The following is a 115,343-nucleotide window of genomic DNA, read 5'->3' on the forward strand; positions in this document are numbered from 1 at the left end:
TACTTGATTAACGCATTACAGTTGTCGAATCCTAAATAATTTCCATCTACCGGAAAATGCATAAATGTTGTAAAGGGATTATTCTATAAGAATGGTCTCTTTATAACTATCATAAATCTTTTCCACTCAAACCCTTCTCGCCATTCTTATTTCGGTTTCCAATATCTTCACCCTGACTTAAATTCGAATTATTTAAATTTTCATTTACGGCATGCTTAGGATCATTTTCTGTTTTCAATAAATGTGATGCCTCTGGTTCATCTTTACGTTTAAAATCAGTGCGTTTATGCCCGTAAGTTGCCTCGCCATTATCCCATTCTATATGCTCGTCATTGTGGTTAACCCCTGCATTAGGATCAACATTTTTATTTTCATTACTTTCCATAGCCATTTATTTGTAGATAATCTCCTTTAACAACATTGGTACAATAAAAAAAGTTTAACAGATCCAATTATATTGTCCAGTCTTTCCATCTCATCTTACCGATCCGCCAGTCAATTGCAGTTACTATACACCTTCACTTTGATCAATCTCTGTACTACTATCCAAATCGTCTTTGGTTGACCCATTTTCATCACGATGTTTTGGTGGATTTTCCATTCTACTTTTTTCCAGTTCAGAAAAATCACCGCCTTTTTGATTGGCCACTTCCCCATGTGAAGAAGGTTTATTTGTGAGTTCTTCCTTTGTGTCAGCAAAATCCTGTCCCTCAATTGGTAATTCTTCTTTTTCCTTATCCTTACTAGTCATATTAGTACAACCAGTCTGCTCAGCTTTTGTTTTGGAATTTGCATGCATAAAAAAAGGCCTCGATTTGCATCGAGACCTTTTCTGTTCTTTTTAAAATCAATTAAACTTTGATTTCAACTTCAACACCACTAGGCAATTCAAGTTTCATTAAAGCATCAACAGTTTTAGAGTTAGAGCTATAAATATCCAATAAACGTTTATAAGCGCACAATTGGAATTGCTCTCTAGCTTTTTTGTTTACGTGTGGAGAACGTAAAACAGTAAAGATTTTTTTCTCTGTAGGAAGTGGAATCGGACCACTTACCACTGCACCCGTAGGTTTAACAGTTTTTACGATTTTCTCAGCAGATTTATCTACTAAATTGTAATCGTAAGATTTTAATTTAATTCTGATTCTTTGGCTCATCTTATTTTTAATTATGGTTTCCTGTTAGAGCTATTAACAACAGAAACCGGATTTATCTTGAGTTTTGCGTTAAGCGTTTTGCGTGCGGCGAAAATCATCGCTAAACACAAAACGCTATGCGCTTAACAAATACTAGTCTTCAGATTTTATTCTGCCTTTAGATTTAGCAATTACTTCATCCTGTACATTTTTAGGCGCAGCTTCATAGTGGTCAAATTCCATGGTAGAAGTTGCACGGCCAGATGTGATGGTACGTAATTGCGTTACATAACCGAACATTTCAGAAAGAGGCACAGTTGCTTTAATTACCTGAGATCCGTTACGGGTATCCATACCTAATAACTGACCACGACGACGGTTCATATCACCGATCACATCACCCATGTTTTCTTCAGGGGTTAAGATTTCGATTTTCATGATTGGCTCCATCAAAGTAGGTTTACATTTAGGTAAAGCCTCACGGTATGCCATTTTAGCAGCAAGCTCAAATGATAAAGCATCTGAATCGACAGCGTGGAATGAACCATCCGTTAAACGAACTTTCATATCAGGAAGTGGATAACCAGCTAATACACCGTTTGCCATAGAAGCAGCAAAACCTTTTTCTACTGAAGGGATAAACTCACGAGGAATTGAACCACCTGTAATTTCGTTTACAAACTGCAAACCACCTTTTTCGAAATCAGCATCAATTGGGGAGATAATTACTGAAATATCAGCAAATTTACCACGACCACCTGATTGTTTCTTGTATGTTTCGCGGTGTGTTGTTGAACCGAAAATAGCTTCTTTGTAAGCTACCTGTGGTGCACCTTGGTTAACCTCTACTTTAAATTCGCGTTTTAAACGGTCAATTAAAATATCTAAGTGTAACTCACCCATACCAGAGATAACAGTCTGACCAGTTTCCTGATCTGTTTGAACTCTAAATGTAGGATCCTCTTCAGCTAATTTACCTAAACCAATACCTAATTTATCAACGTCAGCCTGAGTTTTAGGCTCAATAGCTAAACCGATAACTGGTTCTGGGAAATCCATTGACTCAAGAACGATTGGGTTTTTCTCATCACAAAGCGTATCACCTGTTTTGATATCTTTAAAGCCAACTACCGCAGCAATATCACCAGCAGCCACATTTGGCACAGGGTTTTGCTTGTTAGCATGCATTTGGAAGATACGAGAAATACGCTCTTTATTTTCTGAACGAGAGTTATACACGTAAGAACCTGCTTCTAAGTTACCCGAGTAAACACGGATAAAACATAAACGCCCTACGAATGGATCGGTTGCAATTTTAAAAGCTAAAGCGGCAAATGGCTCACTAATGCTTGGTTTTAATAAAACCTCCTCGTTAGTATCTGGGTTTGTACCAATAACACCTTCGCTATCCATAGGTGAAGGCAATAATTCCATCACATAATCAAGCATAGTTTGTACACCTTTATTTTTGAAAGATGAACCACAAACCATAGGTACAATTTTAGCATCTAAAACAGCTGCACGTAAAGCATCTAAAACTTCGCGTTCTGTGATTGTTTCTGGCGCTTCGAAGAATTTCTCCATTAACGACTCATCATAATCAGCAACCGATTCAAGTAATTTCTCTCTCCACTCAGCAACCTCATCAATCATATCTTCTGGGATTGGCACTTCAGTAAAGGTCATCCCTTTATCATGCTCATTCCAAACGATACCACGGTTGTTGATCAAATCAACCACACCTTTAAATCCATCTTCAGATCCGATAGGTAATTGTAATGGAACTGCATTACTACCCAACATTTCTTTAACCTGTTTAACAACTTTTAAAAAGTCTGCTCCAGAACGGTCCATTTTATTAACGAAACCAATACGAGGCACACTGTAGTTGTTTGCTAAACGCCAGTTGGTTTCTGATTGAGGCTCAACACCATCAACAGCTGAAAACAAGAATACTAATCCATCTAGTACACGTAGTGAACGGTTTACCTCTACGGTAAAATCCACGTGACCTGGAGTATCAATCACGTTAACGTGATACTTTTGACCTCTGTAATTCCAATCAACAGTAGTTGCAGCAGAAGTAATGGTAATACCACGCTCTTGCTCTTGTGCCATCCAGTCCATTGTTGCAGCACCTTCGTGCACTTCACCAATTTTATGACTTACACCAGCATAATAAAGGATACGCTCAGTTGTTGTAGTTTTACCCGCATCAATGTGAGCCGCGATTCCAATATTTCTTGTAAATTTTAAATCTCTTGCCATGTTATGTTTTTGATTTATCTGATTTTAAATGATTGCACCGATTATGTTAAAACAAATCGGTGCAATTTATCTAATCAGTATAATCTTCTAATTAAATCTGTGTAATCTTACTAATCTGTTAATCCTAAATTAGAACCTGAAGTGAGAGAACGCTTTGTTAGCCTCAGCCATTTTGTGCGTATCTTCTTTCTTCTTAACAGCAGCTCCTTCGCCTTTAGCAGCAGCTACGATTTCACCAGCTAATTTCTCTTTCATGGTTTTTTCACCACGACGACGAGCGTATAAAATTAACCATTTCATACCTAAAGCTGTTTTACGCTCTGGTCTAACCTCAGTTGGAACCTGGAAGTTAGCACCACCAACACGACGAGATTTAACCTCTACAGCTGGCATAATGTTAGTTAATGCGCGTTTGAATATCTCTAAACCGTTTTCACCTGCTTTTTTCTCAGCAATTTCAACAGCATCATAAAAAATTGAATAAGCGATAGATTTTTTTCCATCGTACATCATATTGTTTACAAAACGAGTTACCTGAACATCATTAAATTTTGGATCAGGAAGAATAATTCTCTTTTTTGGTTTTGACTTTCTCATTTCTTATTTCCTCCCGATTATTTCTTTTTACCTTTTGTTGGTGCCGCAACTACCTGTCCTGGTTTAGGACGTTTAGTACCATATTTAGAACGACGTTGGTTACGACCAGCCACACCTGATGTATCTAATGCACCACGGATGATGTGATAACGTACACCTGGTAAATCTTTAACACGACCACCACGGATCAATACGATTGAGTGCTCCTGTAAGTTGTGACCTTCTCCAGGAATGTAAGCATTCACCTCTTTACCGTTCGTTAAACGAACACGGGCTACTTTACGCATTGCTGAGTTTGGTTTTTTAGGGGTAGTGGTGTACACACGTGTACATACACCTCTTCGCTGTGGACAACTGTCCAACGCTGGAGACTTACTCTTGAACTCCAGTGCTACTCTACCTTTTCTAACTAATTGTTGAATGGTTGGCATTGTGCTTTTTTATGTTTTTTTATTAAAAAATTTACCGCTCCCCCGGCATCCTTGCAGATAGCCCATAAAACGGACTGCAAAAGTAGAACAATTCTTTTTAAAAATCAAGGGGTTAGCGTAAAAAGTTTTCAGTTGGCACTTATCAGTTTTCAGTTGAAGATTAAGGAGTTGCAGTTCTTCCTTTCTCTTGTCGTCATTGCGAGCTGAAGCGGAGGCAATGATAGTGGAGTGAAGCAATCTTTCTCTCCTTAAACATTCAAGCCACCCAGGCATTGTTTCATCATTATTATACGCTTATTTGGAAAGCAGTTTCAGCCATACTTAGGCTGGGTTCGGCCCCGCTAATGTTACAAGCTCGTGAAGGACTCGCTTTCCACGTATATCGGGTTTAGGTGGCAAAGCAGTTTCTAATATTAACGTTTTCCCTGCAAAGTTCAAAGAAGATCAGTTTGCCTTCCGGTTTTCGCGATATTTAATAAATAGCTTAATAAGCACCAATCAAACTACTGGCCGGAATATTCAAAATCTCATGTAATTTTCTAATCATACTTAAACTAAGTTTGCGCTTACCGCTCAATATTTCAGATTGGCGACTGCGGGCACCTAAAATTTTAGATAGCTCACTTGGTGCTTTACCCAACTGTTCTAACCTAAATTTGATGGCTTCAATTGGTGATGGAGGTGCAATTGGATAATGACTTTCTTCGTAATGTTCTATTAATAATGTTAATAAATCCAATTCATCAGTTTGCTCCGTATTTAAATCAAGATCTTTTTGCATCAACAAATAGGCCTTTTCTAAAGCCAATTCATACTCGTTTTCTGTTTTAATTACTTTTAACATATTTTACCTCCTCCACATTAATTTTATCATAATTAGCATGTGTGCCAATCCAAACTATAAAAACAATCTTTAATTTAAACTCTATATCGGCAATCAACCTGTAATCGTTACCCTTAATGTTAAATACGAATCGTTTGCCCGTTATTACATCTGCAGTTGCATACAACTTAATTACATCTGCAGGCATATTCCAATCTTGTTCAACAACCTCACCATACCAAGCCTCTAAACTAGCCTTGGCGGTGCTGTGCTTCCTGTAATATTCAACAAGTGTCTTTTTAGCAATAATCCGCATACACAAATGTATTACCAAAATGGTAACAAAACAAATTTATTTCATTATCTCATAATTTTATTGGACTACTTTGACATACTGCATAAGTTACATTTATAGTAATGGGTTAAATACATAACTTTTTTTTTCACTAGTTAAAATAACGACCTGTTATAATGCAAAAAAGTCTTCCAGTTTTACCTGAAAGACTTTCCTTTTCTAAGCTTTAGCTACTTTTTTTGTGTGCTTTTTATGATGTTTTTTATGACCTTTTTTAGTCTGTGATTTTTCGGTACCTGCTTTTGCCGGAGTTGTGGTTTGAGCGCTTACGGTATTAATGGTAAAAGCTGCTACTAGTGCGATTACTAAAACTTTAATTGCTTTCATTTTTACATTGATTAACGATGAATAAACCTTGTTATTTTGTTTATTAAATCTCGAAAAGCAAAATGAAGATTTAATGAATTATGGCAGGTCGAAAGCAAAAGAATATTCTAGCTTTCTTCCACTCAACACATACTCAGAAACTACCTTTCCGTCAACGAGGATTTTATATTCACCTTTAGATTGATGCTTAGCAGTAGCAAAAGTTGTAAGCCGAACATGTGTTCCTGATTTTAAGGTTACAGTCTTTTCCCATGCGCCGCTAATTTCTTTTAGTTCTGTCTGTTTTCCATTTTCAGTGGTGTAAGCCATATCGGCTGTTAAACCATTGCCAAAATTTACCTGATACACTACGCTATAAGTTTCTTTCTGAGGAATATCTATTTTACCACGGGACATGGAATAGAAGGTTGTCGCGGTTGATAAAGCACAACTGCTTAAAATGATCGCCAGCAAAAAAGAACAGAAAATATTTTTCATTTGATATGGTTTAGATCAAGATGACGACGGTTTTAAAGAAAAGGTTGCAAAGGAAAGAGAAATGATTAAATGAGAGCATGATTGAATAAGAGAATGTTGGATTAGACCAGCACATTCACACATTTTATCATTCAAAATTCACTCCTTCTAAACTCACTCATTCCATCATTTGTGAAATGTATCAAGGTATAAATCTTCAACCTTTTTTCTGGCCCAGGGCATTCTTCTTAAAAATTTTAAGCTCGATTTTATGGTTTGGTTGTTGTTGAAACAATCAATCCTGATCAATGATCCCAGTTTTTCCCAACCGTAATGTGTTTGCAGATCGGTTACTATTTTTTCTAAGGTAATACCGTGTAAAGGATTATTTTTTTGTTGTTCGGCCATTTGGCAAAGTTAAGGCAAAATTATCAGGGTTTGTACTGGACCATCCAAACATTTGCACCCCCGCAATCGGGATCGTTTATTTTGTGCCTGAGCACTTCAAATTGATTTGCCTGAAGCAGGGTTTGATATTCAGCAGTATCCAAAGAAGCATGAAAAAGATTTTCGCCACCATTCATGCCCCATACTTCTCCCCTTTCCGTTCCAGACGTAAAGAGTAAAATACCGTTGGGCCTAAGGTGACGTTTAAAAATAGCAAACATATCCGGCTGATCATCGGCAGGAAGATGAAAAAAACTGTGCCAGGCAATAATTAGATCAAACTTTTCATCCAGATCAAGTTCACGCATATCTTTTAGCAGAAACCTGGTAGATGGGAAATTGATTTTTGCCAGCTCGATCATTTGCTTGCTGGCATCAACCCCTAAAACATTTACCCCGTGGTTAATAAAATATTCCAATATGGGTTTTCCATCACCGCAGCCCAGATCCAAAACCTCTGCATCTTTTGGAAGGTGCTGGAGGATATCATTTAAATAAGCTTTCTCTACCAAATCAGCATAACGGTTTTCAGCAAACCAGTGACCTATCTTATTGTAAACTTGGTAAACGTTTTTGCGTTCTCCTTTTTCCATCCCGTATAAATTTCGGTTATTGATGTTAATTTTTAATTCAAGGATTTAAATATCCGGAACATCACCTCATACTTTAGTAACACCAAATTAATCATATTTTGTTTTTTTGGAAACAAGCGTACAATGGTTCTTGGCAAATGCAGCCCTGCCATCCGCTTTACTCCGTTGCACTTCATGCCCGCTACTGTCAGGTTTAGGGTGAAAGGTCTGCTTCCGACATTGCGCCAAAGGTATTGACCCTTCATTTTCAAAACAATTTCGGTTTAACAATTGTAACCGGGCTTAAAAATTAACCAACAGCCGTAGCATCAATTTCGATTAACATGCCATTTAAGGCCAACCTTTGTACCGGGATAAGCGTGTTTACCGGGAATTTCTGATCAGGCCATATTTTACTCGATTCTTCGATCAGGATCTCGTGCTTGGTTTCATCGTAATCTACTACCAAAGTAGTCAGTTTTGCAATGTTGGCCATGGTCAAATTTTTGCTTTTTAAGGCTAAAGCAATATTCTCGAACACAATAACAACTTGTGTCCTAAAATCATCACTTAAAATACCATCTGTTCTACTGCCGCCCTGACCTGCAACAAATACCAGCTGACGCTCAGCCGGAACGGAGGCAAGGTGGGAATATCCATGTGGACGGGGATCATATATGCCGGTGGGATTGGTAATTTCTAAATCAGGTTTTTCCATATCTGTAAATTTATGCCAGCTAAATTATCTGATAGTTTCCCGTAAACCGTCGGCAATTTGCAATAAAAAACCTCCTGATCTTTTAAAATCAGGAGGTCTGGAATTATTTAATGTAAGCTCGGTTGCCCATTAAGCTAAAGGTAAACCTCAATAAGTGTTCGACTACTCTATCAGTGACAGACTCCAATAGAAAGGTCGTCATCTCGACTGTAGCGCAGCGAAATGGAGAGATCTATTTAGTTAGATTTCTCGACTGCGTTGCACTCCGCTCGAAATGACGGTAACTCGAGGGATTTTTACGCGTAGATTAATACTGTCATTTATATTGATTTTTATACAATAAATTAACCCTCAGACTGACAACCGTAGCACTTAATTAATAACATTTGCTTAGTTGCCTGAAGCAGTCCAAGTATCGTTATCAGGATTTGAATCTGGCAATACTTTATCGGGATCTAAAGTAACCGACTCAATTTCTTCAGTTGTAGGGAAACGAACCAACCAGCTTGTATTTTTCATCCAAACATCAACCGGAACTTTTACAGTTTCAGTTTTTCCGCTTTTGGTTTTAACCAGAAGAATGATTGGCATTGGCATTTTCTCTAAATTTACCACTTTAATATTATAGCCTACCAATTTATCGTCTTTTTTAACGGCTTCAACTGCAGCGATACCCTGATCCATTTTCCAGCTGTTTAACCACCAGCTTCTCCAGAACCAGGCCAAATCTTCGCCCGCTCCATTTTCCATCGAACGGAAGAAATCAAACGGTGTTGGATGTTTAAATGCCCAGTTTTTAATGTACTGACGGAAAGCATAATCAAAACGGTCTTCGCCTAAAATCTGGTTTCTCAAAATATCAAGGCCCCATCCTGGTTTGCTGTATAAGTTAACACCTATATTTCTTTCAGCCATACCATCAGGCATCTGCATAATATTTTCGTAAATCGGGTTACCGATCACACTTTTACCAATTCTGTGTAAATCAGCCGGAGGGCCAGCGTATTCGCCATTATTAAAGTTTTTCTTAGAAATACCGTTGATGAAAGTATTAAATCCTTCGTCCATCCAACCGTATTTACGCTCGTTAGAACCCACGATCATCGGGAACCAGGTGTGCCCAAATTCGTGATCGATTACTCCCCATGCGCCAGCCTTTTTAGCAGTCCAGCCACAGAAAACAATACCAGGATATTCCATACCACCAATATTGGTAGCCACATTAACAGCCATTGGATAAGGATATTCGAACCATTTTGATGAATAATGCTCGATGGTAGATTTCACATATTCTACGCCACGGCCATAAGAATCAACACCATTACTTTCTACCGGTTGCGCAGAAACGGCCAAACCAGTTTTGCCGCTTGGCAGTTTATACCTTGCAGCATCTAATACAAATGCTTTTGATGAAGCCCAGGCCGCATCGCGTGCATTGGTAATTTTAAACTTCCAGGTTAATTTATCTTTCGTCGGACGTGATTTCGGATCGGTTACCTCTGCTTCTGTACGGATGTGCACGGTAGCATCGCTCAATTTAGCCGCATTCCATCTTTTTAACTGCTCTGCAGTAAAAACTTCAGCAGGGTTTAATAACTCGCCCGAACCCATTACGATATGGCTCGCCGGTGCAGTAATGGCAAAGTTGATATCACCATATTCGCAATAAAACTCTCCCCCACCCAAATATGGCAAAGTATTCCAACCGATTACATCATCATACACACACATGCGCGGAAACCACTGTGCAATAGCAAAAATTTCACCGTTTTTTGTAGTTAAATGACCTGTTCTGTCCGACCCTTCTTTAGGTACGATATATGAATAATCCATTTTAATGGTTACCAAATCGCCATTAGCGGCCAAAGGCTGATCTAAACGGATCTGCATACGGGTATCTTCAACGATAGAGGTGAATTTTACTGCACCTGTTTTTTGAGCTACGCTGATGTTCTGGATTTTATAGCCACCATCAAATTTTTCGCCCTGTGCACCATAACGGCTACGTGAAGGGGTAATGGCATAACCACGTGAAGTTTCTTTAAAAGTATTCTGATCTAACTGCAGCCATAAATAAGGCAATTTATCGGGACTGTTGTTTTTGTAGGTAATGGTAACCGTTCCGCTAACCATGTTCTTGGTTTCATCAAGGTTGGCGGTAATGTTATAATCAACATGGTTTTGCCAGTATTTCGGACCTGGGGCGCCAATTGCCGAGCGGAATTCATTTCCGTTTTGGGTATAAAATAGTGGTCCAAATGCTTCAGCAGGATTATAGTTGCTTGCTGGTGCGGGGGTTGTAGCCTGTTGGGCTGATGCTGAAAAAGCAAAAACACAACAAACCAAACCAAAATTAATCAGTTTAGTCAATTTCATGATCATAATAAGGTTGTAATACTGCGGTAAATATAAAAAATAACCACACATAGATTTATATGTGGTTATAATGTTACCGATAATGGTTATAATGTTATCAAATTCTGTGAAGAAGTACCTAATTAGCCTTTAATTTTGGCAGATCCTGTAATTTTCTTTCCTGTGGACTTAATTTTTTCCATGCTACAAAGGCACGTGAGATGTAAAAAGCATAACGGAATGGCCTTTCGGCCTTAACCGCTTCAATTGAAGGCCTATAAATGATGATAAAGTTTTTAAGCTCTTCACCTTCCAGTTTGGTAAGATCAGTTATAGCCTTTGGCGTGAAGTTTTCATCGATTTCATCCTGGTACATTTCCTTTTCTTCTAAATCGGCTTCTTTACGCTGCTGTCTTTTATATTTACCGTAACCTAAATTCAGGTTCAAGCCACCCACCTTATCTTTCATACGCTTACGGTTTAGGTTGCCCCCAGTATTAAGCAAGGTGTATTTTTCTGCCAAAGGATCTTTAGCATCGGTTACCTGGCTGTTCATCCGGACCGCGGTAATATCTACATCTTTTAAACTGTTCGACTTTACCGGAAGGTAGATGGTTCTGTTTAGGAGATTGGTTAAATAAAGCGTATCGGTATGATACCCTATTGCCGAAAATTCAATCAAATCACCAATGTTGGCTGCAATGGTATACTTACCTTCTTTGTTGGTACTGGTAGATTTTTTACTGTTCAGGTTTCTGATGGAAACGCCAGGCAGTGAGAGTGTTTTTTTCGAATAATCGAAAACTGTACCTGTAGTTACCGTTTGTGCAAAAACGCCAATCGGCAAGGCAAGCAATAGAAAAATGATCAGTTTGTACATACTCAAAAGTAGCTTAGTTCGACATTTAAAATCTGCATTTAACAAACTTTAACATTAGAACAAATGAATTAGGTTAGTGTTTTTAAATAATTTTCATCGTCAAATCCAATCAATATGGCTTTGTTGTTTTGCTCAATAATCGGGCGTTTTATGGCACTGGTATTTTCTTTTAAATAAGCGATCGCCAAATCCTGCTTATCAATTTTGGCTTGTTCCTCTTTAGTGAGTTTCTTCCAGGTTAAACCTTTACGGTTTAAAACCGTTTCCCAGCCGAAAGTATTACACCATTCATTTAACTTTTCTTCAGTAATACCTTTTTTCTTGAAATCGTGAAATTCGAAATCTATCTGATGTGCTTTTAACCAATCGAGCGACTTTTTAACTGTATTGCAATTTGGAATTCCGTAAACGGTCATATTGAATGAATGAATTTTGAATGAGTGAATGATAAATGGAAATGTATAGTGGATGATGGAGAAGCCAATCCTACAATCCGTTTCAAAGATAATAAAATTGTTTATCCGTGGTGTTGGATATTACTATCCGACACAAAGTGAATATTGATTTTCGTGAACAGTCAGATGGTAACATCTGACTGCACAATTATCGGATTGTCCAACCGATCTTAAAATCCCACAATCCTATAATCCTATTCATTCGTCACATTTTTAGCCCTATCCATCACATTTTAAATATTGTAGCCAATTCTCTTTGTAAAATTGTGCCATTAATTAAAACAAAATGGAAATTCTTTCAGGTAATTCAACTGCCATCAAATCCAAAAACATCAACCAGCTTGAGTTTTGGATTTCTACAACATTATACATCCTTGCATTGATCAGCATTTGCACGCAGACCACTTATGGTTCTGGCGGGTCTTACCGTTTTTCTGAAAATTCGGTTGAGTATAGCATCATGGCGAATTTCTTTCTTCCCGAAATATTTAAGATCAGTATCATTTACTTCAGTTTTTTGCTCTTCAATTTTGTTTCAATGCCTCAACTGGCAAAGGGCCGTAACGTGCCCATGAACCTGATCATGACCATTGCAGTTACCGCATTTTCTATTATTGGATGGATGATCGCTAATACGTATTCGGAAGCTTACCGCCTGGTGGAATATGATAATATAGACCGCGGTTATGACATATTTTTTGGAGAAGCTTTTACCTATATATTTTTTATTTACTTGCTTTTTAACGCTTATGCCTATTTTAACGAGCGTGGCCTGGAGCTTTTTAATAGAATCCATTTTTTAAAGAGTTATAACCAAAATATTGTATCAGAGATATTTGTGAGTACAAAAATCTGGTTGATTACGCTCATGATTTTCACCGCAGTACTTTCTGTTAAGATAGATTATGAGTTATTGGTCATCTGGATTATTGTACCACCGGTAAATATTTTTATTGCCTTTTGTGCCATTTATTACATCATTCCAAACCTAAGAAAGGATTTCAAAGGCTTTGGCCGGTATTTTTGGGGAAACGTAGGTTTAACCATTATTGTTTCATTACTGCTTTTGATTGTCCTTATTCCTTTTATGCGCAATGGTGTAGTTGTGCCAATTACCTTAGGTTTAAATGCAATATGTTTAATCTGCATTACCACACCATCTGCCTGGTATGTTTACAAACATAAATTTGAAAAGCTGAGCGAAATCCAGATGCTTAAAACAGAGCTGGGTAAATCGGATGCGAACCTGAATTTCTTAAAATCGCAGATCAATCCACACTTTTTGTTCAATGCATTAAATACCCTTTTTGGAACGGCCTTACAGGAAAATGCAGAAAGAACGGGCGAAGGAATCCAGAAACTGGGTGATATGATGCGTTTTATGCTCCACGAAAATACACAGGATAAAATTTCGCTAACCCGGGAGGTAGAATACCTGAACAATTATATCGATCTGCAAAAACTGCGTACCTCACGCTCGGCAGATATCAGGATTGACACCCATATTGAAGAACAATTAAACAATTTGCAGATTACGCCAATGTTGTTGATCCCCTTTATCGAAAATGCATTTAAACATGGGATCAGTTTACAACAACCCTCGTATATCAAAATTACATTGCAGACAAAAGAAAAGACTTTATATTTTGATGTAAGCAACAGCATTTACATCAAGGCCGATAATGATCCTGAAAAACTAAAAAGCGGCATCGGTTTAGAAAATGTAAAACAACGCTTATCATTACTTTATTATGGGAAACACGAATTAATTATCCGCGAAAGTGCAAACGAGTTTTTTGTTCACTTGACTTTGACGTTGGATTAGAGGCGTACTTTTCGAGTAGCAGCTAAATGAGCACAATACGAAGACGATTTGTTGTTAAAAATTCTTATCATTGAATTTAAATAGATGTCTGTCATCCTGAATGCAATGAAGGATCTTTTAACGCTGAAAAACTGGCTTGAATTACAGCAAACAAAGAAGCAAACGTCATTACATCAGTGCTGGTAGGCTGGAGATGCTTCCTTCGTCAGCATGATAGAAAAAACAAATAGAACAAACCAAAAATGATTGCCATTGCTATAGATGATGAACCGATTGCATTAGACATTATAAAATCACATGCCTCAAAAGTTCCGTTTGTAGAATTGCAGGAAACCTTTACTGATGCCTTTGCAGCCATCACTTATCTTCAGCAGAACAAGGTTGACCTGATTTTTCTCGACATTAAAATGCCTGATATAAGTGGTATTGATTTTTTAAAGAGTTTAAGCAAGCCGCCAATGGTTATTTTCACTACTGCTTATACCGAACATGCCGTACAAAGTTTTGAACTTGACGCTGTTGATTATTTGTTAAAACCTTTTTCACTTTCGCGTTTTTTGAAGGCCTGCAATAAAGCCCATGAACTCTTTAACCTGCGTAGCCAGAAACAGGAAGCGAAAACGGACTACATTTTTGTAAAAGATGGTTATGAACAAATTAAAGTGAATTTAGACGAAATCTGCTATGTGGAAGCCTCGGGAAATTACACACAGATCCAGCTTAAGGATAAATTACTGAGCTCGCGCATTACCATTAACGATCTGGCTGATTTACTACCAAAAACAGATTTTATCCGCTGCCACCGGGCTTTTATTGTTGCAAAAAACAAAATATCCAAATTTGACCGCAGCCAAATTTGGATAGGAGATAAAATTATACCCATTGGGGCCACTTACGGTGGGATACAACTTACTTAATGCAATTTAAGCCAGCAGGTTTTCGAAACCTGCTAGGTCTGGAACGGCGACATGAAACGCATAACCATTGTTAAATAAACCCGATAGTAGCGTAAAACCTGAAGGTGAGGCACGAACCAAGGCTTTGAAGCGGAGCAGGGAGCAGATAGCATGATGTATAGGGATAATTTCTAACACGGTCGTCATTCTCGCGCATGCGGGAATCTTAATGCACTCGCTATTTTCTTGCCCTTCGCGCAGTCTTGCCTCGGCTCACCACCGCCGAGGGGCTCTTTCTTTTGGCTTGGCCCAAAAGAAACAAAAACCCAAGGCTTGCATCCTTTCTTGTAAAAACCTACGGAAATCTTAATTGCGGCAGCATCGAGGCTCTTACCCTTGCTTATCCCAACGCTCCCGCTTTGATCCTGCCTTAGGTTGTGGGGTTATGATGGGGAGGTGCAAAGATTTCCGTGCTTTTTCCGGCGAAAATCTGCCAGGCCGGATGAGCGGGACTTTATAACCCAAGTACACAGACCCCTTCTTTTCCAAAAAAATATTGACCACCTAAGTCACCTGAGTGCATCTAAGTAATCTGTAGGTTTAAACCTCACCGATTTTAAAAACCTGCGAGGTTTGTAACCCATTTATTTTACATTTACCCTTATCCCTGCAGAATGTGTAGTAAACTCTGGTGCATACATACTTTGTAAACTGGTAATCCCATTCGAAAAATTCCCTGCATGCGTAACCCTTAACGGATATTCGAATACATAAGTCCCTTTTGGCATATAACTGATAAAGAAATTGGTTGAAGCATCTTTGGTACTTTCATAATAACCCAAACCATCCTGATATTTATACTGGGAGATCACATTTACGGGTTCGAAACCTGATGAACGCATATCTTTCAAATGGATATATTCCATATCCCTATCGCAGTTAATTTCTATACGCACTTTCAGCAAATCACCTGGTGCCAAAACATTGCTGGTGGTAAGCGGTGTTAACACATCACCTTTATCGCTGGCTTTCTGCATGAATAATTGTTTTTTAATTTTGACCCCGGTGTTGGCCGATGTGATTTTATCCAATTGCTCAAAATATTGCCAGTATAATGCACCCCAGGCTATGGTTTGATTATTATTTTTAACTTCTACCCTGCCCATTTCGGGTTTAACATCCGCACCAGCAATGCTTACTTTCTGATAACCGGTTCCGGCTTCCTTTGTAGCGTTGGCTTGTTGTAGTTCCGCCAATTTCTGACCACCAATGGTGATTTCTGGTTCATTACTTTCACTTAATAAATCGGCACCTTTCATTAATAACGCATAACAGGCAGCTGTAGTAGCTTTTGTGGTTTGCCAATCGTTGGTTTGTTTATTTTTGAGCAACCAGATTTTCATTTCCTCTACCGCTTTGGTATCATTGGCCACCTCATCAAAAGCCTCAATCAACAAAGCCTGCGTTTCAACCGGACTTTGGTACCACCACCAACCTGCTTTTTTAGTAGCCCAATACATGCCCATTTCATCATTCAGTTGAGCAGTTTGGCTTAACAGCGTAATGATTTTTTTTGCTTCTATATTATTGCCGTTTCTATTTAAAACCAAAGCTGCTTGTGCCAGTTGATAAGTATCAAAGGTTTTCCAGTCAGCCACTAATTTTTTGAGGTAAAAATCTTTAGCTTTTGCAAAAGCTGCTGATGTATTTTTTTGATTGGTGTAACTTCTGGCAAACAGGTAATGTAGCGGCAAATAAGCAAAATGTTTTCCTTTCACTTCATTTTTATAATCTTGTACCAATGCTGCATCAAGATAAATAATAGCCTTATTTAGCATTGCATTAAATTTCGGAAAAGCTTTTTCATCAACCATTTTCAGTTTTTTTAACTGGCCCATGCCCAAAACGATGTGTTGGGTAATGTAGCGATCTTCACGCATGCCACTAAACCATGGGAAAGCACCATTATTAAACTGCATTTTTTCTAACTTCTCAAAATTGGCTTTTAACTCATAGGTCATTCTGTTTAAGTCGAAAAGCGTAGCCAAACGTTTTTTACGTTCACTTTCATTATCTGCATTGCGTACCCAGGGAGTTTCTTCTAACAAGATCGATTTCAATTCCTGGTTTTTCTCCAGGTTAGATAGCAATGCTTCGCCGTTATTGGTGTTTTTCCATTGTTCAAAAACCGTTTTAATTTTTGGCGATGAATTAATAATTCCCGTTGCAAAACTATTGGCATAAAAGCGGCTAAAAGTTTGTTCAGCACACTCGTACGGATATTCCATCAAGTAAGGTAAGGCTTGCACCGCATACCAAACCGGATTGGAGGTAAACTCGAAAGTTAAACCTTGGTTGCGTAAGGTTTTTGAGGCTCCTGATTTCTCCAGTTTCTCAAAATCAAAAGTTTTGGTGGTGTTGCCGCGCACATTTATGGGCATACTTTCGGTAACTAACATGGCATTTGCTAAAACCGGAATGGTATTTTCTTCACCATCGCTAAACTTGCCACTTTGCGCCAAAACTTTATAGGTAATGGCACTAATGCCTGATGGAATAATCAATGTCCATTTTAAAACGATATTCCCCTCATTATCTACTTCAAAAGTTTTTTCCGACTTGTCATTTGCACCAAAAATCTGGACCGGTTTTCCTGTTATGGCATCGGTAATCGCTAAACTGGCATTACCTGTCAGTTTTTTACCCGCCAGGTTATTGAGTTTGGCGCTTAATAAAATGGTATCACCCTCACGGAAAAAGCGTGGCGCATTTATGGCAATGGCCAATTGTTTTTGCGTAACCAGCTCATTGGTAATGGATGCCGTTCTTAAATCTTTGGTATGTGCAAAACCCATCATTTTATAGCGGGTTAAACTTTGTGGTATGGTAAATTCGATCTTGATTTCGCCCTTTGCATCGGTTAACAATTGCGGATAAAAAAATGCAAGTTCGTTAAAGTTGGTGCGTGGGGTGATATTTTTGTTTTTAAGTGACTCTATTTCCTCCCGTAGTCTTGTTGACTTATCTTCAGCTGCCATTGGAAAGATCATCTCATCGGCAGATCTGCTGCCATAAATTGCATTGGCCGCAACTGGGGCACTTTGTAAAGTGGCAACACCCCTAATCTGAACAACCGAACCAGTTATACTTTGTTTTTTTTGCGTAGCATAACCAGTCACAACTACCTCGTTTAAAGCCGTACCATCTTCTTTCAGCGTTACATCAACCCGTTTTTTACCACCTATTTTCATAGAATAGCGTTTATAGCCAATAAAAGAAAAATTAAGTGTCTCCCCTGCTTTGGCATCAATAGTATAAATACCGAAAACATTGGTGGTGGTTACTATTTTACCTACGCTAACCTGTACGCCCGGCAGTATTTCGCCCTGACTATCGAATACCGCCCCATAAATTAATTTACCATTTTCCAACTCCGCGAGTTTTTTTAACGCTTCCAGAGATAAGCCTTTTCGTTTGGGCCTTTGTAAATTACTAATGTAGTTCCGGTAACCAGAGTTGTATCCGCCATAATAGTTATAACCAAACAGATTAAGGTTTTCGTAACCCCGGTTAATTACGCTATAACCTCTGTCCTGTCTTAAAAACCATAGGTAACCTGGGTTAGCAACATTATTTACATTGAAATTCCAGTTATAAGAACCATAATTAAAATTGGATTGCAGATTCGTATTCCAGTTCATCTTCCTAAGGTCGTCCAAACTGGCATCGTAAAGTGTAGCCACCATTTCGGCCATTTGCTTTTCTCCCTTGTTATTACTGATCTGCAGTTTCCAGCTTTCCTTTTCACCGGGCTGTAATTTATCGCGAAAGGTTAAAAAGCGGATGTTCAGTTCTTTCTGCGGATCGACAATTTTAACCTGTTGCATGGAGTTGTAAACAGTACCTTGATGCACCATGGTAAACTGTACTGCAAAACCATCCTCGTAATTGGCTTTTGGTTGTATTTTAACAATGGTCTGTTTTGGCGATAAATTGATCCACACTTTTTCGGCAATGCTATCGCGATAATAAACTTCGTAATAAGCCTTGCTGTTCTCTGCCAAACCTGCCAAACGGAATACAGCGCTTTCGTTTGGTTTGGTCACCGTAACTTCTGGTGTAATCCATTCGATGTTTGATTGTATTACTGCAGGCGCTGCATGATAAATCACCAAATATTTATCTACTGTAACTGTATCATTTTGTCCATTTACAGCTGTTAAGCTGATTTTATAATAACCTGGCTTCAGGTCTTTCTGACTAAAACTTAAGTTTCCACGTCCATTTTTGGCACTAAGGTTTTGTTTAAATTCTACTGATTTTACTGGCCATTTAGCTACCTCGAGTTCATTGTTATAGTCATCAGCAGGAAAGTTTTTAATAAAATCTTCCTTGCTCATGGCATAATTTTCGGCATAAAAAGGGCTTTTGTTCATCAGCCTTGATGGCGCCCGCAATAAACTCCACTCTGCTTTAACATCAGCCTTAATGGCTTCATTGTTTAAATTGGTAACCGAAAAGGAGATGCTATCTGTTTTATTGCTCAAATACACAACTTGCTCTGCACTAATATTAAGTGTAATATCTTTCTTTCCAACATTTAGGCTGGTCGTCTTCGAACGGGTTTCGCCATTTAAATCAGTAATATCAGCTACAATTTCGTAGCTATAATTTGCTCTGGTATCCGTAACGTTTGCAAAAAAAGTAATATCGAATTTACCGCCTGCTTTGGTGCTTGTTTTGCCGATGGCTACCTGTTTTCTTTCAGCATACATCCTTGAGCCATAAATAACACTCCGCTGCTCGTAGCTGAGCCTGTAATCATCCATCACTCTCCGGAAAACTTTATAGTTTACCTTCGCGTTGCTCACCGAATAGCCTGAAAAAGAATTGGCCCTACCCTCTACTTTAATGCTATCATTCAGTTTATAGTGTTTGTTGGGTTTATCAAAAACCACTTCGAAAGTAGGCCGCTTATATTCTTCAACTTGTACAGCAATGCGGCCGTATTCAGTTTCAATTTCCATCTGACCGTTCAATATGCCTATTGGAATGGTAAACGAACCTTGAAATGTGCCATAATCGTTACTCATCAATTTCGTTTTGGTAATCTCTTTTCCATTGGCATCATTAAAAGAAATATCAACCGCCTTATTTACGGCGATTTTATTTTTTCCATTCAGGATGTTCAAACACAATCCTTTATAATAAATGGTTTGTCCCGGGCGGTAGATCGGTCTGTCGGTAAATAGAATTACACGTTCTTCATCTTCGTCATCCCGGTAGCTATTATAATTGTTAATGTTGATCTGCAATTCATCCTTACCAAGCTTTAATAATGCGGCACTCATCCCAGATTGGGTTTCGGCGGTACTGGCGTAACCATTCACATCTGTAGTTAACAATTCACCATCAATATATTTACGGGTATTGTAATCGTATCTCCGTTGCCTGATCGTTACGTTTTTTAAAGGCGCACCATTATTCAACTGACTAACAAAATATTCATGATTATCAATATTACGCCTGTTAATAACCGCCATTGCCGTAACCTTAAAATTGATGTTGCTATAAACGGTATCGTTCTGTTTGCGGTTAATGGTCTGGACAATTAAAGTATAACTACCAAAAGGCAATGTCTCAATTTTATCAACTAAACTGTGGGTTTGATAATCGTTGGTTTTAGGCACAGCTACTTCCCACTGCTTAACTATTTTATTCTTCCTTAAAAAAGCTAAAAAATCGGTCTTATTGTTAAACTGTTCATAGTCATTTTTAAATTCGGGCGAACGGTACAACTTCAGCTGTACCGTATCTGTATTTTTGTAGGATAGATATAATTGACTGGGTTGATCGGGCTGTACAAATTCTTTTACTTTAACTGATAAACTACTGCTTTTAATCTCTTCAATTAAATTCCTGGCATTCTGTGCCCCAATGCTTTTTGGAAAGGCATTTATCGCTTTTTCGGCCAAAACAATCGCCGTAATCAGGTTTTGTTTATTGGTATCAACAGGTAATTGTGCATTTTTATGTATGGTAGCCTGCTCGTATAAAATATCAGCATAAACTTCGCTTTGGGTACTTTGCTCAGCCAACTGACTTAAAGCGTTATAGTACAATTCTTGTTTGTCGCCGGTAAAATGCTGTTGTACAAACTTTAACCTTTTTAAATCTACATCTGCGAGTGCTGAATAATTACTGCTGTTCTGGTGAAATCGGATCAGGTTTTTAAATAGCTGCAAAGCCTGCACTTTAAAAGAAGAACTATCGGCCGGTATTTTAATGTTTAAAAATAGCTGTCTGTTACCAAACCAATCAGCATTGCTCATGTCTATTAATTCATCATCATATTGTGTAAGGTTAAGTTGTGTATTGCTAAAAACATCGATGGCACGGTGGGCCAGCAGATCGTATAAAGTAGGTCTAAAGCTTCTGTATTTTTTATCACCTGCCAAAACCGCATCCAAAGTATCTATTTTCGTCTGTTGTAAAATCTGACTGTCTTTTAATGAGAGCAGGTAATATTTTACCGTTTCATCATTCAGTTTTTTAATGTTCCAGGTTTTAATATCATCTCCTATGTCTCCCTGTACCTGCGTACGCTGGTTAATCTGCCAACGGTTCTGTTGCAGGTAGTTCCAATAAGTTTCAGCTAAAAGTGATTGTAAAATGCTTTTTTCAGGCTGTTTGGCTGTATTGATATCTTTTTGCAAATTGATCAAAATCTTATCAAAGGCATTTTCTTCCAGGTAACTTTGAAACATCATCCGGTAAATAACCGATTTAACGAGCAAAGGCGTATTATGCGTTTTACGTGCATACTCATTTATTTTTTCAACCAAAGCAAGTGCATCTTTTGGTTTGGCCTGGTTGGCAATGGAATCGACCCTGTAAAAATCGTTAAGTGTATATTTTTGTTGTGCAGAAACACGTAAGGACAGCAAAATGAGGAGAAAAAATAAGGCGGGGAGGCGTAATGATATATTCATAGGTAGCTTGCGTTTTTAATATAGATGGGCTGAACGCCTAAATTCCATAAGCGGTAGATATTTATCTGATTCTTATACGAATCTAAGTATTAATGAACTAAATGTTACAACCAGCAAACATTAACGTTTTTAACATTCGCGGCATAACATTATCTTTGCCCCATGTCAACACAATTAAAAAATCTATCTGATTTCTCTCATACCACTGTTCCCAGCGGTGCAAACTATAAATTCGGAATTATTGTAGCCGAATGGAATGCTGAAATTACCGGTGCATTATACAATGGTGCGTTAAAAACCTTGTTAGCAAATGGCGTTGCTGAAGAAAATATAATTTCTTTACCTGTACCAGGAAGTTTTGAGTTAACCGGTGGTGCCGAAATTTTATTGAGCAAAAGAAGTGATATTGATGCCGTAATCTGTTTAGGTTGCGTAATTCAGGGTGACACGAAACATTTCGATTTTATTTGCGATGCTGTAGCACAAGGGATAACCAATGTTGGCATTAAATACAGTAAACCGGTTATTTTTGGGGTATTAACTACCAACAATTTAGAGCAGGCACAAGACCGTGCAGGTGGCAAACATGGCAATAAGGGCGATGAAGCTGCAATTACCGCGATTAAAATGGCCGATTTTTCTGCACAGATTTAAACCTGCTTTTTAATAATTATTTGTACCTTAGCGGTTTAAATTTATCAGACCGATGAAAAAAGTAGCCATCTTGTTATTGGCGGTGTTATGCACCATTACCATTTTAGAATCTTGTTCTTCTAAACTTTGTCCTGCCTATGGATCTTATCCAGAAGGTAGACGCAGAAGAAATTAAGCTTCTTAACTACAATCTTCATATTCAGGTCATTTGCAGAACTTTATTCAACTGCAATTGTTATCCTGTAAAATAATATTTATCATATCATGACTTGGGTTAACTTAACTTCAATTGAACAGCTTGATGAAATCAAAAATGCAAGCGGTTTTAACCTTATTTTTAAGCACAGTACACGTTGCTCAATTAGTTTAATGGCTAAAAAGAACTTCGAATTTGATTGGGAAGTCATCCCCGCAGATACAAAACTCTACTTTTTAGATTTAATTAGCTACCGTGATATCTCCAATAAGATCGCCGAAGTTTTTCAGGTAGCCCATCAATCACCGCAGATTTTATTAATTAAAAACGGAGATTGTGTATTGGAAGCCTCGCATAGCGATATTTCTGCAGATGAAGTTGCAGAAGTGATTGCAGCTTAACGATAAAAAGATTTCAGACAAAGGGTATTCAAGCAATTGGATACCTTTTTTGTGGGTTAGTGTTTTCTTTAGAAAAGCAATGTCCGGTGTATTATCGGTTAGTATAGTCCTGCTGTACACTGTACCTTTTTGGCTACCCTTCGACTCCGCTCAGGGTGACAACCAAAAAGCTGCCGTTCCCATCAGGTTTATTACCGTAAGGCCTGTGTTGGAAAAACATCAAACGTTCCTACGGAACGAAAAACGCCTATTCGTTTATATTACTATGAGGCGTCCCGATGGGACGTATAACAATATACATAACAAACATACCGTTACGTGTGCCGCCCCAGAGGGACGCATAATGGGTAGCACAAATAATATTTTATTATTGTTGTCGTTCCGCAGGAACGTTTTGTGAAACAACAATTAATTATTGATCAGATTTCAGTCTGTGAGGACACCAATGTTATTAACTTAGTGTTTTAAATATTTGAAAATCAAATTATTATGTTGATATTTAACTATTAAACAAGTAAAGTAAATGAGTATAATTTCTTCGAATCAAAAATTGGAGCAACATAAAGTGGCTCCTAAAAAAAACATTTGATTTCATTCAGGATAAAAACAGTTTTTCCCAATACCTTAAAGAACCAATCTTTTTTACCCGTAAGCGGAGTTTAAGCTTCCCTGTTGTTGTATCTATCGTATTAAATCTTTTTAAAGAATCTGTAGAGTATAATCTTTCTACAATTTTGCCTAGTTTATCCTCAAAAGCGGTAACAGGTGCAGCTTTTTCTAAGGCTCGATATAAAATATCCATCTCCTTTTTTAAGGATCTGAACAAAATACTGGCAGATTACCACAAACAGAACCCTTCACAACTTTGGAGGGGATATCAATTGATTGCCGGTGATGGCTCTACTGTTGGGTTACCACCTTCCAGGCAGATAAAAGACTTTTTTGGAATCTATTCAGAAAAAGGTGGTAGTGTAAAAAGTTGTTTAGCACAGATTTTTATGTTTTATGATGTTTTTAGTGGGGCAATTCTTTCTAAAAGGATATCAAAGATGGAGAAAACAGAAAAAACACTTTTTGATGCATGCATTGAAGAACTCCCAGGCCGTAAATCCATAGTTATTTTAGACCGGGGGTTTGGATATTTTCATATCTGCAAAAGCCTTTACGCAGTAAAACAGAATTTCTGCATTCGCATAAGCACCGCTCAGTCCTGTTTTGCAAAACGGATAACCCAACAGACTGAAAACGATTTTATAACAGAGTGGGATCCAAGCCCAAATGAAAGAAAATCCTGTTTAAAACATGGGTTAAATACTGAAAAAATCGTTGTTAGGGTTACAAAAATCCAATTGAAAACTGGAGAGATAGAAATACTTGTTTCTTCCTTATTTGATATGAATGATATCTGCACAGAGAATATGAAAGTGCTTTATGGCCTAAGATGGCCTGTAGAAGAAGGCTTTAAAAAACTAAAACCAAAGATGAAACTAGAGCAGTTTGGTTGTCGAAAACCTGATGGAATATTCCAGGAGTTTGAAGCACATATATTTATGATGAATCTGGTAGCTTTATTAGGCATCCAGGCACAGCAGGAGATCGACAAGAACAAAAAAAGAAAACTAAAATATAAATACAATTGGCAAAATGCTTTCAGGTTTGTTAGAAAAGTAATTATCCAAATACTAAATACGCTAAACCCAGAGCATATCATTCAATCTCTTATTAAACTAATAGCATCTTCTAAAATACCCATAAAACCAGACAGAAGCTTTATTAGGGTAACATTTAAAAAGAGGAAAAACAGAGCTCACCAAACATATAAATAGCTTAAGTTAATAGCATTGGTGAGGACACAGACCGAGGACGCGGGGACGCAGAGAAAAAATCAAACGTTCCTATGGAACGAAAAAACCCGTGTTTGTTTATGTTACCCATAAACCGACCCATGGGACGTGCCAATGACCATGCATATTAATTCTATACGCCGTCCCAAAGGGACGCATCATGGGTAGCACAAATAATATTTTATTATATGTGTCGTTCCGTAGGATCGTTTCGTGAAACAACAATTAATTATTGACCAGATTTCGATCTGTGCGGACACAGACCGAGGATGCAGGGACGCAGAGAAAAAATCAAACGTTCCTATGGAACGAAAAAAACCGTGTTTGTTTATGTTACCCATAAACCGTCCCACGGGGACGTGCCAATGCCTATGCATATTAGCTCTATACGCCGTCCCAGAGGGGGCGCCATGGGTAGCACAAATAATGTTTTATTATTGGTGTCGTTCCGCAGGAACGTTTTGTGAAACAACAATTGATTATTGATCAGATTTCGGTCTGTGCGAACACAGACCGAGGGCGCGGGGATACTGAGAAAAAATCAAACGTTCCTATGGAACAAAAAAAATCTTGTTTGTTTATGTTACCCATAAACCGTCCCACGCGGACGTACCAATGCCCATGCATATTAATTCTATACGCCGTCCCAAAGGGACGCATCATGGGTAGCACAAATAATGTTTTATTATTGATGTCATTCCGCAGGAACGTTTTGCGAAACAACAATTGATTATTGATCAGATTTCGGTCTGTGCGGACACAGACCGAGGGTGACAAAAAAAGGTCCCGATTTACATCGCGACCTTCTAAAATTTATAATTGTTATAGCTTAAGCTACCACAGTATTTTCTATTTTCAACACCTTCGAGGTTTTATCTCTGGTTGCTTTGCACAATTCAGGATCCTGAGCAAGTGATTTTCCGTAAGTAGGAATCATCTCTCTGATTTTTGCCTGCCATTCTTCAGTGGCCAGATCTTCAGCAAAACAACGGTTTAACAAGTCGAGCATAATAGAAACTGCTGTTGAAGCTCCAGGAGATGCGCCCAACAAGGCTGCAATAGAACCATCGGCAGCACTTACCACCTCTGTACCAAACTCTAAAACGCCACCTTGTTTTTCATCCTTTTTAATCACCTGAACACGTTGACCCGCATATTCCAATTCCCAATCTTCAAGTTTAGCTGTTGGCAAATATTCTTTTAAGGCTTCCAATCTATCTTCTGGTGATTGTCTTACCTGTTCGATTAAATACTTGGTTAAATCAAGATTGTGTAATCCTGCAGAAATCATTGGACGGATGTTATTGAATTTTATCGATTTTGGTAAATCCAAAAATGATCCGTTTTTAAGGAATTTAGTCGAAAAACCGGCATAAGGACCAAACAATAATGCTTGTTTACCATTAATCATTCTGGTATCTAAATGCGGAACCGACATTGGTGGTGCGCCAACTGCAGCCTTACCATATACTTTAGCGTGGTGCTTTTTAATAATTTCCTCGTTGGTACATTTTAACCATTGTCCACTTACAGGGAAACCACCAAAACCTTTTCCTTCAGGAATATCTGATTTTTCCAATAGCGGCAAAGAACCACCACCTGCACCGATAAACACAAACTTAGCTACACGTTTACGTTTATCTCCACTTTCTAAATCTTTAACTTTCACGATCCAGTTACCGTCCTTGTTTTTTTTAAGATCGCGGATTTCGTGGTTAAAATACATGCTCACATTACTTTGCTCCTTTAAGTTGTTGAACATATCGCGGGTTAAGGTCCCGAAGTTCACATCGGTTCCCAAATCCATTTTGGTTGCAGCAACTTTTTCATTTTTCTTGCGGCCATCCATAATCAATGGCGCCCAGTTTTTTACCTGCTCAGCATCCTCCGTATATTGCATGTCGCTAAAAAGATCACATTGTGTTAATGCGTCATAGCGTTTTTTAAGATATTCCGCATTCTTCTTGCCCCAAACAAAACTCATGTGGGGAATATTGCGGATAAAATTGCAAGGCTCAGAAACCAATCCTTTATTGACCAAGTAAGACCAAAACTGCTTAGATACTTCAAAATGCTCTGCAATCTGCACTGCTTTTTTAATTTCAACTGTACCGTCTTTCTTTTCGGGTGTATAGTTTAATTCACAAAAAGCAGAGTGACCCGTTCCGGCATTATTCCAGGCGTCAGAACTTTCAGCCGCCGCAATATCTAAACGTTCGTAAATTTCTATGCTTAAATTGGGCTCTAATTGTTTTAATAAAACGCCCAGGGTTGCACTCATGATGCCAGCCCCTATTAAAATTACATCAGCGTCAGTTTTACCAACTGTCTTTTTCTTTTTTGTCATCTTAGTTTAAAGGAGTTACAAATTTAGAATGATTTTAAACATACCACGAATTTTAAAGCATTAAATCTTAAAAAATTGCCTAAAAATTAGAAATACTTTCTTTTTTTTGACAACTTCTAATCAAATTTTAATCCAAAACACAGTTCGAATACGAACAAGCAAAAAAAGATAATTGTCCCTTATTAAAAGCGAATTATTAACTTGCTAATCACGCCATACATTCCTTTAAAATATTTGCCATTTTATTTACAAATGACCAAAAAAAATTAAATTTCAATAACGAGTCCAGCCGTTTTACAGACAAAATGAAGAAGAATCTAAAATTCTGATTTTTTTCCAGTCCTAAAATGTTAGTTTTATAAATCTATTTGCTCAAAAAATAACCATGAAGAATTTAGTTTTATTTTGCACTGTCCTATTTTTAGCTGCCTGTTCTGGCGAAAAAACCGATCAGCTTTTACTCGAACTCGACAAAAAGAAACTGGCCGAAAATATCAACTACGATAAGATCACTTTTTATAAATTTGCTAAAATAGCTGTCCGCTCAACTGCTGTTCAGGATACTACCCAGCCCGAGTATCAAAAATTCAGCAAACAGGCGCAAAGCGTGGTTCGAACCTTAAATAAAGTGAACGGGCATGGAAATGAAAACATTTCTGTAATAGACGCCTTAAGATTATATAAAGAATATCGATCGGTTAAACAGTTTGTAAAAGAAACCGACGAGGATGTTTTCCCTCTCTTAACTGCTGGACTTATTGCCATGAATAACGGAGCAAGAACCCCTGTTCCCTTTTTTAAAGATTTTAACAAAGCCTACTATCAAAACATAGAACATGCCATTTTAAGTATGGCTGTATTAACTACAAGAGATTTAGGGCAGCCTTTTGCATTATACGAATGTTCTAAAACCCAGCCCGAGCTACTTGATGATTGCGAAATTAAGACCCTGCTCGAATTTGTCCGCGGCTTTTTATTTTTTGGCAATAACCTATTTTATCTTTCAGAAGATGGTCTTTCCAGAAATATTAAGTGGCTCGATAAAAACGAGAAAATCCCACTACCCTATACCAAAGCATTTTTTGGCTGGAGCCGTTTAAGCGATGAGCAAACCCATGTTGCATTTCATAGCATGAATTATCTTTTTAGAGGTTTCGACCGGATGAGAATGGAGCGAAAAATTGACGAGGAAAGATCGCTTGAAGATTTTGAGGCATTTTTAAACGACATGAATAAACTGGGCATTCAAAACGAACTGGTTTGGGGAATAACCGCCTACCTGAATTTAAAAAAGGAAAGACCAGAACAGTCGTTACCAGCATTAGAAAAGTTAAGCAAAAGCCCGTTATTCTCTAGCAGCGAACGCGAAGCCCTACAACAAACTATAGTTTATGTAAAAGACCGCAAATCAGATAAGGCTTTAACAAATGTGTACGACAAAGCATTTATCGGTAAAATTGCCACCAAATATATGATAACACTCCTATCGAAGATAGATTGGGAAAAACTGATGAAACAGCAGGGCGTTCCTTATACCGAAGAAGTATTTGCAGCTATAGGCAAGTTTAAAGCGCTTTCCAATTCGGTGAGTGAGTATACTCAGCCATCAACGATAGAAAAGGGAAAGAAAGAAATTGGCAAGAAAGGCAGCGAATTGCTCGAAAAAGCTAAAGGATTATGGAATTAATTGCAATCGTCATGATAAGTTAAGAGATTCGTCATTCCCAACTTGATTGGGAATCTTACTACCTTATACATGTTTATAAGATTCCCGCATACGCGAGAATGACGAATACACTAGAAACCTCCCCTATTAATTTTTAAGCTTCGCTTTAAATATTTTTTCCAGTTTCTCTATTTTGGGCTGAATGACTAACCTGCAATAAGGTTCGCTTCCATTTTTATTGAAATAATTCTGGTGATAATTTTCGGCAACATAAAATGGTTTGGCCGCTTCAATAGCAGTAACCACTTTTTTACCGTAAGCATTGGTCTTGTTCAATTCTGCTTTATATTTTTCAGCCAAAGCTTTTTGCTCAGCCGTGTGATAAAAAACAACTGAACGGTATTGCGTACCGCTATCGGCACCCTGACGATTTAGTGTAGTCGGATCGTGGCTTTTCCAAAAAACTTCCAATAAATCATCGTAAGAAATCACCATTGGGTTATAGGTAATCTCTAAAACCTCAGCATGCCCGGTAGCACCAGTGCATACTTCTTCGTAAGTTGGATTGGCTAAAGTACCACCTTCGTAACCCGATTTAACCGAAACCACCCCTTTTAAACGTTGAAATATCGCTTCAGTACACCAAAAGCAACCCATTCCGAAAGTTGCTTTTTCGGTTTTTTTTCCCTGTGCATTGGCCTGGTTTAACGCCAATACAGCCAATAGGATCAAAATTATTCTATTCATGTGTGTGTTTTTATTTATTAGTTGAAAATAATCCCTAAACCTTACAGCTAAATTGAATTATCTACATCTAATTATACGCAAAAAAACAGGCAGTAGTTTGCATCAAACCAATAATGGGTTTTGTATGACAATCGCAACAATTTGTCGATTTCGTTGTTTATGTTAATAACTTAAAATTCTGATTAACAAATTTTTAAACAGCTATTTCACCTGTCAAACACACTTATTAACAATTCTTTTTAAATTCGTATAACATTAAATATAAAATTATGTCTACACCGTATATTCCTTGTTTAGATTTAGGCTCTTACATCAACGGCAACGAAGAAGACCGTAAAAAGTTTTCTGATGAACTGGGCAGGGCTTTTAACGATTCGGGTTTTGTTACCATTACCAACCATGGTTTAAGCCAGGAATTAATTGATAAGCTTTATGAAAATATTAAAGCTGCCTTTTCGCTACCTGTTGAAATCAAAAGGAAATATGAAAAACCAGAGTTAGCTGGTCAACGTGGTTACACCAGTGCCGGCAAAGAAACCGCTAAAGGGGCTAAAACACCAGACCTGAAAGAATTCTGGCAAATTGGTCAGGAAGTAACCGATGGAGATCCGGTTAAAAATGAATATCCTGACAATGAAGTTTTAGAGGAGCTGCCTGAATTTAACAAAGTAACTGGCGACATCTATAAAAAACTGGAAGAAAACGGAACGCATTTATTACGTGCCATTGCTACTTATCTGGAATTACCAATCAATTATTTCGACAAACATGTCCATAATGGAAATTCAATTTTAAGGGGGATCCACTATTTCCCAATTGAAAATCCGGAGACGATTCCTGATGACGCGGTACGTGCAGGTGCACATGAAGACATCAACCTGATTACCTTATTAATTGGTGCCAGCGCTGACGGCCTTGAAGTGTTAACCCGCAGCAACGAGTGGTTACCAATTAAAGCACATCATACTGATATTGTGGTGAACGTGGGTGATATGTTACAGCGTTTAACCAATAATAAATTAAAATCGACGACGCACAGGGTGGTAAATCCACCTCGTGAACTAATGAAAACTTCGCGCTTCTCTGTTCCATTTTTCTTGCATCCACGCAGCGATATGGATTTAACCAGTTTACCATCAACTATTGATGCGGAACATCCTAAAGCTTATAGCGATATGACTGCCGGAGAATATTTGGACGAAAGGTTAAGAGAAATTGGATTGAAGAAATAGTTTGGAGTCGTGAGTCCTCAGTCTTGAGTCTCCAGCGATTTGTAAAGAAAGATCAAAAGCATCGGCTAAAACCGGTGCTTTTTTGTTATTTTCAAAACATGCATTCAACAACTTTAGAAGTTTTCGCCGAGATTGATGGGATTGGTTCTGCCTCAGGCTTGTTCCTTCAGGAAGATTTACTGTATATAATTGGCGATAATAGTGGCTATTTGAACGAATATAATATCAAAACCAAGAAGCTGCGGAAAATTCAGATCTTATTTGATAGCTCACTTAATCAGTTAGAAAATATACCTAAATCCTTAAAACCCGATTTCGAAATCCTTTGTCATAATAACAATAAGCTCTACATTTTAGGTTCTGGCTCAACACCCAAAAGAAACCTGATGATCGAATTTGACCTGAAAACACAAAAGTTTGTTCAAAAAGACCTGACCAGTACCTACACCAAACTTAAAGCTATTGCCAAAATAGATGATCAGAACTTTAACCTCGAAGGGGCAATTTTTACGGGAACCGAGTGGATGCTTTTTAACCGTGGCAACGGAATAGAAGCAAAGAATGGCATATTCAAAACCCAGGGAGCAGATTTAGCTAAAATTTCACAAGCTCAGTTTAACTATTTTAAGCTTCCAAATATTAATCACGTTGAATCGTCTTTTACCGATGCTGCATTGGTAAAAAATGAGATATTTTTTATTGCTACCGCAGAAGATAGCCAATCGACTTATGCCGATGGCGAAATTATGGGAAGTTTTATTGGCAGTATTAATTTACAAAGCCTAAAACTAACTTTTAGCAATAAAATCTCAGGCAAACATAAATTTGAAGGCATTACTTTATTTAGTCAAACCGAGCATACTACAACTTTTTTATTGTGTGAAGATCTTGACACCGAAGAACTTAAAACGGTTATTTATAAATTGGCAATCAATTTTTAGGCAGATGAGTTGTCAACTTTCAGTTTGCCAGAAAGCTTTCAACTCTAAATTCTTTATTTACAAACCGATGTTAACCTATTAATCCTATATTCGAGTTGATCCCTATTGATGATGGCATCCCGCCAATATATTAATTATGCTAAAAGAGATTTATCCAGAAAGTTACCAAGGTTTATTTGCCGTTTTTAATGCCATTCATCCACTTAGTGAGGAATTAAAATCAGCTATTATTAGCAATAGCCATATTGCTCAGGTCAAAAGAAAAACCACGCTGCTAAGTGCGGGTGAAAATAGTAATACCATATATTTCATTGTAGCGGGAGGAGCCAGGGTATACTATCTTAATAAAGATGGCAAACAAACCAATACCTGGTTTTTATTCGAAAATGAACTGTTAATTTCTGTTTATGGTTTCTTCACGGGACAGCCCAGCTTCGAATACATTGAAACCTTGGAAGACACAACCTTAATAGTAGTAAAAAGAGAAAAACTTGACGAAATGTACCTCCAGTTTATGGAGTTTAATTTTATCGGCCGGAAACTCACAGAGTATTATTATATCCGTAACGAGATACAGGCCAACGAACTGCGGATGTTAAGTGCAAAAGAACGTTATGAGCAATTGCTTAAAAGGAGTCCGCAGCTATTTCAAAGGATTTCTTTAGGTCATATTGCTTCCTATTTAGGTATCTCGCAGGAAACGTTGAGTAGAATTAGAAAGTAATTTGTTTTTTGACTTTTATCAAAAGCCAGCAACTGATCAACCACTAGATTTGATAAATAAATTTCAAATCTATGTTAGTTATAATCTTTATCGTATTCGGATGCTGCTTTCTTATTGAAAGAATTAAACCAGGCTGGAAATTACCACACGTATCCACGTGGACCATCAGGGTTTTAGGTGTTAACTTTATACAACTCAGCATTGTTGTATTGGCAGGCTTTACCTGGGAAAAATGGTTGTCTTCAATTTCGTTATTTCATCTATCAAACTATACACCCAACTGGCTTGGTGGAATTATTGCGTACTTTATTGCAACTTTCATCTTTTACTGGTGGCACCGTTGGAGGCATACTGTAGATTTTTTATGGCTAGGTTTTCATCAGATTCACCATAGCCCCCAACGCCTAGAAGTCATTACTTCTTTTTATAAACACCCTTTGGAGATGACTGTAAATTCTATCATTGGAAGCCTTTTAGTTTATACTCTATTAGGTTTAAACCCTGAAGCTGGAGCCATTTACACCCTATGCACTGCATTAGGAGAATTTTTCTATCACACCAATGTGAAAACCCCACAGTGGATCGGTTACATTTTTCAAAGGCCGGAGATGCACCGCATTCACCACGAATATGAAAAACATAGCCATAATTACGGAGATATTGTTTGGTGGGATATGCTATTCGGAACGTATGAAAACCCAAAAGAATTTAAAAGTTCGTGTGGATTCGACAATGAAAAGGAACAACGATTATTTGATATGATCAGGTTTAAAGATGTACATAAACACTGATCGTTTTTTATCATCGACCCTTTGGAATTAAAATGATATATTTATGAGAGTTGTCAACTTTCTAACAAGTGGGTTAGGAAAGTTGACAACCCTGAATTCCCTTAACGCATTTTTATCAAATTAACTCAACCTAAATTATTATTTTCGACAAAAATTAACGATCTATGAACAAACGCTTATTAACGCTCCTAATTGTCCTAGCGGCAGCACAATTTTCTTTCGCTCAGAACAAAAGCATTAAGGATTTATATTGGGATTACTCTCAGATTAGAATGACTGATACCAAAAAGCCAAAAGCTATTCAGATGGCAGAGGATCTGATTAAAAGAACTCCTGAACTTACCAAAACTCAATTGGGCAATGTGAGCTATCATTTAGGAAGGCTTTATGAAGAAACCGGAGAAATAGAAAAGGCAATCCCAAAGTACCAGGAAGCCATTAAAATTACACCAGCTTATTATGTTCCTTACAGGGCCTTAGGGTTTATTTTCGTTAAAAAATGTAATGCCATTGGCGCAAAGATGAACGAAGCGGGAAAAGCGAAAGATTTAAAAGCGCATGGCGAATTTTATGCCCAATATAAAGTCATCGCACTGAAAGCACTACCTTATTTAGAAAAATCACAGGCTTGTGATCCTGATGATGAAACCAGAACAATCATTACTAATTTATACCGGAGCTTAAAGGATAATGCAGCCATTGCTTCGCTTGATGAAAGGCTAAAGAAAAACGCTGCTGATTGCGTGAGTATACTTGATGATGAATATTAAATATCCTAATGGAGAGTTGTCAACTTTCTAGCCAGGTGCTATTAAAGTTGACAACTCCAAATTTCAATTCTTCAACAAACTCCTTACACTAACCTTCGGCACTTCTCCAGCCGGCACAATAAAAATTGCATCATTTTCAATTACCTGTCCTTCATCAAAGTAGTATCCGGCTGTAACCGGAAGAATCGCTGTAGTTGATTTTCCGTCTTTATCTTTTGTAGGATAGGTGACATTAATTAAATGACTTTTCATGCTCACCTGAACCTTTTTTGAAGTTAACCTCGCGCCTGTGGCATTCACACAATCCAATTCTATTATCTTCGAACTATTTATACCCGACAGATCCAATGAATTGGCCAAACGGATGTTAAAAGATTTACCCGTATTGTTTTTTATAGAAGCTAAAATTTTATAGCGGTCGAAATCCTGGTCTTTTATGGTTAACTTTTCTTTATTGATAACAGAATAGGTTACGGCAATTCCGTTTACCTCTACGGTTTCTCCATCTTTAATCTGCTGTGCATTTGCGATTGAAATCACTGCCAAAAAAGGCAGTAAAAAAGTTAATGTTTTAATTAATTTCATAGTATGAAGCTTTTTTTAGGTTTGTGTTCTGAAATTACGAATAAAAATAAACTTGATCAATGATTACAGGTGATTCTATTTCTTCGATTCGTCGATTGCTTTGTTGACCACATCTTGTATCCTACCCCTGATTTTCAGGTTAGAAAGTTTATCGGTAACGGTAGGGTTAACCCGGTTCGACAGAAACACATAAACCAAACCACGTGACGGATCTACCCAAACACAGGTTCCGGTATAACCGGTATGACCATAAGTTTGTGGTGAAGCTAAATTAGAAGGGTAATGTTTGGTACTATCCGGATCCCAACGATCGAAACCCAAACCTCTGCGACTCACATTTGATTGTTTCGAGGTAAACATATCTACTGTTGAGTTTTTAAAATACTCCACCCCACCATAGGTACCACGGTTCAACAGCATCTGGTAAATAATAGCCAGATCGTTAGCGCTGGCAAACAAACCTGCGTGACCTGAAACACCACCAGCCAAAGCTGCCCCCTGATCGTGAACATAGCCAACTAAAAGTGTTTTCCTGAAATAGGTATCCATTTCCGTTGGGATAATCTGCTCTGGTTTAAAACGGTTGCGTGGCAAAAAACCTGCAGTTTGCATGCCTAATGGTTTATAAAAGTTTTCGTAGGCATATTGATTTAAAGGCTCTTCGCTAATATGCTCTACAATATCCTTCATTACATACATGCTGATATCGCTATACACATATTTACCACGTGTTCTTATTGGCGAATTGAGCATTTTTGGCCACATAAAATCTTTAAAAAAGCCTTTTTTGATATAATAGTTATCGGCTACTTTGGTTGGATAAGCTGCCGATGAATCTCTGCTGTAGTCGCCTGTTTTCACATAATCGTGAAAAGGAATGTAAGGGATAAAACCTGCCTGGTGCAACATTACCTCGCGCACCTGGATATTGTTCATTGGGGTTGTACGCGCTTTAGGGATATAAGCACCGATGTTGGTATCTAATTTTAACTTTCCTTCTTCGAACAAACGCATTACCGCAGGTGTGGTCGCCGTTATTTTAGTTACTGAAGCAAGATCAAAAATATCAGTCACCTTATCTGGCACATTGGTATCGTAAGTATGAGTGCCATAAGCTTTGTTAAAGATCACTTTCCCATCTTTCGCTACCAAAACCACCAGTCCTGGTGTAGCTTTCTGCGCGATCGCTTCGGCAGCAATGGCATCGATTTCTTTTAAGTTGTTCGAATTTAAACCTGCATCTTCGGGCACAGTGTACTTTAGGCGGATGGCTGTTGTAGTAAAACCAGAACCGGTAGTATAACGAGAAGAATAAGCAGTAGTTAACTTATTCGAAGCCGCAATGCCACCAAAAATATATTGAGGCACAATGGCAGCAGCATCTGCATTGTTTTGACCGGTCCATACAATTGGCGATTTTACCAGATCGAATGATTTTAAACCCGGTCCGTTACCAAAAAAAGATATAATTACCTGTTTATTTTTACTGATACTGTTAATGAAATTAATGTATCTGGCTTTGTTTACATTTTGATCATCAATAGAAATTAAAATGGTATTGAAATATTTAAGGTCATCTTCTAAATCGTTCAAATTCAAGCTATCTTTATAAGAATCGGCAGAAAATGAGGTGATCTTATCGTATTTATTTGCCAAACTATCGAAAACGGTACTGTAAGCAAAACTCAGGCTGACCGAAGCAATATTTTTCTTCTCTAATGATTTTAAAGGAATAATTCCATCCTGGTTGTTTAACAACACCGTTGCGTTAGAAATCGCATTGGCAACAGCCAGTTTTTTCTCATTCGCTGTATGATCCTGTGCACAAGCCATTAAACATAAAACATTGCAGCAAAATGCTACAGCCAGGATACACAATCTATTTCGCTTCATATACTTTTTCTCCGTTCAAATAGGTTTTTAAGACTTTGGTTTTTAATATGTTATGTGGTGTTGATTTTAAAATATCGTGATCGAGGATAACAAAATCGGCTAATTTCCCTTTCTCCAAACTTCCTTTTTCTTCCTCCTCGAAATTGGCTTTGGCGGCCCAAATGGTCATTCCGCGTAAGGCTTCTTCAGGAGTTAAAGCATTTTCCATCTGAAAGCCGCCTTTCGGAAAGCCTTTTGCATCTGCTCTCACTGTTGCTGCATAAAACGTTAATAATGGATTAATGTTTTCTACCGGGAAATCGGTACCCAAAGGAATCCAACCATTTTGCTTTAATAATTGTTTGTAGGCGTAAGCACTTTTTAACCTTTCGGCACCTAAACGCTGTCCAGCCCAATACATATCGGAAGTGGCATGTGTAGGTTGCACGGAAGGGATAATACTGGCTTTCCCGAACAGGTCAAAGTCTTTAGCGTTAACTACCTGTGCGTGTTCGATGCGCCAACGCTGATCGTTTTTACCTTTTAAAATTTTATTGTAAATATTCAGGATGATGCGGTTGGCCGAATCGCCAATGGCATGGGTACACATCTGGAAATGATTGGCAGCAATTTTTGTAGCTACCTCTTCAAAATGTTTCTGATCGCTTAATAAAAAACCTATTTTATTTGGCATATCGCTGTAAGGATGCAGCAGGCAGGCACCACGCGAACCTAAAGCACCATCGGCATAAACTTTAAAAGCCCGAACATTTAACCGATCGGTTTTAACCGGCCCACGACTGAATAGGTATTTATAATTATCAGGCTCATCAGAGAGCATTACATAGAGTCTCATTTTCAACTTGTTCTCTTTCTGCAATTTTTCGATGAATTCTACAGCCAGGTAACTCAGTCCACAATCATCAATGGTGGTTAAGCCAGCAGCAAAGCAATTTTTCTGCGCGTCGATAAATATTTTTTCGGCCAGTTTAGCATCTGGTGATGGGATTTTACTTTCTACCAGGGCTACAGCGTTATCAATTAACACACCAGTGAGCTTTCCATTTTCGGTAAGCATATCACCACCCACTAATTTCTGTTCACTTTTAATTCCGGCATCATCCAACGCTTTTTGGTTGGCAATGGCTGCGTGCCCATCGATACGGTTTAAAAATACCGGGCGATCAGGAAAAAGTGCGGTTAACTTTTCATTTGTTGGGAAGGCTTTATTGACCCAATCGTTTTGGTCCCAGCCATTGCCAATTAACCAACCATCAGGATGCGTTTTGGCAAAATCAGATAAGCGCTTAAGCACTTCATCCCATGATTTCGTTTCTCTTAAATCAGCTGTCTGCAAACTTTGTCCGTAGCCATAAAAATGGGCATGGGCATCTATAAAACCTGGATAAACAGCTTTACCCCCGGCATTAATCTCTTCTTTGCCAGCATATTTTGACTTGATATCATCACTCGTGCCAAGTTCCAGGATCTTACCATTTTTTACTGCGAATGCCTCAACCGTATCAAATTTACTGTTAACGGTATAAACTTTTGCATTATAAACAATTATATCAACCGCCTCTCTCCTGGAACAAGAAGTGAACAGTATAACTAGAAAAAGACCGTATAAAATGGATTTCATATCGATAAAGATAGAAAATTGGAAGCATTTGACTTTGTAAATTCGATTTTACAGAAGAGTACTATTGCCATGCTGAGCCACGAAACATCTGTAACCGATCAGCACATCTGTTGAATTCTTACTGGCTAATCAACGAATAAACTGACTTTATTTCATCGGCAAAAGATTCTTCACTGCGTTCAGAATGACAGCCAAATCCGTGTTCGGTGTCCTAAACAGGCCATTTAAATAATAACATTTTATTCACTAATAAAACCAAGAAACAAGTCAGGGGGACGACTCTTCGTAATCGGTCAATTCATCACTTTGCTTATGGTAATTGTCCTTACGCTGTGGTCTGTGTCTCCACAGACCACTTTCCTTTCTCTTAGCGTCGCCGCCAAGACTAGCAACAATTATTTTTTTTGCCACGGAGACACAGAAGCACGGAAAATATATCTTGAGTTAATTAAATACCAGTAGGCAAGCAGCAATTTCTTCACTAGGTTCAGAACGACAGGCCTATATAAAATAAACCTGATGGGAACGGCACCTTTTTGGCTGTCACCCTGAGCGGAGTCGAAGGGGAGCCAAAAAGTATAGTATACAGCAGGACTACCGGAACCGATTGACACAGGAACCTGCTTTTCAAAAAAATGCATAAAGAATTAATTCTTTCCTATTATTTATTTTTGCTATTCGTTTTTCAGCATGAAATAGAGATTTCTAAAAAAGTAATTTTTCATCACTTAAAGATCCTTCGACTCCGCTCAGGATGACAACCGCATTTTCAAAACGCCAGGCCTACGTAAAATAAACCTGATGGGAACGGCACCTTTTTGGCTGTCACCCTGAGCGGAGTCGAAGGGGAGCCAAAAAGTATAGTGTACAGCAGGACTACCGGAGCCGATTGACACAGGAACCTGCTTTCAAAAAAACCTCGACAGGAATAACAAATTGTTCCTGACAAAGATTCTTCACTGCGTTCAGAATGACATATAGCAATTCAATCCTATTTACCAACAGTCATTTACATGTTGACTTTTAAACAAATCAGGTTCCTTAAGCTTATTTTGCATAATTTAGCGAATTCACTTTGCCTTACTACATGACTGATATTATTCACTTATTGCCTGATGCTGTTGCCAATCAAATTGCTGCCGGAGAAGTTGTTCAACGACCTGCTTCTGCGGTAAAAGAATTGCTCGAAAATTCTATTGATGCCGGCGCGGATAAAATCCAACTGGTAATAAAAGATGCAGGTAAGGCATTGATTCAGATTATAGATAACGGCTGTGGAATGAGCGTTACCGATGCCCGAATGTGTTTCGAACGCCATGCCACATCGAAGGTAAAAAAAGCTGAAGATTTATTTGCCATCCGCACCATGGGTTTCCGTGGCGAAGCCATGGCTTCTATTGCGGCAATCTCGCAGGTAGAGATGAAAACCCGCAGGCATGAGGATGAAATCGGCACCTGTATCTCTATTGAAGGTGCGCAGGTAACCAATCAGGAACCGGTTGCCACCTCACCAGGAACACAGATTTCAATTAAAAACTTATTTTTCAATACACCTGCCAGAAGGAATTTCCTTAAAAGTAATCCGGTAGAAATGCGCCATATCCTGGATGAATTTCAACGTGTAGCATTGGCGCACCCTGCAGTATTTTTTAGTCTGCACCACGATGGCACCGAGATTTTTAACCTGCCAAAAGGCAATTTAAAACAGCGTATTGTCCATCTTTTTGGCAACAATTATAACGAACGTTTGGTTCCTGTTGAAGAAGAAACCACTATTATAAACTTAAAAGGCTATATCGGTAAACCTGCTTTTGCAAAGAAAACCAGGGGCGAACAGTTCTTTTTTGTGAATAACCGTTTCATTAAAGATCCCTATTTAAACCACGCGGTAAGCTCTGCTTTCGAAGATTTATTACCGGACGACAGCTACCCGCTGTATGTATTGTTTATTGAGATCGATCCATCGAAAATTGATGTAAACGTTCATCCAACTAAAACAGAGATTAAGTACCTGGACGAAAAATCCATTTACGCGATCATGAAATCGGCGGTAAAACGTTCCATTGGCCGTTATAACATTTCACCGACTTTAGATTTCGACCAGGAAACCGGTTTCAGTAATATGATTACCCATAAAGCGGTTGAAGATATTGTACCACCAAGCATTAATTTCAATCCTGATTTTAATCCATTTGCGATTGATAGCAGTTCTACATCGGGTTATGCCTCATCACCAAGAAATTATGACGCAAAACCAAGTGCAAAAAACTGGGGTTCGCTTTATGATATAACTGAACAGCCAGTTGTTGAGCAGACCTCTATTTATGCTGATGAAACGGTTTTAGAAACCAAGCAGAAACAGTACATGCAATTGCACAACCGCTATATTGTTTCGCAGATTAAGTCGGGCTTAATGGTGATCGACCAACAAATGGCACATGAGCGGATCCTTTATGAGCGTTTTCTCGTACATCTGGATGACCGCAAAGGTGCATCGCAGCAGAGTTTATTTCCACAAACCATTACGCTAAATGCCAACGATTTCGAATTGGCAAAAAGTTTACTGGACGATATAAAAAGTTTAGGCTTTGATGTACGCGAATTTGGAAAAAATACGTTGGTAGTAGAAGGTGTTCCGGTTGATCTGGGCAGCAGCAACATTAATGAAACCCAATTATTTGAACAACTGATTGAGGGCTTTAAAAACTCGCAACAGGAATTAAAATTGAGCAAACGTGATAGCCTCGCGAGAAGCCTGGCTAAAAACAGCGCTATAAAAGCGGGAACAAGTCTTGGTCAGGAAGAAATGAATACCTTGATTGATGAGCTTTTTGCCTGTAAAACACCTAACTTTAGCGTGAGTGGTAAACCGATTATCCAAACCATTACATTAGCAGAGCTGGATAAGAAGTTTGAGAAGAGTTAAGCGTGTTGAGTTTGGCGTTTAGCGCCGATTTAAACAATTAACCAAGTTATAGGCCGGGTGTTTGGAGACAATTGACCGATTAAACCATTTTAGGTTAACAATTTTTAAAATTAAATGAACAAGATATATATTCCACCAGTAGTAAAAAACCTACTGATTATTAACATCTTATTTTTTGCAGCAACTTACTTGCTCACAAACCTTCACCTTGATGACCTGTTAGCGGTATATTATTTCGATTCTCCGAAGTTTGAGCTATGGCAGCCAATTAGCTACATGTTTATGCATGGCGGCATAGCACACATCTTTTTTAACATGTTTGCATTGTATTCTTTTGGAAGTTTATTAGAATCAAGATGGGGAGGCAAAAAATTTATTATCTTTTATTTTATTACCGGATTAGGCGCACTTGCATTGCAGTGGGCCGTACAGGCTTACGAAGTACATCAGATTATCGGTAGCGTTACTAATAACGGAAAGATAAATCTTACCGCATTATTTCAGGGAGAGTTCAACACGAATCAACTTTCCATGGCACAAGCAGTTACACTACGGAGTATTTATTTTGGCGGTATGCTTGGTGCATCGGGTGCAATTTTCGGCTTGCTGGTTGCTTTTGGCATGCTTTATCCAAATGCAGAATTACTAATTATGTTTATTCCGGTTCCAGTGAAAGCAAAATATATTATACCAGTTTATATTTTAGTAGAGTTATCTTTGGGTGTTGCCCAGTTTGAAGGCGATTCTGTTGCGCATTATGCTCACCTTGGTGGTGCTTTAATCGGCTTTATACTTGTTAAAATATGGAAAGACAAAAACGATACATTTTATACACTCTATGAATAATACCTTTAAAGATTTAAAATACAAGGTTTTTCAATCGGGCAATCCATTGTTCTTTTACATTGGGATTAATGTGATGCTGTTTTTAATCACTGCCATTATTGGTGTAATTGTTTTTTTAGGTCGTATCCCTATCGATTTTAATTTATGGCTTAGAGAATATGTTGGCTTACCAGCAAGCATTTCCAAATTGCCTGAACGTTTTTACACCATATTTACTTACATGTTTTTTCATGACGGGATTCTTCATATCCTGTTTAATATGCTCGGCTTATTCTGGTTCGGCAATATATTCATGAATTTTCTAAAAAGCAGGCAATTTCATTTTGTTTACCTTGCAGGTGGTTTATTTGGTGGTTTGTTTGCTGTCGCCATATTAAATATATTCCCGGTATATGCAGCAGGATTAACCAATGTAACCATAGTAGGTGCCTCTGCTGCAGTAATGGCTATCATTTTTGCTGCCGCGACGCTTGTTCCCAACTATACCATTATGCTTTTCATTTTTGGTGAGGTTAAAATAAAATGGATTGCCATTATCTATTTTGTGCTCGATTTTATTGCTATCGGCTCAATAAATGCAGGTGGAAGTTTAGCGCATATTGGTGGTGCACTTTTAGGTTTCACCTTCATTAAAAGTTTACAAAATGGAAGGGATTGGAGCAAACTGTTTGAGCGTAAGCCAAAATTAAAAGTGGTTCGGAATGAAAAACCGATTAAAAAACCAGAATTTAAAGGTGGTGTTTCTCAACAGGAAATCGATTCCATTTTAGACAAAATATCGACTTCAGGGTATGATAAATTAACAGCTGTAGAAAAAGAAAAACTATTTAAGGCAAGTAAAGATTAATGGCCACGAAAAACAAAAAATATAGTTTCATAGATAAACTCTTTTTGCCTATTGCCTTTATGTTGGCAATTGCTTTGCTTTTGGGGGTTCTGGCCGGAAATATGGATCCAAGAAAACATGCCATTATTGCTTTTTTCGGTCTCGCCTACCCCTTTGTTCTATTCGCGAATATCATCTTCCTGGCTTGGTGGTGTATAGGCAAAAAATGGATTTTTGCAATCGCAACCATTTTGGTTATCGCACTTGGTGCTAAAACTTTAAAAGCAACCTTTGCCATTGGCGGCGATGAGGGCAGAGCTGAAAAAGCAGACAATAGCATCAGAATGATGACTTATAATGTGCATAGTTTTAAACTATATGGCGAAGACAATACCGAATCGGTAAAAGAAAAAATGCTGCAGGTGGTGAAAGACCAAAATCCTGATATTATCTGTTTCCAGGAATTTTTTACCCGTTATAAAGGCGCATTTGATACTGTTGATAGCTTGAAATCATTATTGAACACAAAATACTATTACTTCGTACCCATCAATAAAAATGATTATGAGGCAGTTGGCCTGGCCATATTTTCTAAATATCCGATTAAAAATTCTGGTAAAATCCCTTTTGTTGAAGGTTTCTCCAACAACATGAGTATTTATGCCGATTTAAATATTAAGGGCAAAATACTGAGGGTCTATAACGTACATTTTCAATCTATTTCTTTCGAAAAACAGGATTACGAATACCTGGATAAGGTGAAAGAAATGAATACCGAACTGCAACCATCCAAACGGATTTTAAGAATGCTGAAAAGTGCCTTTTTGAAACGGAGCGGCCAGGTAGATATTATGAAAAAGGAAATGGCCACCTGTAAAACACCTTACCTTATTGCAGGTGATTTTAACGATACGCCGGCATCCTATGTGGTTACCCAAATTACCGCCGGTTTAAACAATAGTTTTATTAAAAAGGGCAATGGCTTTGGTAAAACCTATAATGGTAAATTTCCTAATTTCCAGATTGATTATATTGCCACTTCTAAGCAACTTGAGGTGTTAAATTACAAAATCACCAAAGCCAAATTATCCGATCACTTTCCGGTGCGCAGCGATTTGAGGTTTATTCCCTAAGGCTTAAATACGATCTTATGGTGCGTAAAGACACGAGCCATAGCGATGGAAAAAATCACGCTTTCGATTGTAGTGTAATGATTTTTCATTTGGAGCACAATCCCTGTGCAAAACAAGAAGTTTCTTCCCGTTTTCCGTTTTTACGCTTCGCTTCCTCGTGCCTCGTTGCTGCAGGGTAACACTTCAACCGGGGCTAGGTGGCCGCAGTTGCATTTCATATTAGGGGTTGCAGGATGCAGAACCCATGTTCCTAAACCTGACAGCAGCGACAGCCTCCGATTTTTTCTATCGGAGCTATAGCGAATGGCAGGACTAAAGCCTCCAAGAGCTACAAGCCATTCATTTCCTGATTTTAATAAAACTCTTTCATAATTCGTCATTCTTAATTTATTCCATTTCGGTCGGTGAGACACCAACCGATAGGAAAATATTTACCCATTGTGATCAATTTTTGTCACTTTTTCCTACGCGGTCGTCATGCTGAACTTGTTTCAGCATCTTTCCTGCTAGATAGACCCTGAAATAAATTCAGGGTGACGGCGGTGAGTTAAAATATCTACAGAAGATCTTTAAGGGTATGTTATTAATCGAGTTCAGGTATATAAGAAATAAGCAACATGTAAGCTTAATGCAAAATGATGATCAAATCACTCGCTATTTTATTTTCTTACCATACATCAACAATAGGTTTGTTCCTTATTTCCATCTTTGCTTCATAAAATTTAAAAAAAATCTTCAAAATATGAGCTTAATAGATGCCCTTAACTGGCGTTATGCCGTTAAGAAAATGAACGGTCAACCTGTTGAACAGGAAAAAGTTGATAAAATTATTGCAGCAGCACATTTGGCGCCTACATCATCTGGTTTACAGCCTTTTAAAGTGATTGTGGTAACCAACCAGGAATTAAAAGAGAAAATTGCGCCGATTGCTTTTAACCAATCGCAAGTGATTGATTCTTCTCACCTATTGATTTTCGCGGCAAACGAAAATTATACAGAAGAAGGTATAGATGCCGTTTTTAACAGAATGAATGCAGAGCGTGGCTTACCACTGGATACTACAGATGCTTACAAAGCACAACTTAAAGGCATGATTTTATCCAGAACGGCGGAAGAAAACTTCAACCATGCAGCCCGTCAGGCTTATATTGCTTTCGGTATTGCCATTGCAGAAGCGGCTGTATTAAAAGTTGATGCTACGCCAATGGAAGGTTTTAACGGCCCTGCCTTAGATGAACTTTTAGGTTTAGATAAAAAAGGCTTAAAAAGTGTTACCCTATTGCCATTAGGAAACAGGGATGAAGCTGGCGATTGGTTGGTAAATCTTAAAAAAGTACGTTCACCTAAAGAGGAATTCCTGATCGAGTTTAAATAACAGGCAAACACCATTATATTTAAAACGAGCCGCTAAAAGCGGCTTGTTTTGTTTATAGGTTTTTTTCATATCGGGTATCTCAAAACAAAATCCGTCATTGCGAACTGAAGCGCGGCCAGTGGATTGGAGTGAAGCAATCTTTACATATAGATTTAACTCAATTACAAAGATTGCTTCGTCGGCTGAAAAAGCCTTCTCGCAATGACGACCTTGGTTAGTCTGAAGACTACTGTCGATTAACCGGTTCAAACAATTAACCTGAGAAGCACTCCACGTGTAGATTCTGAACAAATCCGAAAGCTATCGCACCAGGATGACGATTAACATAGAAATTTTTGTAAAAAAATGTTAAACCTCATTACATTTTATGTGCTCTATTTATAATTGGATATATTTACGGGCTAGCATTTAATATCCAATCCATGAAGATTTTTAGATTATCGTTTATTATACTGTCACTTTTATCAACATTAAGTTTTTCTTCTTCGGCACAAACCGATACCATTAGCATAAACAGTATCATTACCAAAACCAACAAGATATTAAGCGATTATCCTGCTGAAAAGATTTATCTTCACTTTGATAAGCCTTATTACGCTGTTGCCGATACGGTTTGGTTTAAAGCCTACGTTACCGAAAACCAGAATTTCTTATCCGCAATCAGTAAGATCATTTATGTGGATGTAATCAATCAGAAAGATTCACTTATCCAAACCTTAAAGTTACCCATTACCGGTGGTTTTGCTTATGGCAGTTTCCCATTAGATCAGATTAACTATAAACAAGGTAATTACCACATCAGGGCTTATACGCTGTGGATGCTCAACAGTGAAGATCCCGCTTATTTTAACAAGACCTTTTATGTTGGCGAAGCGATTGACAAGGAGGTAAAAACCCATATCACTTATAAAAATACCTCTACAGATAAGCTGGAAAAAATTGATGCGCGTGTACAATTTAAAGATGCCAATAACAAACCCTACGCCAATAAAAATGTAAGTTGGCAGGTGGTTACCAGTTTTACAGTTATTGCCAAAGGCAGGGGTACAACAGATGCGAACGGTTATTTAACCATCGCGATGAGCAATGCACAGAAGGCGGAATATCAATTACAAAAAGGCGAACTGATTACCAGCATTAATACCACAGATAAAGATGTGGCGAGCAGCAGCTTTCAACTTAAAAACGCCATCGTAAGTAAAGATTTTCAATTCTTCCCAGAGGGAGGAAGTCTGATTGCAGGCTTAACTACTAAAGTGGCATTTAAAGCGATTAAGAGTGATGGTTTGGGCATCAGTTCAAAAGGTACAGTTACCGATAATGATGGCAAAACAGTAGCAACATTTACTGCCCAACATTTAGGAATGGGCAGTTTTAACTTACTGGCCGAAGCCGGAAAAACGTACAAAGCAGCTGTTACCTATGCCGATGGAACCTCTCAAAATTATAACTTACCGGCAGTTGCTGCAAATGGTGTTTCTGTAAATATAGATAACAGCAGTGCAGATAATATAGCCATCAAAATTTCGGCTAACGATGCCTTCTTTGAACAAAACCAGGGTAAAAAACTTTATTTAATTGCACAGAGTAAAGGCGTGATCTGTTATGGTGCACAAACAGCCTTATCAAACAAAGAATACAGTACCACTGTACTTAAATCTAAATTCCCGAATGGAATTGCACAATTTACCCTGTTTAATGAATTTGGTAAACCACTAAGTGAGCGATTGGTTTTTGTTCAGCACAAAAATACCATGGCGGTAACGCTAACCAGCACCGCAACTACTTATGGAATCAAGAAAAAGGTTAAGATAAATGTTGCTGCTAAAAAAGATGGCGCTCCTGTTGAAGGTAACTTCTCGGTAGCTGTTGTAGATGAAACCAAAGTTCCATCCAGCGAAGATGCAACGAGTACGATATTAACAGGCCTGTTGTTAAGCAGCGATGTTAAAGGTTATATTGAAAAAGCAAATTATTACTTTAATGCACCTGACACAAAGAAAAATGCAGATTTAGATGTATTGCTCCTTACCCAGGGATACCGCAGTTTTAAATACACTGATATTATTGCCAATAAATTGCCGAAAATTGATTTCTTACCGGAACAAGGAATTGAAATTTCCGGTATTCTGCGTCAAAACAACGGTATTCCGGTTAGAAAAGGAGCTTTATTATTAACTATACCTGATAAACGTTTCAATCTGGAAAGTACTACAGATCCTGTCGGGAATTTTAAATTCCAAAACCTGGTATTTAACGACTCCTCTAAAGTAACCATTACCGCTAAGTATAATGTAAACTATAAAAACATGACCTTAAGCTTAAATGGTGCACCGGTACCTACACTAACCAGAAACTTTAGTGCAGCTGAAGAGGTTTTAAATATTGATAGTGCTTTAACCAGTTATTTAGATAACAGTAAAAGACAATATGCTTATTTACATACACTAAAAGATGTAAATATTAAAGCCACAGTGGTTCCGAAAGTAAGTCACAAGGATTATCCCGCACTGAGCGGATTAAGCCAAATGGCCGACCATGAAGTTAGTGGAGACCGGTTTAAAGGCTGTGGTTTATTAATTAACTGTTTACAGGGTATGCTGGCTGGGGTTACCTTTGCCGATAATAACTTTTACGTTACCCGCGATTACAACCAGGGCAAAAAAATCCCGATGGGTATTTTTATCAATGGTATGAACGTGGATGTTAACCAGATTAATACTATAGATGTCAACCAGCTCGAATCGGTTGAGGTATTTTTAAGGGACGATTTAGGTTTGGTGAACCGTGCCAATAATGTAAACGGTGTAATTGTATTTAACCAGAAAAAAGCACCTAAAGGCACTAAGATTACGAAAGCCCAATTAATGGATATGCTTCCTAAGTATTATGAACTTACTTTCTCACCACAGGGTTATAACAAAGAAAAACAGTTCTACTCACCTAAATATGATGTTCCTGCCAGCATGAACCGGAACGATTTAAGGACTACCATTTACTGGAACCCTAAAGTAGTTACTGATGCAACCGGCAATGCTTCTTTTGAATATTATAACGCTGATGGAAAAGGACAGTACAAAGTAATTATTGAAGGAATAGATGCCAATGGAAATTTAGGAAGAGCGGTGTTTAAATATCTCGTAAAATAGAATAGAGGCAAATGGTTCATAGTCTGATAGTCAATGGTTAATAACCCTAAATGAAAAATGTAAGATGGATGATGGAATTGGCTTCTCGCCCCTCATCCATCTCAAATCTCAAATCTCAAATCACATCTTACTTCACCTCATACGGCAACTTCTCTCCTTTTAAACCAGCCAAAACATTTTTAACAATAATCTGTGCCATGGCTGCTCTGGTTTCTTCGGTAGCTGAGCCGATGTGCGGTAAAACAGCAACGTTTTCCATAGCCAGCAAAGGATTATTTTTATCCATGGGTTCCGGGTTTGTTACATCCAAACCTGCACCCCATATCATTTTCTCATCTGAGGCTTTAATTAAGTCCTTTTCATTGTGAATACCTCCCCTGGCTGTATTAATGAAAATCGAATTGGGCTTCATCTGCTTAAAAACATCAAGCGTAAATTTATCTTTGGTTTCTGGTGTTAAGGCGGTGTGTACAGATAACACATCACTTTGTGCTAAAAGTTCTTCAAAAGACACATACTTTGCACCGATTTCTCTTTCGGCTTCTTCGTTACGCGATCTGTTGTGGTAAATGACCTCCATTTGGTAGGCAGCTTTACACTTTTTGGCCATCTCTAAACCAATTTTGCCCAGGCCAAAAACACCGAGGGTTTTGCCATTTACCTCAATTCCGAGTTCTGGTGAAGGCTCATAGTTTTTCCATTCGCCTTGAATGATTTTTTTGTGTGAGAAAAAAGCCTTTCGTGATACAGCGAGCATCAATAAAAAAGCAGTATCAGCAGTCGCTGCACTCAAAACACCTGGTGTATTACCAATCGGAATATTTAATTTTTTAGCTTCAGCAACATCAACCTGATCGTAACCTACAGAATGCAACGCAATTACCTTTAAATGGCTACAGGCATTTAAAAATGCAGCATTAAGCTTATTTGGCCCAACGCTAATCAAGCCATCCTGTCCCTGACAGGCCTCAATTAATTCTTCGGCTGTAATCTGCCTGTTTTCTTTCCACTGGGTGATGGAGATATTGTTTTCTTCCAGTTCTTTTATTCCAACCGGAGCAATGTTTCCGCTTATAAATACTTTCATATTAATTTAACAGTAAATCTGACCAGGAGTTTTGCTTAATGTTTACTTTACAGTCGCCGTGAGTACCTGATAGGTATTTGCACTGAAATAACCCAATGCATTATTCGAAAGATTTGATGTGGGGTTGGCCGGCGTGGTACCCTGGTTAGGCCCGCGGTCTGCTTGCTGGCTAAGTGCATACCAATAATTAAAAATATTACTGTCGACACATTCCATTTCAACCCTAACCTTATCATTGGTATTCAGCTCGTCGCTGTCGTGATCGTTATTGGGTTTAAAAAAGAGCTGGATCCGCAAATCGTTACCATTGGTTAGCCTGTCGTTACTGGCATAATAGCGTCGCGACAGCACATCGTTTACATAGAGGTTAAAATGGTAGAAATTTACTTCATTAACCGGATCTCTAAAAAAGACTGCCGCTGTTTTACGTTCACGACCAAAAAAAGTGTTATTAATGATCCCAATTGAATCCATTTTAACCAAATTAGGCATTTTAGAACTGGCGGTATAGTTTTGTCCTTCAACAGTCGCATTTAAATTATAGGTAACACCAGGCTCACCCTTCATGCGATTAACATAAGTACCCGACTTAGTTCCTTCTTTGAATACAAACGTATTTCCCTTGCTATCGGTTACGGTAACCGTGGCACCCGAAATTTTGGGGAAAACATTTTCCTCGGTATAACCTATCGTTTTGCTGAGTTTAATTTCCTGGTCCATCAACTGGTTATTAATGATCCCTTCAATCACTAACTGTGGGTCGGCATTCTCCGTATCAATGGAAATAATTTTCTTGCATGAAGCAAGGCACAAGGTAAATAGGGCAAAATATATGGTCAGTTTTTTCATGGCATTAAAATTTAAAATTCCAGGTAACAGATGGAATAAGTCCAAAAAGAGAGGTTTGCTGTGCAGCAGTTTTGTTCGGATTTTGCGGGTCGGTAATGAACTCTATGGAGTAAGGGTTTTTTCTGGCCAGCACATTGTAAATACCGAAATTCCAGCTCGATTGGTATTTGCCTCTTTTCTTGCCATCTAATGTGGCACTTATATCTAAACGCATATTGTAAGGCATGCGGCCTGCATTGCGTTGGGTATAATAATAAGCTGGTTGCCCACCAACGGTATATTTCCCTGCCGGATAGGTAACTGCATTGCCGGTACTGTAAATAAAGCTTGACGAAAATGTCCACCTTGGGGTCATGTTGTAAATACCAACCACCGAAATATCGTGTGTACGGTCTTGTCTGGCCGGAAAATATTTGCCGTTATTCAGTTCTGTAAATTTGCGTTCAGTACGCGATAGCGTATACCCTACCCAGCCATTCAGCTTGCCAAATTTCTTTTTAAAAAACAGTTCCAGCCCGTAAGCTCTACCTACGCCGTATATCAGTTCCGATTCTACATTCGAATTGGCCAGCAACTGGGCAGCATTCTTGTAATCGATCTGGTTTTGCAGCCATTTATAATAAATTTCTGCAGAGAGTTCGTAGGTATTTTCTTTAATATTTTTAAAATACCCCAGCGCCACCTGATCGGCAATTTCTGGTTTAATATTATTACTGCTCAACACATACTGATCGGTTGGCGAACTGGAAGTCGCATTGGTTAAAATGTGAACATTCTGTGTATTGCGGTTGTACGATGCTTTAATAGAATTTTCTTCGTTAAAGAGGTAACTCATAGAAAAGCGAGGCTCCAGGTTGAAATAGTTTTTGTAAAACTTGCCTTTGGCTACATTTTCTGTTGATGCGATATTCCCATCAGTATCATAAGTGCTAAAATTACCAGGCCCCATTAAAGAAAAAGCAGCCAACCTTACACCATATAAAAAGTTAAGGTGCTCGTTTACATTCCATTCATCAGAAAAATAGGCAGCAGATTCTATTCCATACCTGCGCTCTTGTGTAAGCGAATTTACCTGCGAGGATACATCGCTATCAATATCAATCGGCGATATGCGGTGCTGGGTAGCATTTAGCCCGAACCTGAGAATATGTTTGTTGCTGAAATACTGAAAATCTTCCTTAAAATTAAAATCCCGTACCAGCGAAGTCGCCTTAAAATTAGTCGCATCATTTAACAAACGAACGGTATAATTGTAGTTGTTGTAAATTAACGAAGTATTAGAAAACAAGCGGTCGTTAAAAATGTGGTTTAAGCGGATGGTGGTGGTTACGTTGCCCCAGTTATTCTCAAACAAATCCTTCACCCCAATATTATCCTTGCCAAAATAGCCCGAAATATAAATGGTATTTTTATCATTGATTTTATAATTCGCCTTTGCGTTAATATCGTAAAAATTCAGTGTGCTTCCATTCACCGACGAATCTGGCGAAGCTCTTAAAAACAGATCAATATAAGTTCTGCGGAAACTCACCATAAATGAGCCTCTGTCTTTTACAATTGGTCCTTCTGCTTTTAAACGTGAGGCGATTAAACCAATTCCTCCCTCAAACTTAAACTCTTTATTGTTCCCATCATCCATTTTAACATCTAAAACCGATGATAACCGGCCACCATATTGCGCTGGCATGCCACCTTTGTATAAACTTACATCTTTAATCGCGTCGGCATTGAAAGTAGAGAAAAAGCCAAGTAAGTGTGATGAGTTGTACACCACAGCCTCATCCAAAATAATTAAATTCTGATCGGCTGCACCACCGCGAACATAAAAACCTGTATTCCCTTCTCCACCTGATTTTACGCCTGGTAATAATTGGATGGTTTTTAAAATATCCTTTTCGCCCAGCAGCACTGGGATAGAATTAAGCGTTTTCATATCAATCCTTTCCAGACCCATCTGCGCACTTTTAACGTTTTCGTTTTTGCGGTTATTAGCGCTTACTGTTACTTCATCTAAATCATTTGTACTTTTTAATTCCTCATTTAACTTCGTATCTTTTGTTAAACTGATGGTTTTAACAATGGATGTATAGCCGGTATAACTTACCGCCACCGTGTAGGTTCCTTCGGTTTGTGTTAAAGCAAAATATCCATAATTATTGGTTAAGGTTGCTGCGGTAGATGCTCCGGAAATTCTTACCGTTGCACCAATTAAGGTTTCGCCTGTACCCGCATCGCGAATAGTGCCGCTGAGGGTAAATTTCTTTTGTGCAAAAACAGAGGTGGATAGAAAAAGGAAGGAGAATAAAGCTAAGTAGTATTTTAAGGGCATATTGGCTACTATCTAATTTAAGGTGGAAACCAAATGTACGAAATCCAAGTCCTATTAAAAGATATTGGAGCAGTTCTTAATAAAAGTTTGGTTTTACTTATTAATAACGGGATAAATGGCAATATGGTGTGAGCGTAAACGGTACGGGCTGAGATGATTTTTACCTGCCTGTTGAAAGGTGATCAGTTTTGAAGGTTCCATAGGCATATGGCAGTCGATACAATTGGTACTCAGCGATCCCTTGGCTAAAGTAGCTTTACTGTGGTTAGTCGTTTTATGGCAATTGATACAGCGCTGTGAGTAAACTGCTAAATTACCCTTAATATTTTCATGTGTATTGTGGCACGATTGGCAGGTCATGGTTTCACTTTTCCGATAACAATTACTGCCATTTAGCATGGCACTTTGGTTACCGTGTACATCAATATTACCACCACCAAAACCTGTAAAATCCTGCGAATAGTAAGCCTCTAAATCGTCTCCCGGCTGGAAACCGAATACCGATCGTTGTGCCACCAAAGTATTGCCCGAATGGCAAACGGCGCAAACATCCATCTTCTGTTTACGGGTAAGTGTTTTGTAAAGGGTGATGAATTTTGCAGTTTTTTCTTCCGAGTTTTCCATATGAAAAACAACATGCTGTTTCCCCGGGCCATGGCAACGCTCACAATCTATCCCATAAATAACAGTACCTTTTTCCATCTCCTCATCCTTTTCAAAAGTAGATTTTTGCGTGATTTTAACATCTACATAAGAAGCATGGCACTCCAAACAACGGCTCGTTATCGCGCGGTCATAATAAAAGTTTTCTTTTGGAAAACCAGGACTGATGGCCCAGTTCTTAATGGCAGTGAAGTAAGATAAAGGCAGTTCGTACATTTTTTTGCCTTGCCAATAAGTATAAGTATAGGCTTTTTCGCCTGAACCAAACTGCATATCGAACTTTTGCGCACGCACAGCTTTACCATCCTGATAAGCGACCTGAAATATCCCGCTGTCTCTCTTCTCTACTACTACTTTTTGGCTTGCATCATATTGGAAACTGTTCGAATCAGGGGCGAAAATTTTTAACAAAGCTGCATCTACAACAGGCTTAGAAGTTAAACCATGCGGATTATGTGCATAAGACTGCGATAAATCTTTATGGCATTTAACACAGGTAGCCGCCCCGGTATAGGCCTCGCCCCGCACATCTGCGGGCAATTGATCGGCCGCATTCATGCATCTTGAAAGAATAACGATTGCAACAGCAATTGCCCCTAAAACAAACAGGATCCGTTTTGCGCCTTTCAAGATGATATTTTGCTTTATTTTATGAATTGAATATAATTAAAATTATAGCCCCCTGCATCTGCCAGCACCTTAATTTTTTGCCTACCTGCCTTTAAAACAACGTTCTTCACTTCAAAGGTTGCAAACTTATTATGATCTCCGGTATCTGGAACCGCAATATCTTTAGCTGCCACTTTATCGTCGATCATAATGGTCATTCTACCTGAAGCATGATTTGCAGCAGCATTTATTTTTAAAACATAAACACCTTTTTGAGCAACATTAACCGTGTATTGCAACCACTCCCCTTTTTCGATATGGTTTACATAATACTTTTCGTACTGTGTAGAATCTTTAACAATATCCACCCCATCATTTCTGTAAATATGGCCGCGGTTACCTGCACTTCTTTTTCCTGTTGAGGTATGGTAATCGGCTGTATCGGTATCGAAATAAGCTTTGCCATTTTTGCCTAAATCGTAATCTACAGCATAAACAATACTTTTATCTTTAATTAAATTGGCCTTAAAAGCTTTGGTTTCGTTACTAAAGGGCTGGCGTATCATGGCATCAATTACGTCTCTGTGGATAATCGTGTTTTCTAATTTCGAATAAATAGCCAGCTCCATTAAACCGCTATATACATTACTATCCTTAGGTTTGTTTCCACCATTATTAAGGTACTTTACCAACTCATCATAATTAGGATTTGATTTAATTTCCATCGGGTTATTGGCACCTATCTTTTTCAATGGCCACCAGGCCCAGCCAATATTGTTTTTTTCCAAAAGGTGGATAGCATCCGTAAACCAAACATTCGAATTTTCTCCTGTTTCACCCAGCCACACCGGAACATTCTGCTCATCCCTGGCTTTAATAATGTGTGTTATTGAAGCCTGATCATTATAATTCCAGTATTTATGATAACTCAAAACCATATTTTTATCCCATAATGGGAAAATACCATTGTAATTATTGCCCCAGCCATTTCCTTCGATAATAATGATGTGTTTTTGATCAACCTCACGGATGGCTTTGGTAATCTCGACCATTAACTTACGCAAAGGCGCATTCACTTTTTCTTTTGTCCCGTTTTTATCCTCTTCAGGATTGGTAAAGCCATAGTTGGGTTCATTCAAAATATCGTATGCACCAATGTAAGGTTCATCTTTGTAACGTTCGGCCAGTTTTTTCCAAAGCGCAATGGTTTTCTCCTGGTTAGCCGTGCTATCCCATAAATATGGTTTTGACGGATCGCGGTCGGCAATGTTTAAATCGTTTCCTTGTCCACCAGGTGCAGCATGTAAATCTAAAATCAGGTACATTTTATTGGCCTTACACCAGGATAACAGGCTATCGGTTAAAGCGAAGCCTTTTTCCAGCCAGGTATTTTTGCCGGCAACAGGTTCTTTATCCACCGGTAAAGTGTATAAATTGTAGTGCATGGGCAAACGGATGGAATTAAAACCCCAGCGTTTCATCGAATCCACATCAATTTTACGCATGTGGTTTGCCAGCCAGGCATCGTAAAACTCCTGGGTCTGTTTTGGCCCCATCAGTTCTTCTATGCGCTCGCGAATACGGTACTGTTGGGCTTCTTTGTTAATTTTGAGCATATAACCCTCCTGTAACATCCAGCCACCTAAGCCAAAGCCACGGAGTAAAACATTCTCCCCTTTTTGGTTCACTATTTTTTTACCCTCGGCTTTTAAAAACCCCTGGCTAAATCCTGTAAACGAAATGGTATTGAGCAGAAAAATATATAATATCGATTTTTTGAAAGACATAACAATAAGATTAGGTTTTAGAGAATTACCAGATGTATGTGGCTACAGATCCTTTATCGAGCGTTGCGACAAGTATTTTACCATTAAAAGTAATGTTAAAGGTATTGGCGCTCTTGCCGCTATTGGCTACAATTAAAACATGTTTCCCATCAGGTGTTTTAAAGGCAACATTTGGCAGGTCGGTTAAATCGTTTGTAGCCACCCGGACAGCGCCAGGCCTTACAAACTTAGAAGCGTGGGCAATAGAATAACAAGCCAGGTTTCTGCTATAGTTATCTTTATCGATGGTTACTGCACCCTGACACATCGAACAGCCGCCCCTGTCGGTATAGGGTTTATTTTCAGGATCAGCGGCTAAATTCCATTCCAGTACATTTTTGCTCCAGTTACGTGTAGCCCCGATAATTAAGCGTGCTACCGGATTTACGATATTAATGGTCGTGGCATCGGGCTGCTCTACTACCATTTGCTCAGAAAAGTAAATATTCTTGTCAGGATGGGCATTGTGCACATCACTTAAAGCTTCGATTCTTCCTCCATACAAATGAAAAGCAGATCCATCTATATATTTTTTGGCTTCCCGATCATCTAAAATACTGATTGGGTAATCTGGCCGATCGGCATTATGGTCGTAAATAATAATTTTTGTTTTGATATTGGCATTTGCAAAAGCAGGCCCAAGAAACTTTTTCACAAAAAGTGCCTGATCTGGTGCGACCATAAGCAAGCTGGGATTGTTGCCCGGGTGCAAAGGCTCATTCTGAACGGTAATCGCATCAATTCGAATTCCTTCTTTTTGCATTTCCTGTACATACCTCACAAAATACTTAGCATAAGCATCATAATATTCGGGCTTTAACATACCGCCCCGGGCATCGTAAGTGGTTTTCATCCATAAGGGAGGAGACCATGGCGAACCCATAATTTTTAGCTTGGGGTTTATCGCAAGGATTTCCTTCATTACCGGAATCACATCTACCTTATCAGGCCCGAGATCAAATTTAGCCTGCGTTAAATCGGTTTGTCCTTCAGGAAGATCATTATAAGAAAATACTTTTTCGTTTAAGTCGGAAGCACCAATGCTCAGTCTGATGTAACTTACCCCAATGTTGTTTCCATCAGTAGCAAACAACTCTTTCAATAAAGCCGCCCTGGCTGGTGCCGACATTTTAATAATATGCTGTGCACTGCCGCCGGTTAGGGCATAACCGAAGCCATCAATTGTTTGATAAGTTTCTTTATCGTTTACGGTAATGCCTGGTAAATTATTTTTCGTGGTAGTAAAACTTAATTTACTTGCCTGTTTCGCAAATAAAGCCGATCGATCTGCTTTGGTAAGCCAAACTTCGGCTTGGTTTTGGGCAATAGCAGAAAGCGAACAGGAGGTAAAAATACAAATGATAAAAAAGCGAAGAAATCTGGTAAGAAGCATAGGGAAAAGATCAGCAGATCAAAAAAAACAGGAAGAAAGAACTTGCTTTCTCCCTGTTAACAATTAAACATTAAGGTTATTTAGATGACAGCTTATTTTGTGCCGCCCCATTCTTTGCTCTGGAGAATTTTTGTATTGTTCAATTCGCCTTGTGGAATAGGTAAGGTCTCGTTTTTATTTGCCTGAAATCCTTTAAAGGCCAGTTTAGTTGGAGCAAGCCCCCATCTAACCAAATCAAACCATCTTTGTCCTTCAGCTACCAGTTCCAGACGTCTTTCTTTCATGATATTATCCATCGTTACCTCAACAGGGTTTAAACCAACGCGGGCTCTTACTGCATTCAGGAAAATATAAGCCCTGGTACCTGCGCCAACTGCAGCACCACTTTTCAACAATGCTTCAGCTTCCATTAAGTAGGTATCAGCTAAACGGATTTCGTACATATTCTGACCAAAATTTAATTCTAACTGTCCAACAGCTGCTTTGGTAGAAACTCTTCCGGCATATTTCTCCACAAAATATCCGGTATTATCATTGGCATGTTTGTAGGTTACAATCCCTGCTTTCTCCAAACTATCTAAATTGGCAACTGTAGGTTTATTACGCGGATCGTAGTGAATTAAGTCAAATAATTCTTTGGTTATTGGCATTACACTCCAACCCGAAACATAATCTGGTGCTTGTGCGGCAATTACAGGGACATAATTACGCGGCCCTACTAGAATGCCCATAACATTACCTTCGCGACTGCCAACGTTATCCCAACCCATATTAGAGGTAGTATTGTAGCTGAGTTCTAAAACAGATTCTGAATTGAACTTATTTTTAACATTCCATAAATCAGCAAATTTTGGAAGTAGCTTATAGCCATAGGTACTTGCACCAGGAGCTGTACCATTTACCAGCGCAAACTCTGCAGCTGCCGGAGCCCATTTTTCTTCCCACAAGTAAACCTTACCTAAAACTGCATGAACTGCACCCTGGCTCAAACGCCCTGCTTCAGCAGTAGGAATAGTTACCGGGAGCGCAGTTAATGCCTCTCCTAAATCTTTTTCTATCTGCTTATATACATCTGCAGGGGCAACCTGCGTAACATCGAACATACCAGAAGGCTCAATAGGTGCTAAGATTAATGGTATATTTTTGAAAATCCGTACCAAATCAAAATAAAATATAGCACGCAACGCTTTAGCCTCAGCAATATATCTTGCCTTGGTTGAGGCATCCATTGTAATACCCTCTATCTTTTTCAATAGGACATTTGCACGGTAAACACCAGTAAAGCCCTTGCTCCATAAATAACTTGGGGCTCCTGATAAGGAGTTTACCGTATAATTATTCATCGCTTGCATATCTCCTAAATCTGATGGAGAATCGGCACCTGCATAATGATCATCTGATGCAGAGCTAAATAAATTAAGTTTTGTAAGGTAGCCGCTAGACTGATTACCCAATTGATCATAAACAGCCACCAAACCAGTAAATGCCTCCTGCTGATTTTGATAATAACTTGTCTCCAGAATACGTTCACGTGGATTTACCTCCAGTTGTTTTTGACAAGAAACGATTAGTTGAGAAGCGGTTAAAAGGGCTGCAATAGCTAAAATATTCTTTTTCATTTTAATTTTTTTTAGAATCCAACATTTAAACCGACCATAAACGAACGTGCTTGCGGATAAACTCCCCGATCTACACCCAATACAGTTCCACCGATTTCGGGATCGTAACCTGTATATTTAGTAATGGTCCACAGGTTTTCACTCATCAGATATACCCGAACTTTTTGTGCGCCAATTTTTTTAATCACATTAGCTGGAAGATTATAACCTACCTGAAGGGTTTTTAAACGGAAGTAATCTCCTTTTTCTAAATAATTTTTAGAGAACTTGGTATAGTTTCCATTCAGATCCTTATCTGCAACACGGGGAACATCGGTTGAGGTGTTGGTTGGTGTCCACCTGTCAAGGATTGATTGCTGCCAGTTTCCATAAGTTACATCCAAGCGTCGTAATCCCTGGAAAATCATATTTCCGCCTACACCATTTCCGAAGGCAACAAAATCGAAGTTTTTGTAAGCCAGATTAATGGTAATGCCGTATGTATATTTTGGAAGCGGACTACCTAAATAGGTACGATCACTACCATTTATAGTTTCATTGCCATCTAAGTTGGCAAATTTAATGTCTCCGGGTTTTGCCGAAGGTTGCAACACTGTACCTCCTGGTCCTTTGTATGCATTAACTTCTGCCTGCGACTGAAAAATACCAAGCGCTTCATATCCATAAAACTCATTGAATGCACGTCCAAGTCCGGTACGGGTAAAGTTCCCCATGCCCTGAAAACTCTGTGCATTATCCTCTATAAACTCTCTTCCAGGCAATAGCTTGGTTACCTTATTTTTTAAGGTTGAAACATTAGCATTAATACCTAAATTAAGCTCCCCTATTTTTTTCCTGTAACCCAATTCGAATTCTATACCAGTGTTTTGCATATCGCCAACATTTTCTGCGGCACCACCAGCTGCACCTAAATAAAGTGGAATAGAAGGTGTTTGCAATACACCAATGGTTTTCTTTTTGAAGTAAGAAGCACTAAGTGTAAAATCGTTAAATAAGGTAGCATCTAAACCAATATCTGTCTGGTGTGTTTCCTCCCATTTCAAATCAGGATTTGATAAGGCAGCCGGACTCCAACCAATGGTACTTACATCTGTAGTGCCAAAAGTATAATTACGTCCGCTATTTACTAATGATACGTAACTGAAATCGCCAATGGCATCATTTCCGGTAATTCCGTAGCTACCACGTAATTTCAAGAAATTAACGACTTTGTTTTCTTTCCAGAAAGCCTCTTTTGTAGGCACCCAGCCTATTGAAGCTGAAGGGAAGTAACCAAACCGGTTGTTGGTACCAAAGCGAGAAGAACCATCACGACGGATAATACCCGTGAATAGATATTTTTCATCATAATCATACGTTACACGGGTAAAGAGAGAATTCACAACATGCAAAGTAGCATCACTGCCATCGCCCTGAATATCGGCTGTTGCCGGTTTATAGTTTAAATTGGCCTGATAAAAATTCTGAGCAATGATATTGTTAAACCTTACGTTTAAACCGCGGTTATTGTTGTCCATATAATAACCCTGACCAAAGATTGCATATGCATGGTGTTTACCAAAACTTTTAGAGTAACTAATGGTATTTTCCCAGTTATAATTTAAGGTCATATTCATCTCGCGATAGAAATTCGTCTTAGTATTCGTGGTTGAAGGACTTAACCAGAATAACGGGGTATAAGACTCCGAACCATAAAAAGCAAGTTTTGTTCCCAGCGATGACCTGAATTTTAAATTCTCAATAGGCTCAATTTCTAAAAAAGCGTTACCAACAATATTATGATCCCAACCATAGTTACCCAATCTGGTTTGAATGTAAGCCAGCGGATTACTCATTTCCTGGCCAACATCTCGTGAAATACCATAAGGGAATCCTGTTGCAGGATCTTTTATGATGTTTGCAATGGTATAAGGCGATTTCCCTATAACAGCTGGATCGGTTTGAATAACTGGGGTCAGTGGATCTAAATGGATTGCCGAACTTAAAGGACCACCGAACTCGCTATTGGTATTACCTAAAGAACTGTTAACCGAATGGCTATAGCCTAAATTCTCACCAAAGCTTATCCACTTGGCTGGTTTAAATGTAGAATTAATTCGAATGTTAGCACGATTAAAATTAGAAATCGGTGTAGCTACAATACCTTGTTGATCTATATAACCAAAAGAAGTATAAAAGGTAGATTTATTAGTTCCGCCTGAAACACTAAACTCATGGGTCTGTCTGCGGGCATCGTTATTAAAAACCACCGATTGCCAATCTGTACCTTCTCCATAATTGGTAGTGCTTGAATAAGGAGGTGCAAAAGTATTACCAGGAGCGGGAACAAAACTATTAGCATAAGCTTCATTCCTGATCATCGCATATTCATTGGCATTTAGCAATTTTAGCTTTTTGGCTGGTGCTTGTGTACCATAAAACCCATTGTAGTTTATTGATAACCTTCCTTCTTTACCTTTCTTGGTAGAAACAATAATTACACCATTTGCCGCTCTGGCACCATAAATTGCCTGTGAGGCTGCATCTTTTAAAACCTCAATAGATTCAATGTCTGATTGATTTAGATAACCTATACCACCATTATCTACAATTACACCATCAACAACCCAAAGCGGATCGTTATTACCTGAAGAAGCAAAAGAGGTAAATCCCCTTACCCGCACTGTTGATGCAGAGCCTGGCTGTCCGTTGCCACTGGCAATCGTTAAACCAGATGTTCTTCCCTGTAAAGCCTGCTCCACTCTGTTAATCGGCATCGATTCCAGATCTTTTGCTTTTACGCTCGAGATGGATCCGGTTACAAGGGCTTTTTTCTGTGTACCGTAGCCCACTACTACTACCTCGGTTAAATCGTTCGAACTGGCTGCCAGCGAAACATTGATACGGCCGCCTGCCTGAACAGTTACCGTTTGTGTTGCCATACCAATTAAACTGATTGTTAATTTGCCGCCAACAGGTGCCTGGATGCTAAAAACACCATTGGCATCGGTAGATGCAGCCCTGGTTGTTCCATCAAGCTTAACTGTTACGCCAGGTAAAGGGCTCCCATTTTGTTCTGTTACTTTTCCTGTAACGGGAATGTCTTGTGCCAATAAGGCCAGCGGCAATGCCATGATACAGTAAATGAAGAATACGAATGTAAATCTTCCTCTCATAGAAATTAATTTTAAGGTTAATATTTGGTTATTTAATGACCGGGGCTTTTGGTAGCCCGTTTCATAAATCAAATCTAAAGAGGTGTTATGTATTAGCACAATTTAGCACTACTACACAAACCATACAGCAGCTCTTAATTAACCATAAAAAGGAATTTTTAGGCCTACATAAGCCCTACACTTAAATCAAAAATAACTGATTATCAGAATATTAAACATTTCAACCCAAAACATCACAATTTGTAACGAAAACATTGTTTTTAAGGTGTCTTTTGACGGGCAATATCAATAAGGAATTCGTATAAATTTGTCTCCGGCTTAAGCTGAAGCTTCTTTCTTAAGCGATATCGGCCCACTTCAATGGCTTTAATGGTTACATTCATCAGCTGGGCCATTTCCTTTGAAGAAAGGTTCATCGATAAATAGGCACAAAACTTTAAATCGTTCTGGCTTAAATCAGGGTAAAGATCTTTGAGTTTATTAAAGAATTCGGTGTTTACATGGTTAAAGTGAACGCTCATATGATCCAGTTCCTGATCCTTTTTTTCTACATCCTTAATCAGCCTGATGAGGTGCCTGAAACTTGGCGAACTCTCATTTAAATCGTGGTTTTTAATTACCGTCGATATCACTTCTTTAATCTTGGCCAATACCTTGCCCCGTTGTACCAGGTGCATGGTCATGGTAGAAAGCTCTTTGTTTTTATAATTTACATCCGCTTCGAGCTTTTCGTTCTGCAGCCGCACAATTTCCTTCTCGTTCCTGTCCAGTTCCAGCTGATGCAGGTAACTCATGCGCTCCTGCTCTTTAATGTGTTTCTTTTTCTGCCACCTGATAACCAGCCCTAAAGCCATCACAATTAAGATGAGGTAAAAAATCCGCATCCAAATGGTATTGTACCAGGCTGGCAGCACGATAAAAGTATAACTTACCACCTCAGATTCGTTACTGATGCCAGTACTCGCCTTTACATTAAATGTATATTTTCCGGCCGGTAAATTAGTATAATCTTTTTCGCTTTTCGTCCCCCATGCAGACCATTCGCTATCAAAACCCATAAGCTGATAACTGAATTTGATGTTCTTATCGTGTTCAAAAAGTGTTGAAGCGTATTCGAAATGGATCGAATTTAAGCTGTACACGTATTCAGGGATCTCGTGCAGGTCTTGCCTGGTTGTAATAGCACCCTTATTTACAAAATACCCTCCAAAAACCACACTATCTTTATTTCCCATCAGCTTAACGGTGCCCAGCACCACGTCTGGCCGGGTAATATTCTGAATGTATTTTTGGTAGTTGATGTGATAAGCCCCTTTGTTGGCCCCAATAAATATATTTTTGCTATCAGGCGTGTATATCGATTCGAAACCGCCAACCACTTTGCCATTTAGCTCGGGCAGGTATAAAATACTGAAGGCATCTTTTCCATTAGGCCTGTGAAAATCAATTACCCCTACTTTTTTATTGGTTACAAACCAGATGTTACCATCGTTATCCTCTTTAAGATATTGAATAGGGACACCATTCAGTGCCGAGCCGAACAATTTAAAACGGCTAAACTTTTTGCTCGAGGCATTATATTCAAAAACCCCGCTTGTAGTGGCAATTACTACCCTGTTTTTAATATGGAACACGTAATTATAGAGCTTAGTTGGCAAACCATCCCGATCAGAGAACAGTGTAGTGCGCAAGATGCTTTTATGATCGGGGTTGAGTTCTATTTTATACACGCCATGATAGGGATGCGAAGCCCAGATTAGATCGGGGTTATTGTTATCGGTTACAATAAAGCGGAGGGTTTCGTTAATGCCGGCAATTTTACCGCCGTTAACAAAGCGGCCTCCGGCGTAAGTTATTTCCTGCAATCCGGCGTAAGTACCTGCAATTACCTCTTTACTCGGATAAACATTATCAATGGGTTGGTACATCCAGGTGCCGATCAGGCTATATAGTGGGGTGGCTGTATTATCTTTCACCAGGAGGGTTCCATCCTCGTGGGCCATTAACAGTTGGTTGTTAATTTCATCCAGTCCCCATACCTGCCCTTTGGTATTCTTTACCTCCTCAAAATTGGCTGGCGAATAGCTTAAATCGGGCATGGCTGCATTAATTTTTGCCCGGTACAAACCATTAGAGGTACCAATATAGATAGATTGATCGTATTTGCGGAAAGCGTAACTCGTTATTTGCTTATTGCGATCGGGAAAAATGCTTTTAACCGCACTGTTTATGGCCACATAAGCAATTCCATCATCGAGTGCCAGCCACATGTTCTTATCTTTATCAAGCAGTATGCCTCTTACGTTATTGTTCTGCAGGCCTTCTTTATAATTGTATTTCTGTACCAGGTCGCCATGTTTGTTCATAATATACACCCCACCCGAAGTGGTGGCCACCCCATATAAATCCGGGCTGATTTGCGTGGCAAAATAAATCCTTTCGTTTAAAAAAACCTGATCTAAACTAGTCCTCAAAGGTTTTAGTCGATGGTTAATAACCAAGAAGAATCCTTTTTTTAACATCGAAACCAATAGCGTATCGCCACCATAAGGAAGCACCGCGGTAATGCCCGAACGGTTTAAAACACTATCCACGCAAAAAGGCTTCCACATAGCGTGGTCGTAAATCATGAGGCCTGAATCAGATGACTGCGAAAAAACCTTATTCTTTACAGCCCCCATAAACAGCCAGTTCGTATTTGTTTTATAACTTTTAATTACCCCGTCTTTGTAATGTAGAATAGCATGTATAGACCTAAAAAAAACTTCATCCCGAACAACTGAAACACCCCAGATATCGGCTAGTTTCCGCATATTTTCGGGCAATAGATTTAACAGCGAGGTATATTTTAAAACACCTTGCGCATTAGGGTAAAAATAACCAAACTCATCTTGCCCGCCTACATAAATGCGGTTTTTAGAATCGATCCCCACCGAACGTACCGAGGTAAAGTTGGGTAACTTAAACAGGTTCCAATAGCGGCCGTTAAAAGTAAGCAGCCCCTCATTATTACCAAAATACAGGATGCCATTTTTATCCTGCTCTACATCCCAATTTTGAATCCCACCGCTATACTGCTCGTTATTGTAGTTTACCACCTGCGGGATTCCCAAAAGCACCTGGGCCTGGGTACAATAAGCAGTCAAAAAGAATAATATAGCGGGTAGAAGTTTCTTCATTTAGTTAGGGAAAGGTTAAAACGCAATAATAAATATATAATTTTAATTCCGGTTAGCCTTGTATACAACTATTAGCTAATTTCCCTTTTAGCTGTGCAAAGGCGAAAAAACTAATGCTTAGGTGACTAAGGTGGTGAGAAAGAAGGTTGTTTTTTTTAAAGCCATGTGCAAAAAAAGTTTTATAACCATATAAGAAATTTAAGGGAATATAAGCTTATATGTCTTACATGGTAAAATTGATAGAAATCTGTTGGCAGCGGTTTCGAAGGTGAAATCTGACCTTATTTCTTTGAAGCGCAAAGCCTGTAGTGCTTAGGCTTGTTCCAGTCCCGCTCTTACTCCAAGTCCTCGCTGCGCTGTGGGCTTTCCGTGCAATCGGGGCTAGTTTGCTAGTGACTGTGCAATGAAATTAAAAGTGTCAAAGGTTTCTAACCATATAAGAAATTTAAGGACATGTAAGCTCATATGTTCTTACATGTCTTATCTGGTAAAAATAATTAGAGAAAATATCTTGATTAGAATCTTAGTTGGTAAAAAATGACTATTTCATTAAATACGGCTCTACCGCTTTTCGCCAGATGGCGTAGCCCTTAGCATTCATGTGCAACATATCATCCACAAATAATTCTGGTCTAAGTTTACCATCTTTGGTTAGCATTAAAGAATAAACATTAACGAAGATGGTATTGGTCTCTCCGGCAAGGAACTTTTTAATGAGTGCGTTAGATGCTACTGCTTTCTCCTTAAATTTATCCCTGCTTGGGCTCGGTTTAATCGAGATATAAACAATAGGTACCGTTGGCAGTTTTGCCCTGATAGCCTGGTATAACCTGATAGTGCGGTTTAAAACTGTATCGGGTGTAACCGTTTCATTTGGTAAATCGTTCTCCCCCACATACAGTACAATCTGTTTTGGCTGATATGGAAAAACCACATCATTTAAATAATAGGTAATATCGTTAATTACAGCACCGCCAATTCCGCGGTTTAAAGCATTGTATCTGGCAAAAATCTGTGTACAATCGTCCCATTTCCGGATGGATGAACTGCCTACAAACAGCACCGGATGGACAGGTGGTTTATACATTTGATCGTATTTTTTAATGGTCTGCACATCATCCCAAAAGTTAGGTTTCTTTTGCGCAAAAGCAGTTACAGTTAAGAACGAAATCAAAAGGAAACTTAAAAATGATCTTTTCATGCGAATGAGTATTTAAGGTTCACAATATACCAATATCCTGTTTTTTAAGATCAATTCAATCAAATTTATTACGCCCGGTTAACCAAAACTTTAGCAAAATGGTAGGCTACGCGAGATCGTCATTCCCAATTTAATTGGGAATCCTAATGCTATTCCAGTGCGCTTTAAGATTAGCTTCGCTGAGCACTTCGTGGTTCCCGCCTGCGCGGGAATGACGACCGTACTATGGATTCTGTCTATGGTAGGGGTAATTTATTTTATAAAAATCAATATAAATGATAGCAATTAATCTACGTGTAAAAATCCTCCCGAGTTACCGTCATTTCGAGCGGAGTGCAACGCAGTCGAGAAATCTGTTTTGATAGATCTCTCCACTTCGCGTTGCTGCGGTCGAGATGACGACCATTCTATTGGAATCTGTCTATGGTAGCCTAGTCGAAGGATCTTTTATGATAGGTTACAATCCAAAAATTGACGACTGGCAGGGTCTTCGACTCCGCTCAGACTGACAACAAATAAATTTATCCCTTAAAACCAGCACTAAACCTGCTAAAATCGAAGGATAAAACTGCAATATGTGTTAGTTTCTGATTAGTGGAATGGTCACCATCATTAACCAGATAAACCTCATCAGCATTCCATTCGGTATTGCTTTGTACCACCTCACCATCACTTAAATTACTTACAATCTGGCTAACCAAAAAAGAGTCCACCTGTTCGGATTTATGGTTAACAGAAAGATAAATGGAAGTTATAATCGCATTGATCTGGTAAATGGTCGACTGTACCCCATACAAACCATCAAAATCGATATGTTTCCTCATGGGCTCCTGGCTGGCCGACTCAATCGCTTCGCTTAAGGCCGACAAGCTTAAATTGGCATTTTTTCGCGCCATGCGCGATTGATTTTCATCCCGTTCAACCCGGTTTTGAATGGCAACCTCCAGGTAATCCAGACTGGCTTTAGATGCATTGACAATTTTTGCCTTTAACTGTCGACTATCCCAAATCGGGAACAAATAGGTGGCAAAAATGGCAATCACACAGCCCAGCAGCGTGAAGATAATCCGGTCGTGCACAATATGGTCGAAATGGCCCTGGTAACTGCCCAATGTTAAAATAACCGCAGGGGTAATACACAATACACTAATGGTATAATTTAAGCGGTTAAAGGCATAAAAGCCCAATAAAAAAACCACAGAAAAAGACAACAGCACCGCAGGACTCTTGACAAAATAGACAATGATCAGCCCGATTACAACGCCCCCCATACTCCCCTTTAAACGTTGTAAATTCCGTTTCCAGGTGATTGAAAATTTAGGCCGGGCTACAATAACCAGCGTAAGAAAAAGCCAGTAACTGTATTTGCTGGGTTCGAGCTGCCAAATGAGCAAAAAACCGAACAGGAAGCAAATGGCCAGCCGCAGCGAAAACCTAAAAATGGGCGATTTTAAAGTCAGGTGCTCCTTAATGGAAAAGCGATCGCCGGTTATAAATAAAGGATATGAAATCGATCCGCTCAATTCCCGCAATTGTTTCGCTGTCGTGCGCTCATTGCCCCTTATCATTTCGATAATGCGCACAATATCGTTCATGTTCGAAACCACCTTTAGTACAATTGATCGCTGGGTTTCGTTTAAACGCTCCACTTCCTGCAATAACATCACGCGTTTCTGGTGATATTCCATATTGGTAGCTACCTCACCTTTATAAGCTTTTGCCGAGCGAACGTGTCTGCCCAACTGCTCCAGTTCTTTGGCCAGCAATTCAATTAAGATGGCAATCAGTTTCAGGCTCGGGCCAGTAGCCAAAGTTTTTCGAACTAAAGCATAATCATAATGCACCGCATTCAACTGCTCATACAAATCAATCAGTAACCGCGCCCTTTCCAACAACAACTGCCCTTTGGGGTTATCAGGATTCATGGCGTATTTATCAGTAAGCAACAGGTTCCGGATCAGCTCGTGTTTCTGGTTTACCTTAATGTGCAGTTTTATCGCTTCTTTTTGTTGCAGATCGAGCGGAACATCCACATCATAATTCTTCGCTTTGGCATTTAAAAATACCGCACTGCTCATCAGGCATTCGAAAATGGCATGGTGAAGCGAGCGGTAAGGCCGCAACAAGGTCTGGATCAAACTAATCACGTAATACCAAACGCCACCAACCAGCATATAACTGCTAAAATATAGCGGCCGCGCCGGGTGAAGCCCCATCACGAAGGCACACACAATCAAGGCCATGGTACCGATCAGTGAGAGTTTCTGCCCGTATACGGCAAGCATCGAAAAGCTAAACGCAGCAATAACCACCACAACCGCGGTAAGGTAAACATGATCTAAAACCGATGAAACCACTAGCGTAGTAGCGAAAAAGACAATAATGCTCCATAGCGCTGTTTTCAATTTGTTCAGCCGGTTATCGGGCAAATCGGTCAGGCTGATTAATAAAGCACCAACCCCTATTCCTTTTGCTGCCTCGGGATTGCCCAGGTAAAAGAATAAAATAATAGGCAATACCACGGTAATGGTGGTGCGCAGGGCATCAGAAAAGTACTCACCCAAAAAGAAATACGAAATGGTAGAGCCGATGCTGTTTTTGGGCATGAATATGTTAATGAATGCTGATAATTGATAAAAGCTGCAAAGATAAGAGTTTTATAATGCATGCATAGCAAATAGCTACACAAAACCAGATACCGATCTGTTCTTTGGACTTTAGAAGAGTAATTGCGTGTTCAGAACTTAATCCATGGTTACTCTGCAGTGAACCATCCTAGCGCAAGTCTTAGCGCCCGAGGCCGGTGCAAAGGACTGAATGTTGCTTTAAAACAATCTCTAAGGTAAAATCTATCTATCCGAATTCTGGAAAGCACAAGTCAAGCCAATCCTACTATCCTACCCGCTAAGACTCGCGCTAGAATTGGGAGTGACGTAAACTAAAGTGATACTAATATGATTACTATCCAAATTACACTAAAAACACTTCCAAAGTAGACCATTGGCATATTCTGTTTCAAGTTTTTCTTTACGAATGCAGAATAAATAATCCATCCAATAAAGGCAATAAAATATAATGGGACTGCAAATAATAACATTTCAATATGATTAACAATCAAATATAAATAAAACTTATCGCACCTACGCAGGTCAATAGAGTGAGCTTGGGTTAATTACCTAGGCTAATTTTAAATTTTTATTGAAAGATATCCCTGGTAAAAGTAAAAGGCATTATATAATGAAGTTTTTAAAAAAAAATATTGTTTTAATTATTGTTTTAAAAACTATATTAGAGAAAAAATCATATCGTAATGCTCTCAAACAATCTACCGCAAATGCGGTCAACATGGTCACCCATTTTCTACAGCGGTGCATTTTTTTCATCGATAAAATGGCGAAAACATATTACTTTCCAAGACGTCAAAGTTCAATTAAAAAACAAATAGATAAAAATTTTATGGTTCCAAGATTTTTTGTGAGTTCAACTTACTATGATTTAAAACATGTAAGAGAAAGGATTGAGAAGTTTATTGAAAGTTATGGATTTGAACCTGTGCTTTTCGAAAGTGATAAAGTCACATATCAGCATGGCCAAGCCATTGATCATTCTGCATATTATGAAGTAGGGTTATGCCATATAATGCTTTTGATTGTTGGGGGGAGATATGGATCACCGTCTACAAATGGTAGCATTGAACAACAAAGAAAATTATATGATGATGAGTTCATTTCAATAACAAGAAAAGAATTTGATACAGCAGTTTTACAAAATATACCCGTGTTGGTATTCATTGACCAAAACGTATATGCCGAATATCAGACTTATAAAGAGAATCAGGAATTTTTCGACAAAACGCTGAAAATTTCAGACACTCATATTGAAACAAAACAGTTTAAATTTGCTCATGTTGACCATGTTAATGTTTTTAAATTTATAGATGTGGTTCGAGGCAAGGCAATAAAAACATTTGAAAAAGTAGAAGAAATTGAAAGCTACATTAAAGCTCAACTATCTGGTATGTTTTATCTTTACTTAGAGTCTTTGAAAAAAACATCTGACGACAAAAAAATATTAGATACCATATCTGAGTTGAATAACGTGACTCTCAGAATGAACGAAATGATAACTTCTGTTGGCAAAGAAATTTTTCGTGATAACAAGGCTACATATGAAAACGTTATTGAGAGTCAGTTGGAAATAATGCTAGATTTTTTCAGAGACAAATTTGCTAGTAATATTGATTTCATTTCAGTCATTCCAGATGATGAGCTTGACCTCATAAATCTAGATCAAGTTGCAGAATTAATCTACACAAAAGCGCTAAAAGCCGAGTTACCCAAATCAACTAAAAATCAAAAGTGGTCTGATTGGTATCATAAAAATAAAACTGCTATAGAAGCGATTTTGGAAAACCTGCAAGAAGAGCTTGCGTTATGGTCACCAAAGTTAGCTTTAAAAGATTTTAACCTAGAGCCATTGAATAATGACTTGAAGATAAAGGTACTTCCATTCATAAAAAATGACGCTGACGAGAAAAGGATTATTGAAAAAATTAGAAAGGTTATCGAAGATAAATTAACTGATTTACCTTTTTAATATCAAGCCTAACTTTAAAACGAAATAATAATACATAAGATTAATTGAAAGTTGCCCTTTGTAAAGATACAGGTAACCAATTATTTCTATGAGGGCAGGCATATACATTATTTAATAATAGAATATACAAAACTCAAACCTACCCAGTTGAATAAGGGAATAGATTATATATTTGGATGTACCTATAAATCAGAAAGTCAATATTTCATTGAATAAATTATTTCAGATAAAGCTTAATACCAAGAATACTAATAGAATGTGGCAATACCGAAATACACCCAAATTCAATTACAATTTTAAAATTTTATCAACCGGTAAAATACTGAAAACAAAGGACTTCACTAAACAATTATTAAGGATTTTTCACTTAGCAATAAAGAAATAAATGAAATGTACCCCTCTGGAATGGTCATATATTTTATGACAGAATTTCTTTTTCATTAAGCTATTTAAATTTGGCAGGATTACTTGAGAAACCAGGAAGAGGTTTGTTCAAAATTAGTACAATAGGCTTTCAATTTTTAGAAGAACCAGAAAAATTAACCTCTTTTGTCGAAAAAGAAGTTCAAAAAAACTACAAGCTCAAAAAAGCGTTAGTTACTTCTCCAATTGATTTGGAGGAAAGCAAAACAGAAAGCTTGACTCCTCAGGAAAAGTTATTCAATTCATTCAATAAAATTCGCGATGCCCTCATTCTAGCGCAAGTCTTAGCTCCCCAAGTCGATGCCACAGACTGACTTGTGTCCGCATTAAACCAATAGACGAATTCTGATCAATATCAGGGATAAAAGTCAACCAAAAACACAATCATTCGCTCTAGTAATGGTGGGTCAAAAATTGTATTTTGCGGTTTAAAACAATACGCTCATGGATGCTTTTAAAGATATTTTTCAGGAATTTAAAGATAGAATAAGAAACCCTTTATTTAGTTCGTTTGCAATTGCATGGATTTTTTTTAATTGGCGAATTACTGTCGCACTGATATTCTACAATGAAGAAATTCTTAAGAAATCTGGTTACAACACTTTTAATAATCTTATAGATGCTCGGCAAGATAACTACAAGATGTTGATATTTCCATTTTTGAGTGCTTGCGTCTATGTTTTTGGGTTTCCTTACATTAGAAATTTCATAAACGAATTTTTGGCAAACAGAAAAATTGAAAATGAAAATAGGATTCTAGATAATAGTAAAAAATCTTCTGTCAAACTTGAGAGATACATTGACTTACTGAAAGAACTCGAAAATCAGCAAAAATTGGTTGGCGATATTTACTCAGAGCAAAAGAAAGAACTGGATAAAACAACTGCTTTACAAAGTGACTTGATAAGGACGCAAGAGTTGAATACTAATTTGCAGAGTGAATTAGCTAAGGCAAATCAAGATGCTCAGGCCTTTAAAAAAATGGTAACTATACCTGTTATTCTTAATGGACGATGGGATGCAATCTTTGAGGATAACGGCAACATCCATACTGAACGCTGGACAATATCAGGTGAAGATATATATGCGCCAGACGACAGAATTTTAAAGATAAGGGCTTTTTTATATAATCCGGCTACAAACCTACTTCATTTTACTTTAACTGATGAGATAAGAACACCTGGAGGTACTGGTGTATTTTACATTACTGAAGAAGCGCGAAAATCATATTTGATGAGTTACATACCGCAGGATGGTTTGTATGTAGATGCTCATAATAGTTTTTCCTTAAAGCATATTGAATAATCAAAAATGAACAGGCTCATAATTGTCAATGGATTCGATACACTCTAGCGCAAGTCTTAGTGCCTTAGCTCAAGCAATGGCCTGACTTGTGCTTTATTTAAAATTAGGTACGCAAATATTTTCTAAAAAGATTGCTTTACTCCACCTCAAGCCCATACCCTTCAGTTCGCAATGACGAAGTTGCCGACGAAGAACTATAAAACCGACTTATATTATTGGGCTGTCTCTCAACAGCCCAGTAGTATTTTAATCCCTATACCCATCCCTAAAACTATAATGCGTTTGCGCATTACAGATTACATAATCGATAATTTCGATGTTTAGCTTGGCGCAGGTATTAAAACAGGTATTTACAAAAAGTTCATCGAGTGGGTTAACCTTAATGCTTTTTACATCGCAATAGTTTAACACCAATACACCATAAGCATTACAGGCAACAGCCAAGCCTGCCAGTTGCTGTATGCAGTTAATCGGTTTTGCCTGTTGCTTTAGTTTGTACCAGCAAAAAACCTCGTGGCTTTGGTTTACAAACAGCACATACCAATTGCAGGTTTTACCAGATGATGGTTTGCCGCGGAGCTGTTTTAAAAATTGAGTTGAATTTTGGACCAGGTTTACGTTTACCGGCCTTTTGAGTGTGTGATAACCGAACTTAAGTTCAGCTAAAGCAATTTCATTTTTTGTTAGTTGCATTTTAAAAAAATTAAATACATGCCTAACTGTGTTCGCGACATAAATATAGTAAAATATGATCAGATGCAGAAATAAATTGAGGGTGATGATAAAGATTTTGGTTTTGAAAAATGGCCCCGGACTTCCCACCTCGGTCACCCGACTCCCGCCCCAAAAAGATTGCTTCACGCCACCATAACAGCCCTTCCCTTCAATTCGCAATGACGAAGCGGGTCAGTTAATTACCAATAACCAAACTTTAATGATCAAACAGCGACCGCATATCATGGTAACGCACCAAACCTCGCCCCCCGGTCTTTCCGACTCCCCGACTAATTTACCCTTTCCCAAAACAATTGCCTTTTAAAAAGAATTATATAAGTACACCTATAACAATTTGATATGAAAACGAAAATAATAATCTTAGTGGCCGCCTTTGGCCTGGCATTGTCAGCCTGTAGCGGTAAAAAGGCTGATCAGGAAAATGCAGACAGTATGTATAAATACACGGATACCAATAAGGTAGTTGACAGTACAAAGACCGATTCTACAGCAGATTCGACCACGAATGCCCCGGCAGATGTAAAAAATTAAAGAAAATGAACAAACGACTAGCGCTCATACTGAAAAGTATGGGCGTTTTTGTTTTATTAAGGCTAGTGACCCCTCAGGGGTTCGAACCCTGGACCCACAGATTAAGAGTCTGTTGCTCTACCAACTGAGCTAAGAAGTCAAGCACCTTTTTTGTATCTGAAATACCCAAACGTGCCATAAACATGCCAAATGGAGTATTCAGAACCAAAAATAGTATCACAAGATACTTTAAAAAAAAGAAGTTATGTTACCTTTTATTATAAAGGTAAAAGAGTTAGGGAATTCAACGGCAATAACCTTGGTCTAAAGATACAGCCTAACTATGCTAAGTCTCTAGAGGAAAGAAATAAATTACTTAAGAAGTTAGAATATGAGCTGTTAAAAGCTCTGGAAAATAATTGCTATCCCAATCAACCAATAGTAGAAGTTATAGTATCAGAAAAAAAAACAACCTTGGAGTTACTAAATAATGCCTTGATAAGAAAACTGTCATCTAATCTCAATAAATACTACAAAAAAAATCTTGAAAGCATTCAAAAGCAGTTCGTTAGTTTTTTAACCAAAGCAGAACTTGATGGGGATATAAAAAGCTTAAAAAAACAGAGAATAGATCAATTCCTATCTACTTTTAATAGCTCTGGTACTTACTACATGAACAAAAGAAGGGATTTAGGGGTACTATTTTCATCAATTAGTAAAGAAATTGAATACAAACTTAATGTTGTAAAAGATTCAGAAACACGGAAAGCTAAAGCAACTTTACACAAAATTTATAGTGATGAACAGATAAAGTTTATTTTACCATACTTAAAAAAACATCACCCTAAAGTTTACATCTGCTGTTTATTGAGCTACGGCTGTTTTTTAAGACCGCATAGAGAAGTTAGAGAATTAAGTGTTCACCATTTTAAAAATGATTTAACAGAAATTCAGTTAGCTGGTCATGAAAATAAAGGTGGACGTGTAAGAGTAGTATACATTCCTGATTATGTAAGAAAAGAGTTAGTGTTCATAAATGAACTATCTGATCAAGACTGCAATATCTTCACCGGCATAAAAGAACCACATAATGATTGTTATTTTAATAAAGCTTGGAAAAATGCTTGGAAGAAGATGTTTGCCCTAAATATGATTGAGAAAGATCAAACTCTTTACTCATTTAGGCACACAGCAGCAGTAAAAGTGTACAGAAAAACTAAGGATTTAAACATCATACAGCAACTATTAGGGCATTCTGATATGATTGTAACATTAAAATATTTAAGAGGCTTAGGTGAGGCTACAAACTCAGAGTTAAGAGATCATATGCCCGAGTTAGATCTAGATTAAAAGCTAATCAACATTCTTAGCTAATCTCAAGTGCCTCTACGAAAGTAGGGGCTATTTTTTTCAAAAAAATCAATAAAGTGATTGGCAACTCATTAAGTATCTACCCTTGTATTATTTCCAAAAACCGTAGTTTTCACAAACTCATAAGGTTCAAATGTAAAACCAATTTTTTTATATAAAATAAATGTTTCAGGTAAATCAAGGCTATTTGCTCTGTGATTTTTAAGAAGCTTAAATTTTAGAGTTTGCATGTCTCTTAAATGAATTACCTCATACTCAGCTCTAACATAATCTTCTAAGTTATAATTATCAAACTGAAAGTCTAACCTGTCTACTAAAAACAGGTTGCCTTTGTATATTCTATTTTCCTTAGGTTTATAAGGATTTCTTGTTTTATCTCTCCATATTTCAAAATTAAGCTTTCCTGTAAATGTGTATACCCCGTCTATCAACATACTAGTATTAAAATTATCCCCACCAATATGCCGACCTATTTCTCTATGATCAAAATCTCCAGTGAAGAAACCATTACCATCTGTTTCTCTAATATTTAAGATTATAGCTGCTGAAGAACCCCTTTCATGAATGTTACTAACAAAACCTGCGTAAATTCCGCTCAGTCTATCAAAGTAAATCTTAGCAAGTGCCTGCTTTTGAGAATAATAAAACCACAGAAGCAATATTATTGGAGTAAAAACACTAATAAGGTTAGCAATATCTTCTAATTTGAGAGCAGAAAAACACATAAATATCTTTTTATTTAAAAAACTAAAATACTGATTAAAATTTAGAACAGAGTAATTTCAGAAAGGCTATGTTATATTATACATTAAAACTTTGTTGTGACAGTGTTTTACCGTTATAACTCAAAAATTCCTGAGATGAATATAGATTTGAGATGCAAAATGGTTTTATGGTATTAATTATTGATATTAGTAAGATGGAAGAACAAATTACTATCAAAATACCTAATATTTCATTTAGTGCTGTAATTGAAGCTAAAACCAATAAATTTATAAAATGGTACTTTGCAACTACTGACTTAATTAATGAAGCAAATTACATTATCAGTGTTCCCAAGACTATTAAACAAAGAGTTGCTGAAGGCTTAAGTGAATATCAAACAAATGAAAATAAAGTTACTTTCCTTACCCAACTTCTCAATCATTTTATAAACTTACTTCCTAAGTTTAAAGATGGGAGCGTTGAAGTTTCAATCAATAATCTAGACTACATAAATAAGACCATTCCTTTTTTGGAAGAAATTATATTTGAGATAACTCAGTCTATAGAAGCTTTAGGATTGGGAATTAGCCAAAATACCTTTACAGGTGAAGAATATAACAGAATTAATAAAATACTAGAAGAAGTTTTAGGGGAACTAAATATCATTAAAACAGGTAATGCAGTCCTCGGGGAGCAGATAGAAGAATTACAAAATGACATCAAGGATTTAAAAACTTCATTGGTGATGGGAAAAAAGCCTTTTCATCAACGAGTTACAGGAATAATAACAAGTTATGTGGCAAATAAAGGAGCGGATGAGGTATTTGAAAAGATAAAACCTTTGTTATTTGAACTAATTCAGGGCTTTATTAAACAAAGTAATCTAGAAAATGTGATAAAATTACTTAACTAGTTTAAGAGGAAAATATTAATAAAATAAAGTGTGAAATTTCTGTGACTAAATCTGAAATTATCTGTTGGATATTTGTTAATAATAAAACACTTCATTTGTGTTCAGCTATAAAAGGGTGTTAAAAACCAATATTAAAAACCTGTGATTGATGGACAGGTATAAATGAACCATCATATCTATAAATATTATCCATGGCACCAATCTTAGGCAGGATAAGCAAATATTAAATCAGAAGAGTTATTTACGGTCTGCAACACTAACCAAGCAGACAATAAGCTTAGGTAAGCTTTATTACGTAAGGTTTGTTTTTACTTACAAGATTTATGGATGCAAATATCCAACAAGAGCTAGATTTTAATGCTAGCAATAATAATATAGAAGCTGAGGTAAAGCCTCAGGATGTAACAGTTAATTCCGATACAGAGGATACTAGGCCTAAAAGCATGTTTTTATCAGCATTGGATTTATTGAATGATAAAAATATAAAACAAAGTTATCTTATAGAAGGATTAATAGCTGTTGGAGAAGTTGGGTTAGTAGTTGGCCCTAGTGATACTGGTAAATCAATACTTACAAGACAAATAGCATTATCAATTGCACTAAAAAAGGATAATGTTATAGACTTAAAGTTAAACACTAAATACAACCGTAGCATTGTTGTTAGCACAGAGGATAATAAAGCAAGTTGGAAAGATAAAATTGAAAAATATAATCTTACAAAGGATGAAAGAAGTGATTTATCAAACCTTTCAATAGTTTTTGATGAACAGTTCACTCCAAAAGCTTTAGAGGAAGAACTCAAAAATAATCCGGCTGATCTTGTAGTCATAGATGTTTTCACAGATCTTTTTACAGGAGATATTAATAATGCTATTAGTGTAAGGATGTTCTTTAAGCCCTATAAAGTTATAGCACAGAAATATGGAAGTGCTGTAATTTTTATACATCATGTAAGTAAAAAGGGGGAACAATCATCTCCATCCAAACTAAATGTATCTGGCTCACAAGGCATTGAAGCTACAATGAGGTATGTCCTTGAATTAAGAAAAGACCCTAATGATGTTAATGCAAGACATTTAATCATCACTAAGGGAAATAACTTTACACCACAAGAAAAGAATATCTCCAGAAAGCTAAAGCTTTTACCTACCCTAGAATTTGAAAATACTGGGGAAACTGCTTCTTTAGAAAATTTGGGCAACACCAAATCTCACGGAAAAGATCCAGCTGTTATAGAACGGGTGATGGAGTTACGTGCTGAAAACCTTTCTACTAGGGGCATTTCTGAGAAACTGGTAGAAGAAGGAACACCACTACACAGAACAAGAGTAGCTGAAATTATTCAGCAGAATAAATAAAAAGCAATAATCACTGTCCACCTGTAAACTTGTAGTGATAATAACGGACGGACACTTTAAGCAACTTAGGTTGCTTTTTGTGTTTGAAGAGCTTTGTATGTATCCAATTACAATAGTTTATTTAGTTAATAATATTTAATAATAACCTGCTAAATCAAAATATTTAAAATAGCTATAATTTTTCAAGTGTATTCCTTTCTGTAAAGGATTTACCATCAAAGTTACCCCTCCCATGTGCTGAGCTTACTACCACCCCATAGGGAAACAGGTAAGCTTAAATAAATTGTTCATTAAACTCAAAATATTATGGTTACGGTAACTAATTATCAGAAAAGAACTACTACAGCAGGAAAAGAATTTATAACCCTAGAATTAACAGGTGCAGTTACACTGGTTCAATCACAAACTAATGGTGCTTACTACGCTACTGTCCGTAAATGCACTATCTCATCAACGTTTGATGAAGCTACTGCTAAACTACTTATTGGTACTCAAATGCTGGGAGATATTATTAAACAGGAAACAGCTCCTTATGAATGGACTAATAAAAATACTGGAGAGGTACTTAACTTAAATTATCATTGGTGCTATCAACCTACATCACAATCAGAATTAATAGGTAGCTCAAAAGAATTAATAACAGCTTAAAGGGGAGGATTTTAATCCTCCTTTTCTACTTCAATCTTAATTAGCTAACTAAACCACAAACATTTAAACTTTATGAATTTAATCAAATCAAGTAATCATCTTGAAGAATATAGCATGTACATAATTACTCCTAAAGGAGATTTAAAAAAACTGAAAGCACCATTTCAAGTACAATGTTTAACAGCAAATCAATGCTTTAAAATAAACTCATTTATTTATGTTGATGCTATATCAGCTCATCAAAATCACTTAATTATCTACAGAGTCTTAGGAAAATGGTATCCGTTTAACCACTTTAAAATTAAGATTAACTACCCTTAATTTGTCCGTCCACATTATTCACTGGTATAATTGGCGGACATATAAATAGGGCAAATCTGCTCTGTTATCAAATATTTGTTAGCTCTACATTTGGTTCAATGCCTCTTAACAAGGAAGAATTAATCAAGAAAGTAGGTTTTAACATCAGGAGCTGTAGGAAAAGCAAGAATATTTCCATACAGAAGTTGGCGTTAGAAGCTGGTCTAGATTATTCCCAAGTTTGCAGGATTGAAAGAGGTGTAATAAACACTAGCATCTATCAACTGTTTCTCATTTCCAAAACTCTTGATGTTCCTATCATACTATTCTTTTCGGATATTTAGAATATCCGTATCAAAGTAATGCTCTACTGCCTAAATAGGGTTATATATGGTTTCCCGTACTATAAGACCTTTAAATAAGTATAATTTAACCCTCTAAACCAATAATTTATGAAACTAAAAACTTTACTGATAATAATTACTTTATTATCAGCATCACTTCTCATGTCATGTAAAAAAGAAATTGTAGTTGAACCGTCTACCTTAAAGGTGCGGTATGAACTTACCACTAATTCTCCTTTTGTAACTGACCCAGCTTATGTATCTCTGAATACATTTAGCTTTGTTAAAGATGCAAACATGAGTGAAGAAACAGTTACTAACCTCACTGGTAAAAGTTGGATTAAAGAATTCTCTATAGAAAATAAAAGAAATATAATTCTAGGCTTTGGAGGTAATTTCTTATTACAGGGTATTAGTGGAACATGTAATGCTAAAATCTATGTTAACGGAGTTTTGAAAGCTGAAAATAATCAATCTGCATCTATTCCAATTAGCGGTATGACTTCTACTGGTGTAAGCATTCAATGGGCTAATCAGTAGAACATGAAATCAGTTAACGGTTGGTATCTGTTAATAGGCATTTTCTTAATTGGTGCAGTATCTGCATCTGATAATGAAATCCAAAAGCCCCTAGCATGTCTATTAACAATTTATATTATTTACGTATTAATCAAAACAAACAGATGAAAATATATTATAGATTAAAGGTTTTAAGTATTATATCATTAATTGGAACAGGCTGTACCACTAACAGGGATAAGCCTCCTCAAGTAGTCTTAATTCATGATACAGTCAGAGTACATGATACTATTTACATCAAATTAAAACCTGCTACTGAAAAACAGGTAGTTAATAGCAATAAGAAAAGTAAGGCACAGATATACTTAGAAACTTCTAGATACTTTCAAGAAAAAGAGAAGCAATCAGATGTAGGGAGAAATCCAAATTTATATAAAACTGTTATTACTCCTTCAAAATTTTCTGAGGAAAATACAAATAAGGAGTTCGGATATAACCCTAACAGAAAAAACTGATATTAATACTTTAACATTACACCTCTATGAAATATAATAATGTAAAAGATTTTTCTCAAAATAGGGAAAGACCTTTGGATATAAAACAGCCTGCAATTTCAAAACAGAGAAAACATCTCTCACTAAAGCATCTACCATTTGATAAAGAAGTCTCAATTAGTAAATGTTGGATTGACAGGGATGATGCATTTGATTATGGAGAGAGGCTTGAATAGTCTTAATTAAACGTGCCAAAAACGTGCCCAATTTAATGGATTATTAACAGATATAATTTGATAAAAAAAATAAATAGATTAATTCACATACGTAAATAGGCATTTCAGTACAAAAATTGTGTTTATTGTCTTGAAGTTTTAGCTTTTTTAAGTAACAAAAAGCATGGTCACAGATTAAGAGTCTGTTGCTCTACCAACTGAGCTAAGAAGTCTTGGTAAATAAATATAATCTATTTTAAATCGTAACAGGTTGAACTGACAAAACTTTTAATTGGTGCGTGAGCGTTTATTTTTTCCAATATAATAATTTGATCGTGAAAGTAAAATTGTATTTGGTATCTTTCCTGAATAACCTTATCACACTCTAATGGCAAAAGACAAAATAAATAAACAGGTTAATAATAAAATTAAAGTTGATCTTGATGGGTTTGACCCGTTAGGTATGAAGGCCGTAGGTGAAACGCTAAGTGATTCAATAGAAGGAACCTCAAAGTTAGGCCTAAAAGCGGCTAAACAGTTCCTATCATTAACTTGTAAGCCATTGTTTGAAGAATTTGGTCTCATTATGAGAGATAAGCTTTCAACATACAGACTCAATAACATCGTTAAGGTTCTTGAAAAAGCAGAGGGCAAATTGACGTTTGATTTGACGACAGAGACCTTAAAAATAAATCCTCGAATAGCATATCAAATTATAGAAAACGCATCTTTAGTTGATGACAATGATCTTCAAGAAATGTGGGCAGGATTATTTGCAGCTTCCTGTAATAAGGATGACGATGACGAAAATATCATATTTATCGATATTTTAAAACAGTTGACCGGATCTCAAGTAAAGCTATTAAATTTCATTTGCCAAAACACGAAAAAATGGATTGAGTTTTCTAACCTACCAGAAGCTATAAAAAGAGGTACTATTCGTCAAGTTCTTTTTGTTATTCATTTGCATGATGCAATGACTGTAATGGGAACTGAAAACTTTGCGAAGGTTAGTAACCAGGTAAGTGCCCTATTTAATATCGGACTACTTACTGTGCCAACGCAACGCCCTTATAACACAAGCAACCCATTTGAAAAAAACACTAAAATATCAGCGATTCCTTCATTGATTTTATTACAACTTTTCGTAAAAGGTCAAGGCTCAAATGATACTCCACTAGAATATTTTTCTCCTGTCGTTAAATCAGAAATAAAATCTAAAATTGGCCATTATATAGAATTTGATCCAGATTCAATTTTAAATTTTTTATATGAGAAAAATCGCCTCGTAGCAAAACATCAGATACTGTACAGCTCGACAACCCTGTTTGCAAAACGAGCTTCACTGGCAAATCTTTCGTCCGTCGAACTAAATGAGCTATTTCAAGCTTTAGCACTGATCAACTATGATAAATTCGACTTCGAAAAAAACTATGAAGTGGTTGATAATGGACAGCTTTTAGGAAGTTTCCATTTCGAACAAGGTTTCCGAAAAAGCGCCGCATTTTGATTATTTGTTTGATTGTTTCGCCAAAAACTTCTGATGCAATTCGTCAAAAACGGACTTCAATTCTAACAGCCTTTCTGATTTAATCACAAAACCAAGGTTTGAAGGGATCATACTTAATACTTTGGGATCAGAGGCTGTTGGAATTGGTACAGGAACTAACTCGCCGTTAGCTTTTGCCATAGGGCCCCCATCTAGCGCAAGTCTTAGCACCATAGCCCAAACAAAGGCATGACTTGTGCTTTCATTAAATATAGAATAACTTCAAGCCTTTGACCCCGACTAAGCTATCAAACAGATTGCTTCACGCCACCTCAAAAGCCCTGCCCTCCCGTTCGCAATGACGTACCGTTTCGCTTTTATAAACCCACACTTCAGCACTTCGTCTCCGAACTTCTCAAACCCTCATAAAATATACCCACTAAACGGTATTGCCTGCTTCATATACGATTGTGAAATTTGCCAATAACAAACAAACAATAAGGCATGAAAATAAACAAACTACTATTAATGGCAGTGCTTGTGCAATTGGTTACTATATCCAATTTAATTGCGCAGGTAAAAAAACCGGCGACCAAAACGGCTGTTCCGGTTAAAACCAAATACGGCGCTTTAGCTGTAGACCGATCAAATGGTTTTTATTATGGTTTTTCATTCGATCAGCCAAACCTGGTAGCAGCCGAGAAAAAAGCGGTTGACGAATGCAACAAACGCGGTGGAGCCTGTAGTATTGTACTCACCTACTCGGGCACAGGTTGTGCCGCCTATCGCACCATAAACGGTAATGTAGGTACCGCATTTGGCTGGGGCATAGCCAAAACGAAAGAAGAAGCTGATGCAATAGCTACCAAAGAATGTTTAAAAAGAAGCGGCGGCGTACAACCTGCTAACTTTGTATGGACTTGTAATGCAGCACCAGCGGCACAGTTAAAAGAAATATACAATGCCTCGCCTGAAATTACAGGTCCGGTAAAAATTGGCAACCAGGTATGGACAAGCACCAATTTAAACGTAAGTACCTATAGAAACGGCGAGCAGATTTATTATGCAGCCAACCAAAAAGAATGGGAAAAAGTAAGCAGGGAAAATATACCTGCTTATTGTTACCTTAATTTCGACAGCAGTAATGAAAAGAAATACGGTAAGCTATACAACTTTTATGCAGTTACCGATCGCCGTGGCTTAGCGCCTGCCGGTTGGCATGTGCCCAGCAGCAGTGAGTTTTTAACCCTTATTGCGGCTTTAGGTGGTGAAAAGGTAGCCGGAAAAAAAATGCGTGGTACTACGGGCTGGGACGTAAAAGATTCGTACAAATTTGCGCATGGCAATGGCGATAACTCATCGGGTCTCAATTTGCTTACCAATGGCAGTGCAGGTGGTGATGAGTATGGTGGCGGAAAATCTTTCCTTTATGGCGTATGGTTAAGCTACTGGTGGTCGAGCAGTACCAAATCAAGCGGCGACAGCTTTGCCTATTACCTCGACTTTAACAAATACAGCGAACCGCGTGTAACCGATTATAGTAAAACCACAGGCTGTGCGGTAAGGTTAGTGAAAGATTAATTGACTGTATCGTATTATTGAAGAACTTAAAGGTTCGAAATCGCTTAATCAACCGGGAATATTCAAGATTTCCGGTTGATTTTGTTTAAGGGGCATAATGAACACTAATGCAAGTGGCATTTGGCCATATAAGACATAGAAGAAAATATAAGCTGATATGCTACTTACATGGGCTTAAATCTTTTTTTGAGACTGCTTCATACTACCCACCATCCTACTTTCCGTTCGCATGCTAGTGAAGTCTTAGCGCCCTCTTTCTTAACCATGCCCTAGCCTGCTTGTGCTTCAAAATAATCACTTAAATAAATCTATCTAAATTTAGGGAGACACAAGTCCTCTAATTCACAATGCCCTTTACACAGGACTTGCGCCAGTAGGACTCACATGAAATTAGAAAATATACGAAAGCTTTCATATTATTCTAGAATCTTCTATCTTGTGGTAACCAAGAAACCATCATGCACTCAATCTTAATTATCCATTTAAATACCTAAAGCATATTCGAAACAAGCATTAGGTAATCCATATAAAAGGTTCTCAATACCAACGTTCTGGAAATATGGGGTTGCGAAATTTAAGCGTTAACAGCAAAATTAAAAGACAAGATATATGTTAAAGAAGATATTCGGAAACTTATTTAAAACTAAAGAAGAAGAAACAGAACCGGAGGTTTTGGGCAACTATATTGTGGCGACATTGAATGATAAAATAATGCCTATGGCCCGAGGCGATGTTTACGAAGACCCATTAGACGAGTTCCTAAAGGAAATGAATTACGGAGAAGTAACTGGTGGAGGAACGTTACAACAAGAAACTGGTGAAATTGAATATTGTGATATTGAAATATGCCTAAATTCAGATCAAATAGATCAAGAAGTAATAAAACAAGTCATTAACAAACTAGAAGAACTTGGAGCACCGAAAGGCTCTTCTTTATTAATAGAAAAGACGGAAGAAAAAATCCCTTTCGGTGTAAATGAAGGATTAGCCATTTATCTTGACGGAATTAATCTATCTGAGGAAGTATATAAAAATTCAGATTCTGAAGCCATAGCTGTTGAAATATGTAGATTAACAAACATTAAAAGTGAAGTATTACGCTATTGGAATGGCAACACAGAAACAGCATTATATTTTTACGATCATTCATTTGAAAAAATGCATAAATCAATTGAAAACTTTGTGAAAACAAATCCCGAATGTGAAAATGCCAGAATTGTTCAGATTGCATAAAGCCTATTACCAATATGTAGCTTACGTTAGCAGGAAACAGACAGTAGCGAACACTTCATAAACCTCAGTAAATCGTGAAATCATCTCTAACGCTCATCATCATTTTTAATCTTACTGCAGTATTATGAACAAAGGCCATTATGAAACGACAAAGTATAAAAACCAATTATTTAAAAACCATTTGTTGGGTTAACAATTCGATTGTCGACTGGGCCTCTGCTGGCAAGCGATATGCCCTTGATGGAAAAATAGATCAATTGTGTGAATATACCTACGGCTTTGGCGATAGCGCCATAACATCAGCTGATGGACAATATGCCTTTATTTATCAAAAACTTGGAACAAAGGGGCTCTTACTTAAAAACGGAGCGCTTTTAAGAGAAATAAACCGCTCTTACTACTATGCGGATTTTTATGAATACCCTGCTACATTCGTAACTCTAAACAGTAAAACATTTTTAATCCACTGTCCATCCGAATATTGCAGACTCGACTTTGAAGATGTTGAAACGGGAGAAATTATAACCAATAGCCAGGACAGGAATCCCACTGACTTTTTTCATTCCCGGCTCGAAATAAGCCCCAATGGCAGATACCTGCTGAGTAAAGGTTGGTTTTGGCATCCCTGGGATGCTATTAAAGTATTCGATATTGAGAAATGTTTTCAAACCCCCAAATTACTCGGTGAATCTGAAATTTATCCGAATATTGGGGTAGAAATCGCTACGGCAAGTTTTATTGATGACCACCGCATATTATTGGGTTCTTCAGATGAGAAAGCATTGAATGATGATTTATTGGAAAATCTGCCACCAAGACACATTGCTATTTGGGATATCGAACTAAACCAAATTTCTAAACCAGTTAAAATGGACATTGAGTTTGGAAATCTTTTTGCCATTAACGATTGCTATGCATGGGATCTGTTTAAGTTTCCAAAAATCATAAATCTCGAAACAGGCAAAATAGTTGATCAAGACGAGAGTTTATCAAGTGGATTGCAGAATTCATCAATCATTCATCATATTGAAGAACTGCCAAAAGTAGCCTTTAACCAACATACCAAACAACTTGCAATAACCAGCGGTGATCATATAGAAATCATTGCTCAATAGAATGAAGTCACGAATTTAAAATGCAAATAACCATCGATACCCTATCAAAGCTGGAATTGGATTTATACAACTATGCAGAATATTTAGATGGGGATATGGACAGTAAAGGTAAACAACTTCAGGAGGAGGGAATTTTCGATCAATATAAGAACTTGCACCAAAGCTATCTGGATTTATTTTTGGATGCAAAAGATGAAGAAACAAAACTCGAAATCCTGAAACGATTGATATTCTTAAATTGGTATGCACAGGTTGAACCAAGCTGTTATACAGGCATTCACGATCTCGATCATGCAGTCGTTTTAGAGTCTTATTCAATCCTTAACGAGTACCTCATCGATAACAAAATCGATAAAGAATTTACATGGATGTTATCCTATTATTCGAGCTGGGATTTCGCTATACTTCCCTTTTCACAAAACAACCTTAATACATTGAGGAGGTTTGTCAAAGAAGTAGATACTGCCGTTTTATCCTGTCCAAAAAAACAGTTACCCAAAGGAACCATGGATAACAGAGGACAGATGGGGATATATTGGTCACTTGAGGAAATTAAATAATTAAAATGAATTTCGAAAATATGAATAATGAACTCGTTGGCATTTGGAATAGCGATCTAGATGATGAACAAACAAAAAACACGATAGGAAAAGTAGTAATGACATTTACAACTGATGGACAACTTATTTACGACAGCTACGAGGAAGGTAAAATACAAAGGATGAACTTAGTGTATACCATAATTGGGAATACTATCATTTCAGACCAACCCTCGCACCCGCAAGTACAACAGACCGAATTTAAAATTGAAAACAACGATAAACTAATCATGGAATTTGAAGGAGAAAAAACTGTTTTTACACGGAATAAAAGTTCCAAATAACCAACATTTTTTAGGTTACAGATTTCCATTCTATGCGCAAAGTCACACAAAATCAACGACGTAAACAACTTAACAAAGTTAAACTCTCCAACTTAACTTTTCATAAACTAAACTGGTTAGAATACCTTACCATTGATTTAAGTGTATGGTTCTTATTTTTTCCAAAACCCTACGAAATCCTTTTTACAGTCTTGCTTTGCATGCCCGTTATTGGCCTTGCACTAAATGGTTTAACAGGTAGGCCAAGTATTGCCAGCTTGGTAGAAATGCTAAATCTTGTTACGATTGAAACCATTCAACATTATGCTACAATCGATACATCCATTAAAAATGAAGGGATGGAGAGTAAGGTTGAATTAAAAGTGTTAATAGAACCAAGCAGCAACAAACATGAATTAAATGAAAATATCTACGAACTAATATTAACACATGTTTCCAATTATCAAATCAATTTCCTAAACGAGAATAACAGAACATTTGAATTTGATACGGACGAGGTAAAATTAGAAAGAGACAGTAAATTTGAAGACAAGTACATTTTAAGTTTCATAAATGCATCGGTAGATCTACATATAAAGTTTAGCGGGTTAGCAATAAAACTACCGACTGGTAATGCAAAAAAATAATATGATGACCAACTTTCAAATAATAGACTTTACAGCAAAACATGATATACACCAAAAGTTTATTAAATCTTTCAAGTCATTATTAGATCAAAATACTTGTGAAGATTTAGACATTAGCAACAAGAATATTTTAATAGAAACCGAAAACCTTGATTTTGAACTGCTTGATGGAGATGCGATTGCTTTCAAAAGCCAAATTGATCAAGGTGGTAATAAAATTGGTTACTACAGATTGGTTTTTACAATAAATGGAGAATTACTAGATGAGTCTTTAGTGATTTACTGATATGTTAAATACACAGATTATACGGATTTACGCAGATTAAATTAACATACAAGTTTCCCATCCTATGAAACACCCAAAAATTGCTTTTATCTTTTTTATAATTTGGCTACTAGTCATCTTTACCTGGTATAAAACGGGTAGCAGCCTAAAAACTGAAAATGATAAGCTCTTAAAGAACAACATTGAATTTACAGGCACACTAAAATCTGTAAAGGTATCCCGAAATCATTGTTTTGCAATAATCTCAATTGGTAACGTAAAAAGTAATGTTGAATCTTTTAACCCTGATTTAAAAGATCGATACTTCCCCTATTCGATAAAAAATGGACTGGCAGAAATTTATACTTTACTATGTGAAGAAACAATTAAAGAAATTGGAAGCAACGTAAAATTAAACTCTAATCAAAGAAAATTAATCCTTGAGATAAACCATAAACCTTCTGAATTTGAGATTAACATAACGTCAGAAAGCCCAGATATTAAATTCATTAAAGAAAACACAAAGCTTTGAATAGATTAAATATAACGAAATTTTAGTTTTAGTTTCAATAAAAAAATATGGATATTCGATTACTTGTACTACGAACTGGAGATATGAAACTTCTAGCTGACTTTTATAGTTTACTGGGATTTAAATTTGAATATCACAAACATGGAAACTCTCCATATCATTATTCGGCTTCAATTGGGGCAACTATTCTTGAAATTTATCCATTGGCGAAAAACCAAATTGAAGCAGACAAGAACTTAAGGTTAGGTTTTGGTATTGAAAATTTTGATCAAGTGATGTATGAATTAAATAAATCACAAGCTAATTTTGTTCAAAAGCCAACCCAAACAGCATTCGGTTTTATGGCAATAATCATTGATCCCGACGGGCGGAAAATTGAATTGTATAAAAACAGTTAATTGTTTTTTCTATTCGTACACATTTATATACATAAAACACGAAGCAAGTAAATCCCGCCTGCGCAAGAATAACGATTGCCTTTAATTTCTGCGTCTATCACCTTAAATCTGCGGGAAAATATTAAGAAAGGGTGCTCCCGCAGATCACACAGATTTCGCAGATTTTCTTTATAAATTTTCAGTCTGAGCGGAGCCCAAGAACAGCCAACAATGTGCCCGCTGAGCCTTTTCTCTGGTTGTACTTCATGATTAAAAAAGCAACAGCAGCACTTAAGCATCAAGATTCCTGCCTGCGCGGGAATGACGACCGCTTTAGTTCTGCGCCAATCAATTTAAATCTGCGGGAAAATATTAAGAAAGGGTGCTCCCGCAGATCACACAGATATACGCAGATTTTTCCTTATAAAATTGTCAGTCTGAGCGGAGTCGAAGACCAGCCAAAGATGTGCCCGCTGAGCCTTTTCTCTTGTTTTACTTTCATGATTAAAAAAGCAACAGCAGCACGTAAGCATTAAGATTCTCGCCTGCGCGGGAATGACGACCGCTTTAGTTCTGCGCCAATCACTTTAAATCTGCGGGAAAATATTAAGAAAGGGTGCTCCCGCAGATCACACAGATATACGCAGATTTTCCCTTATAAAATTGTCAGTCTGAGCGGAGTCGAAGACCAGCCAACAATGTGCCCGCTGAGCCTTTTCTCTAGTTGTACTTCATGATTAAAAAAGCAACAGCAGCACGTAAGCATTAAGATTCTCGCCTGCACGGGAATGACGACCGCTTTAGTTCTGCGCCAATCACCTTAAATCTGCGGGAAATATTAAGAAAGGGTGCTCCCGCAGATCATACAGATATTCGCTGATTTTCCCTTATAAAATTGTCAGTCTGAGCGTAGTCGAAGCCCAGCCAACGATGTACCCGCTGAGCTTTTTCTCTTGTTTCACTTTCATGATTAAAAAAGCAACAGCAGCAGGTAAGCATTAAGATTCCCACCTGCGCGGGAATGACGACCGCTTTAGTTCTGCGCCAATCAATTTAAATCTGCGGGAAAATATTAAGAAAGGGTGCTCCCGCAGATCACACAGATATACGCAGATTTTCCCTTATAAAATTGTCAGTCTGAGCGGAGTCGAAGACCAGCCAACAATGTGCCCGCTGAGCCTTTCTCTAGTTGTACTTCATGATTAAAAAAGCAACAGCAGCACGTAAGCATTAAGATTCTCGCCTGCGCGGGAATGACGACCGCTTTAGTTCTGCGCCAATCACTTTAAATCTGCGGGAAAATATTAAGAAAGGGTGCTCCCGCAGATCACACAGATATACGCAGATTTTCCCTTATAAAATTGTCAGTCTGAGCGGAGTCGAAGACCAGCCAACAATGTGCCCGCTGAGCCTTTCTCTAGTTGTACTTCATGATTAAAAAAGCAACAGCAGCACGTAAGCATTAAGATTCTCGCCTGCACGGGAATGACGACCGCTTTAGTTCTGCGCCAATCACTTTAAATCTGCGGGAAAATATTAAGAAAGGGTGCTCCCGCAGATCATACAGATATTCGCTGATTTTCCCTTATAAAATTGTCAGTCTGAGCGTAGTCGAAGCCCAGCCAACGATGTACCCGCTGAGCTTTTTCTCTTGTTTCACTTTCATGATTAAAAAAGCAACAGCAGCAGGTAAGCATTAAGATTCCCACCTGCGCGGGAATGACGACCGCTTTAGTTCTGCGCCAATCAATTTAAATCTGCGGGAAAATATTAAGAAAGGGTGCTCCCGCAGATCACACAGATTTCGCAGATTTTCCTTTATAAGTTGCCAGTCTGAGCGTAGTCGAGGACCACCCAGCTTTGCGTCCTCTGTGCCTTTCTCTGTGATCTCTGTGGTTAAAAAAGACTACTCCGTTAATTTCTTTTTAATCCCCTCCGTCAGTTTTTTCACTTTCATATAACCTGGTAAAGAACTATTTCTTTTATCGAAATTGATCTCCAGCCAGCCTTTTTTGGCTTTAAGGTTAAACTTATCGCTGCCATTTAAGTTCACGAAAAGGTCGATATGCTGATCCAATGGAAGTTCGTTGTTCAAGGCACTATCAAGATATTTCTGCAGTTTAGCGGTTTTATTTTCTGCGTACTTCGCCTCAAATTTAAACGAGCTGTTTGTATCCTGTGTACTGATGGATAAATAACCTCCACCACCATGACATCCAAAACTTAAAGCGGCAAATAAAATTGCGATACTATAAAAGATATTTTTCATTGTATTGGTTAAATGGTTAATTGTTTTTTCATCCCCCTGCCCCCTTCAAAGGGGGACTGGGTTTTCGCCCAGATTTCCGACCTCCGACTCTGGACTCAAGACTTTAGACTAAAGACTAAAGGCTATCCTCCCGCTCTGTTCTTAATATCATCTGCCGCCGTTTTCCGGTCATGGTTTGATTTTAGATTCTGGTTACCAAAACTATAACTGATGTTGAACGAAACCCTTCTACTAATGTAATTGTTCTGAACTCTTAAATTCACATTTTGATAATCCAATGTGCCTTTCCAGTAGTTGGTCTGGAAGATATCATCAACATTTAATTTAAGTTTTAAAGCTTTGTTTAAGAAACTTTTTTGTACGCCCATATTTAAGGCGTTCTGGTAAATAATGGTCCTTTCCAAACCACGCACCCGGGGAGAATTTAACCAGAAATTGGTTTCCAATGTCCAGTTATCTGGCAAAGTAATGGAGCTTGTAATGTTAAAATTGTAAGATAATTTGCTGAGCATAAAAGGTGCACCTTCTAAGTTATCATCATTAAATTTATTATAAAACAGGCTAAAATTGTTTTGTAAATTCCACCATTTGGTAATGGCCAAAGGAAAATATAATCCGGCGGTATAATATTGTCCGCTGCCTATGTTACCCTGTCCAACCGTAACAATCCTGGTGCTATCGTTTTGTGCAGTTTTACTATCCAAAATGAGATCTTTGGTTTTTGAGTAACCTAACGAAAATGATAATCCACTTTTATAATTGTAACTCACTTCGAAATTATTGGTAAACTGGGGTTTCAAATACGGATTGCCCTGTTGTATTGTGTAAGGATCCATGTAAAAATTAAATGGATTTAACTGCTGGTAATTGGGGCGATCTATGCGCCTGCCGTACGAATAACGTAAATTACTGCTCTCCGAAATTTTCTGACTAACAAAAACCGTTGGGAACAATGATAAATAATGCTGTTTTGCCACGGTATTATTGGTTACCGATGTGCCTGTAGATTGTGTATACTCTGCCCGTAAACCCGCCTGAATTTGCCACTTGCCCAAATCTTTAGATACATTTGCATAAGCTGCATTCACATTTTCCTTATAAATAAAGTTATTGCTCTGCCCTACAATATTCTGCCATTCGTTATTGAGAAATGCCGACGACAGAAAATCGTTATTGGTTTTAACATAAGTACTTTTAAGCCCGGTTTCCAGCTTGGTAGTTTTTGATAATGGCCAGGTAAAATCTGTTTTTGCCGCATAAATATCAATCGCTGTTTTACTATCATTTTTAATGATGGTATTGTTGTACGCCACCCCCTTTTCGTCATAAAAATTGGTGTTAAAATTTTCAAGACCGGAATAATCAAAGCCAGAGTAATCGGCATCAAAATTTAAGCTGGCACCTTCCTTTTTAAAATCGTGTTTGACATTAAAATTTACACTATAATTTTTGTTTGGCGTATTGGCATCAGAATATTGGATCAATGAATTGTTGCTTACTACACCAGCCTGAGTTTCATTTATAAAGGTTTGAGAGAAATTATCCAGTTTACGCGTACTGCTGCTTCCATCCAGCATAATTCCGATCGTGGTTTTTTCACTGGCATAATAATCTGCACCCACTTTTGCAGCCAAACGCGATCCGGTATATATTTTTTGAAAGTTTTGATTAAATGCACTTTGCAAACCATTGGAATTGGTATTCCTTTCTAAAAATAAATTCGAAAAGTTGTTGTTTTTAGAGGCATTTGCATTGGTGTAAAAATTCCACTTTTCTACGCGGTGATTTAAATTAAAGTTAAACTCCGATCCGTAAATATTGGTAGGCAGATTAGCCCTAATTGCATTACGATAGGTTGATGAAATGCTTCCGTTTGTACCAAATGCCTTATTCTTTTTCAGTTTAATATTGATAATACCGGAATTACCCGCCGCATCGTATTTCGCTGATGGATTGGTAATAATTTCAATGGTTGCAATCTGACTGCTGCTTAAACTGTTTAAATAAATGGTCAAGTCTGATGCTGATAAAAAATTGTTCTTTCCATCAATCATCACCATCACCCCCGATTTATTATTCAATAAAATCTGTTCATTCTGCCTGTCCACCTGCACACCGGGTGCTTTCTCTAAAATTTCGAGGGCGGTACTGCCTGACGAAACAATACTGTTTTCTACATTCAGCACCGTTTTATCAATCTGGTGTTCAACAAATGGTTTTCTACCTTGTACGCTCACTTCTTTCAATTGTTTGGTTAAACTTTCGATGCTGATAACAGGTAGCTTTAAATCTCCGCTAAGCGAAAAACGATCGGTCTTTTTACTTTTAAAACCGACGATCGAGATCGAAAGTAAATAATCGCCACTTTTTAACTGGTCGATGCTAAACTCACCATCTATATTGGTTGATACACTTTTCACAACCGTGGTATCCGGATAATTCAACACTCTTACAATCGCAAACGACACCGGGACAGTCTTTTCATCGACGATTTTTCCCGTCAGTGTATTTAATTTTTGGGCAAAAGAAGCCCCACACACCATCAGGCATGCAATTAGCGTAAATAATGTTTTCATGGTTTCTTCTTTTATTTAAGATCGTCATCTCGACTGAAGTGCAGCGAAACGGAGAGATCTATTTTAGTAGGTTTCTATTTTTTAAATAACTATTCTTCAGGCGCTATTCCCAACTCTTCTTTAACTTCCTTAATCCGGTTTGATACAGAATCCTGATACAGGGTATCATTGGGTTTATCTTGGTGCAAGTGGTCTAAATCACGCAACTCCTGCTCTAACTTTTCCTTTTTTAACGCCTCTTCTTTTAATTGCGCAACACATTTCAATCCATCATCTGTCATAATCCAAACACTATAATCATTGTGGTCATTTTCCCTGTTGTTGCAATCCCATGTCCAATAATTATTAACGTAACGGTAAGCATCCTGCTTTAAAATTAATCTGGTCCCCACCGGAATTTCAAGATTTAACCTTACTTCCTGGTTTCTCCAGATGGTTCCCTTTCTTAATTGAAACCGCGGACTAAAAATCAGTTCCGAATCTTTCATTACATAATTGTAGCTAATGTTCTGCGCATTTTGCAAGGCGCTTTGAAAAGTTTTACCCTGCGATTCGTACTTCTGTGTTAAACGGGTAACACCCGTTTCACTTTTGTTAATATCAATTCGGATATGGTTCGGTGAAACAAATGGTCCATCTTCAAAATCATCAACTACAATCTGGTGGCGGTTGTTCGCATCAATGTGGTAGGCCACACTATCTTCTTTACTGAAATATTTACTTTTATCGATATTGATGGTATATACCGGATAAGCTTTAAGGTCGGTGGTTTGTGTTAACTCTGCATGTTGTTTAAATTCTGATGAAATCCTGGCTGCCTGATAACCTGTTATAGCCACACCAGCCAACCAGATAATTAACAAAGCGAAAGAAAGTGTTTTATTAATGGCCTGTTTGTTAAAAGCTACCCTGATGGAGAATAATACCAGAGCCAAAACCGGCACAAAGCAAACAATAAATACACCAAATAAAATTGCCCCCCTATTGCCTTCATTAATAATAGAGAAGGGGAAATATTCGTAAATACTCGCATCCCAAAATCCCTGAAAAGCAGCTGTACCAATAATCAAAGTAAGCAAAAAGAGTACGCCAAAAACAATAATGAAACCTGCAATTACTTTAAAAATAACCTTACCGGTGCCCGAAATAAAGCGACCCAGCCATTCGAAAAACTCACCGATAAAAATGCCTATCCTTCCAAATATAGGCTGAGCATGTTTATTTACTTCATTTAAACGTTCTTTAACCGCTTGTAATTCTTCATCCAGGTTCTTTTGAAATCCCTGAAGGTTTGCAGGCTCACCTTTCATCTCCATGCGTTCGATCCGGGATTTTGCTTTTGGCATAATGATCCAGAGTATGGCATATACCAATATTCCAAATCCACCTGCAAAACTGATCAGTAACGTCGCCAGCCTGATCCACTTAGGGTCTGCATTTACAAAGTGTGCAATACCGGCGCAAACACCAGCAACCACGCGGTCGTCCATATCGCGGTATAATTTTTTCTCTACATACTGGTGTTGGTAGGTACTGTTAATTACAGGTTCTTCCTCACCTTCTTCAGCTGTATCAAAATCCTGTACCCTGCCCATTTGCGCAATCACAGCGTTTACGTTGGCCGAATCTACCACCTGTTTTTTCTGCTCTTCCAATTGTTCAGTAAGCAGTTCTGCAATTCGGTTTTCAATATCCGTTACAATTTCAAGGTCATCTGCATGGTTCGCAAAATAGTGTTTTACTTCGTTCAGGTAGGCCTTTAAGCGTTCATAGGCACTTTCTTCAATGTGAATAATTGTGTTTCCTATATTGATGATGATGGTCTTTTCCATTTCCTTTTTTACTAATTATGAATTGGCTCCTTTTTGTGAAATACCTACAGCATAAGCCAGCTCCTGCCAGGTTTGATCTAATTGTGATAAAATGCCCCTACCATCTTCGGTTAAGGTATAATATTTACGCGGTGGGCCCGAGGTAGATTCTACCCAGTTGTAGCTTAACAAACCGTTGTTTTTAAGCCTGGTTAATAATGGGTATAATGTACCCTCAACTACCAATAGCTTTGCCGTCCTCAATTCGGCAATAATATCCGAAGCATATATTTCGCCCCGGGAGATGATTGATAAAACACAGTATTCCAGAATTCCCTTCCGCATTTGCGTTTGCGTATTTTCTGCTATCATACAACAAAGATATATGTTTTATACACTACTATGCAATACATAGTACTAAAATAAATCAAAGTAAATTCGTAAAATATTGATTATCAATAATATAATTTTAAATTAAATTTTTAGATTTAGAAATAATTGTGTAAAAGTTGAAAATTTTTAATGTTTTTTTGAAAAGCAAGGTTTTGTAATGCTTCGGTTTTTACCGTCCTGCTATCACCTATAGTCCCGATTGGCCTGTGCTAAACTTACGAAGTTTGCCCTGCTCATGCCTGTTAAACTTCGTAAGTTGGCCTGCCTTAAAATCGGGCGCTATTTGGTTCTATCAGGTTTATTTGGGAGGGGTTGGTAGTCCGAGCGCTCAGACTTACGAAGTTTGCCCGGCTTGGCGTTAAGGAAACTTCGTAAGTCAGCCTGGCGCGGCCACAGATTTCCCTAAAACCCTTTAAACTTCCGAAGTCTTCTATCACAAAAGCCCATTGCAGACTGCGGAAGTTGGCCACAGGAATTAAATACATAAATACGATAGATTTAATATATTTTAATAATTTTGCAGCGTCTTAACTTATTTTCATGAAGAAATCTATTGCCAGCATTGTTGCCGAGGCAAACGAAAGCGGCGAAGGAACGCTTAAAAGAACCTTAGGCCCCATCAACCTGATTTTAATTGGGGTTGGCTTAACGCTTGGGGCAGGTTTATTTTCGATTACGGGTTTGGCAGCAGCCAATCATTCCGGCCCTGCGGTAACGCTATCATTTGTAATTGCAGCTTTAGGCTGTGGTTTTGCTGCACTTTGTTATGCAGAATTCGCCTCCATGATTCCGGTTGCAGGTAGTGCCTACACCTATTCTTATGCCACCATGGGCGAGCTTTTCGCCTGGATTATTGGCTGGGATCTGGTATTGGAATATTCTGTGGGTTGCGCAACTGTAGCCATCAGCTGGTCGCAGTATTTAACCCGGTTTTTAGCCAGTTTACACATTTATCTCCCTCCACAGCTAACCTTGTCCCCTTTCGAAACCGCTAAACTTGCCGATGGCTCTACTGTTAATGGCATTATTAACATACCCGCAGCATTGGTTGTGGTATTAATGACAGCCATACTCATCCGTGGCACTAAAGGCTCGGCCATTGTAAATGGAATTATTGTATTTCTTAAAGTTGGCGTAGTATTGGTATTTATTGCTTTAGGTTGGCAATATATTGATCCGGCAAATTATCATCCTTATATCCCCGAAAATACAGGAACCTTTGGCCAATTTGGCTGGAGCGGTGTTTTACGCGGTGCTGGTTTAGTATTTTTTGTATTTATTGGTTTTGATGCGGTCGCGGCCTCAGCCCAAGAAACCAAAAACCCAGCAAGGGATTTACCCATTGGTATTATTGGATCGCTGGTGGTTTGTACTGTTTTATTTGGATTGTTCGGTCATGTAATGACAGGCCTGGCCAATTACAAAGAATTTGCCAATAGCGGTGCACCGGTAGCCATAGCTATAGAAAAAACACCTTATGCCTGGTTAAGTCAGGCTATTATTTTAGCTATCCTGATTGGCTACACTTCGGTAATCCTGATCGATTTAATGGCGCAATCACGGATGTTTTATTCCATCAGCAAGGATGGTTTATTACCAAAAATGTTTTCTGATGTACACGCAAAATTTAAAACACCGTACAAATCGAATATTATACTCTGTGTATTTATTGGACTTTTTGCTGCATTTATACCCATGAATGTAGTAGGCGAAATGACCAGCATTGGCACCTTACTGGCCTTTTTAATGGTTTGTGCGGGCATCTTGATTTTAAGAAAAACAGATCCTGAAGCCAAACGCCCATTTAGGGTTCCTTTGGTGCCATTAATCCCAATTTTGGGCATTTTAACCTGCATTGCCATGATGGTATTTTTACCCTGGGAAACCTGGGTTAGACTAGCGGTATGGTTAATTATTGGATTAGCCATTTACTTTGGCTATGGTAAAAAGAACAGTAAATTAAATGCTGTAGTAAAGCAGGTCGAAAAGCCACAATAAAATATTACTATACATATTGGGCAGTCAGGTTGTATGGAATATCCAACAAGCTGATTGCCCTTTTTTAATTACATGTCGTATTTACAACCGCATAAATATCAATTCGTTAAGAAAAAATATTAGTTATCCACAATTTAACATTTTTCTGAATTTTTGGCTTGGGATTTGTCTTAATAAAATCAACCCTATTAAAACATTATCCCATGATTATTAAATTAGACACATCAGTTTTCAGACTTTCGAGACACAAAGCTGAAACCGTAAAAAAAGTTGCAACACCACTTACAAAAGACCAATGGATCACTGCTGACAGAATCGTAATGGCAGCGATGTTTATTGTCACTATTATTGGCGCCATCTTATTTTAATTTCAGATGATTGATCAAAAATCTTCAGAAATTAACGCTTTATTTATCATTACTGCGGCCACGGTTCCTGCGGCTGTAACAATCGACAACGACCTGAACAAGGTTGTACAATCTCCTGCTGCATAAACGCCCTTTGCAGTAGTTTCCTGCTGCTCATCTACTTTTATCGTTTTCAGATCTGTTAATTCGAATCCGAGCTGTCCGCTAAAATTTATATGCTGTTCTATCTCAGGTTTAACGTAAATCGCTTTAAAGGTTACCTTTTTCCCATTCTTAAAAACAATATTTTCCAGCTGACCATTTTGGTGTTCCAGTTCAATAATCTCCTCTTCTAAAACGGTAATCGATTTAGATTTCAGTTTTTCTACCTGCCCGGCTGTAAATTCGGATTTCCCATTGGTTAAAATGGTTAAATCTTTATTCCAAAGGTGAAGGTTTTTGGCCATCTCAAACGCGTGATCGCCATTCATTAGCAGTCCTATTTTTTCATTTTTTACTTCGTAACCATGGCAATAAGGACAATGGATAGCAGAAATGGCCCAGCACTCAGCCAAACCTTTAATATCAGGCAGTACATCTTTTAAACCTGTAGCCAGCAATATTTTTCTTGCTGTAAAATTTTCACCATTTTCTATACCAATGCTAAAAACTCCATCTATTTGTTTGGCCGAAATGGCTTTTCCTTCTAAAAACCTTAATGTTGGATATTTCAGCACTTCTGCCTTGGCCGCTTTAGCAATATCGACAGGCTTATCGCCATCATGCGTTAAAAAATTATGCGAATGTGGCGTTTGCCTGTTACAGGGTTTGCCCGCATCGATTACCAGAACATTCCGGGTTGAACGACCTAAGGTTAATGCAGCAGATAAACCTGCATAGCTACCGCCAATTATAATTACATCAAAATCCATATTCTTACCTTTTGATACAAAGATCCGAATTAAGATTACAAACGCAACATTGATGCACTAAATGAATGTCATTTTATTTTTTTTAAAATTACCGCCTTAATGAAGTTACCATAATATAAACGCAGTTCTAAGATCTTATAACCTGCATTCATAAAGTAAGGATTCATGTCGATCAGGTGATTTGCCTCTACAATTCCCAGTAATTTAAAAAAGCTGTACATCAATTTGAGCAACAGCCATTTCCACCAATTCCCATTATTTTTGTTTAGCGAAAAATCGACCAAAAACCACAGGCCATCTTTTTTCAAACATGCATTCAATTGTTCAAATACTTTTGCGGCACGTTGCTCTGCGAAATTATCGAAAAGAAATGGTGTTAAAATCACATCAAATAGGGTATCCGTTCTAAAATCCTCAACGCCAAGATTCACAAATTCGACCTGATTGTTTTTACAGTTCCTTTTTTGAGAAAGTGCTATCATTTTAGCTGATATTTCCACATAAACCAGCTTTAAGCCACTGGGATATATTTTTGCTATTTCTTCCAAAATCCACCCTGTTCCACCACCTACAATTAAAACGGAGCTATCTTTTGGAAGATGCTGAAGCTGATTGATCTGCGCATTAACCTGCGATTTAAAAAATACCAGGCGACTTAATGTATCGTAATGATTGGCTATTTTATCGTAGTTGTTGTTCATGGTATCAGGTATGGAGTATCAAGTATCAAGACAGCCCTCTCAAATGTAATATATGCTTTGGTCTTTACTCTTTGGTATTTCAGCTTAATGCACAAACTGCATCCCTATCATCCCACATATTGCCTTAAAAAAAATCAATCCATCAATTACCATCAGATAATAGAGGATGTTTTTTCTCCTGTGCATAGAATAGGCCACGTAAATGGTTAATATAAATGGCAGAACATTAAATAAAACCTGCTGTATCCCGAAGCCTTTGTAACTGGCAAATATGCCTAGCGAGATTAAACCAATAATTAACAGCGGAATCAAAACATTAAAAATTGTTCTCCTCAGGCCGTATCGCACTACAAAAGTCCTTAAATGTTTATTGGCATCGGTTGGATAATCTTTAATATCGAAAATGATTGCGTTTACGGTGCAGAACATCCAGTTTTTAATAAACAGCCAGGTCCAAAGCACGGAATCATGATAGCCTACACCTGTTTCAATTTTAAGCATAATTAAGGGCAGCACATTGGCACAACAGGCCCAAACAAAACCGATTACGAAAGCTTTTAACCAACCAGTATTACGCAGATTGAATTTTAAGAAAGATTTAGGCAATAAACCGTAGTATAAACCTCCTGCAACAATGATAATTACAATGGCTATCCAATAACTGAGCGGAAGTGCCAGAATATGCTGAAAGTTTTGGTAAAGTAGATTAATGGCCAACAGCATGCAAGAAATAAAAAGCACTGCCTGACTCCAATTGATAAATTTCTTATGCTTGAAATACCATTGATTGCGGGGATTGGTTGAAGATGGTGCAGTAGAAACTTTATTGTAAGCGTAGGTATAATAAATAGTCGGTGCCAAAAACAATAACAGGTAATAATTCAGGGAGTTAAAAGGCAGCCTTAATTGCAGGGTAGCTTCGAGGGTAAGGGCTACTGCCAAAATTCCTACAAAGTAGTTTCCAAAGAAAATAAACCTGATTATTTTACCGAGCATTTACCGCTGTTTTTCGTCAGGCAATTTCGGATATATAATTGAATAAGGTAAATAAATTACATTCTATTTTAAACCCATTTTTGTGGAGAAAAAACATACTAGAGAAAAAATAATTTTCTGCTAATTGAGCTATTAAGAAAAAATTAAAAATAACGATATTTATCGCAAACTCATTTATAATCAAATAAATATAAAATAATATGGAAGAACAAAAAGACAACTCAAATTCGGCTGCAGATACCACTCCAAAAGTGACAGGAATTGGCGGCATTTTCTTTTTTTCCGATAATCCTCAGGAAACTAAAGATTGGTATGCTAAAAATTTAGGATTTGAAATAAGTGCCTGGGGTACCTCGAGTTTTGAATCCAGAAACCTAAACAACCCTGACGAGATCGAATCCCTTCAATGGAGTCCGTTCAAAAAAGGCGATGAATATTTTTCTCCATCGAAAAAAGATTTCATGATTAATTACCGCGTACAGAATATTGAGGGCCTTATTGAGAAATTTAAGGAAAACGGCGTAACCATACTTGATGAAATTGCAACTTATGACTATGGGAAATTTATCCATATTATGGATGCAGAAGGTAATAAGATTGAGTTATGGGAGCCTAAATAATTACTCTACTATCTTTGTCATCCTGAGCGCAGCGAAGGATCCTCTTTAAGGGAGTGATCTTAAACTTAAAAGGAATCAATCGCGGGTGATATTTAAGCGTCAAGGATTCTTCACTGCGTTCAGAATAACAGCACAAAAAAAAGCCTCTCAATAAATTGAAAGGCTTTTAATGGTGGGAAATGAGGGGTTCGAACCCCCGACCCCCTCGGTGTAAACGAGGTGCTCTGAACCAGCTGAGCTAATTTCCCTTTTCAGGTATATTTCAAAGTTTGATAAAAAAGCCTTTCAGTAAAACTGAAAGGCTTAGTGGGAAATGAGGGGTTCGAACCCCCGACCCCCTCGGTGTAAACGAGGTGCTCTGAACCAGCTGAGCTAATTTCCCTTTTATAATTTTGTCAAACTTAATGCCCCATCCTCCGTTTGGGAATGCAAATATAGCGCTATAAAACTGTTCTGCAAATCTTTTTTTCTTTTTTTTCAACTTAATAAAGTTTCGAGGATTTTATGCGATTGCACCACCCCAAAAGAGGCGGTATGTAAGGTATAGAAAACCAATATCTTATCTAACAAAAAGCGCCGCTGGGTATTGCTTAACTTTATTTCAGAAATTTTTTCAAGCGGTGAATCAAACAACAAAATAAAACCTAGTGCATCATCTAATTGAAGGTAATTGGAGTGGATTGGTAGCCTGGAGGTAAACGCTCCCTCCTGCAGATCGAAATAAACCTGATCGGTTCTTCTTTTCTCATTGGGCGAAAAACCTAAAAAACGGGTAAGCTTTAATAAAAAGGATAAATGAAAATTTGGGTTTATCTCTTCCACTTCGTCAAACCAGGCGATTGAGTTAAAGATATAATCGAATAAACTTTCATCTGCTGATTGTTGTCGGATACTTTTATACAGAACCTCATTTAAAAAAATAACGATACTGGTTTTGATCATATCGTAAGGGATACTTTTAAAAACAGGTGTTTGCCGAACTTCCGATATCCGTTGAATATTAGTATTTGCTTTATGATAAACCACCATATCAAGCAAATGCAGCGACTGTAACATGTTCATTTTAATCTTGGCCTTTGGTTTTTTAACCCCATTGATAAGGTAAGACTGCATACCAAATTTATCGGTAAGCACCTGCACCACCACACTGCTTTCGCTGTAGTTTGTAGTCTTTAAAACAATGCCTCTTACTTTGTGCAACATCCGATCAAAACAATTTTTTCAAAAGTATGTTATTTGTGCAAATTTAATTGTGCGAAAAGTAATCAGGTTTTACAAATAAGATTAGTTTTGCCTTTAATATTATTAAAACTAAGCTGCACATGTGGGTTAAGCTATCGAGATTTATTCTTCAGAACCGTATCGCAATCATCGTATTTTTCGTTTTAGGAACAATTTTCATGGCTTATCAGGCCAAGAATGTAAAACTCTCTTACACTGGGAGTAAAATCCTGCCGGTTACCGATAGTGCTTTTGTGAAGTATAACGCCTTTAAGAAAACGTTTGGAGAAGACGGAAGTGTAATGGTGGTTGGGATACAATCGCCGGATATTTTCAAAAAAGAAGTGTACAACCAATGGGTTCAGCTTTCTAATGATATTCAAAAGCTAAAAGGCATTAAACAGGTCTTATCTTCAGGGCGTATTTTTCAACTCGAAAAAGATACTGTAAACCAAAAATTTGTTTTAAAACCATTACCTGGTGGTCTGGTTAAAACCGATGCTGAAATGGATTCGATCAGGAATACCATTTATAGTAATCCGTTTTTTGAAGGATTGGTTTACAACCGTCAGAATGCCACATTAATGGCCATCACTTTCGATACTAAAATATTAAATACTGCCGAACGCAATCCCATTTTAAAAGAAATCGAAGCTAAAGCAAAAGCTTTTCAGGCATCTACCAAAATTCAGGTACATATTTCAGGCCTGCCTTATATCCGTACAGCAGTAAGTAAACTGGTGAGTAACGAATTTGTATTGTTTCTGGGCCTTTCGATCCTGGTTTCGGCATTAATCCTATTGTTTTTCTTCAAGAAATTTTATGCCGTATTCTTCCCTATTTTAGTGGTAGTAATGGGTGTAATCTGGAGCATTGGCACTTTAGTATTGTTCGGCTTCGAACTGACTATTTTAACAGGATTGATTCCACCATTGATCGTAATTATCGGCATCCCTAACAGTATTTTGTTGTTAAATAAATATCAGAATGAGCTCAGAAAGCATGGCGATAAACAAAAAGCTTTAAGCATAACCATCGAGCGGATCGCCATTACCACATTGATTGCTAACATTACTGCAGCGATTGGATTTGGGGTGTTATACTTTACCGGAAGTGAGTTATTGATGCAATTCGGCAGTGTAGCCTCCATCAACGTAATGGTTACCTGGCTAATGTGTTTATGTTTAATTCCAATTATTTTCAGCTACTTACCAGCGCCAAAACTAAAAGCGCAAAACCATGTTGAGGAAGGCTTTTTGCATAAACTATTAGTTAAAACCGATACACTTGTTCAAAGTAAAAGCGGATTGATCTATATCGGAACGCTTATCATCTCCATCATTGCCTTTATTGGAGTGATGAAAATAAATGTAAACGGATATGTGGTTGATGACCTGCCTAAAAACTCTGAAATTTTAACTGATTTAAAGTTCTTTGAGAAAAATTTTGAAGGTATTTTACCTTTAGAAGTAAGTGTAGATACCAAGAAAAAGAATGGCGTTTTCAACCTAACCAATCTGAAAAGAATGGAAAAACTGGAGAAGATGATTTCTGCCTATCCTGAGTTTTCGCGTTCTATTTCGGTAAACATGGGCTTAAAATATGCTACTCAAGCATTCTACAATAATGACTCTACCTTTTTTCGTTTACCAGACAATTTAGAAAAGAACTTTATCCTGGCTTACATTGCCAATGGCGGTAAAGGAAATGCAAGTTTGTTAACCAACTTTATCAGTAAAGGAAATCAAAGTACAAGGATCAGTTTTCAAATGGCTGATGTTGGCTCTAAACGTTTGGACGCCATTATGGCCGAGTTAAAACCGCGCATAGATAGCATTTTGCCTCCATCTAAATTTGATGTAGAGCTGACGGGATCAAGTATCATATTTTCGAAAGGAACAGATTATATGTTAAGGCATCTGGTAGAAAGTATTGCGCTTGCCATTGTATTAATTTCATTGTTAAGATTAATGCAGTTTAAGAGTTTGGGAATTATGTTTATTTCCTTGCTTCCGAACATTGTTCCTTTAATTATTACCGCAGGAATTATGGGTTATTTTGGAATTTCATTAAAACCATCAACCATTTTAATTTTCACCATTGCCTTTGGTCTGGCATCCGATCAGACGATTTATTTCTTAACGCGTTATCAACAGGAATTAAACCTTACCAATTTCAGTGTACCTAAGGTAATTACGGATACCATTACTGAAACAGGCGTAAGTATGACGCATATTGCTTTAATCTTATTCTTTGGTTTTGGAATATTTACCGCCTCTACTTTCGGAGGAACGGTAGTACTGGGCTTGCTCCTATCCATCACCTTATTGGTAGCCTTAATTTTTAATTTAACACTATTGCCGGCACTGGTTTTATGGCTGGATAAAAAGAAGGTAAGAAAACTGGTATCTGATGAGGAATCGGCGAAGAATGCAGGCGAGTTTGACCATTAAACGTCGATTTTACTCCTATTCGGTTTTTAAAACCTTATAGTTCTGTTAGTTATTTCCTGCAGCACTTTGAAAAGGAGTATCCTTATTTCTTGCACAAGTCCAGGTTACCTAAACCTGATGGCAGCGACAGCCCCGAAGTATGAGGGCTACAGCGTACAGCAGGACGAACATTAAAATGATTACAGGCCTTGCTTTCCAAAAACCCTTTTAAAACCATATAAGACATTTAAGAACATCTAAGTTCAAAGAGGATAATCACGCTGATTTAAGCAGATTATTCTGTTACAGGCTTTTGATCCTCTTCATCTACCGGAACCTCAACTGTTGGGTCAGTAATGATTTCGGCATTGCCATCTTTATCTTTTTTGGCGAATAAAATTGGATATAACAACCACAACGCACCAATGATAATGAATACACCGGCCAGCATTTGGAGATAGATGCTTCCCTTTACTTCGTAAGCATCTAAAATTTTGTAGGCAATAAAAGAAAGTACGCCAGCTATGAGTACGAAAACGGCTTTCTGCAATTTTAACAGCTTGATCATGGATTCTTTCTTTTTAGTGTTACAATATAGATTAAAACAAAAATTAGCCCAATTAGTTCGAGCAAGCCGCAGAAATAAAAAGCATAAAGTACAAAATCCCGGTCTGAAGGACTTATTACCGCAACAATTGGCAAGGCAATTACGGCAACAATCATTAGTGTAAGCCCGATATTAAATAATTTCACGTTAAAAGTATTTACACCAAAACTACCAAAATTCAGTCAATTCTGTTAACTTTGCAACCTTTAATTTTTTGAGGTACTTGATTGATGTATAGCGAATTTAAACAATTAGAACTTGCCAAAATAGGGCAGGAAATACTGGATTTTTGGAAAAAGGAAAATATCTTTGAAAAAAGTATTTCTTCCCGTCCGAAATCTAATCCGTTTACTTTTTACGAAGGCCCACCGTCTGCCAATGGCATGCCGGGAATCCACCACGTAATGGCGCGTGCAATTAAAGATATTTTTTGCCGCTATAAAACAATTAAGGGTTACCAGGTGAAAAGAAAAGCTGGTTGGGATACACATGGCCTGCCTGTTGAACTTGGAACCGAAAAAGAATTAGGAATTACTAAAGAAGATATTGGTAAAACCATTTCTATTGAAGATTATAACGAGGCTTGTAAAAAAACAGTAATGCGTTACACTGATGTGTGGAACGAATTGACTGAAAAAATGGGCTATTGGGTAGATATGGATGATCCATACATTACCTATAAATCTAAATACATGGAGTCGGTATGGTGGCTTTTAAAGCAGATTTACGATAAAGGACTAATCTATAAAGGTTATACCATCCAACCTTATTCTCCAAAAGCCGGTACAGGATTGAGTTCGCATGAGGTAAATCAGCCTGGCGCTTACCGGGATGTTACTGACACCACAATTGTTGCACAGTTTAAAGCATTAGCCGATACGTTACCAAGCTTCTTACAGGGATTTGATGATATTTATTTATTGGCATGGACAACTACACCATGGACTTTACCATCAAACACTGCTTTAACGGTTGGACCAAAAATCGATTATGTTTTAGTCAAAACGTTTAACCAATACACCTTCTTGCCAACAAACGTAATTCTGGCAAAAAACCTGGTTGGCAAGCAGTTTAGTAAAATTTTCTTTGAAAGCATTGAAGCTGAAGATTTTACAAATTTTAAAGCTGGCGATAAAAAAATTCCTTACCAGATCCTGGCCGAATGCAAAGGAACTGAGTTGGTTGGCATTAGATACGAACAACTTTTAACTTACGCATTACCATATCAAAACCCTGAAAATGCATTTAGGGTAATTTCTGGCGATTTTGTAACTACAGAAGATGGTACAGGTATTGTGCACACCGCCCCTACTTTTGGTGCAGATGATGCTAAAGTAGCTAAGGAAGCTACTCCTGAAGTACCGCCAATGCTGGTATTAGACGAAAATGATACCCCTGTTCCATTAGTAGATTTACAGGGTAAATTTACCAAACATGTTGGCCCTTTTGCTGGTAAATATGTAAAGAACGAGTATTACAATGCTGGCGAAGCACCTGAAAAATCGGTTGATGTAGAAATTGCTATTTTATTAAAAGAAGAAAATAAAGCTTTTAAAGTAGAAAAATATGTCCACAGTTACCCACACAGCTGGAGAACTGATGAACCACTTTTATATTACCCCTTAGATTCATGGTTTATTAAAGTTACGGATGTTAAAGACAGAATGTTCGACCTTAATGAAACCATTAACTGGAAACCAAAATCGACTGGCGAAGGTCGTTTTGGAAACTGGCTTAAAAACGCTAACGACTGGAACTTATCACGTTCGAGATACTGGGGAATTCCTTTGCCGATCTGGAGAACTGAAGATAAAAAGGAAGAAGTATTAATTGGCTCTGTTGAGGAACTTTATAACGCCATTGAAAAATCTATAACAGCTGGTTTCCAGAAAGAAAATCCTTTTAAAGGATTCGAAATCGGAAACATGTCTGAAGAGAACTATGATTTGATCGACTTACATAAAAATGTAGTGGATAAGATTGTTTTAGTATCTCCATCAGGTAAACCAATGACCCGCGAAAGTGATTTAATTGATGTTTGGTTTGACTCTGGTGCTATGCCTTATGCGCAGTGGCACTACCCTTTTGAAAACAAAGAAACCATTGACGGAAATGAAGATTTCCCAGCAGATTTCATTGCCGAAGGTGTGGATCAAACCCGTGGCTGGTTTTATACCTTGCATGCCATCTCTACATTGGTTTTCGATAAAGTAGCCTACAAGAACGTAGTTTCGAATGGACTGGTGCTAGACAAAAACGGTCAAAAAATGTCTAAACGTTTAGGCAATGCTGCCGATCCATTCCAAACCATTAATGAATACGGTGCTGATGCAACGCGTTGGTACATGATTTCTAATGCAAATCCCTGGGATAACCTGAAATTTGACATTGATGGAATTGCTGAAGTGCGCCGTAAATTCTTCGGAACACTTTACAATACCTATGCTTTCTTCGCCTTGTATGCCAATATCGATAAATTCGAGATCGATAAAAATAATTTAAGCAAAGTGGAAGACAGAACGGAATTAGACCGCTGGATTCTTTCGTTATTGCAAACCTTAATCAACGAAGTTGATGAAAGTTACAACACTTACGAACCAACAAAAGCTACCCGCGCTATTCAGGCTTTTGTTGATGAACATTTGAGTAACTGGTACATCAGGTTAAGTCGCCGCCGTTTCTGGAAAGGCGAAATGACAGATGATAAACGTGCAGCTTACGAAACATTATATACCTGTTTAGAAACCTTAGCACAGTTGATGAGCCCTGTGGCGCCTTTCTTTGCAGATTGGTTATACAGAAACTTAACTGTTACCGATGCACATGCGGAGCAATCTGTCCACTTAACTTTATGGAAAGAGGCTGATCAAAGTTTAATCGATACCGATTTGAACGAGCGTATGGTTTACGCCCAGGATATTTCATCAATGGTTTTATCGCTCCGTAAAAAATCCAGCATCAATGTCCGTCAGCCATTAGAGAAAATTTTAGTCCCATCTTTAAGTGGCGATTTCGAACAGAAAATATCAAAAGTTGCAGATTATATCCTTTCTGAAACGAATGTAAAACATATTGAGTTCATTACCGATACACACGGTATCGTGAAGAAAAAGCTTAAACCTAACTTCAAATCATTAGGTAAAAAAGTAGGTAAAGACATGAGCCTGGTTAAACAGGCTTTAGAAAACTCAAATCAGGATGATATCCAGCGTTTGGAAAGTGATGGTTTCATCATCGTAGTTGGAAGCAACGGAGAAGAATTTACCATCAACATAAATGATGATGTAGAAGTTTTTGCCGAAGATATTCCGGGATGGCAGGTAACCAATCTGGGCAGTTTAACTGTGGCTTTGGATGTCACCATCTCAGAAGAACTGAAACAAGAAGGTATTTCCCGCGAGTTGGTTAATCGTATCCAGAATTTGCGAAAAGAATTAAACTTCGAAGTAACCGATAGGATTAAAGTTTCGTTACAAAATGATAACTTGGTGGCTAGTGCAGTTGCTAAAAACAAGGATTACATTTGCGCTGAAATATTGGCCGATGAATTAGAATTAACAGATACTGTAAATAATGCAAACAAAATCGTTATCGACGATGTTGAGTTAAGCATTTCAGTAACTAAAATATAAATCCATATATTAGAAAACTAAATTAAAAACATGGAAAACAGCAACAAAACACGCTACTCAGACAGTGAATTACAGGAATTTAAAGAATTAATTCAAGATAAATTACGCATGGCGAAAGAGGAACTTAACTCTTTAACTACCTCTTTGAGTAACCCTAATGCAAATGGAACTGAAGATACTTCAGGTGCATACAAAACATTGGAAGATGGTTCGGCAACGATGGAAAAAGAGCAGATCAATCAATTGGCTGCCCGTCAGAAAAAATTTATCGATAACCTGGAGAACGCATTGGTACGTATTGAGAACAAAACTTATGGTATTTGCCGCGAAACCGGAAAATTAATCCAAAAAGAGCGTTTACGTGCGGTACCTCATGCTACTTTAAGCATGGAAGCTAAATTAAAGCAGAGTTAATGAAAGGCTATACAAAACCTTTAATTGTTATCTTTCTGGTTTTACTGGCCGACCAGCTGGTTAAAACCTGGGTTAAAACACACATGTACCTTGGGCAGGAGTTCCATATTATTGGTAAATGGTTTATTATCCATTTTACCGAAAATAATGGTATGGCCTTCGGTATGGAGTTTGGTGGCGAATTTGGCAAATTAGCCTTATCGCTTTTTCGTATTGCCGCTGTTGCAGGAATCGGTTATGGCTTACATTATCTAATTAAGCATAAATATCACCGTGGTTTAATCCTAAATGTGGCACTGATTTTTTCTGGCGCATTAGGAAACATTATCGATTCTGTATTTTACGGAAAGATTTATGGCTACGAAAGCTGGTTTCACGGCCGTGTGGTAGATATGTTCTACTTTCCGATTGCAGAAGGCCACTTCCCTACCTGGTTACCGATTTGGGGAGGAGAAGAGTTTGTTTTCTTCAGACCTGTTTTTAACCTCGCAGATGCAGCCATTTCAGTTGGCGTAATACTTATCCTGATCTTCCAGAAAAACTACTTTAAAGAAGACGTGAAGGACGAAGTGAGCATCAACAGTGAGATTGTAGAAGATTAAATTTCAAAACGTCATGCTGGAACTTGTTTCAGCATCTTAACTTAAATAACTGCCCATTTCTTGACTGAGATGGGCTTTTTTTTATAAAATTGTCATTATATAAATCCTATTGGTTGGTGTCACACCGACCAAAAAGAGAACATGCCTTAAATTCATTTGGAAAGCAGGTATAGCAGCAGCTATTTAAGTTCGTTCCCGCTATCCTTACTGCCAATGAAGCCTGTGCTCTAACTGTGTTTCATCAAAAAAATCAGGATAATACCAGAAAGCATTGGCATTCATCCTATCGGGTTTAGTAACTTTGGGTAGTGCAGGAAAGAAAAAAGTAAAGTGCCAATTGTTTATGTTGAATTAAATTCCATGGTCTCTGTCGCGCTAAATAAGTAAACACATTTATTTAAGCGATAATATAAATCAGTCGGTTCGTCATCCTGAATTTATTTCAGGATCTTTCGTGCAATTAGAATAAAACCCATTGGTTAGTTGCACTTCTCTATTATTTGGTGTCACACCAGCCAACAAAAGTTTGGTAAGCAATAGGCATAACAAAAAAATCCAAATCCCAAGGTCGGTGGCTCACTGGCCTAAAGCTAAATATAAAAGAATAATGATCAACTTCCTCGATATATCTTATCTCCAATTTGGCAACGAAAAACAGGTAAAAGCTTATCAGGTTTTAATGGATAATAAGATTTTAGAAAAACTTGCTTTCTATCACCCAATCCTGGTTGGTACCATCCCAATCAATATTGACATTGAAAACAGCGACCTGGATGTGATCTGCGAAGTTTTGGATAAAGGTGAATTTATTGTTCAACTAAATCTCCTATTTGGCAATGAAAAAGACTTCACTATTCATGAAAGCACTAAATTTGAAGCCGTTAAAGCAAATTTCACTATTGATGGTTTGGAAATAGAAATATTCGGACAAAACATCCCCACTACGCGGCAAAATGCTTATCGCCACATGTTAATCGAGTATAAATTACTTTCGGAAAAAGGAGAAGCATTCAGGCAGGAAGTTATCTCCTTAAAAAAGCAAGGTTATAAAACCGAACCGGCCTTTGCTAAACTGTTAGGGATTGAGGGAGATGCTTACGAAGAATTACTTAAATTGGAGTCTTAGCGAGACGCTAAGACTAAATCTTGAAGTTGGAGCCCCACTTGTCATTCTGAACGCAGTGAAGAATCTTAGTCAAAGAAATACAGGAAGTCTACCCACTCAATAAAGATCCTTCATTTCATTCAGGATGACAACCATTTACACTATTTCCCTATACTTTATTCCGACCACTATTATTTCATCATTTTTTAAAATATATTTGGAATACAAAAACCAGATATCATGAAACTCTACTATGCCCTTTTATTGTTCATTACATTGAGCACCTCAGCATTTGCTCAAAAAAGCCTTTTTAACGGCAAAAATCTAAGCGGCTGGCATGTAGATGTCCCTGCAATGGACAAAAAGCCTGATACGATTAATCCGTTTATTGTGCGCAATGGAATGCTGGTAAGTTTGGGCACACCAGGCGGACATTTAATAACCGATAAAATTTACAAAAATTACCAGTTAACTGTACAATACCGCTTTGCAGGCAAACCCGGCAACTGTGGCGTTTTGGTGCATGCCTCGACTCCAAGAGCATTGTACGGTATGTTTCCAAAATCGCTGGAAGTTCAGATGCAACATAAAGATGCTGGCGATTTTTGGTGTATTGAAGAAGATATTACCGTACCTGATATGGTTGCCAGACGCGGCCCGAAAGAAAACTGGGGTGTAAACGGCGATAAACTGCGCCGGATTAAAAATTTAACAGACGACAGTGAAAAACCTGTTGGCGAATGGAATACCATGATTATTCAGTGTTTAAACAAAGAAGTTAAAGTTTGGGTAAATGGCACCTTAGTAAATTATGGCACAAACTGTACTGCAAGTAGCGGACAGATTGCTTTACAGGCAGAAGGTAGTGAAGTAGAGTTTAAACAACTGGATCTGGAACCGATTAAACCACTCTCTAAATAAGAAATTGCTTTAACTCAATCCTAATTGTTAGCCGGGATTTGCAATCCCGTCTTTTTAGCTAAGGATTTTTAATCCTTAAAAGTGGATTCATTAAAATAACTGTTAAAGTATATTGCAAAACAATAGGTTCGGATTACAAATCCAGACTAACGCAGGAACCATAACAGTTCCGGATTACAAATCCGAACCAACATCTTATCAATCCTTAAAACACAAACAGATCAGATAGCCTACAAAATAAGCAAGCAGATCATAAACAGAAAAATAAGTCCCCAAAACAATACTCCAGAACTTATTATCCTGCAGGCCCAACCAATTTACATAATGAATTGCCTGTAAAAATTCGATAGCAAAAGAGAAAATCAATACCCCTAAAGCAAGTCTCTTATTATTGGTAATTAAGAATATTCTGAAGAATGCATAAATTAATACAACCACTAAAACATCACCACCAAAAGGCCGGATAAATGCATCGTGAAGATATTTAGCGATTAAAATTTCGGTTAAGAATATCGCCAGGAAAACAAAGAGGAATTTTAAGTTGAACGTTAATTTCATTTTTCGGGTATAAAAAAAGAAGTCAAGTTTTTCCAGCACATTGGCCATTAAAACTTGACTTCTTTATAAATATATAAAGTCCCGATTACCGGGATTTAGGAATTAGATACCTAACAATAATCTAGAAGGGTCTTCTAATAGTTGTTTCACACGAACCAGGAAACCAACTGACTCACGTCCGTCGATAATTCTGTGGTCGTAAGATAAAGCAACATACATCATCGGACGGATAACCACCTCACCTTTTTCAGCTACCGGACGCTCAACGATGTTGTGCATACCTAAAATAGCCGATTGTGGCGCATTGATAATCGGAGTCGACATCATTGAACCAAATACACCACCGTTAGTAATCGTGAACGTTCCACCAGTCATTTCTTCGATGGTTAATTTGCTATCACGCGCTTTTAATGCCAATTCTAACACCGATTTTTCAATCTGTGCTAAAGTCATGCTTTCTGCATTACGGATCACTGGAACCACTAAACCTTTCGGCGCAGAAACAGCGATAGAAATATCGGCGAAATCATTATAAACCAATTCTTCACCTTCAATACGACCATTTACAGCAGGGAAATCTTTTAATGCTTCGGTAACGGCTTTAGTGAAAAAGCTCATAAAACCTAAACCAACACCAAATTTCTCTTTAAACTGATCTTTATATTTTCCGCGTAAATCCATAATCGGCTTCATGTTAACCTCATTGAAAGTGGTTAACATTGCGGTTTCATTTTTAACGGCAACTAAACGTTTTGCAACCGTTCTACGTAGTGGAGACATTTTCTCACGACGTTCGCCACGGCTACCTGCAGGGGCAGCAGCTGCAACCGGGGCACTCGCTTTAGGCGCTTCTGCTTTTTTACCAGCTTCAGCCTTAACAGCATCATCTTTAGTAATACGGCCATCTACACCAGTACCTTTCACAGCGCCAGCATCAATGCCTTTTTCTGCAAGAATTTTACCAGCAGCAGGAGAAGGAGTTCCCGTTGCGTAAGAGTCTTTAGTCACAAGTCCTGAGTCTTGAGTCTTTGGAGACTCAGCTACTGCAACTGGAGCTTGTGCATCAGACTTAGGACTTTCGACTTCTGACTTAGGACTAGCAGCTGCACCACCATCTTCAATTTTACAAACTACTGCACCAATGGCTAAAGTATCGCCTTCGGCTGCTATGGTTTTTAAAGTTCCAGCTTGTTCTGCAGTTAATTCGAATGTTGCTTTATCCGATTCTAATTCGGCAATAACTTCATCCATTTCAACAACATCGCCATCGTTTTTTATCCAACGTGATAAAACAACTTCGGTTATCGACTCACCAACAGGTGGAACTTTTATCTCTAAACTCATTTTTGTAATGTTATTTTTTTATCTTCTAATAATCAATATCAAACGCTATACGCCAAACGCCTAGCAGAATGCACCTAATCGATCTGAACTAATTTTTTTGTTGCTTTCTTAGCAATATCCTTTACATCCTCGGTAACCGAAACTTCTAAAGCTTTTGCCAAAATATAAGCCTGTTGGTTAGCATGTTGTTTTGCAAAACCTGTAGCCGTGCTGCTGCTCTCTCTTCTCGAAATTACATCAATACCTTTTAATGCGGTTTTGTACAACTTGCGGAACAAATATGGCCATGCCCCCATGTTCTCTGGCTCTTCCTGTACCCAGAAAACTTCCTTAGCATTTTTATATTTCTTCTGGATGGCTTCCATCTGATCAACCGGAGTTGGATACAACTGCTCTACACGAACCAGGGCTACATGTTTTAATTTATCAGCCTGTTGTTTCTCCAATAACTCATAGTAAATTTTACCGCTACAGAAAACAATACGTGTTACCTCTGCAACTTTAACATTTACATCGTCAATTACCTCTTTAAAACCACCTTCAGTAAATTCCTCTAATTTAGAAACACAAGCAGGGTGGCGCAATAAACTTTTTGGCGTAAATACAACCAATGGTTTACGGAAGTCGCGTTTAAACTGACGGCGTAATACGTGGAAGAAGTTTGCCGGAGTAGTACAATTGGTTACCTGCATGTTGTAATCGGCACAAAGCTCCATAAAACGCTCAATACGTGCTGATGAATGCTCTGGTCCCTGGCCTTCGTAACCGTGAGGCAATAACATTACCAAACCGTTTTCGCGTTGCCATTTGGTCTCTGCACTTGCAATATACTGATCCACAACGATTTGTGCTCCATTAAAGAAATCACCAAATTGCGCTTCCCAGATGGTTAATGCATTTGGATTCGCCATGGCATAACCATACTCAAAACCTAAAACACCATATTCTGATAAGTGCGAATTGTAAATATCAAATGCAGCCTGTTGATCTGAAATATTGGCTAATGGTACATATTCTTCCTCGCTGTCTTCAAGTGTTAATACCGCATGACGGTGAGAGAAAGTACCACGCTCTACATCCTGACCGCTTAAACGAACACGTTTACCTTCTGATAACAAAGTACCATAAGCCAGCTGCTCGCCCATTGCCCAATCGAAAACATTGGTCTCGTTAACCATTTTACTACGTTCAGCAAATAACTTTTCGATTTTTTTAAA

At 37.8% G+C, this 115,343-nt stretch carries 98 protein-coding genes and 3 tRNA genes (1 of these 101 cut by a window edge); 49 read left to right on the plus strand and 52 right to left on the minus strand.

Translation table 11 applies throughout. The annotated features are described in order from the left end of the window. Window positions 1–109: 109 nt before the first annotated feature. From ACUN24_RS00560 to ACUN24_RS00635, 16 genes are all read right to left on the minus strand, one after another. Entirely contained in the window at window positions 110–385 is a 276-nt protein-coding gene (locus ACUN24_RS00560; protein ID WP_445560782.1) for a hypothetical protein, read from the minus strand. 123 nt (window positions 386–508) lie between these two features. Then, a complete protein-coding gene (locus ACUN24_RS00565) occupies window positions 509–799 on the minus strand; it encodes a hypothetical protein (protein ID WP_445560783.1) in 291 nt (96 codons plus the stop codon). 52 nt (window positions 800–851) lie between these two features. After that, on the minus strand, window positions 852–1,157 hold the full coding sequence (rpsJ, locus tag ACUN24_RS00570; protein WP_008244591.1) for a 30S ribosomal protein S10: 306 nt from the start codon (window positions 1,155–1,157) through the stop codon (window positions 852–854). A 132-nt stretch (window positions 1,158–1,289) separates the two neighbouring features. After that, on the minus strand, window positions 1,290–3,404 hold the full coding sequence (gene fusA / locus ACUN24_RS00575; RefSeq protein ID WP_219075872.1) for an elongation factor G: 2,115 nt from the start codon (window positions 3,402–3,404) through the stop codon (window positions 1,290–1,292). 129 nt (window positions 3,405–3,533) lie between these two features. After that, window positions 3,534–4,001, minus strand: a complete 468-nt coding sequence (gene rpsG / locus ACUN24_RS00580; protein ID WP_056097505.1) for a 30S ribosomal protein S7 — start codon at window positions 3,999–4,001, stop codon at window positions 3,534–3,536. A gap of 17 nt (window positions 4,002–4,018) precedes the next feature. After that, window positions 4,019–4,432: a 30S ribosomal protein S12 gene (gene rpsL / locus ACUN24_RS00585; RefSeq protein ID WP_029278631.1), complete on the minus strand. Its 414-nt coding sequence runs from the start codon at window positions 4,430–4,432 to the stop codon at window positions 4,019–4,021. 484 nt (window positions 4,433–4,916) lie between these two features. Continuing rightward, window positions 4,917–5,276 carry a helix-turn-helix domain-containing protein gene (locus ACUN24_RS00590; RefSeq protein WP_445560784.1) on the minus strand — a complete coding sequence of 120 codons (360 nt, stop codon included), beginning with the start codon at window positions 5,274–5,276 and terminating at the stop codon, window positions 4,917–4,919. Continuing rightward, window positions 5,260–5,571, minus strand: a complete 312-nt coding sequence (locus tag ACUN24_RS00595; protein WP_193420367.1) for a type II toxin-antitoxin system HigB family toxin — start codon at window positions 5,569–5,571, stop codon at window positions 5,260–5,262. The genes ACUN24_RS00590 and ACUN24_RS00595 overlap by 17 nt, the downstream gene beginning before the upstream one ends. A 198-nt stretch (window positions 5,572–5,769) precedes the next feature. Continuing rightward, a complete protein-coding gene (locus tag ACUN24_RS00600) occupies window positions 5,770–5,937 on the minus strand; it encodes a hypothetical protein (protein WP_158554390.1) in 168 nt (55 codons plus the stop codon). A gap of 78 nt (window positions 5,938–6,015) precedes the next feature. After that, entirely contained in the window at window positions 6,016–6,414 is a 399-nt protein-coding gene (locus tag ACUN24_RS00605; protein WP_445560785.1) for a hypothetical protein, read from the minus strand. A 165-nt stretch (window positions 6,415–6,579) separates the two neighbouring features. Then, window positions 6,580–6,801, minus strand: coding sequence for a VF530 family protein (locus ACUN24_RS00610; RefSeq protein WP_445560786.1), 222 nt, complete (start codon window positions 6,799–6,801; stop codon window positions 6,580–6,582). A gap of 23 nt (window positions 6,802–6,824) precedes the next feature. Next, the gene (locus ACUN24_RS00615) at window positions 6,825–7,433 is read right to left on the minus strand and encodes a class I SAM-dependent methyltransferase (RefSeq protein WP_445560787.1); all 609 of its coding nucleotides are present in this window, start codon (window positions 7,431–7,433) and stop codon (window positions 6,825–6,827) included. A 289-nt stretch (window positions 7,434–7,722) separates the two neighbouring features. Next, complete coding sequence (locus tag ACUN24_RS00620) at window positions 7,723–8,130, minus strand: RidA family protein (protein WP_445560788.1); 408 nt, start codon at window positions 8,128–8,130, stop codon at window positions 7,723–7,725. 390 nt (window positions 8,131–8,520) lie between these two features. Continuing rightward, a complete protein-coding gene (locus tag ACUN24_RS00625) occupies window positions 8,521–10,506 on the minus strand; it encodes a M1 family metallopeptidase (protein ID WP_445560789.1) in 1,986 nt (661 codons plus the stop codon). A gap of 118 nt (window positions 10,507–10,624) precedes the next feature. Then, window positions 10,625–11,365 (minus strand): carboxypeptidase-like regulatory domain-containing protein, encoded by a 741-nt coding sequence (locus ACUN24_RS00630; protein ID WP_445560790.1) that lies wholly within the window; start codon window positions 11,363–11,365, stop codon window positions 10,625–10,627. Window positions 11,366–11,433: 68 nt separating this feature from the next. Further along, complete coding sequence (locus ACUN24_RS00635; protein WP_445560791.1) at window positions 11,434–11,781, minus strand: Spx/MgsR family RNA polymerase-binding regulatory protein; 348 nt, start codon at window positions 11,779–11,781, stop codon at window positions 11,434–11,436. A 325-nt stretch (window positions 11,782–12,106) separates the two neighbouring features. On the opposite strand from ACUN24_RS00635, the gene ACUN24_RS00640 reads away from it, so the two are divergent. Beyond that, entirely contained in the window at window positions 12,107–13,645 is a 1,539-nt protein-coding gene (locus tag ACUN24_RS00640) for a sensor histidine kinase (RefSeq protein ID WP_445560792.1), read from the plus strand. 242 nt (window positions 13,646–13,887) lie between these two features. Continuing rightward, entirely contained in the window at window positions 13,888–14,562 is a 675-nt protein-coding gene (locus tag ACUN24_RS00645; protein ID WP_445560793.1) for a LytR/AlgR family response regulator transcription factor, read from the plus strand. A 623-nt stretch (window positions 14,563–15,185) separates the two neighbouring features. Here ACUN24_RS00645 and ACUN24_RS00650 read toward each other — a convergent pair. After that, the gene (locus tag ACUN24_RS00650) at window positions 15,186–21,533 is read right to left on the minus strand and encodes an alpha-2-macroglobulin family protein (protein WP_445560794.1); all 6,348 of its coding nucleotides are present in this window, start codon (window positions 21,531–21,533) and stop codon (window positions 15,186–15,188) included. Window positions 21,534–21,695: 162 nt separating this feature from the next. Here ACUN24_RS00650 and ribH point away from each other — a divergent pair, with 162 nt between their 5' ends. The 3 genes from ribH to ACUN24_RS00665 all read left to right on the plus strand — a co-directional run bounded on the left by ribH (window position 21,696) and on the right by ACUN24_RS00665 (window position 24,610). Then, window positions 21,696–22,187 carry a 6,7-dimethyl-8-ribityllumazine synthase gene (gene ribH / locus ACUN24_RS00655; RefSeq protein WP_090501043.1) on the plus strand — a complete coding sequence of 164 codons (492 nt, stop codon included), beginning with the start codon at window positions 21,696–21,698 and terminating at the stop codon, window positions 22,185–22,187. A gap of 264 nt (window positions 22,188–22,451) precedes the next feature. Further along, window positions 22,452–22,784, plus strand: coding sequence for a bacillithiol system redox-active protein YtxJ (ytxJ, locus tag ACUN24_RS00660; RefSeq protein ID WP_445560795.1), 333 nt, complete (start codon window positions 22,452–22,454; stop codon window positions 22,782–22,784). Window positions 22,785–23,377: 593 nt separating this feature from the next. Further along, window positions 23,378–24,610 carry an IS4 family transposase gene (locus ACUN24_RS00665; RefSeq protein ID WP_445565116.1) on the plus strand — a complete coding sequence of 411 codons (1,233 nt, stop codon included), beginning with the start codon at window positions 23,378–23,380 and terminating at the stop codon, window positions 24,608–24,610. Window positions 24,611–25,457: 847 nt separating this feature from the next. Here ACUN24_RS00665 and ACUN24_RS00670 read toward each other — a convergent pair. Further along, window positions 25,458–26,975, minus strand: a complete 1,518-nt coding sequence (locus ACUN24_RS00670; protein ID WP_445560796.1) for a malate:quinone oxidoreductase — start codon at window positions 26,973–26,975, stop codon at window positions 25,458–25,460. A 385-nt stretch (window positions 26,976–27,360) separates the two neighbouring features. Between ACUN24_RS00670 and ACUN24_RS00675 the strand changes: the two genes are divergently transcribed. Further along, window positions 27,361–28,662 (plus strand): hypothetical protein, encoded by a 1,302-nt coding sequence (locus tag ACUN24_RS00675; RefSeq protein WP_445560797.1) that lies wholly within the window; start codon window positions 27,361–27,363, stop codon window positions 28,660–28,662. Between the two features lie 126 nt (window positions 28,663–28,788). Here the strand turns inward: ACUN24_RS00675 and msrA are convergent, their stop codons facing one another. Continuing rightward, the gene (gene msrA, locus ACUN24_RS00680; RefSeq protein ID WP_445560798.1) at window positions 28,789–29,388 is read right to left on the minus strand and encodes a peptide-methionine (S)-S-oxide reductase MsrA; all 600 of its coding nucleotides are present in this window, start codon (window positions 29,386–29,388) and stop codon (window positions 28,789–28,791) included. A gap of 269 nt (window positions 29,389–29,657) precedes the next feature. Between msrA and ACUN24_RS00685 the strand changes: the two genes are divergently transcribed. From ACUN24_RS00685 to ACUN24_RS00705, 5 genes are all read left to right on the plus strand, one after another. Further along, a complete protein-coding gene (locus ACUN24_RS00685) occupies window positions 29,658–30,620 on the plus strand; it encodes an isopenicillin N synthase family dioxygenase (RefSeq protein ID WP_445560799.1) in 963 nt (320 codons plus the stop codon). Window positions 30,621–30,718: 98 nt separating this feature from the next. Further along, complete coding sequence (locus tag ACUN24_RS00690) at window positions 30,719–31,561, plus strand: DUF6929 family protein (RefSeq protein WP_445560800.1); 843 nt, start codon at window positions 30,719–30,721, stop codon at window positions 31,559–31,561. A gap of 136 nt (window positions 31,562–31,697) precedes the next feature. Beyond that, window positions 31,698–32,285, plus strand: a complete 588-nt coding sequence (locus ACUN24_RS00695; protein WP_445560801.1) for a Crp/Fnr family transcriptional regulator — start codon at window positions 31,698–31,700, stop codon at window positions 32,283–32,285. A gap of 71 nt (window positions 32,286–32,356) precedes the next feature. After that, window positions 32,357–33,076, plus strand: a complete 720-nt coding sequence (locus tag ACUN24_RS00700; protein ID WP_445560802.1) for a sterol desaturase family protein — start codon at window positions 32,357–32,359, stop codon at window positions 33,074–33,076. A 164-nt stretch (window positions 33,077–33,240) separates the two neighbouring features. Next, entirely contained in the window at window positions 33,241–33,846 is a 606-nt protein-coding gene (locus ACUN24_RS00705; protein WP_445560803.1) for a tetratricopeptide repeat protein, read from the plus strand. Window positions 33,847–33,909: 63 nt separating this feature from the next. Here ACUN24_RS00705 and ACUN24_RS00710 read toward each other — a convergent pair whose 3' ends face one another. The 3 genes from ACUN24_RS00710 to ACUN24_RS00720 all read right to left on the minus strand — a co-directional run bounded on the left by ACUN24_RS00710 (window position 33,910) and on the right by ACUN24_RS00720 (window position 37,945). Continuing rightward, window positions 33,910–34,431: a hypothetical protein gene (locus ACUN24_RS00710; protein WP_445560804.1), complete on the minus strand. Its 522-nt coding sequence runs from the start codon at window positions 34,429–34,431 to the stop codon at window positions 33,910–33,912. Window positions 34,432–34,506: 75 nt separating this feature from the next. Further along, window positions 34,507–36,324, minus strand: a complete 1,818-nt coding sequence (locus ACUN24_RS00715) for a serine hydrolase domain-containing protein (protein ID WP_445560805.1) — start codon at window positions 36,322–36,324, stop codon at window positions 34,507–34,509. After that, entirely contained in the window at window positions 36,311–37,945 is a 1,635-nt protein-coding gene (locus ACUN24_RS00720) for an amidohydrolase (RefSeq protein ID WP_445560806.1), read from the minus strand. The genes ACUN24_RS00715 and ACUN24_RS00720 overlap by 14 nt, the downstream gene beginning before the upstream one ends. A gap of 1,087 nt (window positions 37,946–39,032) precedes the next feature. Between ACUN24_RS00720 and mutL the strand changes: the two genes are divergently transcribed. The 6 genes from mutL to ACUN24_RS00750 all read left to right on the plus strand — a co-directional run bounded on the left by mutL (window position 39,033) and on the right by ACUN24_RS00750 (window position 48,200). Further along, complete coding sequence (gene mutL / locus ACUN24_RS00725) at window positions 39,033–40,871, plus strand: DNA mismatch repair endonuclease MutL (RefSeq protein WP_445560807.1); 1,839 nt, start codon at window positions 39,033–39,035, stop codon at window positions 40,869–40,871. Window positions 40,872–40,985: 114 nt separating this feature from the next. After that, on the plus strand, window positions 40,986–41,717 hold the full coding sequence (locus ACUN24_RS00730; RefSeq protein WP_445560808.1) for a rhomboid family intramembrane serine protease: 732 nt from the start codon (window positions 40,986–40,988) through the stop codon (window positions 41,715–41,717). Further along, window positions 41,710–42,564 carry a rhomboid family intramembrane serine protease gene (locus ACUN24_RS00735; protein WP_445560809.1) on the plus strand — a complete coding sequence of 285 codons (855 nt, stop codon included), beginning with the start codon at window positions 41,710–41,712 and terminating at the stop codon, window positions 42,562–42,564. The genes ACUN24_RS00730 and ACUN24_RS00735 overlap by 8 nt, the downstream gene beginning before the upstream one ends. Further along, window positions 42,564–43,676: an endonuclease/exonuclease/phosphatase family protein gene (locus ACUN24_RS00740; protein WP_445560810.1), complete on the plus strand. Its 1,113-nt coding sequence runs from the start codon at window positions 42,564–42,566 to the stop codon at window positions 43,674–43,676. The genes ACUN24_RS00735 and ACUN24_RS00740 overlap by 1 nt, the downstream gene beginning before the upstream one ends. 742 nt (window positions 43,677–44,418) lie before the next feature. Continuing rightward, window positions 44,419–45,051 carry a nitroreductase family protein gene (locus ACUN24_RS00745; RefSeq protein ID WP_445560811.1) on the plus strand — a complete coding sequence of 211 codons (633 nt, stop codon included), beginning with the start codon at window positions 44,419–44,421 and terminating at the stop codon, window positions 45,049–45,051. Between the two features lie 422 nt (window positions 45,052–45,473). Continuing rightward, window positions 45,474–48,200, plus strand: coding sequence for a carboxypeptidase regulatory-like domain-containing protein (locus ACUN24_RS00750; RefSeq protein WP_445560812.1), 2,727 nt, complete (start codon window positions 45,474–45,476; stop codon window positions 48,198–48,200). Between the two features lie 127 nt (window positions 48,201–48,327). Here ACUN24_RS00750 and ACUN24_RS00755 read toward each other — a convergent pair whose 3' ends face one another. The 11 genes from ACUN24_RS00755 to ACUN24_RS00805 all read right to left on the minus strand — a co-directional run bounded on the left by ACUN24_RS00755 (window position 48,328) and on the right by ACUN24_RS00805 (window position 68,716). Next, window positions 48,328–49,287 carry a 2-hydroxyacid dehydrogenase gene (locus ACUN24_RS00755; protein WP_445560813.1) on the minus strand — a complete coding sequence of 320 codons (960 nt, stop codon included), beginning with the start codon at window positions 49,285–49,287 and terminating at the stop codon, window positions 48,328–48,330. A gap of 42 nt (window positions 49,288–49,329) precedes the next feature. Then, window positions 49,330–50,136, minus strand: a complete 807-nt coding sequence (locus ACUN24_RS00760) for a DUF4249 domain-containing protein (protein WP_445560814.1) — start codon at window positions 50,134–50,136, stop codon at window positions 49,330–49,332. A 4-nt stretch (window positions 50,137–50,140) separates the two neighbouring features. Further along, the gene (locus ACUN24_RS00765) at window positions 50,141–52,465 is read right to left on the minus strand and encodes a TonB-dependent receptor (protein ID WP_445560815.1); all 2,325 of its coding nucleotides are present in this window, start codon (window positions 52,463–52,465) and stop codon (window positions 50,141–50,143) included. A gap of 93 nt (window positions 52,466–52,558) precedes the next feature. Further along, a complete protein-coding gene (locus ACUN24_RS00770; RefSeq protein ID WP_445560816.1) occupies window positions 52,559–53,758 on the minus strand; it encodes a multiheme c-type cytochrome in 1,200 nt (399 codons plus the stop codon). A 14-nt stretch (window positions 53,759–53,772) separates the two neighbouring features. Then, on the minus strand, window positions 53,773–55,524 hold the full coding sequence (locus ACUN24_RS00775; protein ID WP_445560817.1) for a cellulase family glycosylhydrolase: 1,752 nt from the start codon (window positions 55,522–55,524) through the stop codon (window positions 53,773–53,775). Window positions 55,525–55,549: 25 nt separating this feature from the next. Then, the gene (locus ACUN24_RS00780; RefSeq protein ID WP_445560818.1) at window positions 55,550–56,956 is read right to left on the minus strand and encodes a glycoside hydrolase family 30 protein; all 1,407 of its coding nucleotides are present in this window, start codon (window positions 56,954–56,956) and stop codon (window positions 55,550–55,552) included. A gap of 92 nt (window positions 56,957–57,048) precedes the next feature. Further along, on the minus strand, window positions 57,049–58,575 hold the full coding sequence (locus tag ACUN24_RS00785) for a RagB/SusD family nutrient uptake outer membrane protein (protein WP_445560819.1): 1,527 nt from the start codon (window positions 58,573–58,575) through the stop codon (window positions 57,049–57,051). An 11-nt stretch (window positions 58,576–58,586) separates the two neighbouring features. Further along, entirely contained in the window at window positions 58,587–61,730 is a 3,144-nt protein-coding gene (locus tag ACUN24_RS00790; RefSeq protein ID WP_445560820.1) for a SusC/RagA family TonB-linked outer membrane protein, read from the minus strand. A gap of 260 nt (window positions 61,731–61,990) precedes the next feature. Continuing rightward, window positions 61,991–64,909: a ligand-binding sensor domain-containing protein gene (locus ACUN24_RS00795; RefSeq protein ID WP_445560821.1), complete on the minus strand. Its 2,919-nt coding sequence runs from the start codon at window positions 64,907–64,909 to the stop codon at window positions 61,991–61,993. A 541-nt stretch (window positions 64,910–65,450) separates the two neighbouring features. After that, on the minus strand, window positions 65,451–66,110 hold the full coding sequence (locus ACUN24_RS00800; RefSeq protein WP_445560822.1) for a GDSL-type esterase/lipase family protein: 660 nt from the start codon (window positions 66,108–66,110) through the stop codon (window positions 65,451–65,453). A gap of 521 nt (window positions 66,111–66,631) precedes the next feature. Continuing rightward, window positions 66,632–68,716: an FUSC family membrane protein gene (locus ACUN24_RS00805; RefSeq protein ID WP_445560823.1), complete on the minus strand. Its 2,085-nt coding sequence runs from the start codon at window positions 68,714–68,716 to the stop codon at window positions 66,632–66,634. 631 nt (window positions 68,717–69,347) lie between these two features. Between ACUN24_RS00805 and ACUN24_RS00810 the strand changes: the two genes are divergently transcribed. The 3 genes from ACUN24_RS00810 to ACUN24_RS00820 all read left to right on the plus strand — a co-directional run bounded on the left by ACUN24_RS00810 (window position 69,348) and on the right by ACUN24_RS00820 (window position 72,434). Continuing rightward, entirely contained in the window at window positions 69,348–70,706 is a 1,359-nt protein-coding gene (locus ACUN24_RS00810) for a DUF4062 domain-containing protein (protein WP_445560824.1), read from the plus strand. 413 nt (window positions 70,707–71,119) lie between these two features. Next, window positions 71,120–71,443, plus strand: coding sequence for a winged helix-turn-helix domain-containing protein (locus ACUN24_RS00815; protein WP_445565117.1), 324 nt, complete (start codon window positions 71,120–71,122; stop codon window positions 71,441–71,443). A gap of 130 nt (window positions 71,444–71,573) precedes the next feature. Continuing rightward, window positions 71,574–72,434 carry a hypothetical protein gene (locus tag ACUN24_RS00820; protein WP_445560825.1) on the plus strand — a complete coding sequence of 287 codons (861 nt, stop codon included), beginning with the start codon at window positions 71,574–71,576 and terminating at the stop codon, window positions 72,432–72,434. Window positions 72,435–72,680: 246 nt separating this feature from the next. On the opposite strand, the gene ACUN24_RS00825 is transcribed toward ACUN24_RS00820, so the two are convergent. Continuing rightward, complete coding sequence (locus ACUN24_RS00825) at window positions 72,681–73,127, minus strand: hypothetical protein (protein ID WP_445560826.1); 447 nt, start codon at window positions 73,125–73,127, stop codon at window positions 72,681–72,683. A 381-nt stretch (window positions 73,128–73,508) separates the two neighbouring features. Between ACUN24_RS00825 and ACUN24_RS00830 the strand changes: the two genes are divergently transcribed. Beyond that, complete coding sequence (locus tag ACUN24_RS00830) at window positions 73,509–73,700, plus strand: hypothetical protein (protein WP_132398454.1); 192 nt, start codon at window positions 73,509–73,511, stop codon at window positions 73,698–73,700. Between the two features lie 66 nt (window positions 73,701–73,766). Here the strand turns inward: ACUN24_RS00830 and ACUN24_RS00835 are convergent. Continuing rightward, window positions 73,767–73,839 (minus strand) — tRNA-Lys (locus tag ACUN24_RS00835). 50 nt (window positions 73,840–73,889) lie between these two features. Between ACUN24_RS00835 and ACUN24_RS00840 the strand changes: the two genes are divergently transcribed. Beyond that, window positions 73,890–75,029, plus strand: a complete 1,140-nt coding sequence (locus ACUN24_RS00840) for a tyrosine-type recombinase/integrase (protein ID WP_445560827.1) — start codon at window positions 73,890–73,892, stop codon at window positions 75,027–75,029. 92 nt (window positions 75,030–75,121) lie between these two features. Here ACUN24_RS00840 and ACUN24_RS00845 read toward each other — a convergent pair whose 3' ends face one another. Further along, the gene (locus ACUN24_RS00845) at window positions 75,122–75,775 is read right to left on the minus strand and encodes a hypothetical protein (protein ID WP_445560828.1); all 654 of its coding nucleotides are present in this window, start codon (window positions 75,773–75,775) and stop codon (window positions 75,122–75,124) included. Between the two features lie 167 nt (window positions 75,776–75,942). Here ACUN24_RS00845 and ACUN24_RS00850 point away from each other — a divergent pair, with 167 nt between their 5' ends. The 8 genes from ACUN24_RS00850 (at window position 75,943) to ACUN24_RS00885 (ending at window position 82,056) form a co-directional block, all read left to right on the plus strand. Then, a complete protein-coding gene (locus ACUN24_RS00850) occupies window positions 75,943–76,668 on the plus strand; it encodes a hypothetical protein (protein ID WP_445560829.1) in 726 nt (241 codons plus the stop codon). Between the two features lie 323 nt (window positions 76,669–76,991). Continuing rightward, window positions 76,992–78,026: an AAA family ATPase gene (locus ACUN24_RS00855; RefSeq protein ID WP_445560830.1), complete on the plus strand. Its 1,035-nt coding sequence runs from the start codon at window positions 76,992–76,994 to the stop codon at window positions 78,024–78,026. Window positions 78,027–78,332: 306 nt separating this feature from the next. Next, window positions 78,333–78,674: a hypothetical protein gene (locus ACUN24_RS00860; RefSeq protein ID WP_445560831.1), complete on the plus strand. Its 342-nt coding sequence runs from the start codon at window positions 78,333–78,335 to the stop codon at window positions 78,672–78,674. Window positions 78,675–79,093: 419 nt separating this feature from the next. After that, window positions 79,094–79,318, plus strand: a complete 225-nt coding sequence (locus tag ACUN24_RS00865) for a helix-turn-helix domain-containing protein (protein ID WP_445560832.1) — start codon at window positions 79,094–79,096, stop codon at window positions 79,316–79,318. A gap of 108 nt (window positions 79,319–79,426) precedes the next feature. Next, window positions 79,427–79,858: a hypothetical protein gene (locus ACUN24_RS00870; protein WP_445560833.1), complete on the plus strand. Its 432-nt coding sequence runs from the start codon at window positions 79,427–79,429 to the stop codon at window positions 79,856–79,858. Between the two features lie 143 nt (window positions 79,859–80,001). Further along, a complete protein-coding gene (locus tag ACUN24_RS00875) occupies window positions 80,002–80,352 on the plus strand; it encodes a hypothetical protein (protein ID WP_445560834.1) in 351 nt (116 codons plus the stop codon). Window positions 80,353–80,378: 26 nt separating this feature from the next. After that, on the plus strand, window positions 80,379–80,567 hold the full coding sequence (locus tag ACUN24_RS00880) for a hypothetical protein (protein WP_445560835.1): 189 nt from the start codon (window positions 80,379–80,381) through the stop codon (window positions 80,565–80,567). A 367-nt stretch (window positions 80,568–80,934) separates the two neighbouring features. Further along, window positions 80,935–82,056 carry an Abi-alpha family protein gene (locus ACUN24_RS00885; protein WP_445560836.1) on the plus strand — a complete coding sequence of 374 codons (1,122 nt, stop codon included), beginning with the start codon at window positions 80,935–80,937 and terminating at the stop codon, window positions 82,054–82,056. Here the strand turns inward: ACUN24_RS00885 and ACUN24_RS00890 are convergent, their stop codons facing one another. After that, the gene (locus ACUN24_RS00890; protein ID WP_445560837.1) at window positions 82,057–82,236 is read right to left on the minus strand and encodes a hypothetical protein; all 180 of its coding nucleotides are present in this window, start codon (window positions 82,234–82,236) and stop codon (window positions 82,057–82,059) included. Window positions 82,237–82,539: 303 nt separating this feature from the next. On the opposite strand from ACUN24_RS00890, the gene ACUN24_RS00895 reads away from it, so the two are divergent. The 10 genes from ACUN24_RS00895 (at window position 82,540) to ACUN24_RS00940 (ending at window position 89,183) form a co-directional block, all read left to right on the plus strand. Then, window positions 82,540–83,616 carry an FISUMP domain-containing protein gene (locus ACUN24_RS00895; protein ID WP_445560838.1) on the plus strand — a complete coding sequence of 359 codons (1,077 nt, stop codon included), beginning with the start codon at window positions 82,540–82,542 and terminating at the stop codon, window positions 83,614–83,616. 609 nt (window positions 83,617–84,225) lie between these two features. Then, window positions 84,226–84,849, plus strand: coding sequence for a hypothetical protein (locus ACUN24_RS00900; protein WP_445560839.1), 624 nt, complete (start codon window positions 84,226–84,228; stop codon window positions 84,847–84,849). A gap of 140 nt (window positions 84,850–84,989) precedes the next feature. Next, window positions 84,990–85,964 (plus strand): hypothetical protein, encoded by a 975-nt coding sequence (locus tag ACUN24_RS00905; protein ID WP_445560840.1) that lies wholly within the window; start codon window positions 84,990–84,992, stop codon window positions 85,962–85,964. A 20-nt stretch (window positions 85,965–85,984) separates the two neighbouring features. Continuing rightward, the gene (locus ACUN24_RS00910) at window positions 85,985–86,524 is read left to right on the plus strand and encodes a hypothetical protein (protein ID WP_445560841.1); all 540 of its coding nucleotides are present in this window, start codon (window positions 85,985–85,987) and stop codon (window positions 86,522–86,524) included. Window positions 86,525–86,529: 5 nt separating this feature from the next. Next, the gene (locus tag ACUN24_RS00915; protein WP_445560842.1) at window positions 86,530–86,847 is read left to right on the plus strand and encodes a hypothetical protein; all 318 of its coding nucleotides are present in this window, start codon (window positions 86,530–86,532) and stop codon (window positions 86,845–86,847) included. A 32-nt stretch (window positions 86,848–86,879) separates the two neighbouring features. Continuing rightward, window positions 86,880–87,473 (plus strand): hypothetical protein, encoded by a 594-nt coding sequence (locus ACUN24_RS00920; RefSeq protein WP_445560843.1) that lies wholly within the window; start codon window positions 86,880–86,882, stop codon window positions 87,471–87,473. After that, window positions 87,460–87,759, plus strand: a complete 300-nt coding sequence (locus ACUN24_RS00925) for a hypothetical protein (protein ID WP_445560844.1) — start codon at window positions 87,460–87,462, stop codon at window positions 87,757–87,759. Before ACUN24_RS00920 ends, ACUN24_RS00925 begins: the two co-directional genes overlap by 14 nt. A gap of 64 nt (window positions 87,760–87,823) precedes the next feature. After that, a complete protein-coding gene (locus ACUN24_RS00930; RefSeq protein WP_445560845.1) occupies window positions 87,824–88,270 on the plus strand; it encodes a hypothetical protein in 447 nt (148 codons plus the stop codon). A 47-nt stretch (window positions 88,271–88,317) separates the two neighbouring features. Beyond that, window positions 88,318–88,668, plus strand: coding sequence for a VOC family protein (locus ACUN24_RS00935; protein WP_445560846.1), 351 nt, complete (start codon window positions 88,318–88,320; stop codon window positions 88,666–88,668). A 245-nt stretch (window positions 88,669–88,913) separates the two neighbouring features. Beyond that, a complete protein-coding gene (locus tag ACUN24_RS00940) occupies window positions 88,914–89,183 on the plus strand; it encodes a hypothetical protein (RefSeq protein ID WP_445560847.1) in 270 nt (89 codons plus the stop codon). 1,370 nt (window positions 89,184–90,553) lie between these two features. Here ACUN24_RS00940 and ACUN24_RS00945 read toward each other — a convergent pair. From ACUN24_RS00945 to ACUN24_RS00960, 4 genes are all read right to left on the minus strand, one after another. Beyond that, a complete protein-coding gene (locus tag ACUN24_RS00945) occupies window positions 90,554–90,916 on the minus strand; it encodes a hypothetical protein (protein WP_445560848.1) in 363 nt (120 codons plus the stop codon). Between the two features lie 122 nt (window positions 90,917–91,038). Beyond that, complete coding sequence (locus ACUN24_RS00950) at window positions 91,039–93,492, minus strand: TonB-dependent receptor domain-containing protein (RefSeq protein ID WP_445560849.1); 2,454 nt, start codon at window positions 93,490–93,492, stop codon at window positions 91,039–91,041. A gap of 89 nt (window positions 93,493–93,581) precedes the next feature. Beyond that, window positions 93,582–95,324: a PspC domain-containing protein gene (locus ACUN24_RS00955; RefSeq protein WP_445560850.1), complete on the minus strand. Its 1,743-nt coding sequence runs from the start codon at window positions 95,322–95,324 to the stop codon at window positions 93,582–93,584. A gap of 15 nt (window positions 95,325–95,339) precedes the next feature. Beyond that, window positions 95,340–95,675 carry a PadR family transcriptional regulator gene (locus ACUN24_RS00960; RefSeq protein ID WP_029275299.1) on the minus strand — a complete coding sequence of 112 codons (336 nt, stop codon included), beginning with the start codon at window positions 95,673–95,675 and terminating at the stop codon, window positions 95,340–95,342. Window positions 95,676–96,236: 561 nt separating this feature from the next. Here ACUN24_RS00960 and ACUN24_RS00965 point away from each other — a divergent pair. Together ACUN24_RS00965 and ACUN24_RS00970 are read left to right on the plus strand one after the other, a co-directional pair. After that, complete coding sequence (locus ACUN24_RS00965) at window positions 96,237–97,694, plus strand: amino acid permease (protein WP_445560851.1); 1,458 nt, start codon at window positions 96,237–96,239, stop codon at window positions 97,692–97,694. 203 nt (window positions 97,695–97,897) lie between these two features. Beyond that, window positions 97,898–98,062, plus strand: a complete 165-nt coding sequence (locus ACUN24_RS00970) for a hypothetical protein (protein ID WP_193425124.1) — start codon at window positions 97,898–97,900, stop codon at window positions 98,060–98,062. Between the two features lie 14 nt (window positions 98,063–98,076). On the opposite strand, the gene ACUN24_RS00975 is transcribed toward ACUN24_RS00970, so the two are convergent. The 3 genes from ACUN24_RS00975 to ACUN24_RS00985 all read right to left on the minus strand — a co-directional run bounded on the left by ACUN24_RS00975 (window position 98,077) and on the right by ACUN24_RS00985 (window position 100,670). Next, window positions 98,077–98,973: an NAD(P)/FAD-dependent oxidoreductase gene (locus tag ACUN24_RS00975; protein ID WP_445560852.1), complete on the minus strand. Its 897-nt coding sequence runs from the start codon at window positions 98,971–98,973 to the stop codon at window positions 98,077–98,079. 68 nt (window positions 98,974–99,041) lie between these two features. Next, window positions 99,042–99,674, minus strand: a complete 633-nt coding sequence (locus ACUN24_RS00980) for a class I SAM-dependent methyltransferase (protein WP_445560853.1) — start codon at window positions 99,672–99,674, stop codon at window positions 99,042–99,044. An 84-nt stretch (window positions 99,675–99,758) separates the two neighbouring features. Continuing rightward, complete coding sequence (locus tag ACUN24_RS00985; RefSeq protein WP_445560854.1) at window positions 99,759–100,670, minus strand: hypothetical protein; 912 nt, start codon at window positions 100,668–100,670, stop codon at window positions 99,759–99,761. A 200-nt stretch (window positions 100,671–100,870) separates the two neighbouring features. On the opposite strand from ACUN24_RS00985, the gene ACUN24_RS00990 reads away from it, so the two are divergent. Continuing rightward, the gene (locus tag ACUN24_RS00990; protein WP_445560855.1) at window positions 100,871–101,290 is read left to right on the plus strand and encodes a VOC family protein; all 420 of its coding nucleotides are present in this window, start codon (window positions 100,871–100,873) and stop codon (window positions 101,288–101,290) included. Window positions 101,291–101,460: 170 nt separating this feature from the next. On the opposite strand, the gene ACUN24_RS00995 is transcribed toward ACUN24_RS00990, so the two are convergent. The 3 genes from ACUN24_RS00995 to recO form a co-directional block, all read right to left on the minus strand. After that, window positions 101,461–101,538, minus strand: a tRNA-Val gene (locus ACUN24_RS00995). A 59-nt stretch (window positions 101,539–101,597) separates the two neighbouring features. Next, a tRNA-Val gene (locus tag ACUN24_RS01000) sits at window positions 101,598–101,672 on the minus strand. Between the two features lie 95 nt (window positions 101,673–101,767). Then, window positions 101,768–102,493, minus strand: a complete 726-nt coding sequence (gene recO / locus ACUN24_RS01005; protein WP_445560856.1) for a DNA repair protein RecO — start codon at window positions 102,491–102,493, stop codon at window positions 101,768–101,770. A gap of 119 nt (window positions 102,494–102,612) precedes the next feature. Between recO and ACUN24_RS01010 the strand changes: the two genes are divergently transcribed. Next, entirely contained in the window at window positions 102,613–104,964 is a 2,352-nt protein-coding gene (locus tag ACUN24_RS01010; RefSeq protein ID WP_445560857.1) for an efflux RND transporter permease subunit, read from the plus strand. Between the two features lie 274 nt (window positions 104,965–105,238). Here the strand turns inward: ACUN24_RS01010 and ACUN24_RS01015 are convergent, their stop codons facing one another. Both ACUN24_RS01015 and ACUN24_RS01020 read right to left on the minus strand, forming a co-directional pair. Next, window positions 105,239–105,511: an isoleucyl-tRNA synthetase gene (locus tag ACUN24_RS01015; RefSeq protein WP_445560858.1), complete on the minus strand. Its 273-nt coding sequence runs from the start codon at window positions 105,509–105,511 to the stop codon at window positions 105,239–105,241. Then, window positions 105,508–105,696 (minus strand): hypothetical protein, encoded by a 189-nt coding sequence (locus tag ACUN24_RS01020; RefSeq protein WP_445560859.1) that lies wholly within the window; start codon window positions 105,694–105,696, stop codon window positions 105,508–105,510. The genes ACUN24_RS01015 and ACUN24_RS01020 overlap by 4 nt, the downstream gene beginning before the upstream one ends. A gap of 84 nt (window positions 105,697–105,780) precedes the next feature. Here ACUN24_RS01020 and ileS point away from each other — a divergent pair, with 84 nt between their 5' ends. From ileS to ACUN24_RS01045, 5 genes are all read left to right on the plus strand, one after another. Continuing rightward, window positions 105,781–109,182 carry an isoleucine--tRNA ligase gene (ileS, locus tag ACUN24_RS01025; protein WP_445560860.1) on the plus strand — a complete coding sequence of 1,134 codons (3,402 nt, stop codon included), beginning with the start codon at window positions 105,781–105,783 and terminating at the stop codon, window positions 109,180–109,182. 30 nt (window positions 109,183–109,212) lie between these two features. After that, window positions 109,213–109,596: a TraR/DksA family transcriptional regulator gene (locus ACUN24_RS01030; protein WP_025144123.1), complete on the plus strand. Its 384-nt coding sequence runs from the start codon at window positions 109,213–109,215 to the stop codon at window positions 109,594–109,596. Beyond that, entirely contained in the window at window positions 109,596–110,198 is a 603-nt protein-coding gene (locus tag ACUN24_RS01035) for a lipoprotein signal peptidase (protein ID WP_187591784.1), read from the plus strand. Before ACUN24_RS01030 ends, ACUN24_RS01035 begins: the two co-directional genes overlap by 1 nt. 607 nt (window positions 110,199–110,805) lie before the next feature. Then, the gene (locus ACUN24_RS01040; RefSeq protein WP_445560861.1) at window positions 110,806–111,324 is read left to right on the plus strand and encodes a DUF4269 domain-containing protein; all 519 of its coding nucleotides are present in this window, start codon (window positions 110,806–110,808) and stop codon (window positions 111,322–111,324) included. A gap of 219 nt (window positions 111,325–111,543) precedes the next feature. Further along, window positions 111,544–112,224 carry a 3-keto-disaccharide hydrolase gene (locus tag ACUN24_RS01045; protein WP_445560862.1) on the plus strand — a complete coding sequence of 227 codons (681 nt, stop codon included), beginning with the start codon at window positions 111,544–111,546 and terminating at the stop codon, window positions 112,222–112,224. Between the two features lie 198 nt (window positions 112,225–112,422). Here ACUN24_RS01045 and ACUN24_RS01050 read toward each other — a convergent pair whose 3' ends face one another. From ACUN24_RS01050 to ACUN24_RS01060, 3 genes are all read right to left on the minus strand, one after another. Next, window positions 112,423–112,782 (minus strand): ribosomal maturation YjgA family protein, encoded by a 360-nt coding sequence (locus ACUN24_RS01050; RefSeq protein WP_445560863.1) that lies wholly within the window; start codon window positions 112,780–112,782, stop codon window positions 112,423–112,425. A gap of 102 nt (window positions 112,783–112,884) precedes the next feature. Continuing rightward, window positions 112,885–114,126 carry a 2-oxoglutarate dehydrogenase complex dihydrolipoyllysine-residue succinyltransferase gene (gene odhB, locus ACUN24_RS01055; protein ID WP_445560864.1) on the minus strand — a complete coding sequence of 414 codons (1,242 nt, stop codon included), beginning with the start codon at window positions 114,124–114,126 and terminating at the stop codon, window positions 112,885–112,887. 74 nt (window positions 114,127–114,200) lie between these two features. Continuing rightward, window positions 114,201–115,343 carry the end of a 2-oxoglutarate dehydrogenase E1 component gene (locus ACUN24_RS01060; RefSeq protein ID WP_445560865.1) on the minus strand. The gene runs 1,653 nt beyond the window's last position, so the window shows 1,143 of its 2,796 coding nt (coding positions 1,654–2,796); its start codon lies off the right edge, out of view; the stop codon is at window positions 114,201–114,203.

It is taken from the genome of Pedobacter sp. WC2501, assembly GCF_052682415.1.

Bases quoted from the DNA above. Each gene is read 5' to 3' on its own strand.
- ACUN24_RS00560 (WP_445560782.1), bottom strand. From the start codon at position 385: ATGGAAAGTAATGAAAATAAAAATGTTGATCCTAATGCAGGGGTTAAC.
- ACUN24_RS00565 (WP_445560783.1), bottom strand. From the start codon at position 799: ATGCATGCAAATTCCAAAACAAAAGCTGAGCAGACTGGTTGTACTAAT.
- rpsJ (WP_008244591.1), bottom strand. From the start codon at position 1,157: ATGAGCCAAAGAATCAGAATTAAATTAAAATCTTACGATTACAATTTA.
- fusA (WP_219075872.1), bottom strand. From the start codon at position 3,404: ATGGCAAGAGATTTAAAATTTACAAGAAATATTGGAATCGCGGCTCAC.
- rpsG (WP_056097505.1), bottom strand. From the start codon at position 4,001: ATGAGAAAGTCAAAACCAAAAAAGAGAATTATTCTTCCTGATCCAAAA.
- rpsL (WP_029278631.1), bottom strand. From the start codon at position 4,432: ATGCCAACCATTCAACAATTAGTTAGAAAAGGTAGAGTAGCACTGGAG.
- ACUN24_RS00590 (WP_445560784.1), bottom strand. From the start codon at position 5,276: ATGTTAAAAGTAATTAAAACAGAAAACGAGTATGAATTGGCTTTAGAA.
- ACUN24_RS00595 (WP_193420367.1), bottom strand. From the start codon at position 5,571: ATGCGGATTATTGCTAAAAAGACACTTGTTGAATATTACAGGAAGCAC.
- ACUN24_RS00600 (WP_158554390.1), bottom strand. From the start codon at position 5,937: ATGAAAGCAATTAAAGTTTTAGTAATCGCACTAGTAGCAGCTTTTACC.
- ACUN24_RS00605 (WP_445560785.1), bottom strand. From the start codon at position 6,414: ATGAAAAATATTTTCTGTTCTTTTTTGCTGGCGATCATTTTAAGCAGT.
- ACUN24_RS00610 (WP_445560786.1), bottom strand. From the start codon at position 6,801: ATGGCCGAACAACAAAAAAATAATCCTTTACACGGTATTACCTTAGAA.
- ACUN24_RS00615 (WP_445560787.1), bottom strand. From the start codon at position 7,433: ATGGAAAAAGGAGAACGCAAAAACGTTTACCAAGTTTACAATAAGATA.
- ACUN24_RS00620 (WP_445560788.1), bottom strand. From the start codon at position 8,130: ATGGAAAAACCTGATTTAGAAATTACCAATCCCACCGGCATATATGAT.
- ACUN24_RS00625 (WP_445560789.1), bottom strand. From the start codon at position 10,506: ATGAAATTGACTAAACTGATTAATTTTGGTTTGGTTTGTTGTGTTTTT.
- ACUN24_RS00630 (WP_445560790.1), bottom strand. From the start codon at position 11,365: ATGTACAAACTGATCATTTTTCTATTGCTTGCCTTGCCGATTGGCGTT.
- ACUN24_RS00635 (WP_445560791.1), bottom strand. From the start codon at position 11,781: ATGACCGTTTACGGAATTCCAAATTGCAATACAGTTAAAAAGTCGCTC.
- ACUN24_RS00640 (WP_445560792.1), top strand. From the start codon at position 12,107: ATGGAAATTCTTTCAGGTAATTCAACTGCCATCAAATCCAAAAACATC.
- ACUN24_RS00645 (WP_445560793.1), top strand. From the start codon at position 13,888: ATGATTGCCATTGCTATAGATGATGAACCGATTGCATTAGACATTATA.
- ACUN24_RS00650 (WP_445560794.1), bottom strand. From the start codon at position 21,533: ATGAATATATCATTACGCCTCCCCGCCTTATTTTTTCTCCTCATTTTG.
- ribH (WP_090501043.1), top strand. From the start codon at position 21,696: ATGTCAACACAATTAAAAAATCTATCTGATTTCTCTCATACCACTGTT.
- ytxJ (WP_445560795.1), top strand. From the start codon at position 22,452: ATGACTTGGGTTAACTTAACTTCAATTGAACAGCTTGATGAAATCAAA.
- ACUN24_RS00670 (WP_445560796.1), bottom strand. From the start codon at position 26,975: ATGACAAAAAAGAAAAAGACAGTTGGTAAAACTGACGCTGATGTAATT.
- ACUN24_RS00675 (WP_445560797.1), top strand. From the start codon at position 27,361: ATGAAGAATTTAGTTTTATTTTGCACTGTCCTATTTTTAGCTGCCTGT.
- msrA (WP_445560798.1), bottom strand. From the start codon at position 29,388: ATGAATAGAATAATTTTGATCCTATTGGCTGTATTGGCGTTAAACCAG.
- ACUN24_RS00685 (WP_445560799.1), top strand. From the start codon at position 29,658: ATGTCTACACCGTATATTCCTTGTTTAGATTTAGGCTCTTACATCAAC.
- ACUN24_RS00690 (WP_445560800.1), top strand. From the start codon at position 30,719: ATGCATTCAACAACTTTAGAAGTTTTCGCCGAGATTGATGGGATTGGT.
- ACUN24_RS00695 (WP_445560801.1), top strand. From the start codon at position 31,698: ATGCTAAAAGAGATTTATCCAGAAAGTTACCAAGGTTTATTTGCCGTT.
- ACUN24_RS00700 (WP_445560802.1), top strand. From the start codon at position 32,357: ATGTTAGTTATAATCTTTATCGTATTCGGATGCTGCTTTCTTATTGAA.
- ACUN24_RS00705 (WP_445560803.1), top strand. From the start codon at position 33,241: ATGAACAAACGCTTATTAACGCTCCTAATTGTCCTAGCGGCAGCACAA.
- ACUN24_RS00710 (WP_445560804.1), bottom strand. From the start codon at position 34,431: ATGAAATTAATTAAAACATTAACTTTTTTACTGCCTTTTTTGGCAGTG.
- ACUN24_RS00715 (WP_445560805.1), bottom strand. From the start codon at position 36,324: ATGAAGCGAAATAGATTGTGTATCCTGGCTGTAGCATTTTGCTGCAAT.
- ACUN24_RS00720 (WP_445560806.1), bottom strand. From the start codon at position 37,945: ATGAAATCCATTTTATACGGTCTTTTTCTAGTTATACTGTTCACTTCT.
- mutL (WP_445560807.1), top strand. From the start codon at position 39,033: ATGACTGATATTATTCACTTATTGCCTGATGCTGTTGCCAATCAAATT.
- ACUN24_RS00730 (WP_445560808.1), top strand. From the start codon at position 40,986: ATGAACAAGATATATATTCCACCAGTAGTAAAAAACCTACTGATTATT.
- ACUN24_RS00735 (WP_445560809.1), top strand. From the start codon at position 41,710: ATGAATAATACCTTTAAAGATTTAAAATACAAGGTTTTTCAATCGGGC.
- ACUN24_RS00740 (WP_445560810.1), top strand. From the start codon at position 42,564: ATGGCCACGAAAAACAAAAAATATAGTTTCATAGATAAACTCTTTTTG.
- ACUN24_RS00745 (WP_445560811.1), top strand. From the start codon at position 44,419: ATGAGCTTAATAGATGCCCTTAACTGGCGTTATGCCGTTAAGAAAATG.
- ACUN24_RS00750 (WP_445560812.1), top strand. From the start codon at position 45,474: ATGAAGATTTTTAGATTATCGTTTATTATACTGTCACTTTTATCAACA.
- ACUN24_RS00755 (WP_445560813.1), bottom strand. From the start codon at position 49,287: ATGAAAGTATTTATAAGCGGAAACATTGCTCCGGTTGGAATAAAAGAA.
- ACUN24_RS00760 (WP_445560814.1), bottom strand. From the start codon at position 50,136: ATGAAAAAACTGACCATATATTTTGCCCTATTTACCTTGTGCCTTGCT.
- ACUN24_RS00765 (WP_445560815.1), bottom strand. From the start codon at position 52,465: ATGCCCTTAAAATACTACTTAGCTTTATTCTCCTTCCTTTTTCTATCC.
- ACUN24_RS00775 (WP_445560817.1), bottom strand. From the start codon at position 55,524: ATGTCTTTCAAAAAATCGATATTATATATTTTTCTGCTCAATACCATT.
- ACUN24_RS00780 (WP_445560818.1), bottom strand. From the start codon at position 56,956: ATGCTTCTTACCAGATTTCTTCGCTTTTTTATCATTTGTATTTTTACC.
- ACUN24_RS00785 (WP_445560819.1), bottom strand. From the start codon at position 58,575: ATGAAAAAGAATATTTTAGCTATTGCAGCCCTTTTAACCGCTTCTCAA.
- ACUN24_RS00790 (WP_445560820.1), bottom strand. From the start codon at position 61,730: ATGAGAGGAAGATTTACATTCGTATTCTTCATTTACTGTATCATGGCA.
- ACUN24_RS00795 (WP_445560821.1), bottom strand. From the start codon at position 64,909: ATGAAGAAACTTCTACCCGCTATATTATTCTTTTTGACTGCTTATTGT.
- ACUN24_RS00800 (WP_445560822.1), bottom strand. From the start codon at position 66,110: ATGAAAAGATCATTTTTAAGTTTCCTTTTGATTTCGTTCTTAACTGTA.
- ACUN24_RS00805 (WP_445560823.1), bottom strand. From the start codon at position 68,716: ATGCCCAAAAACAGCATCGGCTCTACCATTTCGTATTTCTTTTTGGGT.
- ACUN24_RS00810 (WP_445560824.1), top strand. From the start codon at position 69,348: ATGAAGTTTTTAAAAAAAAATATTGTTTTAATTATTGTTTTAAAAACT.
- ACUN24_RS00820 (WP_445560825.1), top strand. From the start codon at position 71,574: ATGGATGCTTTTAAAGATATTTTTCAGGAATTTAAAGATAGAATAAGA.
- ACUN24_RS00825 (WP_445560826.1), bottom strand. From the start codon at position 73,127: ATGCAACTAACAAAAAATGAAATTGCTTTAGCTGAACTTAAGTTCGGT.
- ACUN24_RS00830 (WP_132398454.1), top strand. From the start codon at position 73,509: ATGAAAACGAAAATAATAATCTTAGTGGCCGCCTTTGGCCTGGCATTG.
- ACUN24_RS00840 (WP_445560827.1), top strand. From the start codon at position 73,890: ATGGAGTATTCAGAACCAAAAATAGTATCACAAGATACTTTAAAAAAA.
- ACUN24_RS00845 (WP_445560828.1), bottom strand. From the start codon at position 75,775: ATGTGTTTTTCTGCTCTCAAATTAGAAGATATTGCTAACCTTATTAGT.
- ACUN24_RS00850 (WP_445560829.1), top strand. From the start codon at position 75,943: ATGGTATTAATTATTGATATTAGTAAGATGGAAGAACAAATTACTATC.
- ACUN24_RS00855 (WP_445560830.1), top strand. From the start codon at position 76,992: ATGGATGCAAATATCCAACAAGAGCTAGATTTTAATGCTAGCAATAAT.
- ACUN24_RS00860 (WP_445560831.1), top strand. From the start codon at position 78,333: ATGGTTACGGTAACTAATTATCAGAAAAGAACTACTACAGCAGGAAAA.
- ACUN24_RS00865 (WP_445560832.1), top strand. From the start codon at position 79,094: ATGCCTCTTAACAAGGAAGAATTAATCAAGAAAGTAGGTTTTAACATC.
- ACUN24_RS00870 (WP_445560833.1), top strand. From the start codon at position 79,427: ATGAAACTAAAAACTTTACTGATAATAATTACTTTATTATCAGCATCA.
- ACUN24_RS00875 (WP_445560834.1), top strand. From the start codon at position 80,002: ATGAAAATATATTATAGATTAAAGGTTTTAAGTATTATATCATTAATT.
- ACUN24_RS00880 (WP_445560835.1), top strand. From the start codon at position 80,379: ATGAAATATAATAATGTAAAAGATTTTTCTCAAAATAGGGAAAGACCT.
- ACUN24_RS00885 (WP_445560836.1), top strand. From the start codon at position 80,935: ATGGCAAAAGACAAAATAAATAAACAGGTTAATAATAAAATTAAAGTT.
- ACUN24_RS00890 (WP_445560837.1), bottom strand. From the start codon at position 82,236: ATGGCAAAAGCTAACGGCGAGTTAGTTCCTGTACCAATTCCAACAGCC.
- ACUN24_RS00895 (WP_445560838.1), top strand. From the start codon at position 82,540: ATGAAAATAAACAAACTACTATTAATGGCAGTGCTTGTGCAATTGGTT.
- ACUN24_RS00900 (WP_445560839.1), top strand. From the start codon at position 84,226: ATGTTAAAGAAGATATTCGGAAACTTATTTAAAACTAAAGAAGAAGAA.
- ACUN24_RS00905 (WP_445560840.1), top strand. From the start codon at position 84,990: ATGAAACGACAAAGTATAAAAACCAATTATTTAAAAACCATTTGTTGG.
- ACUN24_RS00910 (WP_445560841.1), top strand. From the start codon at position 85,985: ATGCAAATAACCATCGATACCCTATCAAAGCTGGAATTGGATTTATAC.
- ACUN24_RS00915 (WP_445560842.1), top strand. From the start codon at position 86,530: ATGAATTTCGAAAATATGAATAATGAACTCGTTGGCATTTGGAATAGC.
- ACUN24_RS00920 (WP_445560843.1), top strand. From the start codon at position 86,880: ATGCGCAAAGTCACACAAAATCAACGACGTAAACAACTTAACAAAGTT.
- ACUN24_RS00925 (WP_445560844.1), top strand. From the start codon at position 87,460: ATGCAAAAAAATAATATGATGACCAACTTTCAAATAATAGACTTTACA.
- ACUN24_RS00930 (WP_445560845.1), top strand. From the start codon at position 87,824: ATGAAACACCCAAAAATTGCTTTTATCTTTTTTATAATTTGGCTACTA.
- ACUN24_RS00935 (WP_445560846.1), top strand. From the start codon at position 88,318: ATGGATATTCGATTACTTGTACTACGAACTGGAGATATGAAACTTCTA.
- ACUN24_RS00940 (WP_445560847.1), top strand. From the start codon at position 88,914: ATGATTAAAAAAGCAACAGCAGCACTTAAGCATCAAGATTCCTGCCTG.
- ACUN24_RS00945 (WP_445560848.1), bottom strand. From the start codon at position 90,916: ATGAAAAATATCTTTTATAGTATCGCAATTTTATTTGCCGCTTTAAGT.
- ACUN24_RS00950 (WP_445560849.1), bottom strand. From the start codon at position 93,492: ATGAAAACATTATTTACGCTAATTGCATGCCTGATGGTGTGTGGGGCT.
- ACUN24_RS00955 (WP_445560850.1), bottom strand. From the start codon at position 95,324: ATGGAAAAGACCATCATCATCAATATAGGAAACACAATTATTCACATT.
- ACUN24_RS00960 (WP_029275299.1), bottom strand. From the start codon at position 95,675: ATGATAGCAGAAAATACGCAAACGCAAATGCGGAAGGGAATTCTGGAA.
- ACUN24_RS00965 (WP_445560851.1), top strand. From the start codon at position 96,237: ATGAAGAAATCTATTGCCAGCATTGTTGCCGAGGCAAACGAAAGCGGC.
- ACUN24_RS00970 (WP_193425124.1), top strand. From the start codon at position 97,898: ATGATTATTAAATTAGACACATCAGTTTTCAGACTTTCGAGACACAAA.
- ACUN24_RS00975 (WP_445560852.1), bottom strand. From the start codon at position 98,973: ATGGATTTTGATGTAATTATAATTGGCGGTAGCTATGCAGGTTTATCT.
- ACUN24_RS00980 (WP_445560853.1), bottom strand. From the start codon at position 99,674: ATGAACAACAACTACGATAAAATAGCCAATCATTACGATACATTAAGT.
- ACUN24_RS00985 (WP_445560854.1), bottom strand. From the start codon at position 100,670: ATGCTCGGTAAAATAATCAGGTTTATTTTCTTTGGAAACTACTTTGTA.
- ACUN24_RS00990 (WP_445560855.1), top strand. From the start codon at position 100,871: ATGGAAGAACAAAAAGACAACTCAAATTCGGCTGCAGATACCACTCCA.
- recO (WP_445560856.1), bottom strand. From the start codon at position 102,493: ATGTTGCACAAAGTAAGAGGCATTGTTTTAAAGACTACAAACTACAGC.
- ACUN24_RS01010 (WP_445560857.1), top strand. From the start codon at position 102,613: ATGTGGGTTAAGCTATCGAGATTTATTCTTCAGAACCGTATCGCAATC.
- ACUN24_RS01015 (WP_445560858.1), bottom strand. From the start codon at position 105,511: ATGATCAAGCTGTTAAAATTGCAGAAAGCCGTTTTCGTACTCATAGCT.
- ileS (WP_445560860.1), top strand. From the start codon at position 105,781: ATGTATAGCGAATTTAAACAATTAGAACTTGCCAAAATAGGGCAGGAA.
- ACUN24_RS01030 (WP_025144123.1), top strand. From the start codon at position 109,213: ATGGAAAACAGCAACAAAACACGCTACTCAGACAGTGAATTACAGGAA.
- ACUN24_RS01035 (WP_187591784.1), top strand. From the start codon at position 109,596: ATGAAAGGCTATACAAAACCTTTAATTGTTATCTTTCTGGTTTTACTG.
- ACUN24_RS01040 (WP_445560861.1), top strand. From the start codon at position 110,806: ATGATCAACTTCCTCGATATATCTTATCTCCAATTTGGCAACGAAAAA.
- ACUN24_RS01045 (WP_445560862.1), top strand. From the start codon at position 111,544: ATGAAACTCTACTATGCCCTTTTATTGTTCATTACATTGAGCACCTCA.
- ACUN24_RS01050 (WP_445560863.1), bottom strand. From the start codon at position 112,782: ATGAAATTAACGTTCAACTTAAAATTCCTCTTTGTTTTCCTGGCGATA.
- odhB (WP_445560864.1), bottom strand. From the start codon at position 114,126: ATGAGTTTAGAGATAAAAGTTCCACCTGTTGGTGAGTCGATAACCGAA.